Source organism: Rhodococcus sp. 05-2254-2 (assembly GCF_002259095.1).
GTDB lineage: Bacteria > Actinomycetota > Actinomycetes > Mycobacteriales > Mycobacteriaceae > Rhodococcoides.
This window is the reverse complement of record NZ_NOZJ01000019.1, coordinates 402,054-517,396: the sequence shown is the minus strand read 5'-3', so window position 1 is coordinate 517,396 and position 115,343 is coordinate 402,054. Positions and strand designations below refer to the sequence as shown.

Genomic DNA, 115,343 nt, shown 5'->3' with positions numbered 1-115,343 from the left:
CATGGATCCGCGGGTACTGGCGCACTACCAGGGAGATATCACCCGAGCGAACATCCTGCCCCGCAAACGGGCTCGAATCCTGGCGCGAGCCGGACGAAACGGATAGCGCGGGTTCTCGACAATCGGTCGCCGGCGACAGGCTCCACCTCTGCACTTCCGGGCAGTCGGAGCCCGAAGCGTGCGGACCCGATAGCCTGGACGGCAGACACTCAGTCAACAGGAGAGGCAAGATGACGACCTCAGTTACGTCAGGATCGGCACTCACCGTGGAACACCGCGGTGGAATCGACTTCAAGGTCGCGGACCTGTCCCTCGCGGAATTCGGCCGCAAGGAAATTCGGCTCGCCGAGCACGAGATGCCCGGTCTGATCGCGCTGCGTCGCGAATACGCCGACGTACAGCCGCTCAAGGGAGCGCGAGTTTCGGGATCGCTGCACATGACCGTGCAGACCGCGGTGCTGATCGAGACGTTGGTTGCGCTCGGAGCCGAGGTGCGGTGGGCGTCGTGCAACATCTTCTCCACCCAGGATCACGCAGCAGCGGCCGTCGTCGTCGGACCGTACGGCACCGTCGAGGAGCCCAAGGGCGTCCCGGTGTTCGCGTGGAAGGGCGAGAGCCTCGAAGAGTACTGGTGGGCGGCGGAGCAGATGCTCACCTGGCCCGATCAGCCCGCCAACATGATTCTCGACGACGGTGGCGACGCCACGATGCTGGTACTGCGCGGCGCGCAGTTCGAGAAGGCAGGCGTGGTTCCGCCGACCGACGACGATCACGATTCGGACGAGTACAAGGTGTTCCTCGGCCTGCTGCGTCGTTCGCTCGAGGCATCGAAGTCCAAGTGGACCGAGGTTGCCGAGTCCGTGCAGGGCGTCACCGAGGAGACCACCACCGGCGTGCTGCGGCTGTACCAGTTCGCAGCTGCGGGTGAGCTCACGTTCCCCGCCATCAACGTCAACGACTCGGTGACCAAGAGCAAGTTCGACAACAAGTACGGCACCCGCCACTCGCTGATCGACGGCATCAACCGCGGCACCGACGTCCTCATCGGTGGCAAGGCCGTTCTGGTCTGTGGCTACGGCGACGTGGGCAAGGGCTGCGCCGAGGCGCTCAAGGGCCAGGGTGCACGTGTGACCGTCACCGAGGCCGACCCGATCAACGCCCTGCAGGCGCTCATGGACGGCTTCGACGTGCGCACGGTCGAGGAGTTCATCGAGCAGGCCGACATCGTGATCACCTCGACGGGCAACCTGTCGATCATCACGTTCGAGCACATGCGCAAGATGAAGCACCAGGCCATCCTGGGCAACATCGGCCACTTCGACAACGAGATCGACATGGCCGGTCTGGAGAAGGCCCCCGATGTCACGCGGATCAACATCAAGCCGCAGGTCGACGAGTACCAGTTCAAGGACGGGCACTCGATCATCGTGCTGTCCGAGGGGCGTCTGCTCAATCTCGGCAACGCCACGGGCCACCCGTCGTTCGTCATGAGCAACAGCTTCTCCAACCAGGTCATCGCTCAGATCGAGCTGTGGACCAAGCCGGACGAGTACGACAACGAGGTCTACCGCCTGCCCAAGCACCTGGACGAGAAGGTCGCGCGAATCCACGTCGAAGCGCTCGGCGGCTCGATCACCAAGCTCACCAAGGAGCAGGCCGAGTACATCGGCGTCGACGTCGAGGGCCCGTACAAGCCCGAGCACTACCGCTACTGACCGCACCGTCAGTGGGAAAACTGTTCGTCATCGAAGGAGTCGACGGAGCGGGCAAGAACACGCTCGCCCGTCGGCTCGTTTCGGCGTGGGAACGCCAGGGCCTGTCGGTCGAGCGCATCGGGTTTCCCCGGTACGACCGGTCGGTGCACGCCGATCTGGCGGCCGAGGCGTTGCACGGCGAGCACGGTGACACCGCGGGCAGCGTGCACGCGATGGCCCTGTTGTTCGCGCTCGATCGCCGGGACGCGGGCGACGAGATCCGAAAGTTGCTCCTGGACAACGACATCGTTCTCCTCGATCGGTACGTGGCATCCAATGCCGCCTACACCGCGGCTCGGCTGGAGCAGTCCGCGGACGGCGAGGCCGTCGAATGGATCAGGTCGCTCGAATTCGACCGATTCGCCGTGCCCGTTCCCGATGTCCAGATTCTGCTCGACGTCCCGGTGGCGCTCGCCGCCGAGCGTGCGGCGGCCCGTGAGATTGCGGATGTCGCTCGAACCCGGGACGCCTACGAGAGGGACGGCTCATTGCAGAGCCGAACCTCGGCTGCGTACGGCAGGCTCGCGGCCTCGCACTGGGTGTCACCGTGGCGAGTCGTCACCGCCGACGTCGATCCCGATCGACTCGCCGCCGACATGTTCAATCAGCCATCAGGCGTTCGGAAAGTGACACCATAGGACCATGAAGCCTCGGATTCTGGTTGTGGACGACGATTCGGCTCTGGCGGAGATGCTCACCATCGTGTTGCGCGGTGAGGGGTTCGAGCCTTTCGTGGTCGGCGACGGTACCCAAGCACTGGCGGCCGTGCGCGAGAACCGGCCGGATCTGGTGCTGCTGGATCTGATGCTTCCCGGCATGAACGGCATCGACGTCTGCCGCGTCCTGCGTGCCGACTCGGGCGTGCCGATCGTCATGCTGACGGCCAAGACCGACACCGTCGATGTCGTACTGGGTCTGGAGTCCGGTGCGGACGACTACATCATGAAGCCCTTCAAGCCGAAGGAACTGGTCGCTCGTGTTCGTGCGCGCTTGCGCAGGACCGAAGACGAACCCGCCGAACTGCTGTCCATCGCGGACATCGTCATCGACGTGCCCGCCCACAAGGTCAGTCGCGGTGACGAACTCGTCTCCCTCACCCCGCTCGAATTCGATCTGCTGGTGGCACTGGCGCGCAAGCCACGTCAGGTGTTCACCCGAGAGGTGTTGCTCGAACAGGTCTGGGGCTACCGCCACGCGGCCGACACCCGGTTGGTCAACGTGCACGTGCAGCGTCTGCGCGCCAAGGTCGAGAAGGATCCGGAGAACCCCGAGGTGGTGTTGACCGTGAGGGGGGTCGGCTACAAGGCCGGACCGCCGTGATCCGTTTCTCCCATTCTCGGCGGCGAATCAACGGCAAGTTCTCTCCCGTACTGCGTTGGTTTCGTTCGCTGAGTACGTCGCTGGGCCATGCCTGGCGTCGATCACTGCAGCTGCGCGTCGTCGTGTCGACGCTGACCCTGTCCCTGGTGGTCATCCTCATCCTCGGGGTCGTGCTGACCTCTCAGATCACCGATCGGCTGCTCGAAGCGAAGCTGTCCGCAGCCACCGAGGAACTCGACCGCTCACGGACCACCGTCGAGGGCAACCTCGCCGGAGCCGACGACTCGAGCGGGCTCGCGACGCGCCTCGAACGAGCCAGGGCGGCGCTGACCAACCAGGACCTGGACGCCGCGTCGACCACCGGGTCTGCGGGATCGTTCGATCCGGTCCTGATCGTGGAAGGCGACGCCACCCGCGCGGAGGCCTCGGTGGGCCCGGTCGATCAGATCCCGAACAGCCTGCGCGACTTCGTCAAGAAGGGCCTGATCAGCTCGCAGTACGCGACGGTGACCGACAGTGACGGCGGGTACTCCGGCTCGGCGCTGATCATGGGATCGCCCACCGGATCCGACATCTCGGCCCTGCAGCTCTATCTCATCTTCCCGTTGGCCAGCGAGGATCGCACGCTCTCGCTCGTGCGCGGCACGTTGTTCATCGGCGCGGTGGTGCTGCTGGTGCTGCTCGCGGCGATCGCGATGCTCGTCGCACGTCAGGTGGTTCTGCCCATTCGTTCGGCGTCGAGGATCGCGGTGCGGTTCGCCGACGGCAGGCTCAAGGAGCGCATGCCGGTCCGCGGCGAGGACGACATGGCCAGACTCGCTATGTCCTTCAACGAGATGGCCGAGAGTCTGTCCAAACAGATCACCCAGCTCGAGGAATTCGGTAACCTCCAGCGCCGATTCACCTCCGACGTCAGCCACGAACTGCGCACCCCGCTGACCACCGTCCGGATGGCCGCAGACCTCATCCACGACGCCAGCGACGACCTCGAGCCTGCACTCAAGCGATCCTCGGAGCTGCTGGTCAACGAGCTCGACCGGTTCGAGACCCTGCTCGGCGACCTGCTCGAGATCAGCCGCCACGACGCGGGCGTGGCCGAGCTGGCCGCCGAACAGCTCGACCTGCGAATGTGCGCCCGAGCGGCAGTGTCGACCGTGCGGCACCTGGCGCGCGAGACCGGCACCGAAGTGATCGTCGACATGCCCGAAACGGCAGTCATCGCCGAGGTCGACCCCCGACGAGTGGAACGGATTCTGCGCAATCTGCTGGCCAACGCACTCGACCACGGCGAAGGCAAGCCGGTCCTGCTGCGGCTGCGCTCGGACGCCGACGCAGCCGCATTCGTCGTGCGCGATCAAGGAGTCGGTCTGCGGCCAGGCGAAGAGAAGCTGGTGTTCAACCGGTTCTGGCGCTCGGATCCCTCCCGCGTTCGACGGTCCGGGGGCACCGGCCTGGGGCTGGCGATCAGCGTCGAGGACGCCCGCTTGCACGACGGTAAGCTCGAGGCGTGGGGAGCACTGGGCGAAGGCGCATGCTTCCGACTCACTCTGCCGCTCGTGCGCGGGCACAAGGTGATCGGATCCCCACTGCCCCTCAAACCCAGTACCAAGAAGTTCGCACAAGGACAGCCGATTCCCGCGATCACCGCAGCCAAGACAGCCACGTCGGAGCCCGCGACGTGATCTTCTCGTGCCGTCGCACCCGAGTGCTGGCGATGTGCGCGCTCGTCGTCGCCCTCGTGGGCGGCTGCGCCAGCCTGCCCGAGTCGTCCAGCCCCCAGGCCATCGGCACCCTGACCGCCGGTGCCGTTCCCACCAGCGCCCCGGCCCCCGAGCCGGGACGTGAGCCCGATCGACTACTGGACGACTTCTTCGAGGCCAGCGCCGTCTCGGCCAACAGACACCAGGCCGCCCGGCAGTTTCTCACCGAGGAGGCGTCGGGAACCTGGGACGACGGCGCGCGGACGGTCGTGGCGGATCGAATCGACACCCTGTCCGGTCCACGAACCGCAGATACCGCGCAGTTCACGATCCGCTCGGCGACGGCCGGGATGCTGGCCTCGGGCGGCGAGTACCAGGCCGGATCGGACACCTTCGACGCTGCGATCGAGATGGCACGGGTGGACGGTCAGTGGCGGATCTCGAAACTGCCGCCCGGTGTCGTCATCGATCGATCCGCTTTTCTGAACACTTATCAGCAGCGATCGCTCTACTTCGTCGATCCGCTCGGTGGCGTACTCGTGCCCGATGTGCGGTGGACCAGCGGATCTCAGGACCAGCTCGCCAACCAGCTCGTACAGCTGCTCATCGACGGCCCCAAGTCCGCACTGTCGGCCGCGGTGAGCAACGAACTGTCCGACGACGTGAGTATTCGCGGGCCCATCACCAAGGCCGATGGTCAGACCTCACAGGTGGGGGTGGGACTCGGTGGTATCAGAATCGATTTCGGCGGCCTGCAGAACAAAGGTGATCGCGATCGCGAACTGCTTGCCGCGCAAGTGATCTGGACCCTGGCCTCGGCCGAGGTGGCCGGGCCCTACGTGCTGCTCGCCGACGGTCAACCGATCGACACGACCAAGCCCGACGGGTGGACGACCGCAGGCGTGGACTCGTTCGATCCGCTGGGCAGTACCGGCGACGGTGTCGGACTGCACGCACTCGCGTCCGGCACATTGCTTCGCGTCGACGAGGCGGAGACCACGCCCGCTCCCGGGTACTTCGGGCAGGCCCGCAATCTGCGCTCGGTGGCCCTGTCCAACGACGGCACGCTCGTGGCAGGAGTTGCGGACACCGGACGGCCCGCCCCTGCGCCGTCGAGCACGCTCATGGTCGGCAGCTACGACGGCGGCGCGTTTCCCGTGGCCGAGGGACAATCGATCACTCGACCCACCTGGGGAGCCGACGACAACGCAGCCTGGGCGGTGATCGACGGCACCAACGTCATCCGGGCCGCCCGCGATCCCTCCACCGGCCAGGTGTCGGTGGTACCCGTCGAGGCCACCGCCGTCACGACACTCGGCAACCGGATCACCGAACTGCGACTGGCCCGCGACGGCGTGCGAGCTGCGCTCATCGTCGACGGCGTCGTGTACGTGGCAACGGTGGTGCGCGAGCCCTCGGGTGTGTACTCCCTCACCGAGCCGAGGGCCGTGGCCATCGGACTCGGTAGCGACGCCACGAGTTTGGACTGGAGCACCGGCGACACCATCGTGATCGCGCGGGTCGCGACCGACTCCCCGGTGGTCCAGGTGAGCGTCGACGGATCCCGGATGGATCCGTTGCCGTCACGCAACCTGACCACCCCGGTGTTGGCGGTCGATGCCTCGCCGGAAACGGAGTACGTGGCCGATGCACGGGCCGTGTTCGCCCTCAACAACTCCGATCCGGTCGGCGACCGGTACTGGCGTGAGGTCACCGGTCTGGCCGGCGTGAAAGCTGTGCCCATTCTGCCCGGCTGACGTCGGTCGCAGATCTCTGTCGGTGGGCCGGGGCAGACTCCGCATCCATGCGGACGCTCTTCGATCTGGTTCTGCCCCTCGAGTGCGCCGGGTGCGGTGTGCCGGGGGAGCACTGGTGCGGAGGGTGTTCTCTGGCCCTGTTCGTCCCGCCCGTTGCCGTTCGGCCACGAGTCGATCCCGGTGTGCCCTGCTGGTCCCTGGGTACGTACAGCGGGCCGCGCCGCAGTGGTGTGATCGCGCTGAAGGAGCGAGGTCGGCGGTCGGTGGCCCGGCCTTTCGGGCGAGCGCTCGCCGAGGCCGTCGGACATCTACGCGACGCGGGTGAGATCGATCCACCGGAGCTGAGTTCGCTGATTCTGATCTGCGCGCCCTCTCGGGCTCGTGCGGCGCGGGCTCGTGGAGGCGATCCCGTTCTGCGATGCGCTCGAATCGCCGCCGAGCAGTTGGCACCCGAGCGTGTGCTCGTTCCCGAGTTGCTCCGCATGACCGGTGGAGTACGTGATTCGGTCGGACTGTCGGCGGGACAACGACAGCACAACGTGGCAGGGCGGATCGAGGCCGTCGGGCTGGCTCGTTCGCACGCCGACGCACGCGTGACGCCATCGGCGGAATTCACCGTTCTGCTGATCGACGACGTCGTCACCACCGGTGCCACGTTGGCCGAATGTGCAAGAGTGCTAACCGATTTCGGAGTCCCGGTAGCCGGAGCGCTGGTGGTGGCGAGTGCGTGACGGCGGAGGGGAAGGACACGCCGACAACCAATTCGGGGTGAACGGTGGCACACGAGTCGATGACCGACTAACGTCGCGGACACGCACCGACTGGACCAGATGTGAGGTGATGCCCCGGACTTTGATGCCGGAAGGTTCCCCATTCGGCATGCACACTTGCCGCGTCCAACAGTGGGCGTGGCCGATATCGGGAGGTACGCGTGACGACCCCTTCACAAGCCTCGGTTTTCTTCGACGAGAAGCCCTCGGAAGAACCCGCCAAGAGCAATGCGGACGTCGTGGTCAAGGGCCGCAACGTCGAGATACCGGATCACTTCCGGATATACGTCTCCGAGAAACTGGCTCGCCTCGAGCGCTTCGATCCCTCCATCTACCTGTTCGACGTCGAACTGCAGCACGAACGAAATCGCCGCCAGGCCAAGGCATGTCAACGCGTGGAGATCACCGCGAAGGGCAAGGGCCCGGTCGTTCGAGCCGAAGCGTGCGCCGACAGTTTCTATGCCGCACTCGAAGCGGTGACGTCGAAACTCGAGAGCAGACTCCGGCGCACCAAGGACCGTCGCAAGGTTCACTACGGCGAGAAGCGGCCCGTGTCCGTTGCCGAGGCCACTGCCGAACTCGCCGAGGACGACACGCTGGCACTCGACCCCGACACGAAACTCGACACCTTCGAGGACGACCAGAGCGGCCCGGGGCACATCGTGCGGACGAAGACCCACTCGGCCGCACCGATGAGCGTCGACGACGCACTGTACGAAATGGAACTCGTGGGCCACGATTTCTTCCTGTTCCACGACAGCGCAACCGATCGCCCCTCGGTCGTGTACCGACGGCACGCCTTCGATTACGGCTTGATCAGACTCACCTGACCGGACCGATCGGGACGGTTCGACACGTTCGCCGTCCGTGAAATCTTTTCACCGCTGCAGGCTCGACGCCGGAGACTCGATCCCCACGTCGGGCCTGCAGTGCTGTGTCGGTGTTGTCCGAATGGCCGACCGGCGATCTCCGACGACCGATAGTCGGGCTGCCGGGTTCACAGCGACACCGCCTACCATGGACGCGTTCGGGTTACCCGCCGCGCAGATGTCGTGGTGAAGAACCCGTGAGCTCGTGCAGTATGCAGTGTTGTTCGTACCAGTACCAGTACCCGTGAACCGAGGATCGAGGACGAGAAAGCCCGTGCCGTCGCTGTCGTTTTCCAAGCTGCTCCGTGTCGGTGAAGGTCGCATGGTCAAGCGGCTCAAGAGCATCGCCGACCACGTCTCGACCCTGTCTTCGGACGTCGAGAGCCTCTCCGACGACGAACTGCGCGGCAAGACCGCGGAGTTCAAGGAGCGGTACTCCGCAGGCGAGACCCTGGATCAGCTCCTGCCCGAGGCCTTCGCCGTGGCCCGTGAGGCGTCCTGGAGAGTGCTGTCGCAGCGGCACTTCGACGTACAGGTCATGGGCGGTGCCGCTCTGCACTTCGGCAACATCGCCGAGATGAAGACCGGTGAGGGCAAGACACTGACGTGTGTTCTCCCGGCTTACCTCAATGCCATCTCCGGCGAGGGTGTGCACGTGGTGACGGTCAACGACTACCTCGCCAAGCGCGACTCGGAGTGGATGGGCCGCGTGCACCGCTTCCTCGGTCTCTCGGTCGACGTGATCCTCTCCGGCATGACCCCGGTGGAACGCCGCGCCGCGTACGCCGCGGACATCACTTACGGCACCAACAACGAGTTCGGTTTCGACTACCTGCGCGACAACATGACGCACTCGCTCGACGACCTGGTGCAGCGCGGCCACAACTTCGCCGTCGTCGACGAGGTCGACTCGATCCTCATCGACGAGGCCCGTACACCGCTGATCATCTCGGGACCGGCCGACGCGTCGAGCAAGTGGTACGGAGAGTTCGCCCGTATCGCGCCGATGCTCAAGGTCGACACCCACTACGAGGTCGACATCCGCAAGCGGACCATCGGTGTGCACGAGGCAGGCGTCGAACTGGTCGAGGATCAGCTCGGCATCGACAATCTGTACGAGGCCGCCAACTCACCGCTGGTGAACTACCTCAACAACGCGATCAAGGCCAAAGAGCTCTACACCAAGGACAAGGACTACATCGTTCGCGACGGCGAGGTCATCATCGTCGACGAGTTCACCGGCCGCATCCTGGTGGGACGCCGCTACAACGAGGGCATGCACCAGGCGATCGAGGCCAAGGAGAAGGTGGAGATCAAGGCCGAGAACCAGACTCTGGCCACGATCACGCTGCAGAACTACTTCCGCCTCTACGACAAGCTCTCCGGCATGACCGGTACCGCCGAGACCGAGGCCGCCGAGCTCCACCAGATCTACGGTCTGGGCGTCATTCCGATTCCGACGAACCGTCCGATGGTTCGAGTGGACAACGGCGACCTGATCTACAAGACCGAAGAGGCCAAGTTCGACGCGGTCGTCGACGACGTCGTCGAGCGGCACGGCAAGGGCCAGCCGGTCCTCATCGGCACGACGAGCGTCGAGCGCTCGGAGTACCTGTCGAAGCAGTTCACCAAGCGCGGCGTCGCACACAACGTGTTGAACGCGAAGTTCCACGAGCAGGAAGCGACGATCATCGCCGAGGCGGGCCGGCAGGGCGCGGTGACCGTCGCGACCAACATGGCCGGACGTGGTACCGACGTCGTGCTCGGCGGCAACCCGGACATCCTCGCCGACCTGAAGCTCCGGAAGCAGGGCTTGGACCCGGTCGAGACCCCCGAGGAATACGAGGCCGCCTGGGAGCCTGCGCTGGAAGAGGTCAAGGCGCAGGTCAAGGCCGATGCCGATACCGTGCGCGAGGCCGGTGGGCTGTACGTCCTCGGTACCGAACGGCACGATTCGCGCCGCATCGACAACCAGCTGCGAGGCCGCTCCGGTCGTCAGGGTGACCCGGGCGAATCGCGTTTCTACCTCTCTCTCGGCGACGAGTTGATGCGTCGATTCAACGGCGGCGCACTCGAATCGATCATGACTCGGCTCAACCTGCCCGACGACGTCCCGATCGAAGCCAAGATGGTGTCCAAGGCCATCAAGAGTGCTCAGACGCAGGTGGAGCAGCAGAACTTCGAGATCCGCAAGAACGTTCTCAAGTACGACGAGGTGATGAACCAGCAGCGCACCGTCATCTACGAGGAGCGCCGCCGCATCCTCGAAGGTGCGGACATGGAGGGCCAGGTCGAGGGCATGATCACCGACGTGATCACCGCCTACGTCGACGGTGCCACCGTCGAGGGCTACGTCGAGGACTGGGATCTGGAACAGCTCTGGACCGCGCTGAAGACTCTCTACCCGGTGGGAATCGACCACAAGGTCCTCTCCGGCGAGAACGAGGACGGCGAGAAGGGCGACCTGACCCGCGACGAATTGCGTGAGGCGCTGCTCGAGGACGCGCGATCGGCGTACGCCAAGCGCGAGGCCGAGATCGACGGTATCGCCGGCGAGAACGGAATGCGCGAACTCGAGCGTCGAGTTCTGCTGTCGGTTCTCGACCGCAAGTGGCGCGAGCACCTCTACGAGATGGACTACCTCAAGGAAGGCATCGGCCTGCGCGCGATGGCGCAGCGCGACCCGCTGGTCGAATACCAGCGTGAGGGCTACGACATGTTCCAGGGCATGCTCGACGGCCTGAAGGAGGAGTCGGTCGGCTTCCTGTTCAACCTGCAGGTCGAGGCCACACCGGCTCCGGCAGGTCCGGCAGCCTCTGCAGGTCTCGCAGTGGCTCCTGGACTGTCCTCTCCGGTGGGCTCCGGCCGCCCGGCAGCGACACCCGCCGCAGCACCTGCACCGACGGCACCTGCACCGACGGCACCTGCACCGACGGCTCCCGCACCCACCGCTCCGGCACCTACTGCTCCTGCGGTGCCCTCGGCGCTGCGGGCGAAGGGTCTCGACGAGCAGGAAGACCAGAGACTGACCTTCTCCGGTCCGGCCGAGGGCGGCGGCACTGCCGTTCGTCGATCCGGGCCGACCCCGACCGGCAGCGAGTCCGCGGCCGAGGGCACCCGCCGCGAGCGTCGCGAGGCGGCGAGAACTCAGAGCAAGGCCCCCAAGAAGGCAGCTCGCTCCAAGCGCAAGAGGTAGTACACGACGGTCGCGTCGCCGCGGGGCGACGCGACCCTCACCCCACTCGCAACGACGTGACCGTCCACCCGGGGCGGCGCGGGTCGATGGCGAGCTCGATTCGGCCCGCGAAGGCGAACATACGTGGGCCGCGAGTGTACGAGCCGAAGATCTCCGCCGAGACATCCGACTGATACGCCACATGCACTCGACGCACTGCGGCGAAACCGAGTCGCCTTCCTGGCGGTGGGTTTCGCACTATGGTCCGCACCAGGTCGATCATCGAGGCGGTGAACAACGGCGACAGCTGGTCTGCGCTGCGTCGACGATCGATCACCTCGATCATCATGCGCATCGCCCGGTCGGCACTCGAGCGCGCATCGGCGGGCACCGTCGGCCGGCCGGGAGGCTCGATGCGCCGTCGAGAACGGTTGCTGCGCACGGAGGGTCGGTGTCGGGCGGGCGGCGAATCGGTGATCGCCGCTGGATCCCACGTGTGCACGGCACCGGAGCTGAGCGGCGGCTCGAACGGAGCGGCACGCGAGAGAAAGCAATGATGTTCGGCGCGGAGTTGCGAGCCCGGGGCCGAGGTGTCCGCGATGTGCGGCGGGTCGTTCGATTCGATGACGCTCACACCGACATTGACGGTCCGAGCGCGCGTTCGGTTCCCGTCGAAACCCGGGAACAACACGCGACACGGTCCTCGAACGACCCCGAGAGCGACATTCGTCCGCCACGTACTCTAGGTTCGAGCACACTGCGCGCTCGGCCACAGGAATCGGCGCGTACTTCACGCGAGGACGGGGACTGGAACACGCGATGGCGACCAGGCTGACAGCGCAGGATGCGTCGTTCTATTTTCTCGAGGCCAGTAGCAGCCCGATGCACCTCGGGTCGCTCGCCATCTTCCGGACTCCGCGCAGTGGATTCAGCTACGACCGTCTGCTGTCGTTGGTCGAGCAACGCCTGGCATTGGTTCCCCGGTACCGGCAGAAGGTGCGTGAGGTCGCCTTCGGGCTGGCCAGGCCGGTGTGGGTCGACGACGCGGATTTCGACATCACCTACCACATCCGCCGTTCGGCACTACCCAAGCCGGGTTCGGACGATCAGCTGCACGATCTGATCGCGCGGCTGACCTCGCGCCCACTCGATCGCACCCGTCCGCTGTGGGAGATGTACCTGGTCGAGGGGTTGTCGAAGAATCGTTTCGCCGTCTTCACCAAGTCTCACTCGGCGCTGGTCGACGGTGAACACGCGCTCGACATCGGTCAGGTCATACTCGATGCCAGCAAGAATCCGCCGCCGATGGCCGAGGAACTCTGGATGCCCGCGCGCGAGCCCAAGGATTCGGCGTTGGTCATCGATGCTCTCACCGACTTGGTGGTACGTCCGGGGGAGAGCGTCGAGGCACTGCGCGGCGCGGTCCACGGCGCTGCCGGTGTCGCGGGTGGGGCCCTGCGGGCCGCAGCGAAGGTCGCGGCCGTGCTGCGCACCGCGACCCAGAGCGCGCCGTCGAGTCCGCTGAACGCCCCGATCTCGCGAAACCGCAGATTCGCGGTGGCCAAGACCGAGCTCGCCGACTATCGCAGAGTGCACAACAGGTTCGGCTGCTCGATCAACGACGTGGTGCTCGCTGTCGTCACCGGGGCACTGCGCAATTGGTTGCTCTCCCGAGGCGAGCCCGTCACGGCGTCCTCCACGGTGCGGGCCATGGTGCCCATGTCGGTGTACGTCTCGGTCGATCGGGTCGGTTTCGGAGATGCGGCCGATCGGCCGATCGATGCGACGGAGGAAGATCGCAGCGAGGTCTCGTCGTTTCTAGTCGACCTGCCCGTCGGTGAATCCAATGCCGTGGTGCGGCTCTCGCACATTGCGCACGCCACCGAGGCCCACTCCAAGCAGAGTCGCGGCGTCACCGCTCAGACCTTGATGCGCATCTCCGGATTCGCGCCTGCGAGCCTGCACGCGATGGGCGCGCGAGCGGGTAGTCGGCTGTCCCAGCGGGTGTTCAATCTGATCGTCACCAATGCCCCCGGACCACAGTTCCCGCTGTATGTGGGCGGTGCGCGCATGCTCGAGATGTATCCGGTGTCGCCGCTGTTCGAGAACCAGGCGATGAGCATCGGGCTGACGTCCTACGACGGCTACGTGTTCTTCGGGCTCAATGCAGATCGAGGTGCCATGCCCGATGTGGACGTCGTCACGGCGCTTCTGCACGAGGCGCTGGAAGAGTTGGTCGACGCGAGTAACGAATCGAGAGTGTGAGGTCTTCTGTCATGCGTGTCTACGTTCCGGCGACGCTGGAGTTCTTGAAAGTGCTGTCGGCGGAGGGCGAGTTCAGCCCGGTCTCGCGCACGGCCTTCGCGGTGACACCGAGACTGCGTGAGGCCTATTCGTCCGGCGACGACGAGGAGCTCTCCGAGGTGGCGATGGGGGAGGCCGCCCGGGCCTCTCTGCGCTTGATCGCCGCAGCAGTCGACGACGAGACCGACACCGGGACAGTCGCCGAAGGGGTGGTGTATCGGAGGGCGGTGATCGCGGCCGATGTCGACGATCCCACTCTGCGTCCCGATCTGGACGACGCCGTCGTCCGCCTCAAAGAGCCGTTGCGGATGGATCAGGTCGCGTCGGTCCACGTCGATCTCGAAGGTGCCGAATCGGCGGTCGCCAAGGCCGTCGCCGCGGTCGATGCCGCGGACATGGGAGACGAGGATGCGGAGTTCGTGCTGGGAGATGCCGAGGATCACACGCTCGCGTGGTACGCCCCGCAAGAGTTGTCGTTTCTGCTCGAACTGCTGTGATTCCGTCGTGTTCGTTCGCGCACGATTCACACCGACACAGGTGTTCCCGAACCCGAACCTACGGTAGCGTAACCTCGATGACCGCAAGCGGTTCAGTATCTCGATCGAGGGGATGGAACACCCGATGGATCTGAAGAAGTGGCTGGAGGCTCCGGCGGCCGGAGTATCGGCCCCCAAGCGTCCGAGACTGAACATGGTGCGTGGTGCCTTCACCCGCATCACCACCCCCTTGTTGCCCGACGACTACCTTCATCTCGCGAATCCTCTGTGGTCGGCACGCGAACTCCGCGGCCGCATCGTGCGAGTGGAGAAGGAGACCGCCACGGCGGTGACCCTGGTGATTCAGCCGGGTTGGGGCTTCAATTTCGACTACCGGCCCGGTCAGTACATCGGGATCGGGTTGCACCTCGGCGGGCGATGGCACTGGCGGTCGTACTCGTTGACCTCCCCGCCGAACTGGGAAGACAAGCTGATCTCCATCACCGTCAAGGCGATGCCGGAAGGCTTCCTCTCCTCGCATCTGGTCGGCGGTGTGCCGCAGGGGACCATCGTTCGGCTGGCCGCCCCGAAGGGCAATTTCGCGCTGCCCGTGCCGCCGCCGAACAAGATCCTGTTCGTCACGGCCGGTAGCGGCATCACCCCGATCATCTCGATGCTGCGGGCCCTGGATCGCCACGGCGACATGCCCGACACCGTGCACATCCACTCGGCACCGACCGAGGACGAAGTCATGTTCGCGGCCGAGATCGCTGCGCTCGAGAAATCGCATCCGAACTTCACCTCGCATGTGCAGCTGACACGATCGGACGGCAAGTTCGCACTCGCCTCGCTCGACGAGCTCTACCCCGACTGGCGCACGCGCGACACCTGGGCGTGTGGACCGGCAGCACTGCTCGAGGAGATCGAGAAGACCTGGAAGCGAGAGGGAATCGAGGACCGGCTTCATCTGGAGCGGTTCGAGATCTCGCGCGCCGATACCTCCGGTGCCGGCGGCACCGTCACGTTCTCCAAGTCGGACAAGAAGACCACTGTCGACGGCGCGACCAGTCTGCTCGAAGCAGGCGAGAACGTCGGAGTTCAGATGCCGTTCGGCTGCCGGATGGGTATCTGCCAGACATGTGTGGTGCCGTTGACTTCGGGGCATGTGATCGACCTGCGTTCCGGTAAGGAACACAGCGAGGGCGACCGCGTCCAGACGTGCATTTCCGCAGCTGCGGGCGACTGCACACTGGAACTGTAGGTCTGTTTCTCGCACACTGCCTTCTCAGACTGTTCGGTTACGCTTACGTAGGTTGCCCACGTCGAAACCCGATATTTCGGGCACTGCACTCAACTGTTGGAGGACCCGGTGGCCATCACCGACATCAAAGAGTTCGCTCATCTCAGCGAAGCGGACATGGAAGCGTTCGGTCGCGAACTGGATTCGATTCGTCGAGACGTCGAAGACAGCCGTGGCGAGCGCGATGCCGCATACATCCGTCGGACCATCAGACTGCAGAGGTTGCTGGAGCTCGGCGGCCGCGCGGTGCTGCTCGGCAGCAAGTATCGGCCGGCGTGGATCGCCGGCACAGCGATGCTCAGTGTCGCCAAGATCATCGAGAACATGGAGCTCGGTCACAATGTGATGCACGGGCAATGGGACTGGATGAACGATCCGGAGATCCATTCCACCTCGTGGGAGTGGGACCAGACCGGGCCGTCCGAGCAGTGGAAGCGAGCCCACAACTACTCGCACCACACCTACACCAACATCGTCGGCATGGACGACGACATCGGCTTCGGCATTCTGCGCATGACCCGCGACGAGCCGTGGAAGCCGATCAATCTCGTTCAGCCGCTTGCCAACATCGTGCTGGCCACCACCTTCGAGTGGGGCATCGCGCTGCACGATTACGACGCGCAGAAGCAGCTGGACGGCGAGGACCAGAAGGGTCTGCTGAAGTCTCCGGCGAGCCGAGCCTTCGCGCGCAAGATCGCCAAGCAGGTCGGCAAGGATTTCGTCCTGTTCCCGGCACTGTCCGGCCCGGCGTGGAAGTCCACGTTGACCGCCAACGCGACGGCCAACCTGGTCCGTAATCTGTGGGCCTACGCGGTGATCTTCTGCGGTCACTTCCCCGACGGCGCCGAGAAGTTCACGATCGGGCAGTTCGAGACCGAGACACGCCCCGAGTGGTACCTGCGTCAGATGCTGGGTAGTGCCAATTTCGAGGCCGGTCCGGTCATGGCCTTCATGAGCGGCAACCTCTGCTACCAGATCGAGCACCACATGTTCCCGGATCTGCCGAGCAACAGGTACTCGGAGATCGCCGAGAAGGTGCACGCTCTGTGCGAGAAGTACGATCTGCCGTACACCACAGGATCACTCGGCAAGCAGTACTTGCTGGCGCTGCGGACCATCCACAAGCTGTCGCTGCCCGACTCGTGGCTGCGCGCCACGTCCGACAACGCTCCCGAGACGTCGTCCGAGCGACGATGGCGGGAGGGCGATTCGCCTACCGTCCACGCGCTTCGAATCGATCCGCTCACCGGGCAGCGCCGAGGTCTGCGTTCGGCAATGCAAGAGGCACGCGTGAGCTTGCGCAACGCCAAGAAGGAAGCCAAGCGTCAGGCCAAGAGCCTGCGTCGCTCGGGTGACCGCGTTTCGTTGTGAATCGTCACACAGATTTCGGCCACTAACCTACGGAACCGTAACTTACGATACGGTAGGTGATGGAATTGCACATGGCCTGATAACGCGAGCTGTGTGTTCACGACTGCCAGGAGGTTGTATCCCATGGCGATTACGGACGTCAAAGAATACGCGCATCTGACCGATGCCGACATCGAGGCGTTGGGCCACGAGCTCGACTCCATCCGACGTGACATCGAAGCGTCCCGCGGCGAACGCGATGCCCGGTACGTCAAGAACACGATCCGCCTGCAGCGATCCCTCGACATCGGTGGCCGGGCCGTGCTTTTCGCCAGCCGCAAGCGTCCCGCTTGGCTGGTCGGCACCGCCATGCTCGGGGTCGCGAAGATCATCGAGAACATGGAGCTCGGCCACAACGTCATGCACGGCCAGTGGGACTGGATGAACGACCCGGAGATCCACTCCACGTCGTGGGAGTGGGACAACACGGGCCCGTCGGCTCACTGGAAGCAGACGCACAACTACATCCACCACAAGTACACCAACGTGCTCGGCATGGACGACGACGTCGGCTACGGTCTGCTCCGCGTCACCCGCGATCAGCGGTGGAAGCCCTTCAACATCGGCAACCCCGTCTACAACCTGCTGCTGCAGTTGTTCTTCGAGTACGGAGTGGCGCTTCAGCACCTCGAACTGGGCAAGGTCGCCAAGGGTCGAGTGCCCCGCGAGGAATTCGAGCAGAAGCGGCGCGAGGTGCTCGAGAAGGTCGGCAAGCAGATCGGCAAGGACTACATCCTGCACCCGTTGCTGACCGGACCTGCCTGGAAGAGCACGTTGACGGCGAACATCGTCGCCAACATGATCCGCAACGTGTGGACCAACACCGTCATCTTCTGTGGCCACTTCCCGGACGGTGCGGAGAAGTTCACCAAGTCCGACATGGAGGGTGAGACGCAGGGGCAGTGGTACCTGCGTCAGATGCTCGGCAGCGCGAACTTCAATGCCGGTCCCGTCATGGAGTTCATGAGCGGCAACCTCTGCTACCAGATCGAGCACCACCTGTTCCCGGACCTCCCCAGCAACCGCCTGCGGGAGATCAAGGTTCGGGTGCTCGAACTGGCGGAGAAGTACGACCTGCCGTACACGACCGGTTCGATCGTTCACCAGTACTTCCTGTCCTGGAGAACCATCGCGAAGCTGTCGCTGCCGAACAAGTACCTGAGGGCGACCAGCGACGACGCCCCCGAGACTGCGTCCGAGCGTAGGTGGGCCGACGCGCCGGCGGGCCTGTTCACCGTCGATCCCGAAACCGGCAAGCGTCGTGGTTTGCGCACCGCCATCGCAGAAACGAAGAAGCGCAAGGGAATTCGCAGGCTGGTCGGTAAGGCCGCGTAAGTCCTGCACCGAATTGGAGCCTGGTGGCAACCGACCCCGAGCGGGTGGTTGCTACCAGGCTTCGTTCGTTCGAACGGCTTCGAGCAGGAGGCGCACCGCAGCAACACGTCGAGCTGCGTCTCCGGTGAGGGAGTCGAGGGCGCACTCGGGATCGGCGGGCGGGCCGAGGTGCGTGCATCCTCGGGGGCAGTTCTCGATCGTGTCGGCCAGGTCGGAGAACGCTGCGACGACGTTTTCGGGGGAGATGTGCGCCAGTCCGAACGACCGGATCCCGGGAGTATCCACCACCCAGCCGCCGCCGGGAAGCGGTAGCGCCACCGACTGTGTCGAGGTGTGGCGGCCCTTGCCGACGCCCGAAACCACCCCCGTGGCGCGATAGGCGTCGGGCACCAGCCGGTTGACGAGCGTGGACTTTCCGACGCCCGAGTGTCCGATGAGCGCGGTCACCGAGTTCGTCAGCATCGAGGTCAGCTCCGTGAGGTCCTCGGACTGGCCCGCCAGCACCACCGGTACGTCGAGATCGGAAAAGGCGGCGGTGAATTCTTCGGGGTCGGCCAGATCGCTCTTGGTCAGGCACAGAACGGGTTCGAGTCCGCCGACGTACGCCGCCACGAGTGCTCGTTCGACGAAGCCGGTGCGAGGAGGTGGATCGGCGAGCGCGGCGACGATGAGCAGCCGGTCGGCATTGGCCACCACGACGCGCTCGAACGGGTCGGTGTCGTCCGCGGTGCGACGCAACACCGTCCGCCGCTCGGCCACGCGCACGATGCGAGCCAGAGTGTCGACCTTGCCCGACAGATCTCCGACGATACCGACCTCGTCTCCCACCACGATCGGAGTTCGGCCCAGCTCGCGGGCGCGCATCGTCACGACCGGCCGTGCCGGGTCACCGTCGAGCACGCATCCCCAGCGGCCGCGGTCGACGGACACGACCATGCCTGCTTCTGCGTCGTTGTGCTCGGGTCGAGTCTTGGTCCGTGGTCGCGAACTCTTGCCCGGTCGGATCCGAACGTCGGACTCGTCGTACCGGCGCGCGGTCAGGAGCCGACCCCGCTCGGTGTCGGTGCGGACAGCATTGCGTCCCACAGCGTTTCGAAACCGGGGAGCGTCTTGGCGGTGGTGCCGATGTCGTCCACCTCGACCCCGGGTACCCGCAAGCCGACGATCGCGCCTGCGGTCGCCATGCGGTGGTCGGCGTAGGAGTGCCAGACGCCTGCGTGCAGCGGTGCCGGATCGATTCGGATGCCGTCGTCGGTCTCGACGGCGCGTCCGCCGAGTCGGACGATCTCGGTTGTCAGTGCAGCGAGTCGGTCGGTCTCGTGGCCACGTAGATGGGCGATTCCACGCAGAATCGACGGCCCCTCGGCCAGTGCGGCGAGCGCCGCGACCGTAGGGGTCAGTTCGCCGATATCGTGGAGATCGAAATCGATGCCGCGCAACGTATCCGGGCCCTCGACGGTCAGGATGCCTGCGGTCAGGTCGACTCGAGCGCCCATCAGGGTGAGTATCTCGCGGAATGCATCGCCGGGCTGAGTGGTCGATTCGGGCCAATTCGGCACGCGCACTCTGCCTTTCGTCACCACCGCTGCAGCAAGGAAGGGGGTGGCGTTGGACAGGTCCGGCTCGATGGTCCAGTCGATCGGCGCGACCGGGCCTGGGTGCACCCGCCAGGTGTTCGCGTCACCACCGGACTCGGGGGTATCGACTCGCACGCCCGCACGCCGCAACATCTCCACGGTCATGTCGATGTGCGGCATCGACGGAACGGGCTTGCCGATGTGGTGGATTTCGATTCCCTCGTCGAAGGCCGCAGCGGAGAGCATCAGACCGGAGACGAACTGCGAAGAGCCCGAGGCGTCGATCTCGACCGATCCGCCGCGCAGCGAACCGGTGCCACGCATCGTGAACGGCAGCGCGCTGCCGTCGATCTCGGCCCCCACCGCGCGCAGAGCGTCGAGGATCGTGTCGAGCGGTCGGATACGTGCCTGCTCGTCGCCGTCGAACGACACTTCGCCTGCGGCGAGCGCAGCCAGGGGTGGCACGAAGCGCATGACGGTACCTGCCAGCCCGCAGTCGACGGCTCCGCCGTGCAGCGGTGCCGGAGTCACCCGCAACGACGTCCTGTCGTCCTCCGCGGCCTCGATATCGATGCCCAAGGTTGTCAGGGCGTCGATCATGAGATCGGTGTCACGGCTGCGCAGGGCACCGGTGATCGTCGACGAGCCGGTGGCGAGCGAGGCGATGATCAGTGCGCGATTGGTGATCGACTTCGATCCGGGCAGAGTGACTATCGCGTCGACGGGTGTGACGGCGGCGGGGGCTGTCCAATTGCTCACCCGTCCATCTTCTCTCATTCGGGATCAGCGCGCGGCGATGGGCGCGGATGTAGCGGCTGTGAGCCGGACGAGATCGGCCGGTGCGAGTTCGATCTCGAGTCCGCGCCGACCTCCACTGCACAGAATCGTCTCGAAACCGAGGGCCGAGACGTCGATCACGGTGGGCAGGGATTTGCGTTGGCCGAGAGGTGAGATACCGCCGAAGACGTACCCGGAGGAGCGCTCGGCGGCAGTCCTGTCGGCCATCGTGATCTTTCTGGTGGACAGCGCGGCGGCCGCGGCCTTGAGCGAGAGCGTCGTCGTCACCGGGACGATCGCCACCGCCAGCGAGCGATCCGCTCGTTCGACGACGAGAGTCTTGAAGACCTGTTCGGGCCGAACGCCGAGTCGTTCGACGAGTATCTGTGCCGCCTCCTCGCCGTAGGACTGCGCCCGTGCGTCGTGGTCGTACGAATGCACGGTGTGCGCCACTTTTCGTGCGGTGAGCAGCGCGAGAGCAGGTGTGGACGCAGCCATTCACGGGACTCTAGCGATCGGGCGGGAACACGGCGGCACGACGCCGTGTTGCAACAACAGATACGAATGCAGGTGGAAGGAATGACGAATGGCAGTGCTGACCGCGGGACGTCCCCTCGCGCTGAAGGGGGTGATCTCTTCGCAGAAGTCGACTTCGGGCGCGGTAGCCTGGGCGGTGGAAGCTATCGAAGGGATCAGCGTGACAGAAGCCAGCAATCCCGTCGCTGACGTGGACGACGAGAAGGCGATCGCGGAGCGCAGAGCTGCCGAGACCGAGGCGCAGTTGACCGAGCGCTTCGAGCGCGACGCGCTGCCGATGCTCGATCAGCTCTACGGCGCAGCTCTGCGTATGACGCGCAACCCCGCCGACGCCGAGGATCTGGTTCAGGAGACGTTCGTGAAGGCCTACTCGGCTTTCCGGTCGTTCCGTGAGGGCACGAACCTCAAGGCGTGGCTGTACCGAATTCTCACCAACACCTACATCAACTCCTACCGCAAGAAGCAGCGTCAGCCCGCTCAGTACCCGACCGACGAGATCAGTGACTGGCAGCTCGCCGCCACCGCCGAACACACGTCGACGGGGCTGCGTTCCGCCGAGGTCGAGGCTCTGGACGCGTTGCCGGACGACGACATCAAGGCGGCGCTGCAGTCTCTTCCCGAAGAATTTCGGATGGCTGTCTACTACGCCGACGTCGAGGGGTTCCCGTACAAGGAGATCGCCGAGATCATGGGCACTCCCATCGGCACGGTGATGTCGCGTCTGCACCGCGGACGCAAGCAGCTGCGGGGCCTGCTGGCAGGGGTTGCACGCGAGCGTGGTTTCAACCGGGACGGCGCAGTCGACCGGCACGAGCAGGAGGTAGTCCAGTGACGGGCACCGGAAAGATCGACGGCGGGAACGACGGCGACGCACAGTTCGAGCGCCTCGACTGCTCGGCGGTGATCGCGGACGTGTGGGTGATGCTCGACAACGAATGCGACGAAGCGAGCCGATCCCGTCTGCAGAAGCACATCGACGAATGCGGATCGTGCTTCGAGGCCTACGGAATCGAAGAGAAGGTCAAGCGGCTGATCTCACGCAAGTGCGGGGGAGACCAGGCACCGGCCGGGTTGCGCGAACGACTCAGCGTCGAAATTCGACGAACCGTGCTGATCCGCCAGACGGACTCCGAGTAGTCGCAGTTCCTACTCACAAACGACGAGGGGCCGAGAAGCAGTCGCTTCTCGGCCCCTCGCGGCTTGTGGCAAACCGTCAGCTGTTGGGACGTTTGCCGTGGTTGGCCTTGTTGCCCTTACGAGCACGCTTCTTACGTCCACGCTTTCCCATGATGGGCTCCTCTCGTTTGTTCACTACAGTCTCCCACGTGTGATTGGCTTACTGTGACGGGCCTGGTCTCATATGGGTGTCCAGCGCAGTTCGTGGTGACGTGAGAGAGGGGTTCGCCGATGTCCGAGGACGTTCGCGCGGAAATGGTGTCCACTGTGTTTCAGGTGGTCGTGGCGCGAGGCGATGCCGTCGAGGTCGGTGACACCCTCGTGATCCTGGAATCGATGAAGATGGAAATTCCGGTGCTGGCCGAGACCGCAGGGACGGTCACGTCGGTGGACGTCGCGGTGGGCGACGTCATTCAGCAGGGCGACCTCATCGCCGTCGTGTCCTGAGCAACGATCACGTGAGATCTCGTGTCGACCCTCAGTGACCTTCTGGCCGAGCACACCGACCTCCCCGGTGTTGCGGTGGACCATCTCCAACGCGTCGTAGGCGAGTGGCAGCTGCTGGCCGACCTCTCGTTCGCCGATGTGCTGCTGTGGGTCGGCACGGACGACGTCTCCAGTGGGACTGCCGACGTGCTGTGTGTGGCCCAGTGCCGGCCGACGACCGCGCCCACGGTCTTCACTCACGACATCGTGGGAACGACGATCTCCGAATCCGAGCACCCCGATGTGATGGTCGCGCTGCAGCAGCGGAAGATCGTGCACGGAGGCGTGGTGACGCGAACCGAGAGCATCCCGGTGCGTTGCGGAGAGCACGTCATCGCGGTGCTGACCCGCGATACCAATCCCGCGCAGCTTCGACCGCCGAGCGCCCTCGAGGTGGCGTATCGAGAATGCGCCGACGACCTGTGTCTGATGATCAGCGAAGGCACGTTTCCCACCCCCGAAGAGCGCACCGATGTGAACTCGTCCCCCCGTGCAGGCGACGGATTCATTCGCGTCGACACCGAGGGGCTGGTGGACTACGCCAGTCCCAACGCCCTCTCGGCGTACCACCGGATGGGATTGACGACCGAGCTGTCCGGCCGGGATCTGGCGTCGGTCACGCGGTCGCTGGTCACCGACCCTTTCGACTCGCAGGAAGTGGCCGATCACATCAGGTCGTCGCTCAACGGCAACGTGGGACATCGGATGGAGGTCGATGCCCGCGGTGCCACAGTTCTCGTGCGCACGCTGGCCCTGCAGCCGCGCGGAAGGTCTGCCGGGGCGGCCGTGTTGATCCGCGACGTCACCGAGGTCAAGCGCCGCGATCGTGCTCTGCTCAGCAAGGACGCGACCATCCGGGAGATCCACCATCGGGTGAAGAACAACTTGCAGACGGTGGCGGCGCTGCTCCGACTTCAGTCACGCCGACTCGAGAACGAGGAAGCGCGCACGGCGTTGTCCGAGTCGGTCCGTCGAGTCACGTCCATTGCACTCGTGCACGAAATGCTGTCGATGTCGGTGGACGAGGAAGTGGACCTCGACGAGATCGTCGATCGATTGGTGCCGATCATGCTGGATATAGCCACGGTCAATCCGAGGGTGCGAGTGGTGCGCGAGGGCAAACTCGGAGTCTTCTCGGCCGAACGCGCGACGCCCTTGGTGATGGTGCTCACAGAGCTGGTGCAGAACGCGATGGAGCATGGATTCGACGCCGGGTCGGCCGGTGTCGTCCGAATCGGAGCCGACCGGTCCGCGAAATGGCTGGATGTGGTCATCCACGACGACGGGCGCGGTCTGCCCACCGGGTTCTCTCTGGAACGTTCGGACGGCCTCGGACTGCAGATCGTGCGCACTCTGGTCTCGGTGGAGCTGAACGGATCGCTGGGTCTGCATCCCGCGGCGGGTGGGGGAACCGACGCGATGCTGAGGGTTCCTCTGGGACGGCGTGTGCCCAGGCCCTGATGCACGTTCGGTGAACAGTGCGTAACGGGCTCTTCGACCGCCAGAGGGACGCTGGAGGCCCGTGGAACGCAGAAAGCCCGGTATCCGCTACAGCGGATACCGGGCCTCGAGCGTGTGCTGGTTTCGCGTCCTAGACGGAGCTGCGTGCGCGCGTACGTGCGTTGCGTCGCTTGAGTGCACGGCGCTCGTCTTCACTCATTGCGCCCCATACTCCTGCGTCCTGGCCGGATTCGAGTGCCCAGGACAGGCATTCAGCGGTGACGGGGCACCGAGTACAGACGACTTTGGCATCGGCGATCTGCGCGAGCGCCGGACCACTGTTTCCCACCGGGAAAAATAGTTCCGGATCTTCATCGCGACAAATAGCCTTGTGGCGCCAGTCCATCCTCTGCTCCTTACCGGGCGCCGTAGCGCCGTTTCGTTTCTCTTCTGTTCACGAGTGGGTAACCAATGTTTCCGCACTGTTGCTTGTGAATGCTTTCACGAACTCAGGTGAAGTCAAGGGGTACGCGCGTGACCGTGGTCAAGCTCACTCTGTTAGGCTCGCTTTAGCCTTCTGCGCTCCTTTGTACCCCGAGTGAACAGATTTCGCTCGTGATTTCACAGAAAGTGCGCTCTGCGCCTCAGTGTGGCTCGGCACACGCCGCCCTCACATGCTCGGCGCAACCACCTGCAGCGCGTCGGGAGTGGAGAAGAACTCGGCCTCGGTGCGTTCGCCCAGGTAGTCGCCGTCCATCTGCAAACCGACCGGTTCTGCCGAGGAAATTCGGACGCTCGGTACATCGTCAATGCGAATCAGCTTGCGAGACTTCGGTTCTGCGCCTTTGGCAAGCAGCTGGCGAGAGACCCGCAACGTCGGGAACAACGCAGTCGAGCGCATACCGAACACTCCGAGACCCGAATCGAAACCGGTACCCGGATTGGTGTGCACCGGCCTCTGGTTCAAATAAGTCCACGGACTCGAATTCGACACGAACGCATAGTGGACTCCCTCGAACGGATCCCGACCCGGAACCTCCACCGTCAACCGAGCCGGCTGCCGCTTGTGCTTGAAGAACTCCTGCACAGCCGACCCCAGATACCGCGTCGCAGACACCGGCTTGCCGTCCTTACGGCCGGCATCGATCGCCCGACACACATCGGCATCCAGACCCATACCCGCGTTGAAGGTGAACCAGCGATTGTCGCAATGCCCCAACCCGATCGTCCGCCGCGCCCGTGCATCGAGCAGCCCGATCAACTGATTCGTCGCCGCCACCGGATCGGCCTCGATACCCAACGAACGAGCGAACACATTCGCACTACCGCCAGGAACGACCGCGATCGGCGGAATCGCACCGATCGTCACCGCCTGCATCGACGTCGGCAACGGCACCCCGAGCAAACCGTTGATCACCTCGTTGACCGTCCCGTCACCACCGTGAACGATCACCAACCCCATCCCGTCCTCACGGGCACCCCGAGCCAGCTCCGACGCATGATCACGATGAGTCGTCTGCGCAACCGTCACCCGCACCCGACTCGACAACGCATGAGCCAACAGATCCCGAGCCGCAGCAGTCGTAGAAGTCGCATTGGGATTGACGATCAGCAGCGCACGCACGAGCAATGACACTAACCGGGTCGTTCCGCACGCTCCACTCCGGTCACCTGGGTCGTTCCGCAAGCTCCACTCCGGTCACCTGGGTCGTTCCGCAGGCTCCACTCCGGTCACCTGGGTCGTTCCGCAAGCTCCACTCCCGCCCCTGGGTCGTTCCGCAGGCTCCACTCCCGGTTGCCTAGGCTGGTCGCGTGTCCACCTCACCCGAGAACCTCACCCCGCCGGCCACGTTTCGATCCGCCGGGGCGCTCGTCGCGGCGCAGGGCGTGGCGTCGTTGGTGGCCGCGATCGTCCTACTCGTCCGAGCGTTCTCCGGAGAGGGAGAGAACGCAGTGGCCAACGGGTACGGCACCGCCGGGTGGTTCGGTGTCCTGGGCATCGGAGTCGGAGCCGCAGGCGTCGCCCTGATCCTCGGAAAACGCTGGGGACGATCCATCGCCACCGTCGTACAGCTCCTGCTGCTGCCCGTCGTGTGGTCGCTGTTGACCGGATCGCACCAGACCGTCTACGGCGTCGCCCTAGGAGTCGTGGTCGTCGGCGTGCTCGTCTTGCTGTTCAGCCCGCCGTCCTCTCGGTGGATGGCCGCCGAATACAGTGACGTCGACGACGACCTCCGCTGACGTAGTCGTTCAACGCCCCTGGATGGCCAACTCGGACAATGCATCCTCGGTCAGGCGGAACGTTCGTCCATTCGTCCTGTGGCTCTGCCCCGAGCGACCGGTAGAAGCCGATCGACGGGGTGTTCCAGTCCAGAACCGACCAGGCCAACCGCGTGTACTGCCGGTCGACGCATTCGGCGGCCAATGCGGCGAGCAGTGCAGTTCCGAAGCCTTCTCCCCGCGCGGCGGGTTGCACGTAGAGATCCTCCAGATAGATTCCGTTGACTCCGTCCCACGTGGAGAAGTTCAGGAACCACAACGCGCATCCCACCACCGTCCCCTCGTGCTCGGCGCCGTGTGCGAACACCGACGGCTGCGCTCCGAACAGAGCGGCGCGAAGCTGCTCGTCTCGAACGGTGCACAGCGAGGACGACTTCTCGTAGGCGGCGAGTTCGTGCACGAGAGCGGTGACGGCGGGAACATCGGCCTCGGTGGCGCGGCGAATCATCCTGGGTTTCCTTTCGGTGCCGTGGCGGCGGTGAGGATCGACGGGTGCACGTTGTGCGCGACGAGCTGGCGGAACGAATGCTCGAAGCCGAGCAACGAGTACGCGGCGGGCGAGAGGGCGAAGCGTTTGCCCTCGGTGATGGGGGCCTCGGTCCAGCCGGCGATCAGTGCGCGCGAGAAGTGGCCGTGACCGACCAACACGACGTCGCGGCCGCTCAACAGCGGCAGGACGACCGAGAGCACCATGTCGACGCGTACGGCGATGTCACCGATGGACTCACCACCCGGACATGGATGCGTCCAGACGGTCCAGTGCGGCACAGTTTCGTGGATCTGCGTCGACGTGATGCCTTCGTATTCTCCGTAGTCCCACTCCGACAACGCATCCCACTCCCGATCGACCTCCAGGCCTGCGAGCTCGGCGGTTCGACGTGCGCGCTCTCGCGGGCTCGTGATCACCAGAGGATCGCGCAGGTTCAGTAATCGGAGCAGCGATCCGGCCTCGACGGCCTGTTGCTCGCCGACGCTGGTGAGGGGGACGTCGGTGTTACCGGTGTGCTTGCCGGCCAGAGCCCATTCGGTCTCGCCGTGCCGGAGTAGAACGACTCTGCCTGCCTCGACGCCGCCGTGTGTGGTCATGGAACGATCATGCCTGCCCGCGTGATGTGGCCCTTGTCATAGTCGACCTGCGGATGTGTCCGATTTGTCGATTGAGTACAGACCTACCGGCCGGTTACTCTCGTTCCGGATCGTCACTGCCATGGGCGACGCAGCTCTGTCCGTCGTGCCGCACAGCTCCTTCTCATCGACTTGGAGAACCATGACCGACCTGCAGAAGCCCGCGTCGCCCGATTCTCCGGAGAAGCTCGACGGCGCGTTGCTGAAGATCGCCGGGGTCGTCGTGCTCGGGGCCATCATGTCGATACTCGACGTCACCGTCGTCAGCGTCGCGCTCCGGACCTTCACCGACGTCTTCGAGACCACCTACGCCAATGCCGCGTGGACGATGACGGGCTACACGCTCGCCCTGGCCACCGTCATACCGCTGACGGGGTGGGCTGCCGATCGGTTCGGAACCAAGCGCCTCTACATCACGGCGCTGGTGCTGTTCGTCCTCGGTTCGGTGCTGTGCAGCTTCGCGTGGGACATCACCTCGCTCATCGTCTTCCGAGTGCTGCAGGGCCTCGGCGGAGGCATGCTGATGCCACTGGGCATGACGATCATGACGCGCGCCGCAGGCCCGGAGCGGATCGGGCGCGTGATGGCCGTGCTCGGTGTCCCGATGCTCATCGGGCCCATCGCGGGGCCGATCCTCGGAGGCTGGCTGATCGAGGCGGCGAGTTGGCACTGGATCTTCCTCATCAATCTGCCGATCGGCATCCTCGCTCTGATCGCGGCCGTGCTGATCTTCCCCAAGGACAACCCGACTCCGTCCGAGTCCTTCGATTTCCGCGGCATGCTGATGCTCTCGCCCGGCCTCGCACTGTTCCTCTACGGCGCGTCCTCGGTCGTCGAAACCGAAACCGTTCTCGCGGTGAAGGTGCTGGTCCCGGTCATCATCGGACTCGTGTTGATCGTTCTGTTCGTGTTCCATGCACTGCGCGTGCAGCATCCCCTGATCGATCTACGGCTGTTCCGGAACAGGTCGCTCACCGTGGCCGTGATCACCACGACGCTCTTCATGGTCGCCTTCATGGGCGCGGGTCTGCTGTTCCCGAGCTATTTCCTGCTTCGTGGAGAAACGACGTTGACTGCCGGGCTGCTGCTCGCACCACAGGGCATCGGCGCGATGATCGCGATGCCGATCGCCGGAGTGATCGCCGACAAGTTCGGTCCCGGCAGGATCGTGCTGGTGGGGATGGTGCTCATCACCGCAGGGATGGCGGTGTTCACTCGGGTCGGCACCGACACCTCGTACACCTTGCTGATCGGTGCACTGTTCGTCATGGGACTCGGACTCGGTTCGACGATGATGCCGATCATGACGGCTGCGCTGCAGACGTTGACCGACGAGACGGTTGCGCGCGGCTCGACGTTGATGAACATCGTCCAGCAAGCGGCCGGGTCGATAGGTACCGCACTGATGTCGGTGGTGCTGACCGCTCAGCAGAAGCCCGCACTGACCGCAACCAGCCAGATCGAGGCCTTCGACATCTCGGCCAGGGCCTTCGGGACCACCTTCATGGTCGCGTTGGTACTGATCGTCGTCACGTTCGTTCCCGCCTTCTTCCTGCCCCGGACGAAGCACGTGACCGAGCGGTCCGCGGCACCGATCTCGCTGCACTGACGCGCCCGAGAGATGCCGAACCCTCGCTCATCGGCTCGATGTAAGCAAGGATCAGGGCCGTGACGACAATTCTCGCGGTTGCGAATCAGAAGGGCGGCGTCGCCAAGACCACCACGGTGGCTTCGCTCGCGGCGGCGCTGCATGCTCTCGATCGACGAGTCCTGGTGGTCGACCTCGACCCGCAGGGCTGTCTGACGTTCTCTCTCGGACACAATCCCGACAAGCTCGATTCCTCGGTGCACGAGGTGCTGACCGGGGATGCGAAGGTCGAGGACGTGCTGATCGAGACTGCGGAAGGAATCGTTCTGCTTCCGGCGACGATCGATCTCGCAGGTGCGGAAGCCCTGCTGCTGATGCGCGCGGGTCGTGAGTTCGCGCTCAAGCGTGCACTCGCGCCGATCCTCGAGGACTTCGATGTCGTCGTCATCGATTGTCCGCCGTCGTTGGGGGTGCTGACCCTCAACGGCCTCACCGCCGCACAGTCGGTGCTCGTGCCCCTGCAGTGCGAGACTCTCGCTCATCGCGGGGTCGGGCAGTTGTTGCGAACGGTGTCCGAGGTGCAACAGATCACCAACCCCGATCTGACGCTGCTCGGTGCCCTTCCCACACTGTTCGACGCCCGCACCACGCACAGCAGGGATGTGCTCGGCGACGTCTCGGACCGCTACTCGTTGCCGGTTCTAGCACCGCCGATTCCGCGGACCGTACGCTTCGCCGAGGCCAGTGCCTCGGGCGCGACGGTACTCTCGGGACGAAAGAACAAGGGCGCACAGGCCTATCGAGAACTTGCCGAGAATCTGCTGGCGTACTGGGACGGTCAAGCCGATCTGAAGACCTATGATCCGGCGGAGTAGAACGAAGCCCGTGCCGGCGGGTCAGCCGAGAGCGACCACGTCGGAACCGCGTTGCTCGACGACCACATCGCCGATCACCGACATCTGTATCGGGCCGGCGTAATCGCCTCGGTCGACCGGAATGTCGGCCACCCTGACACCGGTGGAGAGATCGACCACCGAGATGCCGTCGGGCACCGGTAACAGGAGTCGGCCTGCCATGACCGCTCCACTCCCGAGGGCTCCGGGGACGGTCCAGAGAGGGCTCAGGTTGTTGGAATCGAACGCCTGGACCCCCGTGCCGGTGAACCAGGTGAGAGCCGAACCTGCCTTCGTCGCAGGAAGATTCGGGGTAGGGGAGGAGCCGGCCGGAAGAGTGAATTCGGACAGTTTCACGGCCGCGTCGTCGTAGAGTCCTACCCGGTCGGGCGCGCCGTTCTCCGCTGGAATGTACAGCGCGACAACGCTGCCCGTGATCGCAATGATCTGCCCGGCAGTGGGTGCGTCGGATCGGGGAACGAGTTCCGGTACCACCGTCGACCCGTACTCCTCAGGTTTACCGGCGTCCTTGGGTGCAGGATTCATCAGCGACAATCGGGCAGCGGTCTCTCCCGGGCACTGTTCGAGCACAGCCGTCCGCGAGTTCGTCGACGCCGAGGACAGCAGCGTGCACCCGGTTCGCGGCTGACTACCCGGATTGACCGGGGCATCCACTCGACCGTATTCGAGGGTGCGCACCATGTCCGACCGCCACAGCTCCATGCGCGTGTCGCCCCTCGACGTCACGTAGGTGCCATCGGAGGACAGGCGGACCGCATCGTCGGCGTCGGACGTGCGCTGCGCCTTGCGCTCTCCGGTCGGCCCGTCGAGTTCGGTGACCTGAGAGCAACCGCGATCGTCGCGGTAGACCGCGACCGCGGTGTTCCACGACGAGACCACCGAGCAGAGCGGGAGATCTCTCGAGTACGACCAGGATTGCTCTCCTGACCGTGGATCGCGGCCGAGGACGGAGCCCCCGTCCGCCGTCACCACCGTGGACCCGGTGACGACAGGGAGCGGGGTTCGCGTCGAATCCGTCGCTGCACTCGGCGCACGCCACAATTCGGTGAGCGCAGTGGGCACCGTGAGCGCGGGCTCGGCCTGAGCCAGCGGCTCCTCGGCCGGGATCGATGTGGTTCCGCGAGCATCACCGGTGAACCAGGCGATGCTCGCGGCAACCACTACCACCACCGCGATGACGGCGGCGACGACGAGGTCGGTTCTCGTCCTTCGTTCTGGAGCCAGCACGGCGGGAGATTACTCCGTTGCGCTCGCAGTCGAGGGTCCGGCGTCGGCGGACGATCCACTGGGGCGACGTCGCCTGCGGCGGCGCGGCGCAGTCTTGGTGACCGTGTCCGCGGACGCCGCATCGGACGTATCCGACTGTTCGGCAACCGATTTCGTTGCCGGTGCGGAATCGTTCTGCGCAACGCTGGTTGCGGCGGTGTTGTCGCCGTCCTGCCCTGCGCGGGTGCGACGCCGACTGCGCGAGCGGCGCGGCTTGGTAGCCGAAGACGCGTCGGCCGCAGGTGCTGCCGTCGCCTCGCCGTCGTCCGCCTTCTCCGGGGCGCGCGAGGGTGCCTTGCGTACCGTGCCGGTGGCGTCGGTGGCGATACCGAGGTCGGTGAACAGGTGCGGCGAGCTCGAGTAGGTCTCGACCGGATCCGGCATGCCGAGATCGAGCGCCTTGTCGATCAGCTGCCAACGGGGGATGTCGTCCCAGTCGACCAGGGTGACCGCGATGCCGGTGCGCCCTGCACGGCCGGTGCGGCCGATGCGGTGCACGTAGGTCTTCTCGTCCTCGGGGCACTGGTAGTTGATGACGTGGGTGACGTCGTCGATGTCGATACCGCGGGCTGCGACGTCGGTGGCCACCAGAACGTCGATCTTGCCCGTCCGGAACGACTTGAGGGCCTTCTCGCGCTGGACCTGGCCGAGGTCACCGTGCACGGCACCGACCGAGTATCCGCGCTCGGCCAGCTCGTCGGCGACCTTCTGGGCGGTGCGCTTGGTGCGGGTGAACACCATGGTCGCGCCGCGACCCTCGGCCTTGAGAACCTTGGCGACCATCTCGACCTTGTCGAGGGCGTGGGCCCGGTAGACGTGCTGGGCGGTGCGGTCGTGGACGGCCGAGGACTCCGCCTCTTCGGCGCGGATGTGCGTCGGCTGAGTCAGGAACGTCCGGGCCAGAGTGATGATGGGGCCGGGCATCGTCGCCGAGAACAGCATCGTCTGACGCTTGTCGGGAACCATGCCGAGGATGCGCTCGATGTCGGGGAGGAACCCGAGGTCGAGCATCTCGTCGGCCTCGTCGAGGACCAGGACTCCGACCTTGCCGAGGATCAGGTGGTTCTGCTTGGCGAGGTCGAGCAGTCGGCCCGGGGTGCCGACGACGACGTCGACGCCGTTCTGCAACGCGCTGATCTGCGCCTCGTACGGACGGCCACCGTAGATGGAGAGCACCTTGACGGGGCCGTTCGCGCCGCTGAGGTACTTGGATGCGTTCTCGAGGTCGGAGCTGACCTGAACGCACAGTTCACGGGTCGGCACGATCACCAGGGCGCGGGGAGTGCCGTCGAGCGGGGAGGTACCGGAGTTGTCCGTGGCGAGTCGGTGCAGCAGGGGCACCCCGAAGCCGAACGTCTTGCCCATTCCGGTGCGTGCCTGACCGATGAGGTCGTCGCCCGCGATGGCGAGCGGCAGCGTCAACTCCTGGATGGCGAACGTGCGCTCGATTCCCATCTCGGAGAGCGCGCGAACGATGGTGGGGTCAACGTTCAGTTCGGCGAAAGTGGGGGGTACGTGCGTGTCGTCCAGCTGCGCCGACAGCGTGGTGTCGCCGGTGTCGGATTCTTGGTCGATGACTATCTTGCTCAGGGGACTGGCCTTCCTCGTGGTCGAACGTGCGCACGAGGAAGGGCATAGGCCTATTGCCGGCCGAAGTCGATGCCCTCGATCCGATGTGATGTCGCCGTCAGCCTCAGCGCGGCCGCGAACTGCGATGTTCGCTGCGGCGAAGCTGTCGAGGCGACCCGGATCAGGTGCGCACACATTATCGATGACCGTCGTGTGCTTCTTCGGTCCGTTTCATCGGTCCGCGAGTGACGATCGAGCACCATGGTAGCTTGCCGAACGGAATTCTCCATTGTCGGCAGGTCACGATAGGTCCAGCGCGCGCCGCGACGAGGCGTCGGGCACCGGACTACGATTGCCAGCCATGGGAGCCCATTCGTCGGAGCCGTCGTCCGCAGTTTCACCCACCACTGTCGTCGAGTCGCCCGAGTCGGATCGAGTCGAGCCGTCGATCGCGCACGATCACCCCGGTATTCCGGATCTGTTCGCGGTGCTCGCGTACGGCGAGATTTCCGCGTTCTATCGCCTGGCGGACGACGCTCGAATGGCTCCGTCGATGGAGGGTCGCGTCGCGCTCGCGAGCATGGCGGCTGCGGAGATGAGCCACTTCGAGACGTTGCAGAGAGCCTTGTCCGATCGTGGTCTCGACGTCTACGCCTCGATGGACCCGTTCGTTCGCGCCCTGGACGAGTACCACGAGTCGACGACGCCGTCGACGTGGTTGGAGTCGTTGGTCAAGGCGTACGTGGGCGACGGCATCGCGGCCGATTTCTACCGGCAGATCGCGCACAGTCTCACCCCCGACGTGGCCGAGATCGTCCGCGACGTGCTGGCCGAGACCGGGCACTCGGAATTCGTGGTGCACGAGGTGTCCGATCGGGTTCGTGCGAGCTCGCAGGAGAAGGCGCGATTGATGCTGTGGGGTCGTCGTCTGCTCGGTGAGGCCATCACCCAGGCGCAGTTCGTGCTCGCTCGCCGTGAGTCGCTGACCGATCTCGTCATCACCGCGTCGGGAGACCTCAACGGTGTCGTCGCACTGTTCGATCGCATGCAGGAACAACACGCGGAGCGGATGTCCTCACTCGGCCTCGATTGACCGCACAGCACTGTGTTCGCTGACAGCACAGGGCGTCGGGCGTCTGGCTCGGTGCGGCTGCACTAGCCTGGCGTGAGCAGAGTTGTCGAGAGTTCGGAGGTTGACCGTGGAGGTCAAGATCGGTGTTTCGGAGAGTTCCCGTGAGCTCGTCGTGAACAGCACGCAGTCCCCGGCCGAGGTCGAAGCGCTCGTATCGACCGCCTTCGCCGGTAAGGACGGAGTGCTGGCGTTGGAGGACGAGAAGGGACGCAAGTTCTTGATTCAGGCTTCCAAGGTGTCGTACGTCGAGATCGGTCCGTCCGATGCTCGGAAGGTCGGATTCGCGACCGCCTGAGACTGCTCGGAACGCAGAACACGCCCCTCACTCGCATCGAGTGAGGGGCGTGTTGCGTTCGTCGGTTGCGAGGCTACGGTGCCTGCAGGGGAACGTGCGACAGACCGCCCCAGGCCAGCGACACCGTGGTGTCGACGGCGTCTTCCTTCGAGATCGGCCGGTCGGCTTCGAGCCAGTACCGAGCGGTGAACTGACTGGCACCGACCAGGCCTACGGCCAGCACGCGAGCTCGATAGGGATCGAGTCCGGAATCGTGGGCAACGAGGTCGAAGACGGCGTCGACACACGCTTCGGTTGCCTGCTCGACGCGTGCATTGACCTGCGGGTCGCCCATCAGATCGGATTCGAAGACCAGGCGGAATCCCTGTGTGTCGGTGTCGACGAAGTCGTAGAACGCCAGCACCGCGGCACGAACTCGTTGCTTGTTGTCCGTGGTCGAGCGCAGAGCCTGGCGTACTCCTGCGATCAGGGTGTCGACGTAACTCTGCAGCACCGCCAGATACAGCTCGAGTTTTCCGGGGAAGTGCTGATACAGGACCGGCTTGCTGACGCCCGCGCATTCGGCGATCTCGTCCATTCCGGATGCGTGGTACCCACGGGTCACGAATATCTCGCTCGCCGCAGCGAGCAGTTGCGCCCGACGGGCATCGCGAGGCAGCCGTGCGCCGCGCCGATTGCCGGTGGTGGCCGGCCGGTCCGAGGACCTCCGGTCGTCGAGATCTGTCATCAATTATGTTCCCATCCGCGTCGACAGCTGCGCTCGTCTTGGTTCGACAACGAACGGTCCGGCATGAACTTCCGGCGGGTGGCCGTCGGTTCGGACCGCTCGTAGCGCAGATCACGGGCAACGATACTCGTGGCGGCCGGCACCCACGGGATCCTGGGGGACCGTCGCGGAAAGTGGGCGATAACGGAACATGTCGAGCGGTTTGTTCGTACGATGTTTTCGTACCGAAAACCCGATAGTTCCATTCCCGGTATCGGCGTGCCGAGCAGCGGGCGGTGAGGATTGTGAGATCGTGTTCGAGTGACTGACCGAGGCGGGCCGCGTATCCGCGGTGGTGTGCAGTCGGACGGCGTCGACGACGGTTACGACGATCGCGCGGACGATTTCCCACGCAGCGTGGGCAGTCGCGGATCGCATCAACCGCTCCGCGCGCAGTGGGATCCGACGCAACGCGAGGTGAAGCTGCGCAGTCGTCGACCGGATCGCGATATCAGGAAGCAGAGCAAGCTCGGAAAGTTCGCGTCCACGTACGGCTGGCGGGCGTACGCGGTGCCGATTCTGATCGTGGTGACCGCGCTCGTCGTATTCGATGCCGTGCGGACCGGTGACCCCGTCACCGGCACCGCAGCGCAGTCGACCAACGCCGATCCTGGATTCGGCACCTTGAGCTCGGATACGACGTCGGGTACCGGAATCATCGGCGTTCCGCCGCAGGCCGACGGTAACTTCGCAGCGTCGATATCGTCGGGTGAACTGCCCGACGGTGGTCCGTTCGCGGTGGAGGGGGCCGGAACGTGGCACACCGTGCCGGGGACAACGGAGCAGGTGGGGCAGGGGACCGAGCGGGTGTTCACCTACACGGTCGAGGTCGAGGACGGCGTGGACACGGTCGGGTTCGGCGGCGACGAGTCGTTCGGCCGATTGGTGGATCAGACCCTTGCCAACCCCAAGAGTTGGACCAACGATCCACGGTTCGGATTCCGTCGCATCGATCAGGGCGATCCCGACTTCAGGATCTCGCTGACGTCGCAGATGTCGATCCGGCAGGCCTGCGGTTACGACATTCAGCTCGAGGTCTCCTGCTACAACCCCGGTATCGAGCGAGTGGTGCTCAACGAGCCGAGGTGGGTGCGTGGGGCGATCTCGTTCCAGGGCGACATCGGCTCGTACCGCCAGTACCAGATCAATCACGAGGTCGGCCACGCGATCGGCTACCAGCAGCACCAACCGTGCGAGACCGACGGCGGGCTCGCTCCGGTGATGATGCAGCAGACGTTCGGGACGAACAACGACGACATCGCGCGACTGGACCCAGCGGGCGTCGTTCCGATGGACGGCAAGACATGCCGATTCAATCCGTGGCCCTACCCGCGAGGCTGATCGGCTGGAACTCGGACGTGCTGAGTTAGATTCGAACGTATCGCGCCGGGTCACCGGCCGCCGTGTCGAGTCGAGGAGCGTCGCTGCGTCGTGGTCCACCTACCCCCGCTGGTCGAACCCGCAGGCGAACTGTCGCCCGAGGACGTCGCCCGGTACAGCCGGCACCTGATCATTCCCAGTGTGGGAACCGACGGTCAGAAGCGACTGCGCAACGCCCGCGTGCTCGTCGTCGGTGCCGGGGGACTGGGCTCACCGGCACTGCTGTACCTCGCGGCCGCCGGTGTCGGGACTCTGGGCGTCGTGGAATTCGACGACGTCGAACTGTCGAACCTGCAACGGCAGATCATCCACGGCCGGTCCGACGTGGGTCGCTCGAAGGCCGACAGCGCGCGAGACTCGATTCTCGAACTCAACGACGGCGTCGAGGTGACGCTGCACCGTGTTCGACTCGACTCGTCGAACGCGCTCGAGCTCTTTCGGCAGTACGACCTCGTGCTCGACGGGACCGACAACTTCGCCACCCGATACCTCGTCAACGACGCGGCCGCGCTGGTCGGGATCCCCTATGTATGGGGTTCGATCTACCGGTTCGAGGGGCAGGTGTCGGTGTTCTGGGATCGAGCCCCCGGCGACGCAGGTATCAACTATCGCGACCTGTACCCCGAGGCTCCACCGCCCGGCATGGTGCCCTCGTGTGCCGAAGGTGGGGTGCTGGGGGTGCTGTGCGCGTCGATCGGGTCGATCATGGTCACCGAGGCGATCAAGCTGATCACCGGACTCGGCGAGACGTTGCTGGGTCGGTTGATGATCTACGACGCACTGGCGATGAGCTATCGAACCGTCGGTCTGACTCGGGACCCGCATCGAACGCCGATCACCGAGCTGATCGATTACGAGGCATTCTGCGGAGTGGTGCCGGCCGCCGAGTCCACCGGCGAATCGGTCACTCCGGCGGAGCTGCACGCAATGATGCAGTCCGGTCGCGAGATCGCCCTCATCGACGTGCGTGAGCCGGTGGAGTGGGACATCGTCCGCATCGACGGTGCGCGCTCGATTCCCAAGGGTCGAATCCTGTCGGGGGCGGCGATGTCGGATCTACCGCAGCACATCCCCATCGTGCTCTACTGCAAAACCGGCATCAGGTCCGCCGAGGTGCTCTCCGCCCTCGTGGCAGCCGGTTTCTCGGACGCCGCCCATCTGCACGGCGGAATAGTGGAGTGGGCCCAGCAGATCGATCCTGGTTTGCCCATGTACTGATGTGTCGCGTGTGCGCGTCGTCCGCAGCGGCACCGCGATCGGCGGTAGCGTGGCGCTCGTGAGCTCTGTCGAACCTCCTCAGCACGTGATCTCTACGTTCGGGCTGCGCGATGTCGAGCCTGCACCACTCGGTGCGGATTGGGACGGTGGATGGCGTCTGGGCGACGTCGTCCTGTCCCCGGTGGCAGACCATGCCCGCGCCGCATGGTCGGCCAAGGTGCGCGAGACATTGACCGTGGACGGGGTCCGTCTCGCCCGACCGGTCCGGTCGACCGACGGCCGATACGTCGTGTCGGGCTGGCGCGCAGACACGTTCGTCGCCGGCGAACCGGAGCCTCGTCACGACGAGGTGGTCTCGTTGTCGATGCGGTTGCACGCGGCGACCGCGCAACTCGAGCGACCGCGATTTCTGGTTCAGCCTCCCGTGGCCCCGTGGGCCGACGTGGATGTTTTCGTTGCTGCCGACAGAGCTGCTTGGGAAGCGGTCCCGCTGCGCTCTGCTCGCGGCGCCGGCGCACCCGAGCCGTCGTCCAGTGATGGCAAGAGCAGCCTGGAATTGGTCAAACAGCTTGCGACACTACGCAAGCCCGTCGAGTCACCGGACCAGTTGGTACACGGTGATCTGTTCGGAACGGTCTTGTTCTCGGGTAGCGAGGCACCAGGGATCAGCGACATCACCCCGTACTGGCGTCCTGCGCCCTGGGCTGCCGGGGTGGCCGTGGTGGACGCCCTTTCCTGGGGTGACGCGGACGACGGTCTGGTCAACCGCTGGGACGATCTACCGGAATGGCCGCAGATGTTGCTGCGCGCGTTGATGTTTCGTCTCGCGGTGCACGCGCTTCATCCGCGTTCGACGTCCGAGGCGTTCCCCGGCTTGGCGCGAACGGCGGATCTGGTACGCCTTATTCTCTGACTTCCGCTGCGCGAGCCGGTGATTCGGAGAGTTCGTGGAACAGTGATCGAGCGGCCTGCATCGCGCGGGCCGCGTCACCGGCGATCACCGCCTCCACGAGCGCCGTGTGTTCGTCGATGTAATCGTCGTCGTGCTCGATGGCGTGGTGGCGCATGGCGTCGTGGATCACCGGTAGCAGCGAATCGTAGAACTCCAGATAGATGGCGTTGTGGCTGGCCGCGACGATGGCGCGGTGCAGGCGTGCGTCGATCCGAACTGCATCGGCCAACGGAGTTTCGTCGGACCACGCCGCGTTGCGATCGGCCAGCGCGCCGAGCATGGCACGGATGTCGTCGTCGTCGCGTCGGTCGGCCGCAAGAGCCGCCGCAGTGACTTCCAAGGTTTCGCGTAGTTCGGTGACATCGCGGTGCCTGGCGTCCGAGAAGTACTTTCCCAGGGTTCCGCCGAGGTCGGAGCACGTCATGACGAAGGTGCCCGAACCCTGCCTGCGTTCGACCATGCCGGCGTGCACGAGCGCCTGCACGGCCTCGCGCACAGTGTTGCGCCCGGTGCCGGTGATCTCGCACAGTTCGGGTTCGGTGGGGATGCGGGTACCCACCGGCCATCGCTGCGACGTGATCTCTTCGCGCAGCTGAGCGGTGACCTGGGAGATCAGGCTCGATCGCTGGACCTGCCGCACGTGGACTCCTCATGCCGGGGACGTTGCAGCGTCGATAGTACTGCTTTGCACCCGATGATCCGGTCATCCTATGATTACGCGGTGAGTGCGCCCACCGCCCCCGATACCCGCCTCGTCGGTACCTCGCTCGTGCGTGGTCGAGTACTCGTCTTCTCCGCGATCGTGGTGTCCGCGCTGACTCTGCGCGCCGCCGTCACCTCGATCAGCCCGCTGTTCGGCAGAATCGGCACCGACCTCCAGTTCGGCACCACCGTCATCGGCATCGTCGGCATGTTGCCTCCGGCGATGTTCGCCGTCTTCGGCCTGGCCACGCCGCTTCTCGCCAAGCGCACCGGCCTGGAGCGGGCAGCTCTGCTGGCGATGGCGCTGACCACGATCGGTATGGCCACTCGTGCGTTCGCGCCGAACACCGAGTCTCTGCTCGCGCTGTCCGCGATCGCTCTCGCGGGCATGGGCATCGGAAACGTCGTCATCCCGCCGTTGGTCAAGCGGTATTTCTCCGAGCGGCTCGCCGTCGTCAGCACCATCTACATCTGCGCCATGCAGGTCAGCACCATGGTTCCGCCGCTGCTGGCCGTCCCCATCGCCGACGCGCACGGTTGGCGCATCTCCATCGGGATCTGGGCCGTCGTCGGCCTGGCCGCCGCGCTGCCGTGGCTCGGTGTCGTCATCGCCCGACGCGGCCGCGACGAGAAGGACGTCTCCGGTGAGGCCGGGTCGGCGTCGGTCCACGCATCGCCGAGCGGCCGAATCCACCGGTCCTCTCTGGCGTGGGGGATGGTGATGATGTTCGCAATGACCTCCCTGATCACCTACTCCATGCTCACCTGGTTGCCGACGCTCCTCATCGATGCGGGGATCGGAGAAGGCTTGGCCGGTGCGTCGGTGGCGGCGTTCGGAGCGATGGGACTGATCACGTCGCTGGCCGCGCCGACGCTCTGTGCGCGCGTGCGCAATCCGTACGGCATCGTGATGGTTGCCGCGGCGTGCTACCTCGGCGGGTTCGCGGGCCTGCACTGGTCTCCGACTGCCGGTACGGTCGCGTGGGTGTGCTTGGTCGGGCTGGGCACGATGACGTTCCCGATGTCGCTGACGCTGATCAACCTCAGGACGCGCACGGCCGTTGGCTCGTCCTCGCTCTCGGGATTCACCCAGGGGCTGGGTTACGTGGTGTCCTCGACCGGTCCGATTCTGTTCGGTCTGCTGCACACCGAGTCCGGGGGCTGGGGACTGCCGTTGGTTCTGTTGACCGGATGTGTAGCGGTTCTGCTGGTCGGAGGATTTCTGTGCTGCCGACCGAGGATGCTCGAAGACACCTGGTGACGTTCGGTGCGCGTTGACGCTTCAGCTCACGTCGGTGCTCGATGGCACGTGAGACCAAGTTAATCAACGAGTCATCGCGCGCAGCGCCGCTGCAACATGGCTTTCCTATGTTCGGTTCACACACCGATCAGGAGGCCACACGTGACCAGCCTTTCTCGCAGCGCTTCGGCAGATGCCGGCTCAGCCACCACGGCGACTGTTCCACCCGGAACAGTTCCCGTCTCCGTCAACCATCACATCGCGCACTGGAATTCCGAGGACGTCGAGGCCTGGGAGGCCGGCGGCAAGCAGATCGCCAAGCGCAATCTGATCTGGTCGGTCATCGCCGAGCACGTCGGATTCTCGATCTGGTCGATCTGGTCGGTGATGGTGCTGTTCATGCCGTTGTCGGTCTACGGCATCGACGCGGCGGGCAAGTTCTTCCTGGTGGCCGTCCCCACCCTCGTCGGCGCGATCCTGCGCATTCCGTACACCTTCGCCACGGCCAAGTTCGGTGGCCGTAACTGGACCATCTTCAGTGCTCTGGTGCTCCTGATCCCCACCGTGCTGACCATGTACTTCATGCTCAACCCGGCGTCGTACACCACCTACATCATCGTTGCGGCGTTCGCCGGACTCGGCGGCGGTAACTTCGCATCCTCGATGACGAACATCAACGCGTTCTATCCGCAACGCGAGAAGGGGTGGGCGCTCGGCTTGAATGCGGGCGGCGGCAACATCGGTGTGCCCGTCATCCAGCTCATCGGCCTGTTGGTCATCGCCACCATCGGCAACACCGCCCCCGAGATCGTGTGCGCCGTCTATCTCGTCTTCATCGCGCTTGCCGCCGTCGGTGCCGCGCTGTACATGGACAACCTGGACAACCAGAAGACCAACGGACGCTCCATGATCGACGTGCTGAAGTTCTCGGACTCGTGGTGGATCGCCTTCCTGTACATCGGCACGTTCGGGTCGTTCATCGGCTTCAGCTTCGCGTTCGGGCAGGTCCTGCAGATCAACTTCCTCGCCGGACTCACCGACGGAGCACCGGCGACTCCCGCTCAACAGGCGCAGGCATCGCTGCAGGCCGCTCAGATCGCGTTCATCGGACCATTGCTGGGATCGCTGTCGCGTCCGTTCGGCGGCAAGCTCGCCGACAAGATCGGTGGCGGCAAGATCACCCTGTACACGTTCGTGGCCATGACGTTTGCCACCGGGATTCTGGTTGCGGCCAGTACCTGGGACGATTCGACTCCCGGCGCGGCCAGCGGCACCGTGATGGTGCTCTTCGTCGTCGGATTCATCGCACTCTTCCTGCTCTCGGGCCTCGGAAACGGATCGGTGTACAAGATGATCCCCGCCATATTCGCTGCGAAATCCGCTCAGCTTCAAGGCATGACGGTCGACGAGCAACAGCACTGGTCGCGCAAGATGTCCGGTGCCCTCATCGGAATCGCCGGCGCGATCGGCGCTCTCGGCGGCGTCGGAATCAACCTGGTGCTGCGGGCGTCGTACTCGGGCACCGCGAAGTCCGCGACCACCGCGTTCTGGGTGTTCCTCGCCTTCTACATCGTCTGCGCGATCGTCACCTGGGCGATCTACCTGCGCAAGACCAACTCCGCCGACGCCGACGCACCGGTAGCAGTCTGAGGGTCCATCACCGGCGAGAACGAAACACACTGCACGGCAACGTAGATCGGAAGGACCCGCAATGAAGAACGCGGTAGTGGTAGGTCACGGGATGGTCGGACACCGATTCGTCGAAGCGTTGCGTGCGCGCGACGAGGCGGCCGAATGGAAGGTCACGGTGCTGTGCGAGGAGGCACTGGCGGCGTACGACAGGGTGGGACTGTCGTCCTACGTCGGTGCCTGGGACCACAAGGAACTCGCTCTGGCGGGCAACGACTATCCCGGTGACACCCTCGTCGAGATGCGCACCGGAGTACGGGCCGATCGCATCGACCGCGACCACCGCACCGTCGTGACCTCGGCGGGGGACACCGTCGAGTACGACGCTCTCGTCCTCGCCACCGGCTCCTACCCGTTCGTGCCGCCGATCACCGGACACGACCTGCCCGCGTGCTTCGTCTACCGAACCCTCGACGACCTGGACAAGATCCGTGCCCGCGCCGACGCCGCAGGACCGGGCGCGGTCGGTGTGGTGGTCGGCGGTGGCCTCCTCGGTCTCGAAGCGGCGAATGCACTGAAGAAGATGGGCATGACCCCGCACGTCATCGAGTTCGCTCCACGATTGATGCCGCTGCAGGTGGACGAGGGCGGCGGCGCGCTGTTGGCGCGTCTGGTCACCGAACTCGGGTTGAACGTCCATGTGGGAGTGGGCACGTCGTCGATCTCCGAGAATGACAGCGCCGGTCTGACGGTCGAACTGAGCGACGGCAGCACCATCGACGCCGCGCTGCTGGTGTTCTCCGCCGGTGTGCGTCCCCAGGATCGGCTGGCACGCGAGAGTGGTCTCGAGGTGGGTGAGCGCGGCGGCATCATGGTCGACATCGGCTGCAGTACCTCCGACCCTGCCGTCTACGCGATCGGCGAATGCGCTGCGGTCGAGGGTCGGTGCTACGGACTGGTCGCTCCCGGGTATTCGACGGCGGAGGTCGTGGCCGACCGATTGCTCGGCGGCGCAGCGCAATTCCCGGGTGCCGACATGTCCACCAAGCTCAAGCTGATGGGCGTCGACGTCGCGAGCTTCGGCGACGCGATGGCGGCCACGCCGGGCGCTCTCGAAGTGGTGTTCAGCGATGCCCCCAAAGGCACGTACGCCAAGCTCGTCGTCACCGACGACGCGAAGACTCTGCTCGGCGGCATCCTCGTCGGCGACGCCTCCGCGTACTCGCTGTTGCGGCCACTGGTCGGTCGCGAGTTGCCCGGCGATCCGGGCGCTCTGATCTCACCAGCCGCCGAGCAGGTCGGCATCGGTGCACTGCCCGACGACGCCGAGATCTGCTCGTGCAACGGTGTGAGCAAGGGTGCCATCTGCTCGGCGATAGCCGACGGAGCCTGCGACCTGGCGGCCGTGAAGAGCTGCACCACCGCGGGCACCACCTGTGGCGGATGCCTGCCCTCGATCAAGTCGTTGCTCGCCGCGTCCGGTGTGGTCCTCTCGAAGTCGTTGTGCGAGCACTTCGCTCAGTCCAGGGCCGAGCTGTACGAGATCGTTCGGGCCACGAACACCCGCACCTTCTCGTCGCTGATCGCCAAGTACGGCTCGGGAACCGGCTGCGACATCTGCAAGCCTGTCGTCGCGTCGATTCTCGCGTCGACGTCCTCCGACCACATTCTCGACGGCGAGCAGGCGTCGTTGCAGGACACCAACGATCACTTCCTGGCCAACATCCAGAAGAACGGCACCTACTCGGTGGTGCCGCGTATGCCCGGCGGCGAGTGCACTCCGGAACAGCTCATCGTCATCGGCGAGGTCGCTCGCGATTTCGGGCTCTACACGAAGGTGACCGGAGGGCAGCGCATCGACATGTTCGGTGCCCGCGTCGAGCAGTTGCCGGCGATCTGGAAGCGCCTCGTCGACGCCGGGATGGAGTCGGGCCAGGCGTACGGGAAGTCGCTGCGGACGGTCAAGAGCTGCGTCGGATCGAGTTGGTGCCGTTACGGCGTCCAGGATTCGGTGGGGATGGCCGTCGATCTGGAGAACCGCTATCGAGGTCTGCGGTCGCCGCACAAGATCAAGTTCGGCGTCTCGGGCTGCGCTCGCGAATGCGCCGAGGCCCGCGGCAAGGACGTCGGGATCATCGCGACCGAGGGTGGTTGGAACCTCTACGTAGGCGGTAACGGAGGTCAGTCGCCCAAGCACGCGCAGTTGCTCGCGTCCAACCTCGACGATGCCACCCTGGTCAGCTACATCGACCGTTACCTCATGTTCTACGTGCGTACAGCCGACCGGCTGCAGCGCACGGCACCGTGGCTCGAATCGCTCGACGGGGGACTGGACCACCTCAGAGCCGTCGTGTGCGAGGACAGTCTCGGCATCGGTGCCGAACTCGAAGCCGACATGGAACGCCACGTCGCCGGCTACAAGGACGAGTGGGCCGGCGTGCTCGAAGACGACGAGAAGCTCGGTCGGTTCGTCTCCTTCGTCAATGCTCCGGACGAGTCCGACCCCACCATCGCGTTCGACGAGTCCGGCGCGCGCAAGGTGCCCGTGCTGATGGGAATGCCACGAGTGGGCGCGTGAGCCGATACGGGAGCTGACAACCGGCAGGTCACGAGACTGAGTGCATGTGCACAGACGAGTAATCGCGACTTAACGGCCAAGAAACACAAGCAACGTGGAATAGCTGATCAGGAGGTACGCCATGACTGTCATCGATTCGTCAGCAGTGAAGTCACCATCAGCGGTACCGAACGACATCGCTCGTGATTGGACCCCGGCCTGCACGCTCGACGCGCTGATTCCGGGGCGCGGAGTGGCGGTGCTCCTGCGAGGAGGCACCCAGGCGGCGCTGTTTCTGCTCGACGACGGACGACTGTTCGCGGTGGGCAACATCGATCCGTACGGGCGTGCAGCAGTGATGTCACGCGGACTGGTGGGAGACCGAGGGGGCGAACCCACCGTCGCATCGCCGTTGCTCAAGCAGGTTTTCTCGCTGGCCGACGGCCGCTGCCTCGATGACCCGCAGGTCACCCTCGGATCGTTCGAGGTCTCCTGCGTCGAGGGCGTCGTGTTGGTCCGCGGCGGATCTACGTGAGCGAAATCGCAGGGGCTGCAATGCCTCTGGTCGGGTTCACCGTCGGGATCACCGCATCGCGTCGAGCCGAGGAGTTCGCGACTCTGCTCGAGCGGCGCGGGGCCACCGTGATGCATGCCCCCGCTATTCGCATCATCCCACTGGCCGACGACGCCGAGCTCGAACGCGTCACCGCCGCCGTCATCGCTGATCCACCGGAAATCACCGTGGCCACAACAGGAATCGGATTTCGTGGCTGGGTCGAGGCAGCGGACGGGTGGGGGCAGGCAGAAGAACTGGGGCGCGCACTCGGTGCGTCCCGTCTGCTCGCTCGCGGTCCGAAGGCGAAAGGGGCCATCCGAGCAGCCGATCTACGCGAGGAGTGGTCGCCCGCCTCGGAATCCTCGGCGGAGGTACTCGAACATCTGTTGGCCGAAGGGGTGGAGGGCAAACGCATCGCCGTGCAGCTGCACGGCGCGACCACCGAATGGGAGCCGGTCCCCGATTTCTGCGAGGTGTTGCGCTGCGCGGGAGCCGAGGTGGTTCCGGTGCCGGTCTACCGCTGGACAGCGCCCGACGACCAGAGCCCGATGGACCGCATGATCGAAGCCGTCATCGTCGGTGATCTCGATGCCCTCAGCTTCACCTCGGCACCGGCGGTGGCGTCGATGCTGATGCGCGCCGACGAGAACGGTGTGCTCGAACCTTTGCTGCAGTCGATGCGATCGAGGGTGCTGCCGGTGTGCGTCGGGCCGGTGACGGCCGCGCCCCTCGAACAGCTGAACGTGGCCACCACACAGCCGACACGGGCGCGTCTGGGGGCACTCGCGCGGCACATCGCCGAAGAACTGCCGAGGCGCACCGGTCGTCTGCATGCGGGCGGACACGTGGTCAGTGTCCGCGGTAAGTGCGTGGTGGTCGACGGTGAAGTTCGACCGGTGTCCCCAGCAGGCATGGCGTTGATGAAGACACTGGCTCGCAATCCAGGACGCGTCGTCTCCCGCGAGGACCTGTTGGCGTCGCTGCCCGGCGGAGGGGGCGACACCCACGCTGTGGAGACGGCGATGACCAGACTCAGGTCCTCGCTGGGCGCGCCGAAAGCTATCCAGACCGTGGTCAAGCGTGGCTATCGCATCGCACTCGATCACATCGAGACCGAGACGGACTGCGATTCCGAAGAACCGGCTGATCGAGTGGCCGTCGTAGAAGGGGGAAAGTACTGATGACACCGACTCTTGTTCTGGTTGCACACGGCACCCGAAACCCTCGTGGTGTCGAGATGGTCGCCGCACTCGCCGATGCTGTGTCGGCGCAGATCGGTACCACGCGCGTGGCATTCGTCGACGTACTCGGGCCGTCACCGGCCGAGGTGCTGCGCGACACCGCCGGCTCGGCTGTCGTGGTTCCCGCCTTCCTCGCGTCGGGCTACCACGTGCACACCGATGTGCCGCGAGAGATCGCCGACAGCGCTCACACGTCCGTCGCCGTCACCCGCGCTCTCGGACCCGATCCGGTACTGGCGGAAGTCATGGTCGATCGACTCCGTGACGCCGGGTGGCGCTCGTGCGATCCGATCGTGCTCGCGGCCGCAGGATCGTCCGATGCTCGTGCGTTGGAAGAACACCGGCGCGCGGCGGCGATGTTGGCCGATGTCGCGCGAGTTCCGGTCAGTATCGGCTACGTCGCCACCAGTACCCCCACCGTGTCCGACGCGGTGTCGACTCTGCGAGAAGGCGGGCACACACATGTGTTCGTGGCGTCGTATCTGTTGGCGCGCGGCCTCTTTCACAACCGGCTCACCGACGCCGGAGCCGACGGCGTCGGTGAGCCGCTCGGAGTGCATGCCGCGATCGTCGATCTCGTGGTCGCGCGCTACCGCGAGGGTGTTCGATCTCTCGGTGAAACTAGTGATGCGGCAACGGAAGAATTGCCACCGGCTCGTCGGCGCTGACCTCGGCCGGGATCACAGCCAGTGCGTCGCGGCCGACGAGGTGAGCGAGGTGCGCCGTGCGGACTCGGGTATCTGCCAGCCACCGTGTGCCGTCCGCGGTGACCGGGACGATACGAGGCGTCGAGGATCGAACCTCGGCAGCATTGGACAACAGGCCGATCCGTGATGGGCGCACCGTTCTCCCGGTCAGGGCATCGACGATGGCGGGCGCGGCGAGCATCGCGGTACCGACAGCCGCCAGCGGATTGCCCGGTAGGCCGAGTACCACTGTGCCGTCGGGCAACGCCGCGGTGATCTGAGAACCGCCCGGACGCATGCGCATTCGCCCGACGACGGTCTCGGCATCGATGCCGGCGAGGGTCCCGCGGAGCTGATCGGCAGCCCCGCCTCCGGTCGCCCCGACGACGATGATCACGTCCACGTCCCGAGTGCGGGTCAGCACGTCTCGAAACCCCGTCGCAGAATCCTCGAGCAGCGTCACGTCGACTACGGTGATGCCGCAGTGCGCCAGGTACTCCGGCAACACCGACCCGAGCACGTCCCTGGTCTCGCCGGGAGCGAGTGGTCCGGTGGATCGAATCTCGGTGCCGCTGATGACTACTCGTCCGCGGACCGGACCGCGCACTGCCACCTCGAACACCTCTGCACTGGCAGCGAGCGAACGTACGGCCGCATCGATCGGGGTGCCGGCAGCGACGAGTTCGGTACCGGGCAGCCAGTCCTCACCGCGTCGACGCGTGTCGTCGGACTGCGATGCCGTCGGGATGCGTCGAGCCGATCCGTCGGACTCGCGGGTCATGTGCTCGTCGCGAACCACCGATGTCGCTCCGGGCGGAAGCGCTGCGCCCGTCGCGATGCGCACGGCCGTTCCTTCGGTGAGTGGGGCGATGTCGGAGGTGCCGGCGTACGCGATGTCGGACCGGAGCGTCCACGGATCGGTGCCGCACACGGCATAGCCGTCCATCGCGGAGATGTCGACTGCCGGCAGCGCGGTTCGGGAGACGAGGGGTTCCGCGAGCACGGTTCCGGCACTGTCCTGCAGGGGAATTCGACGGATCGGCAACGCGGGGAGTCGGCTCCGAACGCGTTCGAGTGCGTCGCTCACCTCGAGCGTCTCCGGCTGTTGTGCGGCCAGACGGGCGGCGAGAAGATCGGCGGGGGTGTCGCAGTCCTCGACACCGGACACCGCGATCACCAGATGATCGGCAGGAAGGATCGTGCGCATGGGCGCGCCCTCCACCGAATCCGGCTGTGCCAGCGCGGAACGCAACGCGGCGTGCCGCCAGACTCCCAGCAGGAATTGGGTACGACCGGCACTGTCGCGGGCGAAGACGGCGTCGGTCTGCGAGCGCGATACGGCATTGATCAGCGACTCGACCGTCGCGGCGTCGAGAAACGGCAGATCCGACGCGATGACCACCACCAGATCTGCGGTGCCTTCTTCACAATCGTCGAGTGATCGCAGGCCCGCGGCGAGTGCAGCGACCGGGCCGCCGCCCGCGGGGGACTCGCGAGTCTGCACCACGTGATCGGGCACTCCGGTACGGGTCGGACCCACCAGAACCGTTCTGCGACAACTCGTCACCGCGTCCACGGCGATGTCGACCATGCGGCGCCCGCCGACGGTCATGGCGGGTTTGTCGACCTCGTGCGGCGCAGCGGGGTCCTCGGGATCTGTCATCCTCGATCCTCGACCGCCGGCGAGGACGATCGCGTCGCAGACCGGTTGCGTCACGTTGCGAGCTCTGTCATGTCGGCAGCGGCACGTTCTGCAGGCGAACCTGCCCGCGTGCTATGACTTTTCCGCTGTCGGAGGCGGTGATCGTGACCAGCCACAGTTGTTGAACACGGCCCTGCTGCAACGGTTCTGCGACAACATCGACGCGGCCGCCCTTGCTGGCGCGGAGAAAGTCGGTGCCGTTGTGTACGCCGACTGCGAATTCACCGCGATCCTTGACCGCCTCACTGGCACCGATGCTCGCTGCGCTCTCGACGGCAGTGGTGTAGACGCCGCCGTGGACGACCCCCCAGGGCGTGAAGTGCTCATCCGTCAACTCGATGTGCCCGGCCACCCTGGTGCCCGAGACCTCGTCGACGACGAGACCGGCAGAGGCGACGAAGCTGCTCGCCTTCGACAGCGCGAACTTCGCCGTGGGGCGTGGATCGAACTGCTCGAGTGCGTCCCTGATGCTCATTCTCCGAGATTAGTGGTCGGCGGCGGAGGCGGTGGGAGCGCCCCGAAGTCGAATCGAATCGAGCTCAGTGGGACGCGCCCGTCGTGGTTCGGGACGCCTTCGCTGCGCAGAGTTTCCAGCTGTCTCGAGGCCAGGTGCGGGGCGGGCCTTCCACTCGCGCCGAGGACTCGATGCCAGGGCAGGTCGGCGGAATCGGTGCGCATGATCCATCCGACGATGCGAGGACTCGACAGGTCGGCGGCGGCCGCGATGTCTCCGTAGGTGGCCACGAATCCAGGGGGGATCGACGCGACCAACGCGCGAACTCTCTCGACCTGGGCTTCGGTGATCGGGGCCATCTACAGCAGGGATCGCACCAGCTCGGCGACCTCGACCGGCTTGGCCTGGCCGACCATGTGATCGCAGTCCAGTTCGACCGTTCGTAGGTTGTCACCGAGCTTGTCTCGCAGCGCCGAGAGGAATTCCTCTGTGACATAGGGGGGTTCGACGCGCATGGCCCGCACCACGATGGTCGGGACACTCTCGGCGGGGACCACGATCGGACGTGCGAGCTCGCCCCACGTCGCGACGATGGCCGGAATCGACATTCGCCAAGCGACCTTTCCGTCGTCGGCGGGGATCAGGTGATCGGCGACCTCACGGTCGAGCAATTCGGTGGGCACGTCCGCCCACGCCCCGTGGATCTTCTCCGAGCGCGCCTCGTCGACGTCGGTGTAGTCGGGGGATTTCGCGGTCGCCTCGGCCACCTCGAGTAGCTCCTCCGGCGGCAGAGCGATTGCGGGATCGAGCAGAATCAGCGCCCGCACAGCTTCGGGGAACCTCTGCGCGAGATGTACGGCCAACGCGCCACCGTACGAGTGGCCGAGGACCACGACCGGTCCACGCGCATGGGCGTCGAGCACGGCTTTGAGCGCAGTGACCTGTGCGTCGATGTCCCAGGGCGGTGTGGATGGGGAATGCCCGTGACCGATGAGGTCGGGTGCCAGAATCCTGGCCTCGGGAAGGTGGTTCTCGGCGAGGTCCCACCATCGGGCACCGTGTCCGGTGACACCGTGGACGGCGAGGATTTCGGGACCGTCTGCGGGTCCGAACGTGTGCAGATTCAACTCGGTCACGTCGACCACTATGCCGTATCGCGCTAGGACCAGCGAAACAACCGGATCGCGCAGGCGGTTCCGGCGATCACCGCGACCACGAGTCCGATGGGTCCGCCGATGTCGACAGGCGTTCCGGCCCAGGCAGATCCCAGCGCGGTGACGGTGGCACCGAAGGGCAGTACCTCACCGACGGCCGCAACAGGACCCGGTAGATCCGCGACCGGTCCGAACAGTCCGCCGGTGGCACCGAGAACCAGGAACAGGGTCAGGCCGATCGCGACGGCCGAGTTCGCTGTCGGCGCGACGGCGGCCACCACGATCCCCAGCGAGTACATCGCCGCGGCACCGAGTACCAGAACGGCCGCGACCAGGATCGGATTGTGCGGCGCAGTGATTCCGAAGAGCAGGGCAGCAGTGGACAGAGCGATACCGATTCCGAGTGTGGCTTGGACGGCGCTGGTGATCACTTGCGCAGCCAGCACCTGCGTCGGTCCGATCGGTGTCGTCGACAGTCGCTTCAACACGCCGGACTTGCGATAGAGCGCAAGAAAGCTCGGCATGTTCACGATTCCGATGACGGCGATGATCATGGTCAGGGCCAGCGGCAGTACGAACCGATCGAATGCCGTGATCGCGCCAGGCCCGACGATCTCCGCCGAGGTACCGGAGCCGTTCATCACCAGTACGAGAACCGGGAGGGCGATGGGAACGATCAGGCCTGCCGTGTCCCGGGTGACCATGCGCATTTCGGCCCCGACGAGTGCGCCGGTGGCGCGCAGGCCCGGACGAGGTGCAGCGTGGATCTCGTGTGCGGTCATGCCGAACTCCGTTCCGTCAGCGTCAGGAAAGCGTCTTCGAGGGTGGCCCGGTGGTCGCCTCGCAGGCCGGCGTCGGTGATCAGAGAATCCGGTGTGCCGGTGGCCACGACGGAGCCTCGATCGAGGACGGTGACGCGATCGCACAGGCGGTGTACCTCGTCCATGTGATGGCTGATCAGCAAGATGGTGACACCGTCTGCGCGGAGGCCCTCGATCAGTCGCCACACGGTGCGTCGTGCATCCGGGTCGAGTCCGGTGGTGAGCTCGTCGAGCAGGACCACCCGAGGGGAACCGATCAGCGCGAGGACGACCGACAACCGTTGCTGCTGGCCTCCGGACAGCCGCTCGTAGCGCACCCGGCGGTGCTCGTGCAGGCCCACCGCACGAACGAGCGCGTCTCGATCGGCAGGTCGACGGTGGAAGGAGGCGAACAGATCGACCAGTTCGGCAACGGTGAGCGCGGTGTGAAGGTCGTTGGACTGCAGCTGTACTCCCAGAACCGCGCGTACTCGATTGCGGTCGGTGAAGGGGTCGAGTCCCAGAACTCGCACGGCACCGGAGCTCGGCTTACGAAGGCCCGCAATGGTTTCGACCAGGGTCGTCTTACCGGCACCGTTGCGCCCGAGCAGGCCGTGCGTCTCGCCTTCGGCGACCGTGAGGCGCACGCCTGCCACGGCGGTGCGCTCTCGATAACGCTGGGTGATGTCTCGAACGTCGATCGCTGCCATCCGATGTTCCCTTCTCGATCGTATCGATCTCGACGCTAGATCTGCCGTGGACTGCGCACAGGTGCCGATCGTCACCGAAGGTGATCGTGACTTTCGGCAGGGGTGCGCGGGCGGACCGGGCGATAGGGTCGACAGAATGAGACGCCTCGGACCCGACGTTCTGGCCGGTGCGTTCGTGTCCGCACTCGCGGTCGTGATGGGCGCTCTCGTCGTCTTCGATCGGTCGATCGCCGACGGTCTCTCGGTTCCGCGCTGGGTCTGGGCCGCGCTGTTCGCGGCCTTCCTGCTCGCGCAGACCGCGGGCATGTGGTGGGAAGACCGGCTGCCGGATCGTCTCGTTCGTGCGAGCTTCGTCGCCCAGGTGATGCTGGCACCGGTTCTCGTGCTGACCGCCCCGACAGCAGGTTGGTTGCCCATTCTGTTGGTCTTCACCTCGACGTTCGCCGTGTATCGGGTGACCGGTTCGTCGGTGGCGGTCATCGTTGCGGTCTACACCTGCTGTGTGGGGGTGTCGGTTGCGATCCGGGGTGGACGGATCTCGGAGATTGCACTGATCACGTCGATCTACGGAGCGCTGCAGGTGGCCAGTGCGTTGTCGGTGACCGCGCAGCTGCGACAGGCTCGGTTGCGCCGGGAACTTGCGGTCGCACACGCCGAACTACGCACCGCCAGTGCGTTGTTGGACGATTCCTCCCGTGCCGACGAGCGATTGCGCATCGCGCGAGAGTTGCACGACGTGCTCGGTCACCAGCTCACCGCACTGAGTCTCGAGCTCGAGGTGGCGTCCCACCGGGTACCCGAGCCTGCGCGCGAGCATGTCGTCAGGGCGCAATCCATCGCACGTGACCTGCTCGGGGACGTGCGATCGACCGTCGGCGAGGTCCGCGCCAGAACTCCGGTGCTGGGGGAGTCGCTCGATCGACTGGTTGCCCGGCTACCCGAACCGGTCGTGCATCTGACGGTCGACCCCGAGCTCAGGGTCGACGAGGCTCGCGCGGTGGCGGTGGTCCGCTGCGTACAGGAGATGATCACCAACACCATTCGTCACGCGAATGCCGATGAGATGTGGATCGAGGTACGCGCGGATCCGCCCGGTGCGCTGTCGGTCTCGGTGCGCGACGACGGCCGGGCGTCGGCCGAGTTCGAGCCGGGGCACGGGCTGCAAGGAATCCGAGAGCGCATCGAAGGACTGGGCGGCACGGTCACGTTTTCGGTCGATCGCGGGTTCGTGGTCCAGGCGACGGTGCCCGCACCGTGATCACGGTCTTGATCGTCGACGACCACACTCTGGTTCGGCAGGGTATCCGCAGCCTGCTCGAACTGGACCCCGACATCGAGGTGATCGGGGAAGCCGACGACGGCGCCGCTGCGGTCGCGTCGATCGAACTCGATCCTCCCGATGTGGTGTTGCTCGATCTGCGTATGCCGCGGTTCGACGGCCTGTGGACCCTTCGTACCCTGCAGGACAGAGGAATTCGGGTTCCGGTCTTGGTTCTGACGACGTTCGACGACGACGAGTTGGTGCTCGGGGCGCTGCGCGCGGGCGCGAAGGGTTACCTGCTCAAGGATGTGACCTTCGAGCGGCTCGGCGGTGCCGTACGTGAACTCGCGGCCGGGCGCACCTTGGCACAACCTGCCATCACCGAGAGACTGCTGGACGCTCTTCGGGCCGGGAAACACGGCCCGAGCGACGTCGGAGTCACCGACACACTCACCGCCCGCGAGATCGACGTCCTCCGGCTCGTCGCAAGCGGATACACCAACAGATCGATAGCCGACGCACTGCATCTGGCCGAGGGAACCGTCAAGAACCACATGTCGTCGGCCATTCTAAAACTCGGTGCGAACGACAGAACGAGCGCAGTTCTGCGTGCGCTGCGGGACGGCCTGCTCGACTGACCGGGCCGGCGATCGGTCCGGGCGGCGGCCGATGTGTCGGTGGCTCGTGATTGCATCTGTGTCATGAGCTCGGACGGCAGACACGGCGCGACGGTCACACTCGTCCGTGCGCCCAAGGTGGCTCGCCCGGCACGTGAGTGGACCGGCTCGGCAGCGCGGCTGCTGTCCTCGACACCCGACTCGGCGGCAGAGGCCGCGACAGGTGCACCGCGATGGAATCCGTGGCAGATCCTGGGCGGTCCCGGCACGGGTAAGACATCGCTCGTGGCCGATTACGCCGTCTCGCGCATCGTCACCGGTGATCCGGAGTCGGTGCTGGTGCTCACCCAGTCCAAACGGGCGGCAACTGCGGTCCGCGAGGTCATCACCTCGGGTCTCTTCAGCGGCGATCACGCACTGCGGGCGACCCGTGAACCGCTGGTGCGCACGGTGCACTCCTACGCCTTCGCGGTGCTGCGGCTGCAGGCCTCGCTGTACGGCAATCCGCCACCGCGACTGCTGACCGGTGCCGAGCAGGACGCCGTGGTGCGTGAGATGCTGCGCGGCGATCTCGAGGACGGAGCAGGAAACTGGCCGGAGCGGCTGCGTCCGGCACTGGGCACCGCGGGATTCGTCACTGCGGTGCGAGACATGATGCTCAGGTCCGCCGAACGCGGGGTCGGACCGGAAGACCTCGTCAAACTGGGTCGCAAACACGGCAGACCCGAGTGGGTTGCCGTCGGGAGGTTCGCTGCCGGATACGAGCAGGCCATGTTGTTGCGCGGTGCCGTCGGAGTGGAAGCGGCCGGAGCCACGGCACCGGGTCTGGACGCCGCCGAGCTGATCGGTGCCGCGCTCATGGCGTTCGCCACCGATCCGGAATTGCTGCGCAGCGAACGCGCCCGTATCCGGCACCTCGTCGTCGACGACGCGCAGCACCTCGATCCGCAAGCGGCACAGCTGGTTCGGCTGATCGGAACCGACACCGAATCCACCGTCGTCGCCGGGGATCCCGATCAAGCCGTGTTCACCTTCCGCGGTGCCGACCCCTCTTTCGTGGCCGACCTGGTCGAGGTGGATTCGCCGCGTCGCGTGATGCTCACTCGCAATCACCGGTCCGTTCCCGAGGTCGCAGAGCTGACCGACATCATCGCCGGACGGTTGCCCGGGCTCGGTCGGCACCGCTGTCCCGAACCGGTGGGCACCGCACGCTTCGGTGAACCGGCAGCGCGCGTGCACGTCGTGTCCTCGCCTGCCAAGGAGGCGGCGATCATCGCCGACGCCATGCGTCGTGCCCACCTGATCGACGGCATGCCGTGGTCCGAGATGGCGATCGTGGTGCGGTCCGTGCCGCGCACCCTCGCACCGTTGCGTCGGGCGCTGCACGGCGCAGGGGTGCCGATGATCACCCCGACCTCGGAGCTACCGCTGCATCGCCAGCACGGGGCCGTGGGTCTCCTGCTGGTACTGCGTGCCATCTCCGACCCGAGCTTCGACGGTGAAGATGCCCTCGCGCTGCTCTCCGGGCCGATCGGCGGGGCCGATCCGGTGGGTCTGCGGCGATTGCGCCGGGGCGTGCGCAGGCTCGAACTCGCATCGGGCGGCGAGCGCGACTCCGCCGAGCTGCTCAGAGTCGTACTCACCGACGACACTCGGGGGAGCGCCGGGTGGATCGGCGGACTCTCCGACGTGGAGTCCGCCCCGTTGCGTCGAGCCCTCGGTGTCGTTCGGAAGGCACGGGCGCTCGCCCGCACCGGCCGCGGGGTCGAGGACGTGTTGTGGGCGGCGTGGCAGGCATCGGGGCTCGAGCGGCGTTGGTCCACCGCGTCCGCCTGGGGTGGCTCGGCCGGTGCCCAGGCCGACCGCGACCTGGATGCGGTGGTGGCGCTGTTCGACGCGGCGGCAGCATACGTCGACAGGTTGCCGCGGGCTCAGATCGGTGGATTCCTCGATTACATTGCGCAGCAAGAGATTGCTACCCTGAACTCACACCGACCCACGGTTCGGGCCGACGCGGTGACGCTGCTGAGCGCGCATTCCGCCGCGGGTCGGGAATGGGAGCTCGTCGCGGTCGCCGGGGTACAGGAAGGCCTGTGGCCGGGGCTGCGGTCACGCGGCAGCCTGCTGGGCACCGACACCCTGGTCGACCTCGTATCCGGGAAGGTCGATGCAGCAGCGGCGCTCGACGGGCGACTGTCGAAGTCGGCACCGTTGCTGGCCGAGGAGCGCACGCTGTTTCTGGTGGCGTGCAGTCGCGCTCGATCGACCTTGCTCGTGACAGCCGTCGATTCCAGTACCGGAGATGCGGATCTGGTCCGATCGCGATTCTTGGACGAACTACGCGGCGTCGACGGCGGAGGCGAGTCGGATCTCGCACCCGGGACCCCCGTGCCGGAGACTGCGCACCGGGTGTTGGCGCTGCCCATGCTGGTCGCCGAGCTACGGAGTGTGGTGTGCGATCCGGTTGTCGCCGAACAGGATCCGGACAAGCGCGCCCGAGCGGCCCGGCATCTGGCGACTCTCGCCGACGCCGGTGTTCGAGGCGCGCATCCCGACGAGTGGTTCGGAGTGGCAGGGCCCAGCACCGACGCGCCGCTGTGGCAGCTCGGCGACGGTCCGGTGCCGCTGTCGCCGTCGACGGTGGAACAACTCTCCACCTGTCCGCTGCGATGGATGCTCGAACGTCACGGCGGCAACGACGGCACCAACACCCATGCGGTCACCGGCACGCTCGTACACACTCTCGTCCAGGCGGTGGCCGGCCGGATACCGCCGGAGCAACTCCGGCGTGCGCTCGAAACAGCATGGGATGCAGTGGATCTCGGATCGCAATGGTTCTCACGGCACGAACTCGACCGAACCGGTGCGATGCTCGAGACGTTCGAGACCTGGTTGCAGGGCAGTCGAGGCGAGCTCACCGAGGCCGGAGTCGAAGTGCGCGTCGACGGCATCCTCGACGCTCGGTCGGAGGACGAGCCGGCGGTGGCGTTGCGCGGCCGCATCGACCGACTCGAGCACGATCCGGACGGTCGGCCGGTGATCATCGACGTCAAGACGGCCAAGACCGTGATGTCCAAGGAGGACGCCCAGGGCCATCATCAGCTGGCCACCTACCAGGTCGCCGCGGCAGCCGGTGCCATCGAGGGCGAGCCTGCGGGCGAGCCCGGCGGAGCGCGGCTGGTCTTCGTGGCCAAGCCCCACAACAAGGACGGGGCGACGCAGCGTGTCCAGCAAGTGCCGACACCGGAGAAACTCGAGGAGTGGCGAGACACCGTGCATCAGGCCGCATCGGCGACGCAGGGACCCACGTTCGAGGCGCGGATCAACGACGGCTGCAGGCACTGCCCGGTCAAGTCCAGCTGCCCGGCACACGAGACGGGAAGGCAGGTGACCGAGCAGTGACGACTTCGACGAAGACACGGACCGGCTCGGTACGGGTGTCGCCGGTCGAGCTCGCCCGGGCGCTCGGGCAGAAACATCCACCGACCGACGAACAAGCCGCGGTGATCGCAGCGCCGCCCGGCCCGACGCTCGTCGTCGCAGGGGCAGGCGCGGGCAAGACCGAGACCATGGCGGCCCGCGTGGTGTGGATGGTGGCCAACGGTTTCGTCGACCCCGACCAGGTTCTGGGTCTGACCTTCACCCGAAAAGCCGCACAGCAGTTGACCTCTCGGATCAGAGCTCGGCTGGCTCGGCTGGCCGGATCCGATCTGGTGCGCGCACTCGACCCCAGCCTGGCACTGCGCGAGCGAATCCTCGGTGCCGAGCCGGAAGTGAGCACCTACCACTCCTACGCGGGCCGGCTGCTCACCGAGCACGGCTTGCTGCTCCCGATCGAACCGTCCGCGACTCTGTTGTCGGAAACCGAACTGTGGCAGCTGGCCCACCGTGTCGTCAGCACCTGGGACGGCGACCTGGACACCGACCGCAATCCCACGTCGGTGACCGAGGCCGTACTCGCACTCTCCGGTCAGTTGGCCGAGCATCTGGTCGATCCCGAGGATCTGCGCCATGCACACGTCGAGTTGGAGACGCTGGTGCACACTCTCGGGCCGGGACCGCGACAACGTGGTGGCCCCACCAAGGAGTTGCTGAACATCCTCGACGCGCAACATCAACGAATCGGGTTGCTGCCGTTGGTGGAACGGCTGGCGCAGACGCTGCGGCGCGAGGGCGCACTGGATTTCGGCTCGCAGATGTCGATGGCGGCTCGGGTCGCCGCCGAGCATGCCGAGGTGGGAATCGCCGAACGGCAGAGATTCCGGCTCGTGTTGCTCGACGAGTACCAGGACACCGGGCATGCCCAACGCGTCCTGCTGTCGTCGCTGTTCGGTTCCGGCAGCGATCCGCAGTTGGCTCTGACCGCCGTCGGTGACCCGATGCAGTCGATCTACGGGTGGCGCGGCGCATCGGCAGCAAATCTGCCTCGGTTCGCCACCGATTTCCCCGAGGCCGACGGAAGCCCGGCACCCCGGCTCGAGCTGCTCACCAGCTGGCGAAATCCGCCCGAGGCCTTGACGCTGGCCAACCTGATCACCGACCCACTGCGCCGCGTCGGGGTGCCGGTGCCGACCCTGCGGGCCCGCCCGGGTGCGGTTCCCGGTGATGTCCGACTGGCCGTCACCGATACCGTTGTGGGCGAACGAGAGTGGATCGCCGACCGGATCGCGGGGGAGTACCGCGCTGCCCTCGAGCAGGATCGCACGCCGCCCACCGCCGCGGTTTTGGTGCGCCGCAACGCCGACGCCGAGCCGATCGCGGATGTGCTGCGCAGCCGCGGGTTGCCGGTGGAGGTCGTGGGCCTCGGTGGATTGCTGCACGTTCCCGAGGTGGCCGACATCATCGCGATGCTGCGTTTGGTAGCCGACCCCACTGCCGGAAGCTCGGCGATGCGCATCCTCACCGGCTCTCGGTGGCAGATCGGACCGACGGATCTGCGGGCACTCTCGCAGCGCGCCCGAGAACTCGAGATCCGCGGCGGCTACGGCACCGCAGGTCGCGTCGACGACCCGGAGGCACTCGATGCTGCGCTCGGTAGCGCCCTACCCGGCGAGCAGTCGGAGCAGGCCGGTCTGGCCGACGCGATTGCCGATCCAGGTCCGGCCGAGCGGTACTCGGAGGTGGGGCATCGCCGGATCGTCGCCCTGGCAGGTGAACTGCACCTGCTGCGCGACCGCATCGGTCAGCCGCTGACGGAATTGGTCGGCGACATAGAACGGATCATAGGGATCGGTGTCGAAGCTCAGGCCCGCACACCGAGCAGCACCGACGGCGCGGTCGGTCGTGAACATCTCGACGAATTCGCCCATGTGGTAGCCGATTACGCCGACAACCCGACTGCCACGGTCACCGGATTCCTGTCGTTCCTGGCCGCGGCGGAGACGGTCGAGGACGGCCTCGCCCCCGGTGAGGTCGACGTCGCGCCGCATCGTGTGCAGGTGCTCACCGTCCATTCCGCGAAAGGCCTCGAATGGGAGGTGGTGGCTGTCCCGCACGTGGCGAAGGGTGTGTTCCCGTCCGCGAACGCATCCTCGACCTGGCTCGGGGCGATGGCCGAGTTGCCGCCGTCGCTGCGCGGTGACCGTGCACTCGACGGCGAGGGCTCGGAAGGCGTTCCGGTCCTCGAACTCGACCGACTCCACAATCGCAAGGACCTCGAGGACGCCGTCAAGAGTCACAAGGATGCGCTGGCGAGGCGTCGACTTGCCGAGGATCGCCGACTGTTCTACGTGGCACTCACCCGAACCGAGCGGGTGCTGCTGGTATCCGCGCATCACTGGGACGAGACCGCCACGAAGCCGCGTGGGCCGTCGGAGTTTCTCGCCGAGTTGCACACGCACATCGAGCAATTCGCCGACACCGCGGTGATCGAGCAGTGGGCACCCACCCCGGAGGATGGGGCGTCGAACCCGCTCGGAGCCGTGCCGCACACCGCGTCCTGGCCACGCGATCCACTCGGCTCCAGGCGCGGAGCGATCGAGAGCGGTGCGCAGGAAGTGCTGCGCGCGCTGGCAGACATCTCGGCCACACCGAGAGAAGAGCGTGACGGCATCCAGGATCGAACCCGGGAGGACCCCGAGAACTGGGCCGCGGACGTCGACACTCTGCTGGCCGAGCGGGCCGCACGATCGGTGGCGGGAGTGGACGTGGCTCTTCCCGGCAACCTGTCGGTGACGCAGCTGGTCGACCTCGCGGCGGACCCCGATGCGTTGGCCTCACGCCTGCGCAGGCCGCTGCCGTTTCCACCGAACCCGTTGGCGCGCAGAGGAACCGCGTTTCACGCCTGGATCGAGCGCCGTTTCGGCGCGACCCGATTGCTCGATCTCGACGAACTGCCGGGCTCGGCCGACACCGGAGCCTCGGCCGACGTCGACCTCGAAACCCTCCAGCAGGCGTTTCTCGAATCGGACTGGTCGCTCCGCAGCCCCGTCGAAGTGGAGGTGCCGTTCGAGACCTCCGTGGCGGGAACGGTACTGCGAGGACGCATCGACGCCGTGTTCGCGGACGCGGACGGCGGCTGGACCGTCGTCGACTGGAAGACGGGCGCAGAGCCGACGGCGTCGGAACAGCGGGCGGTAGCGATGCAGCTCGCGGCCTACCGGTTGGCGTGGGCCGAGCTGATGTCCATCGGGCGCGCCGAACCGGTTCCGCTCGACCGAGTGCGCGCAGCGTTCCACTACGTGCGCAGCGGTCACACCATTTCGCCCGAGAACCTGCCGGACGCAACGGTATTGGCTCAGCTTCTGGAAGGTCGGGTCGGGCCCGAGCAGCCGGAGCCTACGGTGCGTTCCGACGAGCCTTCAGAGCCTCGGTGACCAGCGGAATCTGCAGCGGCAGCCGGGCGATCATCGCTGCTTTGAGAGCCGGTGAGGTCTTCGGGCTCTGTACGTACTTCCACGCGAGGTTGATGTTGGCGGGGAAGACCACGACGAACAGCGCGGCCGCGAGTGCACCGCCCAGTCGACGAGTCCGTGGTGCGGCCAGCGTTGCGGCCACGGCGAGTTCGGCCACACCCGAGACCTGCGTGTAGGTCCGCGCCGAGCCGGGCAATGCCGTCGGTACTTGGACATCGAAGAACTTCGGCGTGGCGAAGTGCAGAACTCCGGCTCCGGCGAGCAGTCCCGCGAGGCGCAGTGCGGCTGCCTGACTCGATCTCTGTGTCATGCCCATACCGTGCCACACCCAGCGTCGTCGGCACGGAAGCCTGGCATGGGGTTACGCTGCGTGCCGTGAATGATCTCGACATCGGCGAGTACCTCGGCGGGCGACGTGGCAGGTAGGTTTCGAGCGCGCTTGGGTGACAGCGGCGCGCTGACCGACAAGCCCGACTTCGCCCTCGTGGGAGTGCTCCGGGTACCCGAACTGGAATCGAGCCCGTGGCGCGCCATCTACAAGCGGGTTCTGATGGCGCTGGGGATCCTGTTCCTGGCGGCGTTCGTCGTCTATCTCGATCGCGACGGTTACAGCGACAACCAGAACGGCGAATTGTCCTTCCTGGACGCCTTCTACTACGCAACAGTGTCGCTGTCGACGACGGGATACGGCGATATCGCACCGATGAGCCCGTCGGCGCGACTGGTCAACATCCTGGTCATCACACCCCTTCGGGTCCTATTCCTCATTCTGTTGGTCGGTACCACGCTGTCGGTTCTCACCGAGCGGTCCCGGCAGGCATTCAAAATTCAGCGATGGAGACGCAGCGTGCGCAATCACACCGTGGTCATCGGTTTCGGCACCAAGGGCCGTACCGCAGTCGACGCGATGCTCGGAGACGGCGTGTCGGCGTCCGACATCGTCGTGGTCGACACCGATCAGATGGTGCTCGACACCGCATCGGCCATGGGCTTGGTCACCGTCCACGGTTCGGCGACCAAATCCGACGTGCTCAGACTCACCGGCGCCCAGCACGCGTCGGCCATCATCGTGGCGACCAATCGAGACGACACCGCAGTGCTGGTGACTCTGACCGCCCGAGAGATCGCTCCCAAAGCCAAGATCGTCGCAGCAATCAGGGAAGCGGAGAACACGCACCTGCTGCGTCAGTCCGGTGCCGATTCGGTGGTCGTTTCCTCGGAGACCGCGGGACGTCTGCTCGGTATCGCCACGTCGACTCCGTCCGTCGTGGAGATGATCGAAGATCTGTTGACGCCGGAGGCGGGCTTCGCGATCGCGGAGCGCGAAGTCGAGCGTGACGAGGTGGGCGGTTCTCCGCGGCACCTGACCGACATCGTTCTCGGGGTGGTGCGGGGCGGCAAACTGTTCCGAGTCGGTACTCCGGAAGTCGATGCGGTCGAGGCCTCCGACCGACTGCTCTACATCCGTCGCGTCGGCGACTAGTCACGGCCAAGTAGGGTCGTGCGCGTGCCGAAATTCCAACTCGCTCACCCCCCTCGACTGTCCCGATCGCCACTGAACAGGGCAGAAGAACTTCGCCGAGACACCGCAGCGTTGGCAGCGGGTTGGCCGACTGCTCGCATCCTGAACGTGGACGGCAGAGGCCGATTCCCGGTTGACGAGAACGGCCTGGTGTTCGGCTCTGCCGCGGATCTCGCTACCGAGCCGACGGCCGATGCGGTGTTCCTCGGAATTCACGGCGATCGGCATCTGTGGGCCCGCCGGGTGGAGGTCGTGGCGGGCACGGTCGGCGACCTGCGCACCGACGGCGATCGACTCGACAGCGCCGCGTTGTCGACGGTGACCGGAGCCCTGGCGATCCTCAATTGGCATGCGAGCGCGCAATTCAGCTCACTCGACGGCGCGCCGTCCGTTCCGTCGAGCGCAGGCTGGTCGCGAACGAGCACGTCCACCGGTCACGAGGAATTCCCGCGTACCGATCCGGCGGTGATCTGTCTCGTTCACGACGGCGGCGACCGAGTGCTGCTGGCGCGAGCACCCGCGTGGCCCGAGCGTCGCTTCTCGGTGCTCGCGGGCTTCGTCGAGGCCGGTGAGTCGCTGGAAACCTGTGTCACACGGGAGATCAGAGAAGAAGTGGGCCTCGACGTCTCCGGTATCGAGTATCTGGGCAGCCAGCCGTGGCCGTTTCCGCGATCGGTGATGATCGGGTTCTCCGCCGTCGCCGACCCGGAGCAACCGCTGCACTTTCAGGACGGCGAGATCGCCGAGGCCCACTGGTTCGATCGGGCCGAAGTTCTCGCCGCGCTCGAGGTGGGCGACTGGGGATCGGATTCGACGTCCCGGTTGCTTCTGCCGGGCTCGATCTCCATCGCACGGGGAATGCTCGAGGCGTGGGCGGCGACGGCCTGACGTCCGGTCAGAGCGAGAGTGCGCGCTTGACCTCGGCCAGAGTGGGGTTCGTGGCCGTCGAGCCGTCGGCGAAGAGCACGGTCGGCACCACATGGTTGCCGTTGTTGACGCTGCCGACGAAGTCGGCCGACTCCGGGTTCTGCTCGATGTCGATCTCGGCGTACTCGATTCCGGCCTGGTCGAGCTGGGTCTTGAGCCTGCGGCAGTAACCGCACCACGTGGTGGAGTAGACGGTCAGCGCGGCCGGGGTCTGCGGGGTGTTCTCGGTAGTGGTCACGTGACCAGTCAACAGGAGCACCGGCGCGATTGTTCCGGCCGACACCTGCATCGGCCGTCGGCCACCCGGTTCGGCCCCGGGTGGAACTGTCGGTACGCACTGACACAATGGTCCTCATGGCTGACGACGCGATGACCGCCGGACTCGATCCGGAGCAATCCGCGGCGGTACTGGCTCCCCGTGGCCCGGTCTGCGTTCTGGCCGGTGCGGGCACGGGAAAGACACGTACGATCACCCGACGCATCGCCCACCTCGTCTCTGCCGGGCACGTGTCCTCGGGGCAGGTGCTGGCGGTCACGTTCACCGCGCGCGCGGCCGGCGAGATGCGTGGCCGTCTGCGCGAGCTCGGCGTCGGGGGAGACGGTCCTCCGGTGCAGGCACGTACGTTTCACGCCGCGGCCATGCGCCAGCTCAAGTACTTCTGGCCTCAGGTGGTCGGCGACACCGGCTGGCAGCTGCTCGACCGCAAGTTCACCGTCGTCTCGCAGGCGGCGAACCGTGCCGGGGTGTCGACGTCGACGGACGCCATCCGCGATCTCGCGGGCGAGATCGAATGGGCCAAGGGATCGCTGATCGCACCCGAGGACTATCCGCGCATCGCGGCGAGCAATCGTCGTGACGTTCCGATGGACGCGACCAAGGTCGCCGCCGTCTACGCCGGTTACGAGGAGCTCAAGTCCCGCGGTGGTGATGGGATGTTGCTCGACTTCGACGACCTCCTGCTGCACACGGCCGCTGCGCTGGAAGAACATTCGTCGGTGGCCGACGAGTTCCGTGAGCGCTACCGCTGCTTCGTCGTCGACGAGTACCAGGACGTCACTCCGTTGCAGCAACGGGTGCTCGACGCCTGGGTGGGCGAGCGTGACGATCTCACCGTCGTCGGCGACGCGAACCAGACCATCTATTCCTTCACCGGCGCATCTCCGCGGTATCTTCTCGACTTCTCACGGAAGTACCCCGAGGCCACCGTGGTTCGGCTCGAGCGCGACTACCGTTCCACACCCGAGGTGGTGTCGCTGGCCAATCGCGTGATCGGTGCCGCTCGCGGTCGCATCGCCGGCACCCGACTGCAGTTGATCGGTCAGCGTCAGCCGGGACCCGAGCCGGAGTTCTTCGAGTACGACGACGAGCCGGCGGAAGCCGATGGGGTAGCGCGCGCGGTCAAGCGATTGATCTCGAAGGGCGTCGAACCGGCCGAGATCGCGATTCTGTACCGCATCAACGCGCAGTCGGAGGCACACGAGCAGGCGTTGACCGAGCTGAAGATCCCTTACCAGGTGCGCGGCGGCGAGGGGTTCTTCACCAGGCCCGAGGTGCGGCAGGGAGTCAACGCGTTGCGGCAGGCAGGCGGTCGTGACGATCTGCCCGACGGCGCGCAGGCCGGCGAGGGACTGCCGGCTCTGGTGCGAGCGGTGTTGGCCCCGCTCGGCCTGACGGCAACCGAGCCGACCGGTGCACAGGCCCGCGAGAAGTGGGCATCTCTCGGCGGTCTGGTGCAGCTCACCGAAGAACTTCTGGTGCACGATCCGGAACTGACTCTCGAGAAGTTGTTGGGGGAGCTCGCCGCGCGCGCCGAGGCGCGGCACCCACCGACCGTCCAGGGCGTGACCCTTGCGTCGCTGCATGCGGCGAAGGGGCTCGAGTGGGATGCGGTGTTCATCGTCGGTCTCGCCGACGGCACTCTGCCGATCTCGCACGCGATCGGAAACGATCCCAGTGCCAACAACGAGGCGGCCGTCGAGGAGGAACGCAGGCTGCTCTACGTCGGTGTCACCCGCGCCCGTGTCCACCTGCATCTGTCCTGGGCGCTCGCCCGCAACGAGGGTGGACGCAAATCGAGGCGGCGGTCGAGGTTTCTCAACGGTCTGATCCCCGAGGACTCACCCGCCTCGCGTATCGCCGCGCCTGCTGCCAAGAAGTCCGGGCCCAAGTGTCGGTTGTGCGGGAAGCCGTTGATCGGTACGTCCGCGACCATGCTGGGTCGGTGCGACAGTTGTCCGTCGAACGTCGACATCGCCCTGCTCGACGCGCTGAAGTCGTGGCGATTGGACAAGTCCCGCGAACTGAAGGTGCCCGCGTACGTGGTGTTCAGCGACAACACGCTGACGGCCATCGCGGAGCAGCAACCGCAGGACGAGCGTGGGTTGGTCGCGATTCCGGGAATCGGGGCCAAGAAGCTGGAGCGGTTCGGCGAAGAAGTTCTCACCGTGGTGCGAGCCTCGGACACGTGACGCGGAGGTCCGAAAATCTCCGCAAAACCGCAGGTAGAAAATAACTTGTGCAGATATCGGCAGGGGGCTTAGTCTGTTTCACGTGCCGCGGGAGATCGCGCACTGTCCAATCCGCCGACGAGACCAGAACAGGAGCTGAAGAAAATGATCAACACATTGCACGCCGCCGTTGCCCACGCAACCGTCGCGTTCAGCCCTGTCCTCGGCACGGCACCTTTCGGAGTTGCCCCCCTCGGCACTCATGCCGCCGCCGCAGGCTCTGTTGCGCAGACGTGGATTCGTTCCTCTGCTTTCGGCCCCATCCAGGAGTCCGCATATGCGGACTCGGTGTCGAATTCCGCCCAGGTCGCCCTGGCACCAGGAGCGAAAGCCGTTGCTCAGGCAGCCCGACGTCACCGCGCACCACGTGCGTCCGTGCTCGACAGCAGACACCGACTTCACTGTCGGTAGACGCTTCGACAAGCCCCACCAGGCCACGGACCCGCACTCGCGGACCGTGGCCTTTCTCGTTCAGGTAGTTCCTCTATCCGAGCGTGAGGCCGACTGGTTCGCATCACCCCTCGAACCGATAACGACGCCGCACGAAAAGTAGAGGAGACCGACGTGTCAACCGCCACGATCCGGACGACATGCCGACCAGAGTCCGAAAGTGCTTACGCTGCACAGTATTCGACCGAATCGGTCGAACTGGCCTTGTCGGTGCCCTGCCGAGCGGCGAACCCCGACATGTGGTTCGCCGACACCCCTGCCGAACTCGAGCAGGCCAAGGCGCTGTGCGCCCAATGCCCCATCCGGCGTACCTGCCTGAGCGCGGCCCTCGACCGCGCCGAGCCGTGGGGCGTCTGGGGCGGCGAGATCCTCGAGCAGGGTGTCGTCATCGCCCGCAAGCGTCCCCGGGGTCGGCCACGCAAGAACGCAGCATGACGCCCGAGACCGGTGCCCGGTTTCGCCGAACGAATCAGTCGGTGAAGCCGGGCATCCACTCGGTGAGGATCGCCATGTACGGCGCGTAGGCGTCGAGTTGGGCGCAGATTCCGACCAGCCCGCCCAGCACGCGAAAGATCATCACGTATTCCGCAGGCATGTTCAGTGCCCGAACGGTGCGGAACTGCGCACTGTTGAAATCTGCAGCGGTGCCCGCGGCCTTCTGCAGCCAGGCCCGGGTGAAGTGGAACGATTCGGTGTGAATCGGATCGGTGAAGGGACGCAGATAGTCTTCGATCTCCTTCTCTGTCACCGTTCGGCCCGGCACCACGAAGCCGCTCTCCGTGAACAACACCACGAGCTCGGCGAACTTCTCGTCGCGGGCGAGCGAGACCATACGACCCAGGACGGGCGGGAGACCGTCGGGCATCGGAGCGCACGCACCGAAGTCGATGACACCCATGCGTCCGTCGTCGAGCATCATGAAGTTGCCCGGATGAGGGTCGGCGTGCAGCAACTTCGCGCGCGCCGGGGACACGAATGCGAACAACGCGAGCAGTTCGCCCGCCCGGTTACGTTCCTCGGCCGTCCCGTTCGCGATCACATCGGCCAACGGCCTGCCGGTCATCCATTCGCTGACAACGACTTTGGGAGCACTGGCGACGATCTTGGGAATCGCGAACTGCGAGTCGCCTGCGAATTCCTTGCTGAAGGCACGTTGGTTCGCGGCCTCGATACGGTAATCCAGCTCGTCCTCGGTACGGGCCGTCAATTCTTCGAGCACCGGCTTGACGTCCGTGCCCGCGAGCACCGTGCTGAACAGGTTCGCGAACCGCGACAGCGTCTTGAGGTCGGAGCGCAATGCGTCGTCCGCGCCGGGGTACTGGATCTTGACCGCGACATCGCGTCCGTCGGCCCAGGTTGCGCGGTGCACCTGTCCGATGCTCGCCGACGCGATCGCAGTGTCGTCGAAATCGAGGAAACGTGACCGCCACGCAGTTCCGAGTTGCTGGTCCAACACCCGATGCACGGTCTTCGCGGGCATGGGCGGGCCCTGCGCCTGCAGTTTGGTCAACGCCTCGCGGTACGGCTCCGAATACTCCTCCGGAACGGCCGCTTCCATCACCGAGAGCATCTGCCCGAGCTTCATGGCACCGCCCTTGAGTTCCCCGAGAACGGAGAAGAGCTGTTCGGCTGCCTTCGCGGCCATGTCCGCATCGATTTCGTCACGATTGCCGCCGGCGAGCTTCTTGCCGAACCCCATGGCGGCACGACCGGCCATCCCGAGGGGAATGCTGGCCAGTTTTGCAGTACGAGTCGATCCACGGCGCGGTATGTCAGACACAGCTCCATCATGGCTGAACCTTCCGACAATTGCTCGGACCGCCCCGCGCCGACCCCATCGGTCGTGGTGAGCTCGCTATAAGCGCGTGTGGTCAGTGCCAGCAATCGCAGTGAGGATGCTTGGACCACAGGCGTTTGTGCACGGTGGTTCCGGTTGCTGCGAAGTCCAGTTCCATGGTGCAGTCGGCGGTCTCGGGAAGCGCGGCGTCGGAACGGCCGATGAGGTTCTCCAACTGAGCGAACGCGAACGCTGCCGTGGCCAACACCGTCGCGCTGCTGGCCTGGCCGACCGTGCCGAGCAGTTGAGCGGAAAGATGCGGCCACTCGGGCTCGAAGTCGCATCGCGTCAGATCTGCGCACCGCAGGCAACTCGTCCGACCGGGCAACACGAAAGGACCGACGATGCCCTTTCCGTCTCGCAGTCGCACCTGCAGATGTGGGATGCGCAGCCGCACCAGGTCGGTCACCAGTCGAGGTTCGGCAACCAGATCGTCGGCGAGCACCACGACGTCGTAGTTCCACGATCTCACGACCGAATGCGGATAGCGCGTCGGAGTCAGACTCGTTCGACTCACCGTGACACCGGTTCGACTCAGACCGGAGGCCAACGCGTCCGAGATCGGACCCCGCCCCACGAGGTGGACGGTCTTCACCGTCCCCGATCCGGCCTGCGACGCATGCGGCGAGGCGTCGGGCACCACGGGTTCTCTCGTGCCGTGCATCAGCAACCCGGAGTCCTCCAGTTCGCCGAGCATCGCCGAGGTCCGATTGGCCGAGAGTCCCAATGTCATTGCGTGACAGACGATATGAGGTCTGGAATGACCCGCGGCCAGCAGCCGGAGTATTTCGAGTATCGAGCCCGGTTCGGCACCGGGAGGTGGCGTGACGACGACGCTGGTCTCGGGATTCCAGCCCAACTGAACGGTGCCGTCTCGACGCGGCAGAATTGCCACTGCAGGATCGAGTCGAACGGTCGGTGTGATCATGAGACACACTCTGACAGCGCCGACAACGAAGAACGCCCGCTCAGGGCACGTTATCCACAGGGTGCAAGTGCCTCCGAGCAGGCGTTCGACGGTCTCGATCGAAGTGGCGCGAACCCGACGGGTCAGGGTGTGGATGAACCCTTCTCGGGGTCTCCGTCGGTGCCCTCGTCGTCGCCTTCCGCGGCGCGTTCGGCCGCTTCGGCGCGCTCCTTGGCCTCCATCGCCTCGAGCTGCGCGATCGGGTCGTCGAAGCTCGACGTTCCACCGCCGACCACGCGGTCGATGAACGCCGCGGGGTTGTCCAGGTCCGAGGAATCCGGCAGAAGATCGGGGTGTGCCCACACACCGTCGCGTCCCTCGACGTCGGCTGCGGCGAGGAGCTGACGCCACAGCTCGGCGGCCTCGCGAACCTTGCGGGGTCGCAGTTCCAGGCCGACCAGCGTCGCGAAGGTCTGTTCGGCGGGGCCTCCCGACGCCCGTCGGCGTCGGATCGTTTCGCCGAGTGCGACGGCACCGGGCAGGCGGTCGCCCAGAGCTGCTGCAACCACTGTCTCGACCCATCCTTCGACCAGGGCGAGCAGTGTCTCGAGACGCTCGAGAGCGTGCTTCTGCTCCGGCGTCGTCTGTGGCTCGAAAGCACCCTGCTGCAGGATCGCCTCGATCTTCGACGGGTCGGTCAACGCGGACGGGTCGAGTCCTGCGGCGGCCTCCTCGATGGCCGAGAAGTCCATCCTGATCCCCCGCGCGTACTCCTCGACGGTGGCCAGAACCCGTTGCCGCAACCACGGAACGTGGCTGTACAGCCGCTGGTGGGCGGCTTCGCGTGCGGCGAGGAACACCAACACCTCACGGTCGGGCTGCTCGAGTCCCTCACTGAACGACGAGATGGCAGACGGCAGCAACGCCGCTGTTCCCGACGGTCCGAGGGGCAGGCCGATGTCGGTGGAGGTCAGCACCTCCTTGGACAGCTGGCCGAGTGCTTGGCCGAGCTGCGAGCCGAACGCCATCCCGCCCATCTGCGTCAGCATGCCCATCATCGGACCTGCCATCTGCTGCGCTTCGGCGGGCAGGCCGGAGGTCCACATGCCCGAGATCTGCTCAGCGACCGGGTCGCACAAGCGCTTCCAGGTGTCGATCGTGTTGTCGAGCCAGTCGACCGGTGTCCATGCAACGGTCTTCGTAGCACCGGCCGGCAATGTCGTCGCCCCGTCCAGCCACAGTTCGGCCAGGTGTGCGGCGTCGGTGATGGCCTCACGTTCGCCTGCCGACACCGGGCTGAAATCGCCCATCTGCTGACGTGCGAGCTGTTTGGCGAGGTCGTAGTTCACCGGCCCCGACCCGGTTCCGCCCGCAGCTCCCATGCCGCTGAGCATCTGGCCGAACTGGGTGAGCATCTGGCCCAGCTGTGCGGGGTCGAATCCCTCGCCGCCGAAGCCGAAACCGGCAGGGTTGCCCGAGCCGTCCGGATCCTTCTTCTTGTCCGGGTCGTCGTCGGAGGCACCGAAACCAAAATTGCTCATGACTCAACGGTACAAGCCCGACGAACGTAGAGAGTGGTGGATCGTCACGCTGACGGCGAACAGTCCGAGCCGTGAGAAGTCGGCGCGGACGTACTCGGTAGGGGCGGTCTGCACCGTCGACCGTATTCGGATCTAGTGTCTACGGAGTGAACCGAAGGATCGCCACTCTTGTCGCTGCGCTGGTACCTGTGGTGGTGCTGGGCGTCACGGGCTCGGTCGTCACCGTTCCGTTCGCCGCTCTCGGCCCCGGCCCGACGTACAACACTCTCGGTGACGTCGACGGGGTACCCGTGGTGCAGATCGACGGAACCGAGGTCGACCCCACCGCGGGCCACTTGAACATGACGACCGTGGCCGTGCGCGATCAGCTCAATCTGTTCGAGGCACTCGGCTTCTGGGCCAGCGGCAGGCAGGGACTCGTTCCGCGCGAGGAGGTCTATCCGCCGGACATGTCGAAGGAAGAAGTGCAGGAGGGTAATCAGGCGGACTTCGAGGAGTCGGAGTCCAGCGCCGAACTCGCCGCGCTGCATCATCTGGATCTGCCGGTGACGCTCGCGGTGGCGAGTGTGGCCGATGACGGGCCCGCTGCCGGCGTGCTGAACGTGGGGGACACGCTCGTCTCGGTCGACGGAGCCCCGGTGTCCACGGCGTCCGCGGTCCGCGAGGCGGTCAGCTCCAGGGCCCCGGGTAGTTCCATCGATATCGAGTACGTCCGGGACGGCACGACGCGGACGGATTCGGTGGTGCTCGAAGCCCGGCCCGACGACGACGCGTTGGGATACCTCGGCGTCACGCCCGAGGAGCAGCCGGACGTGCCGTTCGACGTGACGTTCAACCTTGCCGACGTCGGTGGACCGTCGGCCGGACTGATGTTCAGCCTGGCCGTGGTCGACAAGCTCAGTCCCGGTGAGCTGAGCAACGGAGAGTTCGTCGCGGGGACGGGGACCATCGACGCCGAAGGCACGGTCGGACCCATCGGCGGCATTCCGTACAAACTGATCGCCGCCCGTGAAGCCGGAGCCACCACGTTCCTGGTACCGGATGCGAACTGCGGTGAGGCGCAACAGAACGTCCCCGACGGCCTCAGGCTGGTGCGTGTCGAATCGTTGGACGGTGCAATCGACTCGCTGCAGGCGATCGGCTCCGGCGGCGACGTGCCGTCCTGCAGCTGACCCAGCCCTGTCGCTAGTCGTCGTCGACGGCGTCGAACGTGGCGTAGAGACCGTGCACGACGTTGGGGGCCAGGTCCTCCGCGATGCGAAGGTCGATGGGTGCGAATGGATCGGCGTCCTCGTCCGGGTGCAACTGCAGAAGAGTCAGGGACGGACCGTCCTTGAGGACCGCGACGATCAATCGCGCATCTCGTTTCTCGGGATGGTTCTCGGCAGCCGAGCGAGCGGCCTGGTCGGCCGCATCGGGATCGGCGAGCAGCGGGATCAAGGCATCGTCGAGGGTCGATTCGGCTGCCGGGGGAAGAACTACGATCTCTTGGACCAAGGCGCATCCGACGACACCCTCGGGCCACGTGGAGGTGGCCAGGAACTCGTCCAGGGCGGGGGAGCCGCCGGTGATGTCCTCGGGTAGCGAATGTTGTTGGATCGGAGTCAGGGCAGCGCCGTCGGCCAAATCGTCGAGCAGTCCCGGCTCGGCTGCGGCGAGTGCGGCTGTGGGCACCAAGGCGAACATCTGGGGTGCCTGGTGCCATCCGCCGGCGTCGACGAAGTCCGCCACCTCCCGCGCGCACCGCGCCAAGGCGTCGGCCACATCCTGTCCACCCGTCTCGGGGTCGAACTCGACACCGAAATCGTCTCGGCCGGGCAGTCCGTCGCTGTCGTTGCTCACCGCACTATCCTCGCATTCGGATGGTTCCTCGGATGCGAGGCTCCTGACCTGCGGTCCGCTGTGTCCGCGGTACGGGCGTCGCAGCCGTAGGATCAACGTACGTACAGTAGGGCGAAACGGACATGCGGCGCACGGCGAGTGCGCCGCCGAAGTCATCTGCGGCGCCGGTCGGCGTCGCCCGAAGTTGGAGTGTGGCTCGTGGGCATGAGGCCCCCCACCGGTATGCCGTCCTTGTCGCGGCGCAGCCGGATCTTGCTCGTATTGGCCTTGGTAGCAGCAGGTTTGCTACTCATCGGTCCCCGTCTGATCGACGTGTACACGAACTGGTTGTGGTTCGGCGAAGTCGACTTCCGCGGCGTGTACACCACCACTCTGCTGACGCGGTTGGTGATCTTCTTCGTCGTCGCCCTGGTTGTGGGACTCATCGTGTTCGCAGCTCTGGCGGTGGCGTACCGCAACCGTCCGGTGTTCGTGCCCGTCGCCGGGCCCAACGATCCGATCGCGCGATACCGCACCACGGTGATGAGCCGACTGCGCCTGTTCGGCATCGGAATTCCTGTGGTGTTCGGGTTCCTGTCCGGCATGATCGCCCAGACCAATTGGGCGACCGTGCAATTGTTCATCCACGGCGGCGACTTCGGCATAACCGACCCGCAGTTCAATCTGGATGTCGGTTTCTACTCGTTCGACCTCCCGTTCTACCGGTTCATCCTCAACTGGCTGTTCGTCGCCGTCCTGGTTGCCTTCTTCGCGAACCTGGTGACGCAGTACGTGTTCGGTGGAATTCGTCTCGCCGGGCGCGAGGGTGCACTCACTCGCGCAGCGCGGATTCAACTCGCGGTTCTGGCCGGTACTTTCGTCCTGCTGAAGGCCATCGCGTACTGGTTCGATCGGTACACGCTGCTGTCGAGCAGTCGCAAGGAGCCGACGTTCACCGGTGCCAGCTTCACCGACATCAACGCGGTGTTGCCGGCCAAACTGATCCTGCTGGCAATCGCCGTCATCTGTGCGATCGCCTTCTTTGCAGCGATATTCCTGCGTGATCTCCGTATCCCGGCGTTGGCCACGGCTTTGTTGGTGCTGTCGTCGATCCTCATCGGTGCCGTCTGGCCGTTGGTGATGGAACAGTTCTCGGTGCGCCCGAACGCGGCGGACAAGGAGAGCACGTACATCGAGCGGAACATCGCGGCAACCCGAGACGCGTACGGCTTGAACGACGACGTGGTCACCTATCGGGACTATTCCGGTGAAGCGGCATTGAGCCCCGGCGAGGTGGCGTCCGAGTCGGCCACGATGTCCAACATTCGTTTGCTCGACCCCAACATCCTCGCGCCCACCTTCACCCAGCAGCGTCAGATCCGTAACTTCTACGGGTTCCCCGACACGCTGGCCGTCGACCGATACCCGGATGCGGACGGCAACCTGCGCGACTACGTTGTTGCAGCCCGCGAGATCTCACCGCAGACGCTCGACGCGAACCAGCGGGACTGGATCAACCGCCACACCGTGTTCACACACGGAAACGGCTTCGTCGCAGCGCCGGCCAACTCCGTCGACGAGGCCGTCGCAGACGAGTCCAGCGGCGGACGCGGTGGTTACCCGAACTACCAGGTCAACTGGATCGAGAACGATTCCGAGGGCACCATCCGCAAGGACGGACCCGGCGACCTGGATCAGCCGCGCATCTACTTCGGCCCGGTCATCGCCAACTCCGATGCCGACTACTCGATCGTCGGCTCCACCGGCGAGCCCCGCGAGTACGACACCGACAGCAAGAGTTACACCTACACCGGTGCCGCAGGCGTCGACGTCGGTAACTTCTTCAATCGACTCGTGTTCGCCAGCAAGTACGCCGAGCGCAACATCTTGTTCTCGAGCGTGATCGGGGACGAGTCGAAGATCCTGTTCAACCGTGACCCCCGCGACCGCGTACAGAAGGTCGCACCGTGGTTGACCACGGATGGATCGACCTACCCGGCGATCGTCGAGGGCAAGCTCGTCTGGATCATCGACGGGTACACCACGTTGGACAACTTCCCGTACGCCCAGCGCATGTCGCTCGAGGACGCCACTGCCGACAGCATCGAGTCGACGACGACACGTGCGCTGCCGAGCCGAGAGGTGTCTTACATCCGAAACTCGGTGAAGGCCACCGTCGATGCCTACGACGGCACCGTCAAGCTCTACGAGCAGGACGAGAACGATCCGGTGCTCAAGGCATGGGAAGGCGTGTTCCCGGGAACCGTCATTCCGAAGGACCAGGTGTCCGACGAACTGCGCGATCACTTCCGCTACCCGGAAGACCTGTTCAAGGTCCAGCGTGAACTGCTGACCAAGTACCACGTCAACGATCCGCGAGAGTTCTTCACCAACAACGCGTTCTGGGAGGTTCCCACCGACCCGACCGCAGAGAACACCGCGGCCAAGCAGCCGCCGTACTACGTCGTCGCATCCGATATCTCGAACCAGGAGAATCAGGCGTCGTTCCAGCTGACCAGTGCGTTGGTCGGTTACCGCCGAGAGGTGTTGGGCGCGTACGTCAGTGCGGATTCCGATCCGGAGAACTACGGCAAGATCACCGTGTTGAGATTGCCGACGGATACATCCACGCAGGGTCCGAATCAGGTACAGAACCAGATGACGACCACGACCGACGTGTCCGAGAGTCTCGGTATCGTGCGCCGAGAGAACACCGTGGAGTTCGGAAACCTGCTGACCCTCCCGGTCGGCGACGGCGGATTGATCTACGTGGAACCGGTGTACGCCTCTCGTACCAACGAGGCGTCGGCGTATCCGCAGTTGATTCGAGTGTTGGTTTCCTACGAGGGTCGCGTCGGATACGCCGCGACGCTGCCCGAAGCGATCGAGCAGGTCTTCGGAGCGGGTGCCGGACGCACTGTCACCGCACCCGGTGAGACCGACGGAACCGCGCAGCCCGGTGCCGTGCCGGAGACCGCACCGTCCGACGGTGGCACGCCTGCGGCAACTCCGGCGCCGGCCACCGGCGGTTCGACGACCAGGGATGCGGCCGTGTCCGAATTGAATTCGGCACTCGCGGCTGTGCGCACTGCGCAGCAGAGCGGAAATCTCGCGGAGCTCGGTACTGCGTTGGAGGATCTGCAGACCGCCGTCGATACCTACAACCAGGCAGGTAACTGATCGGTAGGGCCACGGCCCGCTGACCGAGCGAAAGAGCCGCCTCACCGAATGGTGAGGCGGCTCTTTCGTCGTTCGTCACCTGGCTCGTTCACGCGGTACAGCGGTACAGCGGTACAACGCCTAGGTGAGTGGCAGTTCGACGAACTGCCGGGTGATCAGTGTCCGATGGGCGCGAGCACCGGGGCGTTGGCAGCAACGAAGTGCTGGAACTGCGTGCTCAAGCCGTACTGGTCGGCCAGCTTGGACGCCGCGTCGAACGCGCCCTGTGCAGCCTGCGTGGCCGCTGCGGCCTCGGGAGCCACGGCCGGTGCCGGTGCCGGTGCGGGAGCCGGCTGCGGTGCCGGTGCGGGAGCTGCCTCGGGCGCGGGAGCGGAGGCACCCTTGCTCAGCTGCTGACCGCACACGGGCCATGCGCCCGGTCCCTGGGTCTGAAGGGTGTTCTCCGCAACGCGGATCTGCTCGGCCTTTGATGCGTTGGCCGGTGATCCGGATCCGCCGTTGGCCGTCCAGGTGCTCTGCGAGAACTGCAGGCCACCGTAGTAGCCGTTTCCGGTGTTGATGCTCCAGTTGCCACCGCTCTCGCACTGTGCGACCGCGTCCCAGTTGTTCGGGGCTGCGCTGGCGGTTCCGGCGGAGACGCCGAGGGGAATTGCTACAGCGGCACCTGCGATGACGGCCAATCCGAGTGCGCGCTTGCCAACATTGTTCAGTGTGGTCATTCGGGGTGAATCCTCTCCGCGCTCGACTGGCGCGACTGGCCTGCAATCACCTCGCCGGTGTGGATGGCGATGGGTGACCAGGCGCTTCGTATCGTCGCGGCTCTGCCCCCGTACGTCTTGGGGACCACACCCGCGGGGCAGAGCGAAAGGAGCGGCGGGGTGGTGCAGGCCCAGCGGTTTAGGGCCGTCCGTGAAGGTAGTCGAGGATCTGTTCACCGTCACTGAGCCGGAATGGGATAGTCGATGTCCACATAGTGGGACTCGAGGGGGTGTTTCCGCAGCTCAGACCAGCTCGTGGCGCTAATGTTTCTACTTCGTAACCCGAACGTTATGTGACTCGAAACACGCCCCAAAAGAGACGCGGAGCACTAATTTCTGCGGCGTTCGGCGTGATAAACGCGTGCCGTGATGCGTCGCGGTGTACTCGTTCGGGGTGCGCGAGAGCGCGGAGAAGTCACGTGATTTGCATTGGTTGTACGCACGGGAGTAACTTCATAGACGCAACGCGGGGTGGAGCAGCTCGGTAGCTCGCTGGGCTCATAACCCAGAGGTCGCAGGTTCAAATCCTGTCCCCGCTACCACTGAAGAAGACCCAGGACATATGTCCTGGGTCTTTTTTCGTGCTCGGATGGGTCCGGAACGGACTCTCGGCCGCAGTCTGCACGTTCGATACCGGAAGGTTCGCCTCGCATGATTCTCCCCGCCGTCCGAGATCCGCGCCTCATCACCGTGCATCGCGGCGGCCTTCTGTCCGACGACGACCATCGGAGCCTCGCGCTCTGGGCGGCCGAGTGTGCCGAACATGTTCTCCACCTGTTCGAGGAGCTCGAACCTTCCGACCCGCGGCCGCGTGAGGCAATCGAGGGCATTCGTGGGTGGACGCGCGGCGAGCTCGCGATGATGGCCACCCGCGCCCTCGGCGGGCACGCCATGGGTGCGGCACGGCCGCTGCACGGTTGCGCTCGCTTCGCCGCATACGCCGCGGGGCAGGCAGCCTGTGTGGCACACGTACCCGAACACGACCTCGGAGCGGCCGCCTATGCCATCAAGGCAGCTCGGGCGGCCGCGCGTGACGGCCTGGCGCCGAGTGCAGGTCTGAAGGAACTCGAATGGCAGCGCGACCGGCTCCCGAACAATGTGCGAAAACTGGTGCTGGAAGACCAGGAGAGAAGAAGCAGTATCTGTTGGTCGTTGTTCGACGGTTGAGCCGTCCAGTACGGTCGCGGTCGACCGGTCCGTATCGGGAGTTCAGTCCGTGATCTGCTCGCGGGCATCGTCACTGGTGACCGATTCGGAAGGGGCGGGGCCGCCCTCGTCGTCCGCATCATCGGCAGTGAGGTCGACGGTGTCCACGCCTTCGAGTGCGGTCAGTTCCTGCTCTGCCTCGGCGATGAGGCCTTTCGCGTTCTCTTCCATCTTCTTGATCCACTCGGCCATGACGGTGACACCCTTCGCTCGACCGTGTACCACCGGTCTACCAGACTTCTTCACCCCTAGGATCCATGGTGTGCCAACACGAACCTCGCGTCTCGATCTCGACGAGCCGGTCGGCACGGATCTCGATGAGCTGTACGCGATCTGCAGCGACCCGCAGTCGTGGACGCACTTCCCGAGCCTGCGACACACCGATCCCGGTGCAACCGAACGAATGTTGCAGAGCTGGGCGGAGCAGTGGCGGCGGGATGGACTGTCCACGTGGATCATTCGTGAGCGCGGCAGCCGCACGATCAGTGGCTACGGCGGATGCTCGAAGCGGCGGAACACCTTCTGGAATCTCGGGTATCGCCTCCATCCCGACGCACAGGGCAACGGGTACGCAACGGAGATGTGTGAGATCGGAGTCGAGTGTGCGCACCGAACCGAGCCCGAATTGCCGATCGTGGCGTACCTCCTCGAACACAACGTCGCGTCGGCCCGAGTGGCCGAGCGCGCGGGCTTGCAGTTGATCGCCCGTGGACCCGACGTCGGCAACCCCGATGTCGACGCAGTACGCCTGGTGTACTCAGACCGCTCGTTGACTGCAGATCAGGTGGACGTGGTGCTGTCGGCCTGACCGGGGTACGCGCGCACCTCCGCGAGCCGAGCGCGAAGCAGGCTTTTCTCCGGTGCGGTTCGGGCGAAATCCAACGCTCGTCGATAGTCGATTGCCGCCTCTTCGAACCTGCCGAGTCGTTGCAGCAGATCTGCTCTCGCCATGGGATACGGGTGATAGCGGCGTAGGGACGGCTCGTCGACAAGCAGGTCCAATTCATGCAGACCGGCTGCGGGACCGTCGCGCATCGCCAGCGCAACCGCCCGGTTCAGCGCGACGATCGGGCTCGGTGCCCGCGTCATGAATACGTCGTACAGGGCAACGATCTGAGGCCAGTCCGTGCTGTCGGCGTCGAGTGATTCGTCGTGCAGTGCAGCAATGGCAGCCTGTAGAGCGTAAGGACCGCTCCGGCCGCCGCCGAGAGCCTCGACCACGAGTTCCCTACCCTCGGCGATGAACTCGGCATTCCAGAGTCGACGGTCTTGGTCGGCCAACAAGACGATCTCACCGTCCGGTCCGGTTCGCGCGTCGCGTCTGGCATCGACGAGCAACATCAGCGCCAGTAGACCCAACACCTCGGACTCCGTCGGCAATGCGGCGTACAGGAGACGGCCCATCCCGATGGCCTCGTCGGTGAGATCGATTCGTCCGACGTGATCACCCGACGTCGCCGAATAGCCCTCGGTGAAGATCGAATAGATCACCTCGAGCACCATCGGGACCCTGCCTGCCAACTCGTCCGGGCCCGGGAGACGGAACGGTATCCGTGCGGCCCGAATCTTGTTCTTGGCTCGCACTATTCGCTGCGCTGCTGTCGCCGGGGGGATGAGCAGAGCCCGGGCGACCTCACCGGTGGTGAGACCGGCCAGGCATCGAAGAGTCAGTGCGAGCCGGTCACCGGCGGCAAGGGCAGGATGCGCGCAGGTGAAGAACAACTGCAGTCGGTCGTCGGGCAGGGTCTCGTCGAGCGAATTCAAGCGACTCGGTTCGCTACGATCCGTATCCGCCTGCAGCACCCCGACTTTCGCGGCCAGGGTCTGGTCGCGCCGCAAGCGATCGACTGCCTTCCGCCGGGCAGTGGTGAGCAACCAGGCACCGGGCTTGGCCGGGACACCATCGACCGGCCAGTGTTTCAGGGCCGATTCGATGGCGTCCGAGGTCACTTCTTCGGCGAGGTCGAGGTCGCGATACCGCTGCACCAGCGAGGCGAGCAGAATCGAGCGCTCGGCGCGGAAGACCGAGTCGAGAGCTCGATGAACATCGGACTCGCTCATCGAACGGTCCCGCAGGTCAGAATTCTGCAAGGGGACGTACGATCACCGAGCCGCCGTCCTTGGAGCCCGGGCATCGGGCCGCCCATTCGAGTGCAGCGTCCAGATCGGGAACATCGATGACGTCGTAGCCACCGAGAACCTCATGAGATTCGGCATACGGTCCGTCGGTGACACTGCGTTCTCCGGTGGCGGCGTCGACGCGCACAGCCGTGGCCGTGGTGAGATCGGCCATCGCGTGACCGGAGACGTGAACGCCCGCCTCCTTCATCTCCTTCTCGTAGGTCATCCAGTCCTCGACACTGCTGCAGCCCGGTGCTGCTCCGGGTGCGGTGTCTGCGTTGATCAAGAGGATGTACTTCATGGTGCGCTCCTGGGTTCGGTACCTCGGTGTCGCGGCGCGAGTCGCCGTACACAATGACGACGTTCGACAGACCACGATATCGACACCGGCTCCCGATTTTTCTTTCTCACACACGAAAAACGGCACCGGACGCAAGGTCCGGTGCCGTTCAGCGGTTACTCTTCGGCTCGACGACGAGCCAGGTGTCACTTCAGTTCTGCCGACGACTTTCCGAGTACGCGGCGAGCAACGATCAGCTGCTGAATCTGCTGCGTTCCCTCGAAGATGTCGAGAATCTTGGAGTCGCGGCTCCACTTCTCGAGAAGCGGGCGCTCCGAGTAGCCGTACGTGCCGGCCAATTCGACTGCCTTGAGGGTGATGTCGACTGCCGAGCGACCGGCCTTGGCCTTGGACATCGAGGCCTGGAGAGAGTTGGGCTCCTTGTTGTCGGCCATCCACGCCGCACGCAGTGCGAGCAGATGTGCTGCCTCCCAGTCCGCTTCGAGGCGCAGGAACTCCGCGGCCGCCGCGTGCTGGTTGTAGGCGGGCGTTTCGTAGGAGATGTCGACTCCGGCGTCAACCAGGATGGAACGCAGTTCTTCGAGAGCCGCACGTGCGACGCCGATCGCCATGCCTGCCACCAGGGGACGGGTGTTGTCGAACGTCTGCATGACGCCGGCGAAGCCCTTTTCGACGTTCACTTCGGCGGTACCGAGCAGGTTGTCCTTCGGGATGCGGCAGTCCTCGAGCAGCAGGGCTGCGGTGTCGGACGCCTTGATGCCCAGCTTGTGCTCGAGGCGGGCGACCGAGAGGCCCGGAGCGTCACGCGGGACGACGAACGACTTGATGGCCGCGCGGCCGAGCGACTTGTCGACCGTGGCCCACACCACGATGTGGGTGGAACGCTCGCCGGCGGTGACGTAGATCTTCTCGCCGTTGAGCACCCACTCGTCGCCGTCGAGTACGGCGGTGGTGGTGACAGCTGCGGAGTCCGAACCGAAGCCGGGCTCGGTGATGGCCATCGAAGCCCACACCTTGCCGAAGCGCTCGAGCTGCTCGTCGGTGGACACCGCGGCGATGGCCGAGTTGCCGAGTCCCTGGTAGGGGATCGACAGGGTGAGGCCGACGTCGCCCCAGCAGGTCTCGATCACGTTCACCAGAGCGGACATGTTGCCACCGTTGGCGTTCGCGGTCTTGCTGGGCTTGGCCGACTCGCTGTCCTTCTCGCGGCCACCGGCGGCTCCGCCGATTTCGCCACCGGCGTCGGACATGCCTTCGACCATCGACGCCATGGTGTCGAGTTCCACCGGGTACTCGTGCTCGGCGAGGTCGTACTTGCGGGAGATCGGGCGGAAGATCTCGGCAGCGACCTGATGAGCCTGATTCGCCTGCGCCCGAAGCTTCTTGGGAAGTTCAAGATTGATCATCGTGTATGTCCTTGGGTGAGTGCCATGGAAATTCGGGGCGGCGAGCTAGATGAGAACGATGCCCTCGGCGACGCCGACGGACCGCAGATCGCGGTACCAACGCTCGACCGGGTGCTCCTTGGTGAAGCCGTGACCGCCGAGCAGCTGCACGCCGTCGGAACCGATCTGCATGCCCTTCTCGGAGGCGAGTCGACGGGCGAGCGCCGATTCACGAGTGAACGACAGTCCCTGCTCGGCCCGCGAAGCGCCGCGCAACGTGACCAACCGCATGCCGTCGAGCTCGATGGCGATGTTGGCGACCATGAATGCCACGGCCTGGCGATTGCTGATCGGCTCACCGAAGGCGACACGATCGTTGACGTACGGAATGACGTAGTCGAGTACGGCCTGGCTCGTACCGACGGCCAGCGATGCCCAGCCGAGTCGCGCGAGGCCGATCGCAGCGCTGTACTCGGCGGCACGCTGGTCTGCGTCACCGTCGCCGAGCAGGGCCGACTCGGGAACCGCGACGTCGGTCAGGATCAGGCGGCCCAGGCCGGCTGCGCGCAGACCCATGCTCGGGTCGGCTTCGACGACGAGGCCCTTGGAATCGGACTCGACGATGAAGAATGCCGGACGGCCTTCGAGTTCTGCGGCGATGACGAACAGCTCGGAACTCCCGGCAGCAGGCACGAGGCTCTTGACTCCGTTGAGCTTGTAGCCGCTGGGCGAGCGAACGGCCTTGGTCTGCAACGCGTACGGATCGAACAGTGCGCGGGGCTCGTTGACGACCACTGCTGCATTCGGCACCTTCTCACCGACGAAGGCCGGGAGGTAGGTCTTCTGCTGCGCGTCGGTGCCCCACTGGGTGAGAGCGACGGCGACGCCGCTGGGCGCGAGGATTGGCAGTGCCAACCCCATGTCGCCATGGGCGAGTGCCTCGGCGACGAGAGAGTTGGTGACAGCGCCACGCTCGGTGGCGGCACCGTCGAGTTCCTCGGGAACGTTGATGAGCGTGATGCCGAGCTCGGCGGAGCGCCGAACCAGATCCTCGGGCGACGAGGCGCTGTGGTCTGCGTCGAACGCAGCCGGGCGAAGGATCTCCTCGGCGAACTCCTTGACCGTTTCGACGATCATGCGCTGTTCGTCGTCGGGCGTCAGGTCGAAGTAGCTCAGGTTCTTGGCAGCGCCGTCGTCGAGACGCTTGGGCTTGCCGCCACCGGTGACCTTGGCGAACGTGCGATTGGCAGCGCCGAGGGTCTTGAACCCGGTCTTGGTGCTCTCGTACGTCACCCGGTCGATGGTTTGGCGGAGGTTGTACTTCTCCGCCAGTTCCGATCCGGTGATGGCGGTCAGAACGCGCATGGCGGTTCCGATCGCATCCCGCTTGAACGGGTTGAGGCCAACTGCAGAAGTATCGCGGGGCACCTTCGGGGCCTTCGCGTCGACCACACTGTCTTGCTTGCTCATGATCACCAGTTCCTCGGCGTCGGGCACGGACTCCACAGATCTTACTCCCGAGTAAGATAGCTGTCTACTGTCGAGTAAGTTGACCTTTCCAGGAGGCCGGCGAACCGAACGTTGCCTCCGGTGACGAGGGGTATGGCACGCTACGTCCGTGCACCCGATCGCCCAGGTCTTCGCCGCCATCGCCGCGGCCCTCCACGTCGTCATCTTCGTCATGGAAAGTGTCTTGTGGTCGAAGCCGGTCATCTGGGCCAAGTTCGGCGTCGCAAGCCAGCACGACGCCGATGTCGTGAAGCCGATGGCGTTCAATCAGGGCTTCTACAACCTGTTTCTGGCTGTCGGGATCGCAGTCGGACTCGTCGTGGGCGGGTCCGCAGGCGACGCCGTCGTCTACTTCGCGTGCGCGAGCATCGTCGGCGCAGCGATCGTTCTGGCGACCGGCGGTGCGAAGTATTTCCGGCCCGCATTCGTCCAGGGCATCACACCGCTGATCGCGCTGATCCTGGCTGCAGTTCTCCAGGCGTGATTCAGGCGCTGGGGGACAGGTGCGCGAGGACCTGGTGTTGCAGTAGACCGTTGGTGGCCACGGCGCTGCCACCGTGCGGGCCTGCCGTGGCGTCGAGCGCGGTGAAACTGCCTCCGGCTTCGCGCACGAGGACATCGAGTGCGGCCAGGTCCCACAGTGAGACCTCGGGTTCTGCGGCTATGTCGACCGCCCCCTCGGCGACGAGGCAGTAGGAGAAGAAGTCGCCGTAGCCGCGAACCCGCCACACGGCGTCGGTCAGATCGATGAAACGATCCCTGATGCCAAGGTCCGCCCACCCACTCAGGCTCGAGAAACTCAGACTCGACGACGCCAGCGAATCGACCTTCGAGACCTCGATCCGGCGCGGGGTGCCCCCGTCCGATGCCGTCCAGGCTCCCAGATCGAGTGCTGCCCACCACCGTCGGCCCAGGGCGGGCGCGCTCACCACGCCGACACGGGGTATTCCGTCGTCGAGCAGCGCGATCAACGTCGCCCACACCGGAACGCCACGGACGAAGTTCTTGGTGCCGTCGATGGGATCGACGACCCACTGGCGTCCGCTGAACGTTGCAGTGCCGCCGAATTCCTCGCCCAGCAACGCGTCGGCAGGGCGTTGCGCTCCGAGCACGCCGCGGATCGTCGTCTCGACGGCCAGATCCGCGTCCGACACCGGTGTCAGATCCGGCTTGGAATCCACCGAGAGGTCCATGGCGAGAAATCGCCGCCGCGTGATGGCGTCGGCCTCGTCGGCGAGTCGGAGGGCGAGAGAAAGATCCTCGGAGTAGTCGGTCACCGCGTAAGACTAACGACGGACACATCCGACTGTGCCCGGTGTTGCTCGGGGGCGGTCGGGTTCGGGTTCGCGTGCCGGTAACCTTGACTCTCGTGCATCCCGACGTTTCTGCAGACCTCGCCGAGCTCGACACCACTCTCTCCACCGTCGAGTCTGTTCTCGACGTCGAGGAACTGCGGCGACGCATCGACGAACTCGAACATCAGGCGGCCTCACCGGACCTGTGGAACGACCAGGAACACGCTCAGCAGGTCACCAGCCAGCTGTCCCACGCGCAGGCCGAGCTGCGCCGCGTCGAAGAGCTCCGTCAGCGCCTCGAGGACATGCCGGTGTTGTACGAGCTCGCCGAGGGTGAGGAAGGTGACGACGCCGCATCCGCCACCGCCGATGCCGACGCCGAACGCGCGTCGCTCCGTGAGGACATCGCAGCCATGGAAGTACGGACCCTGCTGTCCGGTGAGTACGACGCGCGCGACGCGTTGGTGAACATCCGTTCCGGTGCAGGCGGAATCGACGCTGCCGATTGGGCCGAGATGCTGATGCGCATGTACATCCGCTGGGCCGAGAAGCACGGCTACGGCGTCGAGGTCTACGACACGTCCTACGCCGAAGAAGCCGGCATCAAGAGCGCGACGTTCGCGGTCAAGGCCCCGTACACGTACGGCACGCTGTCGGTGGAGCAGGGCACACACCGGCTCGTGCGGATCAGTCCGTTCGACAACCAGGGTCGACGCCAGACGTCCTTCGCCGAGGTCGAGGTTCTTCCGGTCGTCGAGACCACCGACCACATCGAGATCCCCGAGAACGACATTCGCGTGGACGTGTACCGCTCGTCCGGGCCGGGTGGGCAGTCGGTCAACACCACCGACTCCGCCGTTCGGTTGACGCACATCCCGACGGGGATCGTGGTGACCTGCCAGAACGAGAAGTCGCAGCTGCAGAACAAGGTATCGGCCATGCGAGTGCTGCAGGCCAAGCTGCTCGAGGTCAAGCGCAAGGAAGAACGCGCCGAGATGGACGCGCTCAAGGGAGACGGCGGCAGCTCCTGGGGAAATCAGATGCGCTCGTACGTACTGCACCCGTACCAGATGGTCAAAGATTTGCGTACCGAGTACGAGGTGAACAATCCGTCTACTGTTCTCGACGGAGACATCGACGGATTCCTGGAATCGGGAATTCGATGGCGAATGCGGGGGGAGCAGTAGATGACCGGTCTTTGCGCAGGCTCCGCTCCGACGATCCGATGACGAGCTGGTTGAACCCGACGCTCGACCTGAAGCAGAATGCCCTCGGCATACTGCTGTACATCCTCGGCGGGCTTCTGGCCGCGCGCTTCGTCACCTGGACCGGGTCGCGGATCACTGCCCGCATCGACCAGAACTACCAGCACAGCGATGCGCTCGTGCGGTCCGAGGCCGCCAAGCATCGGCACGCCCTTGCCCAGGTCATCACCTGGGTCGTGGTCACCCTCATCTACATCCTGGTCACCATCGAGGTGTTGAGGCGTTTCGGATTCGGCGTCGGCGGGCTGGTGGCACCCGCGACGGTCATCGGCGCGGCACTCGGTTTCGGAGCTCAGCGCGTGGTCCAGGACATTCTGGCCGGGTTCTTCATCATCACCGAACGTCAGTACGGATTCGGTGACGTCGTGCAGATCGCCGTCAACGGCTCGGCCGAGGACGCCGAGGGCACCGTCGAGGACGTCACGCTACGAGTAACTCGGGTGCGCAGCGTCGACGGCGAGGTGATCACCGTGCCGAACGGGCAGATCGTCAAGGCGATCAACCTGTCGAAGGACTGGGCGCGCGCCGTCGTCGACGTTCCCGTGCCGAGCACAGCGGATCTCACCCAGGTCAACGCACTGCTCCGCACAGTCGGCCGCGACGCGTTCGCGGACACCCGGCTGCGGCCCCTGTTGCTCGACGAACCGACAGTGATGGGCGTGGAGAGCATCGAGGTGGGCCAGGTCAACGTTCGTCTCGTGGCGCGAACATTGCCCGGCAAGCAGTTCCAGGTGGGACGAGAACTTCGTGTCCGGGTGGCTGCCGCACTGCGCCCCGAGGGCATCAGTGTTGCTCCCGACGTCAGTACGGCCGGGGTCGCACCGGATGCGTCGGGACGAGACCGGAGGGAGGAACAGTGAGCACGACGGAGACCGGAACCGAACACCCGCAGCGGAACTGGCGACAGTGGCGCATCCCGGCAAAGATCTACGGCCGCGTCCGGACGTCCACCGTCGCGTTCGGCATCTGCTTCGTGCTCACCGGTCTCTGGTACGGCCAGGTCAGCGCCGAGATCGCCGAGAGGGACAGCGAACAGGTTCAGGGCCCGGTTGCTGTGGACCCAGGCGAGCTCACCCCGTACACCCAGCCGCAAACCACGGAGCCGAGTTTCACGAGCACGACGGTCACACCCACGCCGACGGCCACCACCGACCCGGATGGATCGGACAGCGTCGACGGATCCGGTCAGCCGGCAACCACGACGACTGTGCCACCGACGACGACCGCGCCGTTCGGCGTGCCGATTCCGCCGGCCATCCAGTCGCTGATACCCAGCCAACCTGCGCCGACATCCGCGCGCTGAGTCGGCCTTTACCGTCTCTCGGGACTCGCCGCGACGCCCGAGCGGTTCCGGCAGCTACCGGTGAGTAAGGACTACACTGGCGACCCGTGATCAGCACCTCGAATGTCTCCAAGTCCTACAAGACCTCCACCAGGCCCGCCCTGGACAAGGTGACGGTCTCCATCGACAAAGGCGAGTTCGTGTTTCTGATCGGCCCATCGGGTTCGGGGAAGTCGACGTTCATGCGGCTGCTCCTCAAGGAGGAGACGCCCACCTCCGGCGACATCCATGTCGCCGACTTCCATGTCAACAGGTTGGCGGCCCGTCGTGTCCCGCGGTTGCGGCAGAGCATGGGCTGCGTGTTCCAGGACTTCCGTCTGCTGCAGCAGAAAACCGTCGTGGAGAACGTCGCGTTCGCCCTCGAGGTGATCGGCAAGCCGCGCTCGATGATCAAGCGCACCGTCCCCGAAGTGCTCGACCTCGTGGGACTCGGCGGCAAGTCGGATCGTCTGCCCAACGAGCTGTCCGGTGGTGAACAGCAGCGAGTCGCCATCGCTCGGGCGTTCGTCAATCGTCCGCTCGTGCTGCTCGCGGACGAGCCGACCGGAAACCTCGATCCGGATACCAGTCAGGACATCATGCTGTTGCTCGAGCGCATCAACCGCACCGGCACCACGGTGCTGATGGCCACCCACGACAATCACATCGTCGATTCGATGCGCCGACGCGTCGTCGAACTCGACAACGGACGAGTCGTTCGTGACGAGGCCCGCGGGGTCTACGGCGTCGGTCGCTGACGACACCCGACCAGGACCTATCGGACTTCACGACCGAACGAATCGAAGGGCTCGGATTCCGCGATGCGCGCAAGTTTCATCTTCAGCGAGGTCTTCACCGGACTTCGCCGCAACATCACCATGACGATCGCCATGATCTTGACGACCGCTATTTCTCTCGGCCTGTTCGGCGGGGGACTGCTCGTGGTGCAGATGGCGGGCAAGACACAGCAGATTTTTCTCGACCGGGTCGAAGTGCAGATCTTCCTCACCGACGACATCTCGGCAACCGATCCCGATTGCGCCGAGGACACCTGCGCCACCCTGCGCTCGGATCTGGAGAGCACGCCGTCGGTGGTTTCGGTGCAGTACCTCAATCGTGAGGATGCGGTGAAGGACGCCACCGAGCGAGTGTTCAAGGATCAGCCCGAGCTGGCCGAACTGGTCAGTGCCGACAGCTTTCCCGCATCGTTCAAGGTTCGTCTGAGTGACCCGGAGCGGTTCGGGGTGATCAACGACAACTTCGAGAATCGACCCGGCGTGCAGAGCGTGCTGAACCAACGCGACCTGGTGGAGCGCTTGTTCAGCGTGCTCAACGGCGTGCGCAACGCTGCATTCGCCATCGCCACGGTGCAGGCGATCGCCGCAATCCTGTTGATCGCCAACATGGTTCAGATCGCCGCGTTCACCAGACGGACCGAGGTGGGCATCATGCGCTTGGTCGGTGCCACTCGCTGGTACACCCAGCTGCCGTTCCTGCTCGAGGCGGTGGTGGCGGCCTTGATCGGCTCCGCACTTGCCATTGCCGGCTTGTTCACGGCCAAGAACATGTTCATCGACGACGTTCTGTCGGATGTGTATCAGGCCAACATCCTGGCCCGGATATCGAACAGTGACGTGCTGCTCGTCTCGCCGTTCCTGGCGTTGGTGGGAGTCGGAATGGCCGCGGTGACGGCCTACATCACGCTGCGCCTGTACGTGCGCGAATAAATTCGCTTGCCGTTCGGTTCTATGCTGGAGCGGTTGCCCGTGGAACCGGTCTGCGCGACGAACGCTCGAGAAAGGGCCCTGCAGTGAGAGAGAAGGGCCGCAAGGCCATCGCGACCAATCGCAAGGCGCGGCACAACTACTCCATACTCGACGTCGTCGAGGCCGGAGTTGCCCTCGTCGGAACCGAGGTCAAGAGTCTGCGTGACGGCAAGGCCTCGCTGGTCGACGCCTTCGCGACCGTCGACGACGGAGAGATCTGGCTACGCGGACTGCACATCGCGGAATACACGCTCGGTAGCTGGACCAACCACGCGCCGCGGCGCAACCGCAAACTTCTGTTGCACCGCCGCGAGATCGACCGCCTCGCAGGCAAGGTCAAAGAGGGCAACCTGACGTTGGTGCCGCTGTCGATGTACTTCTCCGACGGCAAGGTCAAGGTCGAGCTGGCACTGGCCAAGGGCAAGCAGGACTACGACAAACGACAGTCGCTGGCCAAGCGCACCGCCGAACGCGAGGTCACTCGCGAGTTGGGCCGTCGCGTGAAGGGAATGCGCTGACCGCTGTTCTGCTCGCTCTGGTAGCTGCCGTCGGCTACGGGGTGAGCGATTTCGTCGGCGGTGTCGCATCCCGCCGGGTCGCCGCCCTCCGGGTGGTCATCGTGTCCTACCCGCTCTCGCTGGTGATCGTCCTGCTCGTCGCTCCGTTCGTCGGCGGCACCATCGAACTCCCGGCGATGCTCTGGGGCCTGGCCTCGGGTGTCGCAGGCGGAGTTGCCGTGTGGTGGTTCTACCTGGCCCTCGCCGCCGGCCCGATGGCCGTGGTCTCGCCGGTCACCGCTGTGCTGGTCGCCGGTATCCCGGTGCTGGTCGGGTTGTCGATGGGCGAGCGGCCCGGCGTGATCGCGTTCGTCGGTATCGCCGTCGCACTGGTGGCCGTGGTGCTGGTCAGCAGAGAATCACCGGACGAGGTGACCGGTGAGGTTGCCGGTGGTCGAGAGATGAAGTTCACCCGAACGGTCGCCTGGTTGACGGTCGGTTCGGGGGTGACGTTCGCGTTCGCCTTCATCTTTCTGCACCGGATCGGGGACGGCAGTGGGCTGTGGCCGCTCGCGGCGTCGCGCGCATCGGCGACCGCGGTCGTCTGGATCGTGGCACTTGCCTCTGGTCACTTCTCACCTCCGCACGGCAGCGTCCTCAAACTCGCCGCCTTCGTCAGCGTGCTCGACGTCGTCGCCAACGCTGCGATGATCTACGCGTATCAGGGCGGTTTGCTGTCGCTGGTGAGCGTCATTGCCTCGCTGTATCCCGCAGCCACGGTGTTGCTGGCGATGGTGATGCTCGGCGAACGGGTCGGAACGCTGCAGAAAGTGGGAATGGCGATGGCGCTCGGTGCCATCGCCATGATCGCGCTCGCGGGTTGAACATGCTCGCAGACGGGTAATGACCCCGGTTATGACAGCTTCCGATTCGTCGTCCGACATCCCCGCGGCCCAGGTCGACGGACAGCCTCCCCGCGTACTCGTCACCGGTGCCACGGGATACCTGGGTGGACGACTGGCACCGCGCCTGCTCGACGACGGATATCGGGTGCGGGTGCTCGCTCGTACCCCCAGCAAGCTCGACAACGTGCCGTGGGCGGCGAACGTCGAGATCGTCCAGGGGGATCTCAGCGATCGCGAGTCGCTGAAAGAAGCCTTGACCGGTGTCGACATCATGTATTACCTGGTGCACTCCATGGGCACCGCAGGCCACTCCGACTTCGCCGATACCGAGCGCGACAGCGCCGAGAACGTCGCGGCTGTCGCTGCCGAGTGCGGCGTCGGCCGCATCGTCTACCTCGGCGGGCTGCATCCACCGACCGGTGAGCTCTCACCACACCTGAAGTCGAGAGCCGAAGTAGGACGCATACTGATCGACTCGGGTGTGCCGACGATCGTGCTGCAGGCAGGCGTCGTGATCGGATCCGGTTCGGCGTCGTTCGAGATGATCCGGCACCTCACCAATCGGCTACCGGTGATGACCACACCGCGGTGGGTACACAACCGCATCCAGCCCATCGCCGTTCGCGACGTGTTGCACTACTTGATCGGGGCCGCGAGTGCGCCGATCACCGAATCCAGGACATTCGACATCGGCGGACCCGACGTCATGCAGTACGGCGAGATGATGAACATCTACGCCGACGTCGCGGGTCTGCGGCAGCGTCGGATCATCGTTCTCCCGGTGTTGACTCCTCGACTGGCCGGCCACTGGATCGGTTTGGTGACTCCCATTCCGCGCGGCCTGGCGATGCCGCTCATCGAATCTCTGCAGTACGACGCCGTGGGCCACGAGATGGACATCGACGCCGTCGTACCGCGTCCGGACGGCGGCCTGACCGGCTACCGCGACTCCGTGAGATTGGCACTGCGCAAGATCGACGACGGCGAGGTCGAGACGCGGTGGACCGACGCCACCGGTACCGCGGCACCGTCGGATCCGTTGCCCTCGGATCCGACGTGGGCAGGAGAGGTCGTCTACACCGACACCCGGGTCGCCCGAAGCTCGGCACCGTCGACCGCGATCAGGCCCGCTCTCGAACGATTGGCCGACGCCGACGTTCTCACCGGTTGGCGTCGCGACGTCACCGGACCCGACGCATCCGCGTCGGGCACCGAACACACCACTCGGCTCAAGTCCTCGACTCGACTTCCCGGGGAGGCCTGGCTCGACCTGACGGTGGGAGGAACTGCAAAGCAGCCGACCATCGAGCAGCGGCTGGTGTTCTTTCCTCGCGGTCTTGCCGGTCGGGCTGTCTGGTACGCCTCGCTGCCGGCACGCCTGCTCATGACACGTCGAATGTTGCGCACGGTCGTGCAACGAGTGGACGAAGATGCCGCGTCGAACACGACGGATCGCCGGGTCGGCCGTTAATGGAATGAATGTGCTCGGGAGAGGCGTTACACTGAACAGCCCGGACACGGTGTTCGGGAACATACGGGGCTGAACGGTTTCGACTTTGTATGTTGAGTCAGGGGAAGCGTGTCGGTGCAGGCGAGAGACCACCGTAAGCGTCATCGCAACCTTATAAGCGCCGATTCCAATCAGCGCGACTACGCACTCGCTGCCTAAGTAGCGACTGCGTGTCTGTCAGTCCGGGCTTGCCCTCGGTCCGGGTACTGGCATCAGCTAGAGGGCTTACCGATTCATCCGGCCGCGGGATGATGAGGAACATCAAACAGTGGCTGGGATCGTCATCCTGACTTGTTCGCGAGATCGGGAGATCCAAGTAGAGGCATAGCGGACTGCACACGGAGAAGCCCTGGCAATGCAGCAGAGGACCCGGGTTCGATTCCCGGCAGCTCCACCGCAGAAGACCGGGCCGAGAGACACACTCTCGGCCCGGTCTTCTTTCTCTGTCGGCCAGGTCACAATCGACTCGACTCGACCCATCCCACCCGAAGCGGCCGCAGTGCCGAATAGTGGTCATGAGCAACGAGCCGACTCCAGTTCTGCGGACCGGGAAAAGAGTCTCCGAGCCTGCACTGGTCGTGTTGGTCCTCGGCGGCGGCAAGGACGTGAGCCGGGCGCGCAGTAGGCCGTGGCACCTGGCCGGTCTGCGCATGTGGCCGTTCACCTGGATGCTTCGTCGCGCGGGCCGGGCACGCGGCATTTCGGTCCAACAGCTGCAGTATCGGTTTCGTGGTTGGAACGCCCCCCAGCGGTCTCCGGTCGAGGATGCGCGGTGGGCGCTCGATCGCATACACGCCGAGTACCCCGACGTTCATGTGGTGGTAGTCGGCCATTCGATGGGTGGCCGCACTGCTGCTGCTCTGATCGACGACCCTTTTGTCGTGGGTGTCGTCGCGCTGGCTCCGTGGTGGCCGGAGGGTACGGAGGCCGACGGATTCGGCTTGCAGCATGCGTTGCTCGTCGTACACGGGACGGCCGACAAGTGGACCGATCCTCGAACCTCGCGCCGGGCGACCGAGCGAGCAGCATCCCGAGGGGCGGACGCCCGCTATCTCTCCGTTCCGGGTGGGCACTTCATGCTGCGCAATCCGCGGGTCTGGTCGCGGGCGACGCGTGACTTCGTTCTCGGTATCGCCGACGATGCGCGGGCCGACTGCATGGGCACACCGTCGTGACGCGCCGTCGCATCGCGGTGGTCGGGAGCGGTATCGCCGGACTGACGGCCGCATATGCGCTGTCGAAGAACTCGTCGGTGACGTTGTACGAGGCGGACTCTCGGCTCGGTGGGCACGCGGACACCCATTACGTGGACGGCCCCGACGGTCCTGTCGGCGTCGACACCGGGTTCATCGTGCACAACGACCGGACCTATCCGACTCTGCTGCGCCTGTTCGACGAACTGAACGTGCCGACGCAGGACTCGGACATGAGCATGTCCGTGCGCTGCGACGGGTGCGGACTCGAGTACTCGGGCGGCCAGGGCATGCGCGGGATCCTCGCGCAGCGCACCGCGATGTTCAAGCCACGATTCGTCTCGATGTTGCTCGATGTCAAGCGTTTTCATCGCCTGGCCAACGAACTGCTGGACAGTGCCGAAACGCTGGAGTCCGAGACGACCCTCGCGCAGTTCCTCGCAGATCATTCGTTCTCCGCGTACTTCGAATCCCACTTCATGACGCCGTTGGTGTCTGCGGTGTGGTCGTGCGATCCGGACACTGCTCTCGCCTACCCGGCTCGCTACCTGTTCACTTTTCTCCGCCACCACGGAATGCTCACCGTCACAGGATCTCCCACCTGGCGCACCGTCACCGGCGGGTCCATCGAATACGTTCGCCGGGTTGCGAAGCACATCGACGAGGTGATGCTCGATACCCCGGTGCGCGCGGTGTACAGGTCCGAGGACTCCGTGGAGATCCGTGACGGCCACGACCGCCTGCGCACGTTCGACGCGGCCGTGATCGCCGTGCATCCCGGTGCCGCGCTGAAGATGCTCGCAGAACCGACGGCTCTCGAGCACAGCATCCTGGGCGCGATGCCGTACTCGACCAATCACACGCAACTGCACACCGACTCGTCGGTGTTGCCGAAGAACGCGAGGGCTCGGGCGTCGTGGAACTACCACCTGCCGTCCTGCGCCGCCAAACCCGACCGGGTGCTCGTCAGCTACGACCTGACCAGGTTGCAGCGTCTGGGCGACACCGATCGCAGGATGCTGGTCACCCTCGGCGGAGCGGATCGCATCGACCCGAATGCGGTACTCGACGAGATGACCTACGAACACCCGCAATACACCCCCGAATCGGTTGCAGCGCAGCGTCGACTTCCTGAATTGGATACCGACACAGTCGCCTTCGCCGGTGCGTACCACGGCTGGGGATTCCACGAGGACGGTGCGTTGTCGGGAGCGCGCGCCGCACAACGGGTGGGGGCCACGTGGCTCTGACATCCGTTCTGCCGAGCACCCGCGCACACGGGGCGGCGTTGTATCGCACTCGAATCGACCACGTTCGACGCGCGCCGATCCGAAACACGTTCTCGTACAAGAGCTACAGCTGGCTCGTCGACCTCGACGCACTCCCCGAATTGCCCCGGATGCTGCGGCCGCTGGCCTCGTTCGACGCCCGTGACCATCTCGGTGACCCCGACGCCACCATTCGAGAGAACGTCGACGGGTTCCTGGCGGAGAACGGTATCGACCTGGGCGGCGGACGGATCACGATGTTGGCCAGCGCGCGGGTGTTCGGGCACACGTTCAACCCACTGAGTGTGTACTGGTGTCACGATCGCGACGGAGACCTCCGCTGCGTGGTGGCGGAGGTCCATAACACCTACGGCGAGCGATACCGGTATCTGCTGCACACCGACCATCGCGGCGCGGCCCGCACCTCCAAGGAGTTCTACGTCTCGCCGTTCAACGACGTCGACGGCGAATACTCCATGCGGCTACCCGAGCCGGACGCGGCACTCCGGCTGTCGATCGTCCTCGAGCGGCCCGGTCAGCCGCCGTTCGTGGCGACCGTGGACGGCCGTCGACGAGAGGTGACGACGCGGTCGATTCTTCGCACCGCACTCGAGATCCCCTGTGCGCCGCTGCGTGTGGTGATACAGATCCGCTGGCAGGGCATTCGGCTCTGGGCTCGGGGTCTGAAGATCGTGCAGAAACCTGCCCCTCCCGGGGCGCGAGAATTCCAGAAGGAAGGGGCCCGCAGATGACTTCTGTGTCGAAGGCCGATTCTGTGTCGAACCCGTACGGTGCTTCCGCCGTCGGTCCGCGTCCATCGGTGGATCCACGGGTGTGGCCTCAGATCGCCCATGTCCCCGGTGGCGCCAAGGTTGCGGCTGCCGCACCCGTCGCCGATTTCCTCTTTCGCCGCGCGGTCGCGCGATTGCAGGTTCGGGTCGCGATGCCCGACGGTGAGGTGATCGGGGCAGGCTCGGCCGATGCACCGTTGATGACCGTCCGTCGACCACACGACTTCGCAGTACGGGTCGGCGACAGCGGACTCATCGGATTCGGTGAGGCATACATGGCCGGAGACTGGGAGGCCGAGGACCTCACTGCTGTGCTCGAGGTCTTCGCCCGGCGCATGGCGTCCCTGATTCCGAAGTCCCTGCAGCGCCTCCGAGGGATCTATGTCCCCAAACCTCCACGGAGCGAGCGGAATACGACCACGAACACGCGATCGAACATCTCGCGCCACTACGACCTGTCGAACGACCTCTTCGAGCTCTTCCTCGACGAGACGATGACCTACTCGAGTGCGTTGTTCGCCGCATCGGGAAGCGACGACAGCGAAGAACTCGCCGATGCTCAGCGCCGGAAGATCGACCGGCTACTCGACCGGGCGGGCGTCGGCGAGGGAACCAGGGTGCTCGAGATCGGCACCGGGTGGGGCGAACTGGCCATCCGCGCGGCTGCGCGAGGAGCAATCGTTCGCTCGGTGACCTTGTCGGTCGAGCAACAGGAATTGGCACAGAAACGATGTGCCGCAGCAGGATACGGTGAACGGGTCCAGATCGACCTACTGGACTACCGGCTCGTCGACGGCGAGTACGACGCGATCGTGTCGGTCGAGATGATCGAGGCCGTCGGGCATCAGTACTGGGCGACGTACTTCGAGACGATCGACGCGCTGCTCGCGCCGGGTGGGCGGGTTGCTCTTCAGGCCATCACGATGCCGCACGACCGAATGCTGGCCACCCGAAACACGTACACCTGGGTACACAAGTACATATTTCCCGGCGGGTTCCTGCCGTCCGTGCGGGCCATCGAGGAGGTGACCGAGCAGAGCACCTCGCTCAGGGTTCGCGAGCGTCTGTCGATGGGCGATCACTACGCGCGCACCCTCGCTCAGTGGGACAGGCGTTTCCGTGAATACCGCAGCGAGGCCGAGGAGCTCGGTTTCGACGAGGTGTTCGCGCGAATGTGGCACTTCTACCTGTGCTACTCGGAGGCCGGATTTCGATCCGGGTACCTCGATGTTCAGCAGATCGTGCTCGACCGAAGGGACAACCGATGACCGCCTCGACACTTTCCGTGGACCGGACCGATCGCAGTGTCGGTGTTGCACATCGGATTGCCGAATTGATCGAACCCCTGGTGGGTGGTCCGCTTCCCGTTCGGCTGCAGGCGTGGGACGGATCCGTTGCAGGAGATGCGTCGGCACCGCGAGTGCTGTTGCGGAGCCCGAGCGCCCTTCGTCGATTGCTGTGGAGCCCGGGCGAACTCGGCGCTGCGCAGGCATTTGTCACCGGGGAGCTGGACGTCGACGGTGATCTCGCCGCGGCCCTGGATCACGTCTGGGGAGTGGTGCGTGCGCGCCGACTGTCGGCGATCCGACCGGGGCCGGCGTCGCTGGTGCGGTTGGCGAAACTGGCCAAGGACCTCGGAGTGTTCGGTCGCCCACTACCTCCGCCCGTGTCGCAGGCCTCGGTGAAGGGTCGGTTGCATTCGATGCTCCGTGACCGCGCTGCGATCAGCCACCATTACGACCTGTCGAACGACTTCTACGAATTGGTGCTCGATTCGCATATGGCGTACTCGTCGGCCTACTGGACCTCGGATTCGCCGGAGTACACCCTCGACGATGCCCAGCGCGACAAACTCGACCTCGTCTGTCGAAAGATCGGCCTCGACAAGCGTGCAGGGCAACGCTTTCTCGACGTCGGCTGCGGCTGGGGGTCCCTGAGCCTGCACGCCGCTCAGGAGTACGGAGCGCAGGTCGTCGGAGTGACCATCTCGCGCGAACAGAAAGCCTTCATCGACACGCGAATCGCCGACCGAGGACTGCAGGACAACGTCGAGATTCGAATTCAGGACTATCGAGAGATTCCGGACGGGCCCTTCGACGCGGTGGCGTCGATCGAGATGGGTGAGCATGTGGGGGAGGCCAATTACCCCACCTACACCGCCGCACTGCACTCGAACGTCAAGCCGGGTGGACGCGTGCTGATTCAGCAGATGTCGCGAAGAGAAGGGGACAACCCCGGCGGCGGAGCATTCATCGAATCGTTCATAGCGCCGGACATGTACATGCGCCCGGTTGGGCGGACCGTCGCGATGATCGAGGAGGCAGGACTGGAGGTTCGCGACGTCCACGCCCTTCGGGAGCACTACGTGCGGACCGTCGACGTCTGGACGGAACGCTTCGAGGCGCGCTTCGAAGATGTGGTGGCGATGGTCGGGGAAGAGGTCGCTCGCGTGTGGCGGCTGTACCTGATCGGCGGCGGAATGGCGTTCCGGGACAACCGGATGGGCGTCGACCAGATTCTGGCGGTTCGGTCCGAGAACGGACCGTCCGACATGGAACCGGTGCGGCCGGTGTGGGTGTGCCCACGGTGAACTGGTCAGATTTCCTCACCGTATCGCTGGCGAGCCTCGGCGGCACCGCCCTTCTGATGATCGTCACCGCCCTCATCGGCGCGCGCATCGGACGCCACAACGTCGTGGACGTGACGTGGGGCGGCGGGTTCGTTCTGATCGCGCTGATCTCGGCTGCGACCGGAACAGGCGAACTGTGGCGTCGAATACTTCTGCTCGTCCTCGTCGCTGTGTGGGGACTTCGACTTGCAGTGCACGTCTTTCGGCGCTCGCGCGGGCACGGTGAGGATCCGCGCTACACCGAACTGCTCGCCAAGGCCACCGGTAACGAAACCCTGTACGCGCTGCGGAAGATCTACCTGACGCAGGCGATTGCATTGTGGTTCGTGTCCCTGCCGCTGCAGGTATCAGCGGTCGCCCACGGATCCGTTCTGCCGGTGGTCGTACTCGGTGTACTGGTGTGGATTCTCGGATGGACGTTCGAGGCAGTGGGCGATGCGCAGTTGACGGCCTTCAAGGCCGACGCGTCGAACAAGGGCAAGATCATGGATCGTGGTCTGTGGTCGTGGACGCGGCACCCCAACTACTTCGGCGATTCGGCGGTCTGGTGGGGACTGTTTCTCGTCTCGGCGTCGGCGTGGCCCGGAGTGTTCACGTTTCTGTCGCCCATCGCGATGACGTACTTCCTGGTGTTCGCCACCGGTGCGCGGTTGCTCGAGCGCAGCATGGAAAAGCGTCCGGGGTATCGCGAATACCAGCAGCGGACCAGCTATTTCCTCCCACGGCCGCCGAAACGAGCCGGCAAGTAGCTCGCGGGTGGGGCAGCGGCGCTAGGGTTGGTTGAGGATTTCGGTTCGTCGATCAACGAGGAGGCGCATCGTGGCGCACGAGAGAGCTGGAACCACTGCACTGCCGGAGGATCTGGTCGATCTTTCGCAGCTCGTGACGGCGTACTACTCGCGGGTTCCCGACGTGTCGGAACCCAGTCAGCAGGTGGTGTTCGGCACATCGGGACATCGAGGGTCCAGCTTGGATTCGGCGTTCAACGAGGCACACATCGTGGCGACGACGCAGGCGATCGTGGAGTACCGCGCGGCACAAGGCATCACCGGGCCGTTGTTCATCGGCCGGGACACCCACGCGTTGTCCGAACCCGCCTGGACGACGGCTCTGGAAGTGTTGGCAGCCAACGACGTCGACGTCCTGGTCGATTCGGGGGACCGATACACGCCGACTCCCGCCGTCAGTCACGCCATCCTTCGGTACAACGAATCCGGCCCGTCGGCGAAGGCCGACGGCATCGTGGTGACGCCGTCGCACAACCCGCCCCGGGACGGCGGCTTCAAGTACAACCCTCCGCACGGCGGTCCGGCCGACAGTGATGCCACGTCGGTCATTGCCGCTCGTGCGAACGAGCTTCTGCGCGATGGCATTTCGGGTATCAAGCGGGTGACTCTCGCGCAGGCGTTCGCGGGCAGCGTCTCGCGCTACGACTTCCTCGGCACCTACGTCGACGACCTGCCGAACGTGCTGGATCTCGACGCTGTTCGTGCGGTCGGGGTGCGCATCGGAGCAGATCCGTTGGGCGGTGCGAGTGTCGATTACTGGGATGCCATCGCCGAGCGGCACAATCTGGACCTGACCGTGGTGAACCCGTTGGTGGACGGCACATTCCGCTTCATGACTCTCGACACCGACGGCAAGATCAGGATGGATTGCTCGTCGCCGAACGCGATGGCGTCGCTCATCGCTGCCCGCGATCGCTTCGACATCTCGACGGGAAACGACGCCGACTCCGATCGGCACGGCATCGTCACTCCCGACGGTGGCCTGATGAATCCCAACCACTTCCTCGCCGTCGCCATCGACTACCTGTTCACGCACCGACCCGATTGGTCACCCACGGCGGCAGTGGGCAAGACGTTGGTGAGCTCGTCGATGATCGACCGGGTCGTCGGAGGTCTCGGTCGTCGACTCCTCGAGGTGCCGGTCGGGTTCAAGTGGTTCGTTCCAGGTCTGCTTGCCGGTGAGCTCGGTTTCGGCGGCGAGGAAAGCGCAGGCGCGTCGTTCCTCCGACGCAACGGCCGAGTCTGGACCACCGACAAGGACGGCATCATCCTCGCGCTGCTGGCGTCCGAGATCACCGCCGTCACCGGGTCCACGCCGTCTCAGCGCTACGGCGAGTTCACCGCGAAGTTCGGCAATCCGACGTATGCCCGCGTCGACGCTCCGGCCACCCGCGAGCAGAAGGCCGTTCTCACCAAGCTCTCACCGAGCCAGATCACCGCCACCGAGCTTGCCGGGGAACCGATCACAGCCACGCTGACCGAGGCGCCGGGTAACGGAGCTGCCCTCGGTGGACTGAAGGTGACGACGGAGAGCGCCTGGTTCGCTGCGCGCCCGTCCGGAACCGAGGACGTGTACAAGATCTACGCGGAGTCGTTCCAGGGCGAGGAGCATCTGGCCCGGGTTCAAGCCGCAGCACGTGAACTGGTGTCGTCCGCACTCGAGAGCTCGTGACCGACTCACCTCCACCCGATCACGACAGTTCGACGCCCGAGCCGGCGTTCCAACCCGGAGGCAAGCTCCCGCCGGAGATCTGGGTTCTGGTATCGGCGGCGTTCGTCATCGCGCTGGGATTCGGCATCGTCGCGCCCGCTCTGCCACAGTTCGCCCGGGAATTCGGCGTCGGCTACACCGCGGCGTCGGCGGTCATCAGTGCATTCGCCCTCATGCGGTTGCTGTTCGCACCTGCCAGTGGCGCTCTGGTGCAGCGGCTCGGCGAGCGGCCCGTGTACCTGATCGGACTGCTGATCGTTGCGGTGTCCACCGGTGCGTGCGCTCTGGCCCAGACGTACTGGCAGCTGCTGCTCTTTCGCGGACTCGGCGGCATCGGCTCGACGATGTTCTCGGTGTCGGCATTGGGACTGCTGATCAGGATCAGTCCTCCGACCAGTCGTGGCCGCATCTCCGGCCTGTATGCGACCGCCTTCCTGTTGGGAACCATCGGCGGTCCACTCGTCGGCGGCGCGCTCGTCGGATTCGGTCTGCGGGTGCCGTTCGTCATCTACGCCGTGGCTCTCGTGATCGCCGCGGCCGTCGTGTATTTCACCCTGGGCAATTCCGACCTCGTCAAGCCCGAGAAGGGCTCGGCACCGCCCACGATGTCGTTGCTCGCCGCCCTGCGGATTCCGTCGTATCAAGCCGCGCTGGCGTCGAATTTCGCCAACGGGTGGGCAGTGTTCGGTGTCCGGGTGGCCTTGGTGCCGTTGTTCGTGGTCGAGGCGATGCAGCGATCCGAGGTGTTCGTCGGTATCGCGCTGACCGTGTTCGCAGTGGGAAATGCGCTGGTGCTCACCACTGCCGGTCGCCTGTCCGATGTGCGCGGTCGCAAGCCGTTCATGGTGGGTGGGTTGGCGGTGTGCGGCCTGGGAACCGTCGTGATGGGGTACGTGCACGATCCCGTGCTGTTTCTCGTGGTGTCGTTGATCGCCGGAATCGGATCGGGACTGATGAGCCCCGCCCAGCAGGCCTCGGTTGCCGACGTGATCGGATCGAAGGCGCGCGGAGGGCCCGTGCTGGCTGCATTCCAGATGGCCTCCGATGTCGGTGCGGTCATCGGCCCGATCGTGGCCGGGATGATCGTCGAGCAGGTCTCGTTCGGTCCGGCTTTCGCGGTGACAGGAGCGCTGCTTCTCCTGGCCGGACTCTGGTGGTCGCGAGTTCCGGACACGCTCGGGCGCGAGCGCACCTGACACACGCAACCGTAGTATTCGCTGTGTGAGCCAGAAGAAGATATCGAGTACGAAACACACACCCGAGGCAACCTCCAACACGATGACGTACGTATTGGGCGGCATCGCATTCGTCGTAGTGGTGATCGTCATCGTGGTGGCGATCATGTGGCAGAGCGGAAGCGACGCTCCCCGCAACGACGGCTACGGACCGGTCAAGAATCCGGCGGTCGAATTGTCGTTGCCGGGTGACGGTGTGGTGCAGCTGTCGCGTCCTGGAGCGCAGCGGGTCATCGATGTCTTCGAGGATCCGATGTGCCCGTTCTGCGGCGACCTCGAAGTGAAACACGGCCAGGAGTTGGCTCAGAAAATCGACGACGGTGTCGTCTCGGTGAATTACCACCTGGTCAATTTCCTGGATCCACAGTCGGCGTCCGGTGACTATTCGACGCGTGCCGTCGCGGCGTCGCACTGCGTGGCAGCGACCGAGAACGCGCGGGTCTACTCGGCATTTCACGCCGGGTTGTTCGACCCGGAATTCCGCCCCGAAGAAGGCGGTGACTCCGACCGAACCGATGCCGAACTCGCCGGACTCGCCGGATCAGCGGGAGCGAGCGAGCTGGCAACGGAGTGCATCACCAGCGGTGCGCAGCGCGATGCAGCAGTAGCGGATGCGAACACCGGACGGGACGCACTGGCGGCGTCGGGTGCCCGGGGAACGCCGGGGGTCCTCGTGGACGGTCAGGTTGTCGATGCGCTCGGTGACTCGGAATGGCTTGCGTCGATCAACTGATCTCGGGCGTCGGTGCGATCGGTCGTGGAGGTTTCGGTACCGGTCGCACCAGGTGATTTGTTGCTGCTGCGACCGATGGTGTAACTTCGTTCGAGCAACCGCATGAGCGGGAGCACGCAGTAACTCGGGGCTATGGCGCAGCTGGTAGCGCACCACACTGGCAGTGTGGGGGTCAGGGGTTCGAGTCCCCTTAGCTCCACCGAGAAGCAAGCTCCACCGAGAAGCAAGCTCCACCGAGAAGCAAGCTCCACCGAGAAGCAAGCTTCACCGAGTAACAAGCTTCACCAAGATGGTCAATGAAAAAAGCGTCGCCCTCGGGCGACGCTTTTTTCGTGTTTCGGTGTCGAGACCGCCGGATCGGCTTTCGAGTGTCGGACCGGAGCCCGATTCGGCTGTGGTGGTTCAGTGAGCGGCGTCGAATGCCTGCTCGACCTCGGCGGGGATTCTGCCTCGCGCCGAGATGTTGTGGCCGTTCGCCTTTGCCCACTCTCTGATGGCTTTGGTCTGATTGGCGTCGCGCTTGGCACCGGTTGCCGGGGTGCTCGACTTCTTCGTTCGCTTTCCACCGACCTTGGTCGAGTGCTCGATGTAATAGTCGAGCTTGCGGTGAAATTCCTTCGCGTTCTTGTCGCTCAGGTCGATTTCGTAGCTGACTCCGTTGACCGAATAGGTTATGTGTTCGCCACCGGATTCGATCGGTTTTTCGTCGATGTCGTCGACTAGTTGCACATAGACTTTTCTGGCCATGCTGAAGCTCTCCAATGATGCAGGGGATGATGCGGGGATGTCCAGATCGAACTGAAGCGACTATACGGCTGAACAATGTCTTTATCCATGCGGGTCGGGGGATTGTTACTCGATTCGCAGAATTCTCACAATCACCTCGACACCTCGTGAAACCGACGAGGTGATTGTGAGAAGCATTGTCTCGGCGATCCTGTTCATCGTTATCCGTGAGAAAGACGAACTGTCCGGTTTGAATACGTAGTGCCATCCTCGGGTCGGTTCGGGTTCGATCGAATGCGATCGGTTGGTGCCGCTCGGCTTCGATGTATCCGGCAACGAATCGGTCACGAAACGCAATCGTTTCACTAACGAAAGACCACCCGAGACGCGTCGACGGCAATATCTGCTTCACTTGAGGCGCAAGTGTCTGTTGTGACGTGTGGTGCCCCGCGGTGCGGTGACCCGCTCGGATCAGCGGTGTCCGAGGGGTCGAGAGGGGAGTTGCGCAGCGAGTTCCACCGTTGTGCCAGACGCTATGAAATCTGCACCGATGACCAGATCGGTAGTGACGGCGCTGATGTGCGTCGGGATTCTCGGTGCCGGGGTGCTCGTGTCCGCGCCTGCCATGGCAGCACCGGCCGGCACGGCACCCGCCGCAGGCACGGAGTTGTCGGGGAAGACAGTGTTCCTCGATCCGGGTCACCAGGGCACCGCACACTCGGAGAATCTGCAGCGGCAGGTGAACGACGGACGAGGCGGCACCAAGGATTGCCAGACCACCGGCATGACCACAGTGGACGGCGTGCCCGAGCACACGATCAACTGGAAAGTCAGCGAGCTCGTCCGATCGAGCCTGGAGAGTCTGGGTGCGACGGTGAAGACGAGTCGAGCAGACGACACCGGCTGGGGCGGATGCGTCGACGACAGGGCGAAGGCAGCCAGTGAGTCCGGGGCCGACGTGGCCGTGAGTATCCATGCGGACTCCACGAGTACGACGACCGACACCGACAGGCACGGGTTCCATCTGATCGTGCCCACTCTGCCGATTCCGAGCGCCGCTGCCGACGCTGCCCAGTCCCAGGGGGGACGTTCGGCGTCGACGCTGATGCGAGACTCCTACGTGCGCGCAGGCTTCGAGCCCGCGAACTACGCGGGGGTCGAGAACGGAATACAGGAGCGATCCGATGTCGCCGGTCCTGCGCTGACCACGGTGCCTCTGGTGTTCGTGGAGATGGGCAACGGATCCAACCCCGACGACGCAGCGCTGCTGGAGAGCTCGGACGGTCAGCTCGAGCATGCGATCGCCATCTCGACGGGGATCATCGACTACCTCCTCGGGGCCGAAACCCCCTCGACCCCAACGGACGCCGCGACCACCCCTGCGGCTGCCCCCGCCGCGACTGCCACCACCGACACCGCCGCGTCTACGGCAGCACCCAGCGGCGCAGGCCCCGCGGACGAGGGGCGCAGCGCGTTGTCCAGGTTGCTCGAGAGCGTGTCCCCGTACGTGAATGCCTTGGGCGTCGACGGCCTGGAAGCACTCGCGACCCCGGACAACGTGAGCAGTGTGTCGACGTTCGCTCGAGGCCTGCTGAAGCAGATTCTCGCCGACCGGTAGTCTCGGACGCCGTGGCGCGTCGACGAATTCCGGTGGTGATAGTTGCGGGCTTTCTCGGCGCAGGCAAGACCACCCTGCTGAACCACCTGTTACGCAATGATTCCGGTATCCGAATAGGTGTTGTGGTCAACGACTTCGGGGCGATCAACATCGACTCGATGCTCGTGGCCGGCCAGGTCGATTCGATGGTCTCGCTCGGCAACGGATGCATCTGTTGCGCCGTCGACATCAGCGACATGGACGCGATGTTCGACGCCCTCGCACACCGTCGGTCCGCCATCGACGTGATCGTGGTGGAGGCCAGCGGCTTGGCCGAACCCCGCAATCTCATCAGAATGGTCCGGGGCAGCGAGAACGAATTCATCGTCTACGGCGGGCTCGTCGGGGTCGTCGACGCCGTGGAATTCCCGCAGACCCGCGTGCGGCATCCCGAGATCGACCAGCACCTGCGATTGGCCGACCTGGTGGTGTTGAACAAGTCCGACGGGGTGACCGAGTCCGAACGCTCCGCGGTGGTGTCGACGGTGCAGTCGGTCGTAGGAGACGTGCCCGTCGTACCCGTGGCCTTCGGTCGCGTCGACCCGCTGCTGCTGTTCGACAGACGCGAGGATCACTCGGTGAATTCGGCAATGGCGGTGCAGCTGTCGTTCGACGAACTACTCCGAGAGAATCATGACCATGACCATGACCACGAGCACGACCGACACCTGCACGCGCAGTACTCACACACCGAATTCGTCACGGCGGAGCCCGTCGAACCGCGTCGGTTGATCGAGTTCCTGGAGAATCCTTCCGGGAACCTCTATCGCATCAAGGGATTCGTGCATTTCGGCATCGCCGGCTACCCGCAGAAGTTCGTCGTGCACACGGTGGGCCGACACATTCGATTCGAGGCTGCGTCGTGGGCCCGAGGCGAGCCCGAGCAGACCTCACTGGTGCTGATCGGTACCGAACTCGATGCGTCGTTCGTCGAGCAGCGGTTGCGTGCCTGTGTGCGAGGACCGGACGACGCCGCCGACGCCTCCGCGATGCTTCCGGTCCATCGCTACCTCGAGAGCGGCTAGTTCCCTAGAGCCCGACCCACTCGGTACGTCCGCCCTCGAATCCCTGACGCTTCCAGATCGGAACCTCGGCCTTGATCCGCTCGACGAGTCGGGCGCAGGCCTCGAACGCTTCGGCGCGGTGAGCCGAGCCGACGGCCGCGACGAGTGCGAGGTCGCCGACGCGCAGATCGCCGACGCGATGCACTGCGGCCACCGCCAATCCGGTCTCTGCCGATACCTCCGAGCAGCAGCGGCTCAGGAACCGTTCTGCATCGGGGTGGGCGCGGTATTCCAGACTCTCCACCGCATGTCCGCCGTCGTGATCGCGCACGATTCCGCTGAACAGCACGACGGCACCGTGACGCGAATCCTGCACTGCTGCCTCTACTTCGGCAGTGCTCAACGGTTCGTTCGAGATACGGGCGACGAGCTCACTCATCGTGGGGGCCTCCTCCGGCGATCTGGGCCAGTACATGGTCGAGGAGCGGGTCGAGAACGGAGAGTCCGTCCTTCACGCCACCCGGTGAGCCCGGCAGGTTGACTATCAGTGTGCGTCCGATCAGACCCGAGACGCCGCGGCTGAGCACCGCGTGAGGCGTCGCAGACGTTCCGCGGGTTCGGATGGCATCGGCGATGCCCGGCATGTCGATGTCGAGGAGGGCCGCCGTCGCCTCGGGGGTCGCATCGGTGGGGGATACGCCGGTGCCGCCGGTGCTGACGATCAGCGACGGTTCGCCGAGCAGAGCGTCCTGCAGCCCCGCAGCGATGTCGGCATCGGCGTACACGAGTGGGCCCCGCACGGCGAAGCCTCGATCGGTCAACCAGGACGCGATGGTGGGGCCGGTGGTGTCCGGTCGAGTTCCGTTCGCGCCGCCGGTGGAGGCCACCAGTACCGCCGCGGACCGTGAGGACTCGAACACCGGCGCAGCCGCAGCCTCGGGGGAGACCTCTGCTTCGTCCCGCTGCCAATGTCCGTGCTTGCCGCCGTCTTTGGTGAGCAACCGGACGCCGTTCATGGTGGCACCGGGATCGACGGCCTTGACCATGTCGTGCAGGGTCAGGCCGGCGACGGCGACCGCGGTCAGTGCTTCCATCTCGACCCCGGTACGTCCGGTGGTGCGGGCGGTTGCCTCGACCGTGATGGACGACTCGGTGAATCCGAACGAGATCTTCACCGAGGAGAGGGCGAGCTGATGGCACAGCGGAATCAGTTCCGACGTCCGCTTCGCTGCCGAGATGCCGGCGATGCGGGCGGTGGCGAGAACGTCCGCCTTGGGCATGTCGTCCGCGCGCACGAGCGCGATGACCTCGGCCGTGGTGACGAATTCACCGGCGGCGACGGCCGTGCGCGAGGTTTCCTTCTTGTGCGCCACATCGACCATGCGGGCGCGGCCCTGATCGTCGAGATGAGACAGCTGGGGTTGCGGGGCGTCGGTGGTCACAGCGGCCACACCTCCACGTCGGTTCCTGCGGCGAGTTCGGTTGTCTCGGAGTCGATATCGATCAGCACATCGGCCCATGCCAGTGCGGCCACCAGGTGCGAGCCGGGGCCGGCGACGAGCTCGACCCGACCGTCGTCGCGTAATCGGCCACGAAGTAGTTGTCTGCGACCGGGCGGTGACACGATCGATTCGTGCAGGGCCGCGGTGGTCGAGAGCACCGGCGGCAGACCGGCCGCCCGCCGAACGATGTTGCGCGCGAACATGATGTACGAGACGACCGTACTGACGGGATTGCCGGGAAAGCTGAGCACGGGGACGCCGTCGAACATCGTGATGCCCTGCGGTCCGCCCGGCTGCATACGAACCGATCCGAAGTTGCCGCCGAGGGGGCGGAGCACGTCCTTGACCACCTCGAAGTCTCCCATCGACACTCCGCCGGACGTGATGATCAGCTCGGCCGATTCGGCTGCGGCGTCGAGGATCTCGCGAAAGCGGCTCGGCTCGTCGGAGCTGCGCGAAACGGAGACCACCTCTGCGCCGCTGGCGCGAAGGTGTGCGGCAAGGGTGATGCCGTTCGAGTCGTAGATCTGACCGGGCGTCAGCGTCGAACCGGCGTCGACCAGTTCGGCTCCGGTGGTCACCACGGCCACCCGGGGGCGCGAGCGAACGTCCACTTCGCCGAATCCGACGGCGGCGAGAACGGAGATGTGGCGGGGTTCGAGCACTCGACCCGACTCGACCAGGATTGTCCCGACGCGCACGTCGCTTCCTTGTTCGCGTACGAATTCGCCTGCTGCGCGGCCTCTTTCGATCGTCACGGAGCCGGCCGTCGGTACCGAGGTGTCCTCGACGGGGACGATGGTGTCCGCTCCGTCCGGAATGGGGGCACCGGTCATGATCTTGGCGGCGCTGCCCGGCGCGAGAACTGCCGACTGCGTCGGGCCTGCGGCGATGATCGTCGAGACCGGAAGCGTCACCGGGGTCGTCGCCACGGATCGAGAATCCACGGCGTAGCCGTCCATCTGCGAGTTGCAAAACAGTGGCAGATCGACCGGAGATCGAACGTCCTCGAAGGAGACGCGGCCCAACGCGTCGTCGAGAAGGATTCGCTGAGCGGTTCTCGCTGTCAGCGCCGCGAGCAGAGTCTCGACCGCGGCGGCATGTTCCTCGACCGATACCGCGGTCACCGTGCGGATCCAGTGATCGCGTGCGTCTGCTCAACCGTCATGGGTGCCAATCCTAGGCACGCCGATCCGTCCGCTCGGTGTGGGCTGCGGCATAATGGGTAGACACATCTACGACAGGCGTGATTCCCGACAGAGACGAGGTACGAGGTGACGGTGGACAGTGTCACCTCGCTCGGCATTCCAACGTTCGGCACCACCACGGGTTCTGCGGCAGGCGGGGTGAACTCCGTGTCCGATCGACCGGACGTGCCACACCTGATCGATCGATTCGGCCGGGTGGCCCGCGACCTGCGTATCTCGATCACCGAGAAATGCTCGCTGCGCTGCACGTACTGCATGCCCGAGGAGGGCCTTCCGGCTATCCCGGCGGCAGCGTTGCTGACACCGGCCGAGATCGCTCGCGTGGTCTCGGTGTCCGTGCGGCTGCTGGGTATCAGGGATGTGCGTTTCACCGGAGGTGAACCGCTGATGCGCCGCGACCTCGACGACATTCTGCGGTTGTGCCGCGATGCCGCGGAGGGTGTGCCGCTGTCGATGACCACCAACGCCGTCGGTCTCGAACACCGGGCTCGGTCCTTGGCCGACGCCGGGTTGACCCGAGTGAACGTCTCGTTGGATTCCGTCGACCGCGAAGATTTCGCTCGCCTGACCCGACGAGACCGGTTGCCCTCCGTGCTCGCCGGAATCAGGGCAGCGCAGCGAGCCGGGATCGGACCGGTCAAGGTCAATGCCGTTCTGATGCGCGACACACTGTCCGGTGCCGTCGATCTGCTGCGCTGGTGTCTCGACGAGGGGGTGGCACTTCGATTCATCGAGCAGATGCCGCTCGACGCCGATCACGAGTGGGCCCGCGCGAACATGATCGACGCCCAGACCTTGCTCGACGAGCTGTCCACCGAATTCGACCTGCGTGAGGTGGGGCGTGCCGACCCCTCGGCCCCTGCCGAGGAGTGGAGCGTCGACGGCACCGACGCCACCGTCGGCATCATCGCGTCGGTGACGCGCTCGTTCTGCGGTGATTGCGACCGCACCAGGATCACTGCAGAAGGAACGATTCGGTCCTGTCTGTTCAGCGACGACGAAACCGACCTGCGGGCCGCTCTGCGCGGCGGTGCCACCGACGAAGAACTGGCAGCGGTATGGCGTGGGGCCATGTGGAACAAGTGGGCGGGACACGGCATCGACGCCGACGGCTTCGTACCTCCCACCCGCAGCATGGGAGCCATCGGTGGGTGACACCCAGGTGGAGGTGCGGTATTTCGCTGCAGCGGTCGACGCGTCGCACTGCGAGTCCGAATACCTCACCGTGCCGGTCGGTGCCACCCTCGCAGATCTGAGAGAGCTGATTCTGTCCCGGCACGGCGCGCCGATGGAGCCGATTCTCAGGGTGTCGGCGTACCTGGTGGGCGAAGATCTCACCCGCGATCTGGGGCGCACGATCGGCGGCAGGGTCGACGTGCTGCCGCCCTTCGCCGGCGGCTGAGCACACCCCGCCGCCGACCCGTGGCTGCCCGATTCAGCTGCTTCTCTTCCACCAATCGTCGAATGGCGTCACAGGCACCGTGCGCTTGTGACGAGTTGCCAGGAACATCTTCTCCAGCTTGTCGGCGACTTCCTCGGTGACGTCCTTGCCCTCCAGGTAGTCGTCGATCTGCTCGTACGTGACGCCGAGGGCTTCCTCGTCGGGTAGCGCAGGTCGATCGTCTTCGAGATCTGCGGTGGGAACCTTGCGCCAGGTGCTCTCGGGTGCCCCCAGCTCGCGCAGCAGTGCCGCGCCCTGGCGCTTGCTCAAGCCGGTCAGCGGAGTCAGATCGACGCCGCCGTCACCGAATTTGGTGAAGAAGCCGGTGATCGCCTCGGCGGCATGATCGGTGCCCACGACGACGTAGCCGAGTTCGCCTGCGAGGGCGTACTGCGCGACCATGCGCTGGCGAGCCTTGATGTTGCCGCGGACGAAGTCTCGGATTCCGGCACTGCCGAGTGCTTCCGCCGTCGCGGCCGCTGCGGCGTCGGCGGCGTCCTTGATGTTCACCGTCACCGTGCGGTCGGGATCGATGAACTTCAGCGCGATCGAGGCGTCGTCCTCGTCGGCCTGCACGCCGTAGGGGAGGCGAACGGCGACGAACTCGGCCTCGTGTCCGTCCGCTCGGAGCTCCGTCGCAGCCTGTTGGGCGAGCTTGCCGGTGAGCGTGCTGTCCTGTCCGCCACTGATGCCGAGCACGAACCCCGAGGCCGGCGTCGACGCCAGGTAGTCCTTGAGGAAGTCGACTCGCCTGCGGACCTCCGTGATCGGGTCGATGCTCGACTGCACGGCCAGCTCGCGCATGATCCCCGTGCGCAATTCCGAGTTGATGTGTCCCATCACGTCATCCTAATGACGAATGCCGGGGCCGATCTCGCGCCGTGCGTAGTGTCGGTGGTCGTGAGTGGAACCTCCGATACCTTCGTCAAGCGAAACCCCCAGGCACACCCCGACTTCTACGCCGCCGAGGCCACCGGGCTCGGGTGGCTCGGCGAGGCCGGGGCCCCGGTCGTCGGGGTCGTCGGGCACGGCCGGGCGTACATCGAACTCGAGCGGCTGGTGGCGGCCCGTCCCACGCCTGCCGGAGCCGAACGATTCGGGCGCGCGCTCGCCGCGACACACTCGGCCGAAGCCGCCGGGTTCGGTGCGCCACCCGTGGATGCCGACGGCGTCGCCTTCTCGGGTCAGCTGTTCATCGGATCCCGGCCCATGAGCAGTACGGTGCACCGATCCTGGGGAGCCTTCTACGCGGCCGAACGAGTGTTGCCGTTTCTCCGAATCGCGGTCGACGCCGGAACCGTGACGCCGGGGGAGGCGTCGGTCGTCGAATCGGCGTGTGGACGCATCGCGGACGGCGACTTCGACGATGCAGAGTCGCCGAGTCGTATTCACGGCGATCTCTGGAACGGCAACGTGTTCTGGACCGACGCGGGAGTGGTGCTGATCGATCCGGCGGCGCACGGTGGGCACCGCGAAACCGATCTGGCGATGCTGGCGCTGTTCGGTTGCCCCCACCTCGACGTCGTCGTCGGCGGGTACGAGACGGTGCAGCCGTTGCGAGCAGGGTGGCGCGAACGCACAGCACTGCATCAGCTGCATCCACTCGCCGTTCACGCAGCCGGTCACGGCCGCTCGTACGGCACCGCGCTGCACGCGGCGGCCGCCGCCGTCGTCCGTCTTTGAACGCAGGACCTACCGAGTGCGAGTTGCCCTGATGGCTATCGGACTCGAGTTGCCCGGCGTACCAAGTCTTCCCAACCGTCGGCAAGGCGATCCATCGGCATTCCCAGATCGCGGTACTGATGGAGGACCAGGGTGGCTTCGAGTGGTGTGAGCAGCCAGTACGCGAGCAATTCGAGATCCCCGTCCACCTCGGCGGCGCGGAGCAGCGACAGCACATGGGTGAAGTTGACCATGTGCGCCGGGGCGGAATACCGCGCGTCGTCGGCGCTCTCCGCGGCGCGGAGCACTTCCCCTTGAACGTTGACGAATTCCAGTCGCGCTCGGCCGAAGGCGACGAGACGATCGATCGGGTCGGCTCCCGGGCCCAGCGGCGGATCGCCGAACATGAACGAGTGCTGCAGTTTCTTCTCGGTGTGGTCGAGCAACGCACGCATCAGCCCGGCCCGGTTCCCGAAGCGACGGAACACGGTGCCCTTGCCCACTCCGGCCTTGGTGGCCACCGCGTCCATGGTGATGGCGTCGGCTCCGACGGCCGCCACCAGATCCGTTGCGGCATCGAGGAGCAGGCGACGGTTGCGGGCTGCGTCGCACCGCTCGGAGTCCTCGCCCGCTATGGGCAGCATGGGGCCGGTCACAGACGAAGCCTACCTCGCCGGGAACATAAATGGACCACGGTCCGTTTGGATGGTAGGAATTGACACGACGATCACGTCATCCGAACTCGCGAAGGAATAACCTCATGTCAGACGCTCATGTACTCGTTCTCGTCGGAAGCTTGCGCGCCGAGTCGGTGAACAAGCGGATCGCCGAGACTGCTGTCACCGTGGCACCCGCCGGTGCCGAGGTAGTGGTTTACGACGGACTCGGAGATGTCCCCTTCTACAACGAGGACATCGACGTCGAGGGATCGGTGCCCGAGGGCGCACTCGCTCTGCGGGCCGCTGCCGAGAAGGCCACGGCGTTGTTGCTGGTCACGCCCGAATACAACGGCACCATTCCGGCCGTGCTGAAGAACGCCATCGACTGGCTTTCGCGCCCCTACGGTGCGGGTGCCATGGTGGGCAAGCCGGTCGTCGTCATCAGCGCTTCCCCCAGTGGCAACGGAGCGAAGTGGGCGCACGAGGACACCAGCAAGGCCGTCCGCATCGCCGGCGGAACGGTTCTCGAGGATGTTCGGCTCTCCATCGGTGGCACCATCGACAAGTTCGGCTCGGCCCACCCGCGTGAGAACGCCGAGGTCTCCGGTGAGATCGGCCACGTCGTTGCCGAACTGGTGAAGGCCGCCGACGAACTCGTGAGTGCGTGACCCGTTCGGTTATGGGAATCGTTTTCATGTAGGGTTTGCGGCATGAAGGTGAGAAACTCGTTGAAATCGCTCAAGAACAAGCCCGGCGCACAGGTGGTACGACGCCGTGGCACGGTGTTCGTGATCAACAAGAAGGAACCGCGGTTCAAGGCGCGCCAGCGCTGACCACTGCGTGATCGCCGAAGGGCCCTCGGAGAAGTTCGAGGGCCCTTCGGCGTGTCGTGGGGAGGGTCGGCGGTTCTCGGTACACGTCATGGACCCGGCCCGGTCTCCCTGTGACGAACAACATGCGCGCGATGTGACGTGCGACACGCCGATGTCCTCCGATTCTTGCGGCTTCACAACGCCGTGACCAGCGAATACCAAGCATGTTGTTCGCAACATCTCGTGTTCTAGGCAGATGTCGGACACTAGGTGTAGTGTTTGACCAACCGAGAGACCACAACTCGAAGAGCCTGCACACATGGGTTCGAGCAGGTCGAAGTCGCCCTGAGCGGGAGATGTTCTCGGTGCCACACGCAGAGCACATCGGTCGCGTCGGTTCACCCGATGGCGACAACGGAAAGAGGGACACCATGAGCATCACCGTTTACACCAAGCCCGCCTGCGTTCAGTGCAATGCCACCTACCGCGCCCTCGACAAGGCCGGTATCGAGTACTCCGTCATCGACATCTCGCAGGACCCCGAAGCGCGCGACTACGTCATGGCTCTCGGCTACCTGCAGGCTCCGGTCGTCGTTGCCGGTGACGATCACTGGTCCGGCTTCCGTCCGGACCGCATCAAGAGCCTTGCAGCGAACGCTGCTTGAACAGAACGAGGAAGTGAGTGAGCGGTGAGTTTCCAACCGCAGTCCACCCACTCACTGGTCTATTTCTCCAGCGCGTCCGAGAACACTCATCGCTTCGTCTCGAAGCTGGACGTTCCTGCGACGCGCATTCCATTACGTGATCCGGACGGCACTTTTCGTGTCGACACTCCCTACGTCCTCATCGTGCCGACGTACGGGGGAGGGGTCACGTACTCCGGGCGCGACACCAACTACGTCCCCAAGCGTGTGATCAAGTTTCTCAACGACAAGCACAATCGGTCGTTGATCCGAGCTGTCATCGCTGCCGGAAACACGAACTTCGGTGACTCGTTCTGCTTCGCGGGAGATGTCATTTCGCAGAAGTGCGCAGTTCCGTATCTCTACCGATTCGAATTGATGGGCACCCCCGAGGACGTAGTGCGGGTCCGCGAGGGGCTGGAGGACTTCTGGGAACGTGAAGTCCGACGCGCCGCCCACACGCACTAGAGCACCACACACCACATACCCAGTAGGAGCATCGCCGTGGCACCGACCATCACCGACGCAGGACCCGTACCCAGCACCGTCCGCGGCGACGGCGACATGGACTACCACGCGCTCAACGCGATGCTCAATCTGTACGGGCCCAACGGTGAGATCCAGTTCGAGAAGGATCGCGAGGCCGCCAATCAGTACTTCCTGCAGCACGTCAATCAGAACACCGTGTTCTTCCACGATCTGGACGAGAAGCTGGACTACCTCGTCGAGGAGAACTACTACGAGCCCGAGGTTCTGGACCAGTACTCCCGCGAGTTCGTGAAGTTCCTGATCAACCACGCGTACTCGAAGAAGTTCCGGTTCCCCACGTTCCTCGGGGCGTTCAAGTACTACACCTCGTACACGCTCAAGACGTTCGACGGCAAGCGTTACCTCGAGCGGTTCGAGGACCGGGTGTGCATGGTGGCGCTGACGCTGGCCGCAGGCGACGAGGCCCTGGCCACCGATCTGGTCGACGAGATCATCGCAGGCCGCTTCCAGCCCGCGACGCCCACCTTCCTCAACTCCGGCAAGAAGCAGCGCGGCGAGCCCGTCTCGTGCTTCCTGCTGCGTATCGAGGACAACATGGAGTCCATCGGTCGCTCCATCAACTCGGCCCTGCAGCTGTCCAAGCGTGGTGGCGGAGTTGCGTTGCTGCTGAGCAACATTCGCGAGGCCGGCGCGCCCATCAAGCGCATCGAGAATCAGTCCTCGGGTGTCATCCCGATCATGAAGCTGCTCGAGGATTCGTTCTCCTATGCCAACCAGCTGGGTGCGCGTCAGGGCGCGGGCGCGGTCTACCTGCATGCTCACCACCCCGACGTCTACAAGTTTCTCGACACCAAGCGTGAGAACGCGGACGAGAAGATCAGGATCAAGACGCTCTCGCTCGGAATCGTCATCCCGGACATCACGTTCGAGCTGGCCAAGAAGAACGAGGACATGTACCTGTTCTCGCCGTACGACGTCGAGCGCATCTACGGAGTCCCGTTCGCAGACATCGACGTCTCCGAGAAGTACTACGAGATGGTCGACGACAAGCGGATCCGCAAGACCAAGATCAAGTCGCGCGAGTTCTTTCAGACTCTCGCCGAGTTGCAGTTCGAGTCCGGCTACCCGTACATCATGTACGAGGACACCGTCAATCGCGCGAACCCGGTGAAGGGCAAGATCACTCACTCCAACCTGTGCTCGGAGATCCTTCAGGTCTCGACGCCGTCCACGTTCAACGACGACCTTTCGTACAGTCATGTCGGCAAGGACATCTCGTGCAACCTCGGTTCGCTGAACATCGCCAAGACGATGGACTCGCCCGATTTCGGTAAGACCATCGCCGTGGCCATTCGCGGACTCACCGCAGTGTCCGATCAGACGCACATCTTCTCCGTGCCGTCGATCGAGCAGGGCAACAACGATTCTCACGCAATCGGCCTCGGGCAGATGAATCTGCACGGCTACCTCGCACGGGAGCGCATTCACTACGGCTCGACCGAGGGCATCGACTTCACCAACATCTACTTCTACACGGTGCTGTTCCACGCTCTCCAGGCATCGAATCAGCTGGCCAAGGCTCGTGGGCAGTACTTCAAGGGGTTCCCGGACTCCAAGTACGCGTCGGGTGAATTCTTCGACAAGTACACCGATCAGGTCTGGGAGCCGGCCACACCCAAGGTTGCGAAGTTGTTCGCCGATGCGGGCGTATCCGTTCCCACTCAGGCGGATTGGACGACGTTGAAGGCGTCGGTGCAGGAATACGGGATCTACAACCAGAACCTGCAGGCCGTCCCGCCGACCGGTTCC

At 65.3% G+C, this 115,343-nt stretch carries 109 protein-coding genes, 2 tRNA genes, 1 other RNA gene and 1 pseudogene (2 of these 113 cut by a window edge); 75 read left to right on the top strand and 38 right to left on the bottom strand.

The genetic code is table 11. The annotated features are described in order from the left end of the window. The 9 genes from CH283_RS22135 to secA all read left to right on the top strand — a co-directional run. Positions 1-106, top strand: the end of a protein-coding gene (locus CH283_RS22135) for an alkane 1-monooxygenase (protein WP_094642489.1). Its footprint begins 998 nt before the window's first position; the window shows 106 of its 1,104 coding nt (coding positions 999-1,104); the start codon falls outside the window, past its left edge; the stop codon is at positions 104-106. A 124-nt stretch (positions 107-230) separates the two neighbouring features. Beyond that, positions 231-1,715 carry an adenosylhomocysteinase gene (gene ahcY / locus CH283_RS22130; RefSeq protein WP_068045695.1) on the top strand — a complete coding sequence of 495 codons (1,485 nt, stop codon included), beginning with the start codon at positions 231-233 and terminating at the stop codon, positions 1,713-1,715. 11 nt (positions 1,716-1,726) lie between these two features. After that, complete coding sequence (locus CH283_RS22125; protein WP_094642318.1) at positions 1,727-2,392, top strand: dTMP kinase; 666 nt, start codon at positions 1,727-1,729, stop codon at positions 2,390-2,392. A 4-nt stretch (positions 2,393-2,396) separates the two neighbouring features. Next, complete coding sequence (gene mtrA / locus CH283_RS22120; protein WP_027496508.1) at positions 2,397-3,074, top strand: MtrAB system response regulator MtrA; 678 nt, start codon at positions 2,397-2,399, stop codon at positions 3,072-3,074. Then, positions 3,071-4,756 (top strand): MtrAB system histidine kinase MtrB, encoded by a 1,686-nt coding sequence (gene mtrB / locus CH283_RS22115; protein WP_068045690.1) that lies wholly within the window; start codon positions 3,071-3,073, stop codon positions 4,754-4,756. The genes mtrA and mtrB overlap by 4 nt, the downstream gene beginning before the upstream one ends. Then, positions 4,753-6,531: an MtrAB system accessory lipoprotein LpqB gene (gene lpqB, locus CH283_RS22110; RefSeq protein WP_373454865.1), complete on the top strand. Its 1,779-nt coding sequence runs from the start codon at positions 4,753-4,755 to the stop codon at positions 6,529-6,531. The genes mtrB and lpqB overlap by 4 nt, the downstream gene beginning before the upstream one ends. A 47-nt stretch (positions 6,532-6,578) precedes the next feature. Next, the gene (locus CH283_RS22105) at positions 6,579-7,262 is read left to right on the top strand and encodes a ComF family protein (protein WP_094642317.1); all 684 of its coding nucleotides are present in this window, start codon (positions 6,579-6,581) and stop codon (positions 7,260-7,262) included. A 200-nt stretch (positions 7,263-7,462) separates the two neighbouring features. Further along, entirely contained in the window at positions 7,463-8,131 is a 669-nt protein-coding gene (gene hpf, locus CH283_RS22100; RefSeq protein ID WP_068045673.1) for a ribosome hibernation-promoting factor, HPF/YfiA family, read from the top strand. Positions 8,132-8,444: 313 nt separating this feature from the next. Next, positions 8,445-11,366 (top strand): preprotein translocase subunit SecA, encoded by a 2,922-nt coding sequence (gene secA / locus CH283_RS22095; protein ID WP_094642316.1) that lies wholly within the window; start codon positions 8,445-8,447, stop codon positions 11,364-11,366. A 37-nt stretch (positions 11,367-11,403) separates the two neighbouring features. On the opposite strand, the gene CH283_RS22090 is transcribed toward secA, so the two are convergent. Further along, on the bottom strand, positions 11,404-11,979 hold the full coding sequence (locus CH283_RS22090) for an Rv3235 family protein (RefSeq protein WP_141215337.1): 576 nt from the start codon (positions 11,977-11,979) through the stop codon (positions 11,404-11,406). Between the two features lie 185 nt (positions 11,980-12,164). Here CH283_RS22090 and CH283_RS22085 point away from each other — a divergent pair, with 185 nt between their 5' ends. The 5 genes from CH283_RS22085 (at position 12,165) to CH283_RS22065 (ending at position 18,170) form a co-directional block, all read left to right on the top strand. Continuing rightward, complete coding sequence (locus CH283_RS22085) at positions 12,165-13,610, top strand: WS/DGAT/MGAT family O-acyltransferase (protein WP_094642314.1); 1,446 nt, start codon at positions 12,165-12,167, stop codon at positions 13,608-13,610. 11 nt (positions 13,611-13,621) lie between these two features. Continuing rightward, on the top strand, positions 13,622-14,146 hold the full coding sequence (locus tag CH283_RS22080) for a DUF6912 family protein (RefSeq protein ID WP_094642313.1): 525 nt from the start codon (positions 13,622-13,624) through the stop codon (positions 14,144-14,146). Positions 14,147-14,270: 124 nt separating this feature from the next. After that, the gene (locus tag CH283_RS22075; RefSeq protein WP_094642485.1) at positions 14,271-15,386 is read left to right on the top strand and encodes a ferredoxin reductase; all 1,116 of its coding nucleotides are present in this window, start codon (positions 14,271-14,273) and stop codon (positions 15,384-15,386) included. Positions 15,387-15,494: 108 nt separating this feature from the next. Beyond that, on the top strand, positions 15,495-16,796 hold the full coding sequence (locus tag CH283_RS22070) for a fatty acid desaturase family protein (RefSeq protein WP_068045660.1): 1,302 nt from the start codon (positions 15,495-15,497) through the stop codon (positions 16,794-16,796). 123 nt (positions 16,797-16,919) lie between these two features. Then, entirely contained in the window at positions 16,920-18,170 is a 1,251-nt protein-coding gene (locus tag CH283_RS22065) for a fatty acid desaturase family protein (RefSeq protein ID WP_094642312.1), read from the top strand. 51 nt (positions 18,171-18,221) lie between these two features. Here CH283_RS22065 and rsgA read toward each other — a convergent pair whose 3' ends face one another. From rsgA to ybaK, 3 genes are read right to left on the bottom strand one after another with little or no spacing between them, the layout of a single operon-like run. Then, a complete protein-coding gene (gene rsgA, locus CH283_RS22060; RefSeq protein ID WP_068045653.1) occupies positions 18,222-19,256 on the bottom strand; it encodes a ribosome small subunit-dependent GTPase A in 1,035 nt (344 codons plus the stop codon). Next, a complete protein-coding gene (aroA, locus tag CH283_RS22055; protein ID WP_094642311.1) occupies positions 19,208-20,524 on the bottom strand; it encodes a 3-phosphoshikimate 1-carboxyvinyltransferase in 1,317 nt (438 codons plus the stop codon). Before aroA ends, rsgA begins: the two co-directional genes overlap by 49 nt. A 6-nt stretch (positions 20,525-20,530) precedes the next feature. Further along, a complete protein-coding gene (ybaK, locus tag CH283_RS22050) occupies positions 20,531-21,022 on the bottom strand; it encodes a Cys-tRNA(Pro) deacylase (protein ID WP_094642310.1) in 492 nt (163 codons plus the stop codon). Between the two features lie 88 nt (positions 21,023-21,110). Here ybaK and CH283_RS22045 point away from each other — a divergent pair, with 88 nt between their 5' ends. Beyond that, positions 21,111-21,893, top strand: coding sequence for a sigma-70 family RNA polymerase sigma factor (locus CH283_RS22045; RefSeq protein WP_094642309.1), 783 nt, complete (start codon positions 21,111-21,113; stop codon positions 21,891-21,893). Then, positions 21,890-22,198: a mycothiol system anti-sigma-R factor gene (rsrA, locus tag CH283_RS22040; protein WP_255183292.1), complete on the top strand. Its 309-nt coding sequence runs from the start codon at positions 21,890-21,892 to the stop codon at positions 22,196-22,198. Before CH283_RS22045 ends, rsrA begins: the two co-directional genes overlap by 4 nt. A 76-nt stretch (positions 22,199-22,274) precedes the next feature. Here rsrA and CH283_RS29145 read toward each other — a convergent pair whose 3' ends face one another. After that, entirely contained in the window at positions 22,275-22,349 is a 75-nt protein-coding gene (locus tag CH283_RS29145; protein WP_370878772.1) for a 50S ribosomal protein bL37, read from the bottom strand. A 119-nt stretch (positions 22,350-22,468) separates the two neighbouring features. Between CH283_RS29145 and CH283_RS22035 the strand changes: the two genes are divergently transcribed. Together CH283_RS22035 and CH283_RS22030 are read left to right on the top strand one after the other, a co-directional pair. Then, positions 22,469-22,684: a biotin/lipoyl-binding carrier protein gene (locus CH283_RS22035; protein ID WP_008717734.1), complete on the top strand. Its 216-nt coding sequence runs from the start codon at positions 22,469-22,471 to the stop codon at positions 22,682-22,684. A gap of 21 nt (positions 22,685-22,705) precedes the next feature. After that, a complete protein-coding gene (locus CH283_RS22030; protein WP_068045643.1) occupies positions 22,706-24,184 on the top strand; it encodes a sensor histidine kinase in 1,479 nt (492 codons plus the stop codon). Positions 24,185-24,314: 130 nt separating this feature from the next. Here CH283_RS22030 and CH283_RS22025 read toward each other — a convergent pair whose 3' ends face one another. Together CH283_RS22025 and CH283_RS22020 are read right to left on the bottom strand one after the other, a co-directional pair. Further along, positions 24,315-24,569 carry a WhiB family transcriptional regulator gene (locus CH283_RS22025; protein WP_032366305.1) on the bottom strand — a complete coding sequence of 85 codons (255 nt, stop codon included), beginning with the start codon at positions 24,567-24,569 and terminating at the stop codon, positions 24,315-24,317. A 264-nt stretch (positions 24,570-24,833) separates the two neighbouring features. Beyond that, on the bottom strand, positions 24,834-25,787 hold the full coding sequence (locus CH283_RS22020; RefSeq protein WP_094642308.1) for a diacylglycerol/lipid kinase family protein: 954 nt from the start codon (positions 25,785-25,787) through the stop codon (positions 24,834-24,836). A 188-nt stretch (positions 25,788-25,975) separates the two neighbouring features. On the opposite strand from CH283_RS22020, the gene CH283_RS22015 reads away from it, so the two are divergent. Next, positions 25,976-26,404, top strand: a complete 429-nt coding sequence (locus tag CH283_RS22015) for a hypothetical protein (RefSeq protein ID WP_094642307.1) — start codon at positions 25,976-25,978, stop codon at positions 26,402-26,404. Positions 26,405-26,413: 9 nt separating this feature from the next. Here CH283_RS22015 and CH283_RS22010 read toward each other — a convergent pair. Together CH283_RS22010 and CH283_RS22005 are read right to left on the bottom strand one after the other, a co-directional pair. Beyond that, positions 26,414-26,891, bottom strand: a pseudogene (locus tag CH283_RS22010) (GNAT family N-acetyltransferase). Further along, a complete protein-coding gene (locus tag CH283_RS22005; protein ID WP_068045632.1) occupies positions 26,888-27,529 on the bottom strand; it encodes an acid phosphatase in 642 nt (213 codons plus the stop codon). The pseudogene CH283_RS22010 and the gene CH283_RS22005 overlap by 4 nt, the downstream one beginning before the upstream one ends. Before the next feature lie 181 nt (positions 27,530-27,710). On the opposite strand from CH283_RS22005, the gene CH283_RS22000 reads away from it, so the two are divergent. Together CH283_RS22000 and CH283_RS21995 are read left to right on the top strand one after the other, a co-directional pair. Continuing rightward, positions 27,711-29,177, top strand: coding sequence for a DHA2 family efflux MFS transporter permease subunit (locus CH283_RS22000; protein ID WP_094642306.1), 1,467 nt, complete (start codon positions 27,711-27,713; stop codon positions 29,175-29,177). Positions 29,178-29,236: 59 nt separating this feature from the next. Continuing rightward, entirely contained in the window at positions 29,237-30,031 is a 795-nt protein-coding gene (locus CH283_RS21995) for a ParA family protein (protein ID WP_068045629.1), read from the top strand. Between the two features lie 21 nt (positions 30,032-30,052). Here CH283_RS21995 and CH283_RS21990 read toward each other — a convergent pair whose 3' ends face one another. Both CH283_RS21990 and CH283_RS21985 read right to left on the bottom strand, forming a co-directional pair. Next, on the bottom strand, positions 30,053-31,297 hold the full coding sequence (locus CH283_RS21990; protein ID WP_094642305.1) for an Rv3212 family protein: 1,245 nt from the start codon (positions 31,295-31,297) through the stop codon (positions 30,053-30,055). A 9-nt stretch (positions 31,298-31,306) separates the two neighbouring features. Then, entirely contained in the window at positions 31,307-32,791 is a 1,485-nt protein-coding gene (locus CH283_RS21985) for a DEAD/DEAH box helicase (RefSeq protein ID WP_255183291.1), read from the bottom strand. Between the two features lie 475 nt (positions 32,792-33,266). Between CH283_RS21985 and CH283_RS21980 the strand changes: the two genes are divergently transcribed. Then, positions 33,267-33,998, top strand: a complete 732-nt coding sequence (locus CH283_RS21980) for a ferritin-like fold-containing protein (RefSeq protein WP_179272204.1) — start codon at positions 33,267-33,269, stop codon at positions 33,996-33,998. Positions 33,999-34,104: 106 nt separating this feature from the next. Then, positions 34,105-34,332 carry a DUF3107 domain-containing protein gene (locus CH283_RS21975; protein ID WP_094642304.1) on the top strand — a complete coding sequence of 76 codons (228 nt, stop codon included), beginning with the start codon at positions 34,105-34,107 and terminating at the stop codon, positions 34,330-34,332. Positions 34,333-34,405: 73 nt separating this feature from the next. Here the strand turns inward: CH283_RS21975 and CH283_RS21970 are convergent, their stop codons facing one another. Further along, positions 34,406-35,059: a TetR/AcrR family transcriptional regulator gene (locus tag CH283_RS21970; RefSeq protein ID WP_068046045.1), complete on the bottom strand. Its 654-nt coding sequence runs from the start codon at positions 35,057-35,059 to the stop codon at positions 34,406-34,408. Between the two features lie 396 nt (positions 35,060-35,455). Here CH283_RS21970 and CH283_RS21965 point away from each other — a divergent pair, with 396 nt between their 5' ends. The 3 genes from CH283_RS21965 to CH283_RS21955 all read left to right on the top strand — a co-directional run bounded on the left by CH283_RS21965 (position 35,456) and on the right by CH283_RS21955 (position 38,609). Continuing rightward, positions 35,456-36,439: a DUF3152 domain-containing protein gene (locus CH283_RS21965; RefSeq protein ID WP_094642481.1), complete on the top strand. Its 984-nt coding sequence runs from the start codon at positions 35,456-35,458 to the stop codon at positions 36,437-36,439. A gap of 90 nt (positions 36,440-36,529) precedes the next feature. Next, positions 36,530-37,696 (top strand): adenylyltransferase/sulfurtransferase MoeZ, encoded by a 1,167-nt coding sequence (gene moeZ, locus CH283_RS21960; protein ID WP_094642303.1) that lies wholly within the window; start codon positions 36,530-36,532, stop codon positions 37,694-37,696. 58 nt (positions 37,697-37,754) lie between these two features. Continuing rightward, the gene (locus CH283_RS21955) at positions 37,755-38,609 is read left to right on the top strand and encodes a TIGR02569 family protein (protein WP_068046053.1); all 855 of its coding nucleotides are present in this window, start codon (positions 37,755-37,757) and stop codon (positions 38,607-38,609) included. Here the strand turns inward: CH283_RS21955 and CH283_RS21950 are convergent. Then, complete coding sequence (locus CH283_RS21950; RefSeq protein ID WP_068046035.1) at positions 38,599-39,288, bottom strand: FadR/GntR family transcriptional regulator; 690 nt, start codon at positions 39,286-39,288, stop codon at positions 38,599-38,601. The two genes, CH283_RS21955 and CH283_RS21950, sit on opposite strands and share 11 nt — an antisense overlap. A gap of 81 nt (positions 39,289-39,369) precedes the next feature. On the opposite strand from CH283_RS21950, the gene CH283_RS21945 reads away from it, so the two are divergent. The 6 genes from CH283_RS21945 to CH283_RS21920 all read left to right on the top strand — a co-directional run bounded on the left by CH283_RS21945 (position 39,370) and on the right by CH283_RS21920 (position 47,241). Beyond that, positions 39,370-40,611, top strand: a complete 1,242-nt coding sequence (locus CH283_RS21945) for an MFS transporter (protein ID WP_094642480.1) — start codon at positions 39,370-39,372, stop codon at positions 40,609-40,611. A gap of 237 nt (positions 40,612-40,848) precedes the next feature. Next, positions 40,849-42,240, top strand: a complete 1,392-nt coding sequence (locus CH283_RS21940; RefSeq protein ID WP_094642478.1) for a nitrate/nitrite transporter — start codon at positions 40,849-40,851, stop codon at positions 42,238-42,240. Between the two features lie 61 nt (positions 42,241-42,301). After that, positions 42,302-44,797, top strand: a complete 2,496-nt coding sequence (gene nirB, locus CH283_RS21935; RefSeq protein WP_094642302.1) for a nitrite reductase large subunit NirB — start codon at positions 42,302-42,304, stop codon at positions 44,795-44,797. Between the two features lie 121 nt (positions 44,798-44,918). Continuing rightward, on the top strand, positions 44,919-45,311 hold the full coding sequence (gene nirD / locus CH283_RS21930) for a nitrite reductase small subunit NirD (RefSeq protein ID WP_094642301.1): 393 nt from the start codon (positions 44,919-44,921) through the stop codon (positions 45,309-45,311). A gap of 20 nt (positions 45,312-45,331) precedes the next feature. Beyond that, a complete protein-coding gene (locus CH283_RS21925; RefSeq protein ID WP_255183303.1) occupies positions 45,332-46,513 on the top strand; it encodes a uroporphyrinogen-III synthase in 1,182 nt (393 codons plus the stop codon). Beyond that, entirely contained in the window at positions 46,513-47,241 is a 729-nt protein-coding gene (locus CH283_RS21920) for a sirohydrochlorin chelatase (protein ID WP_094642299.1), read from the top strand. Before CH283_RS21925 ends, CH283_RS21920 begins: the two co-directional genes overlap by 1 nt. Here the strand turns inward: CH283_RS21920 and CH283_RS21915 are convergent. From CH283_RS21915 to CH283_RS21890, 6 genes are read right to left on the bottom strand one after another with little or no spacing between them, the layout of a single operon-like run. Then, entirely contained in the window at positions 47,195-48,976 is a 1,782-nt protein-coding gene (locus tag CH283_RS21915; RefSeq protein WP_306437470.1) for an NTP transferase domain-containing protein, read from the bottom strand. The two genes, CH283_RS21920 and CH283_RS21915, sit on opposite strands and share 47 nt — an antisense overlap. 13 nt (positions 48,977-48,989) lie before the next feature. Next, positions 48,990-49,436, bottom strand: a complete 447-nt coding sequence (locus tag CH283_RS21910) for a PaaI family thioesterase (RefSeq protein WP_255183290.1) — start codon at positions 49,434-49,436, stop codon at positions 48,990-48,992. Further along, positions 49,433-49,774 carry an MGMT family protein gene (locus CH283_RS21905; protein WP_068046009.1) on the bottom strand — a complete coding sequence of 114 codons (342 nt, stop codon included), beginning with the start codon at positions 49,772-49,774 and terminating at the stop codon, positions 49,433-49,435. Before CH283_RS21905 ends, CH283_RS21910 begins: the two co-directional genes overlap by 4 nt. Continuing rightward, positions 49,775-50,560 (bottom strand): alpha/beta hydrolase, encoded by a 786-nt coding sequence (locus CH283_RS21900; protein ID WP_176460496.1) that lies wholly within the window; start codon positions 50,558-50,560, stop codon positions 49,775-49,777. A gap of 14 nt (positions 50,561-50,574) precedes the next feature. Beyond that, positions 50,575-51,351: an ABC transporter permease gene (locus CH283_RS21895; RefSeq protein ID WP_068046007.1), complete on the bottom strand. Its 777-nt coding sequence runs from the start codon at positions 51,349-51,351 to the stop codon at positions 50,575-50,577. After that, on the bottom strand, positions 51,348-52,079 hold the full coding sequence (locus CH283_RS21890; RefSeq protein WP_094642472.1) for an ABC transporter ATP-binding protein: 732 nt from the start codon (positions 52,077-52,079) through the stop codon (positions 51,348-51,350). The genes CH283_RS21895 and CH283_RS21890 overlap by 4 nt, the downstream gene beginning before the upstream one ends. A gap of 136 nt (positions 52,080-52,215) precedes the next feature. Here CH283_RS21890 and CH283_RS21885 point away from each other — a divergent pair, with 136 nt between their 5' ends. From CH283_RS21885 to CH283_RS21870, 4 genes are all read left to right on the top strand, one after another. Further along, on the top strand, positions 52,216-53,337 hold the full coding sequence (locus tag CH283_RS21885) for a sensor histidine kinase (RefSeq protein WP_176460495.1): 1,122 nt from the start codon (positions 52,216-52,218) through the stop codon (positions 53,335-53,337). Further along, positions 53,334-53,978: a response regulator gene (locus CH283_RS21880; protein ID WP_094642297.1), complete on the top strand. Its 645-nt coding sequence runs from the start codon at positions 53,334-53,336 to the stop codon at positions 53,976-53,978. Before CH283_RS21885 ends, CH283_RS21880 begins: the two co-directional genes overlap by 4 nt. Positions 53,979-54,041: 63 nt before the next feature. Next, the gene (locus CH283_RS21875) at positions 54,042-57,359 is read left to right on the top strand and encodes an ATP-dependent helicase (RefSeq protein WP_094642296.1); all 3,318 of its coding nucleotides are present in this window, start codon (positions 54,042-54,044) and stop codon (positions 57,357-57,359) included. After that, positions 57,356-60,772: an ATP-dependent helicase gene (locus tag CH283_RS21870; protein ID WP_094642295.1), complete on the top strand. Its 3,417-nt coding sequence runs from the start codon at positions 57,356-57,358 to the stop codon at positions 60,770-60,772. The genes CH283_RS21875 and CH283_RS21870 overlap by 4 nt, the downstream gene beginning before the upstream one ends. Here CH283_RS21870 and CH283_RS21865 read toward each other — a convergent pair. Next, positions 60,735-61,121 (bottom strand): DoxX family protein, encoded by a 387-nt coding sequence (locus tag CH283_RS21865; protein ID WP_068046016.1) that lies wholly within the window; start codon positions 61,119-61,121, stop codon positions 60,735-60,737. The two genes, CH283_RS21870 and CH283_RS21865, sit on opposite strands and share 38 nt — an antisense overlap. 105 nt (positions 61,122-61,226) lie before the next feature. Between CH283_RS21865 and CH283_RS21860 the strand changes: the two genes are divergently transcribed. Both CH283_RS21860 and nudC read left to right on the top strand, forming a co-directional pair. Next, a complete protein-coding gene (locus CH283_RS21860) occupies positions 61,227-62,294 on the top strand; it encodes a potassium channel family protein (protein ID WP_094642470.1) in 1,068 nt (355 codons plus the stop codon). A gap of 24 nt (positions 62,295-62,318) precedes the next feature. Next, complete coding sequence (gene nudC / locus CH283_RS21855) at positions 62,319-63,221, top strand: NAD(+) diphosphatase (protein ID WP_068045985.1); 903 nt, start codon at positions 62,319-62,321, stop codon at positions 63,219-63,221. Between the two features lie 7 nt (positions 63,222-63,228). Here the strand turns inward: nudC and CH283_RS21850 are convergent, their stop codons facing one another. Then, positions 63,229-63,498, bottom strand: coding sequence for a mycoredoxin (locus CH283_RS21850; RefSeq protein ID WP_032398313.1), 270 nt, complete (start codon positions 63,496-63,498; stop codon positions 63,229-63,231). Between the two features lie 116 nt (positions 63,499-63,614). Here CH283_RS21850 and CH283_RS21845 point away from each other — a divergent pair, with 116 nt between their 5' ends. Then, positions 63,615-65,729: an ATP-dependent DNA helicase UvrD2 gene (locus CH283_RS21845; protein WP_373455157.1), complete on the top strand. Its 2,115-nt coding sequence runs from the start codon at positions 63,615-63,617 to the stop codon at positions 65,727-65,729. A gap of 603 nt (positions 65,730-66,332) precedes the next feature. Further along, entirely contained in the window at positions 66,333-66,653 is a 321-nt protein-coding gene (locus tag CH283_RS21840) for a WhiB family transcriptional regulator (RefSeq protein ID WP_068045970.1), read from the top strand. A gap of 34 nt (positions 66,654-66,687) precedes the next feature. On the opposite strand, the gene CH283_RS21835 is transcribed toward CH283_RS21840, so the two are convergent. The 3 genes from CH283_RS21835 to CH283_RS21825 form a co-directional block, all read right to left on the bottom strand. Beyond that, complete coding sequence (locus CH283_RS21835) at positions 66,688-67,998, bottom strand: ABC1 kinase family protein (RefSeq protein ID WP_094642294.1); 1,311 nt, start codon at positions 67,996-67,998, stop codon at positions 66,688-66,690. Between the two features lie 91 nt (positions 67,999-68,089). Beyond that, the gene (locus CH283_RS21830) at positions 68,090-68,983 is read right to left on the bottom strand and encodes a hypothetical protein (protein WP_068045965.1); all 894 of its coding nucleotides are present in this window, start codon (positions 68,981-68,983) and stop codon (positions 68,090-68,092) included. A 122-nt stretch (positions 68,984-69,105) separates the two neighbouring features. Beyond that, positions 69,106-70,503 (bottom strand): zinc-dependent metalloprotease, encoded by a 1,398-nt coding sequence (locus tag CH283_RS21825; RefSeq protein ID WP_094642293.1) that lies wholly within the window; start codon positions 70,501-70,503, stop codon positions 69,106-69,108. 146 nt (positions 70,504-70,649) lie between these two features. Between CH283_RS21825 and CH283_RS21820 the strand changes: the two genes are divergently transcribed. Then, positions 70,650-71,675 (top strand): YlbL family protein, encoded by a 1,026-nt coding sequence (locus CH283_RS21820; protein ID WP_094642292.1) that lies wholly within the window; start codon positions 70,650-70,652, stop codon positions 71,673-71,675. 13 nt (positions 71,676-71,688) lie between these two features. Here CH283_RS21820 and CH283_RS21815 read toward each other — a convergent pair whose 3' ends face one another. Continuing rightward, positions 71,689-72,267: a PPA1309 family protein gene (locus tag CH283_RS21815; RefSeq protein WP_176460511.1), complete on the bottom strand. Its 579-nt coding sequence runs from the start codon at positions 72,265-72,267 to the stop codon at positions 71,689-71,691. 276 nt (positions 72,268-72,543) lie between these two features. Here CH283_RS21815 and CH283_RS21810 point away from each other — a divergent pair, with 276 nt between their 5' ends. After that, on the top strand, positions 72,544-75,504 hold the full coding sequence (locus tag CH283_RS21810; RefSeq protein ID WP_176460494.1) for a UPF0182 family protein: 2,961 nt from the start codon (positions 72,544-72,546) through the stop codon (positions 75,502-75,504). A gap of 155 nt (positions 75,505-75,659) precedes the next feature. Here CH283_RS21810 and CH283_RS21805 read toward each other — a convergent pair whose 3' ends face one another. Beyond that, a complete protein-coding gene (locus CH283_RS21805) occupies positions 75,660-76,223 on the bottom strand; it encodes a transglycosylase family protein (protein ID WP_094642291.1) in 564 nt (187 codons plus the stop codon). A gap of 504 nt (positions 76,224-76,727) precedes the next feature. Here CH283_RS21805 and CH283_RS21800 point away from each other — a divergent pair. Further along, positions 76,728-76,804 (top strand) — tRNA-Met (locus CH283_RS21800). Positions 76,805-76,913: 109 nt separating this feature from the next. Next, on the top strand, positions 76,914-77,429 hold the full coding sequence (locus tag CH283_RS21795; protein ID WP_094642290.1) for a putative immunity protein: 516 nt from the start codon (positions 76,914-76,916) through the stop codon (positions 77,427-77,429). A 42-nt stretch (positions 77,430-77,471) separates the two neighbouring features. On the opposite strand, the gene CH283_RS21790 is transcribed toward CH283_RS21795, so the two are convergent. Beyond that, the gene (locus tag CH283_RS21790; RefSeq protein WP_255183289.1) at positions 77,472-77,714 is read right to left on the bottom strand and encodes a hypothetical protein; all 243 of its coding nucleotides are present in this window, start codon (positions 77,712-77,714) and stop codon (positions 77,472-77,474) included. A 16-nt stretch (positions 77,715-77,730) separates the two neighbouring features. Here CH283_RS21790 and CH283_RS21785 point away from each other — a divergent pair, with 16 nt between their 5' ends. After that, entirely contained in the window at positions 77,731-78,276 is a 546-nt protein-coding gene (locus CH283_RS21785) for a GNAT family N-acetyltransferase (RefSeq protein WP_068045951.1), read from the top strand. Here CH283_RS21785 and CH283_RS21780 read toward each other — a convergent pair. The 4 genes from CH283_RS21780 to CH283_RS21765 all read right to left on the bottom strand — a co-directional run bounded on the left by CH283_RS21780 (position 78,249) and on the right by CH283_RS21765 (position 82,751). Then, positions 78,249-79,529 carry an RNA polymerase sigma factor gene (locus CH283_RS21780; protein ID WP_094642288.1) on the bottom strand — a complete coding sequence of 427 codons (1,281 nt, stop codon included), beginning with the start codon at positions 79,527-79,529 and terminating at the stop codon, positions 78,249-78,251. The genes CH283_RS21785 and CH283_RS21780 overlap by 28 nt on opposite strands. 16 nt (positions 79,530-79,545) lie before the next feature. Then, positions 79,546-79,890 (bottom strand): YciI family protein, encoded by a 345-nt coding sequence (locus CH283_RS21775; protein WP_094642287.1) that lies wholly within the window; start codon positions 79,888-79,890, stop codon positions 79,546-79,548. 185 nt (positions 79,891-80,075) lie between these two features. Then, a complete protein-coding gene (locus CH283_RS21770) occupies positions 80,076-81,296 on the bottom strand; it encodes an acyl-CoA dehydrogenase family protein (RefSeq protein WP_068045941.1) in 1,221 nt (406 codons plus the stop codon). A 45-nt stretch (positions 81,297-81,341) separates the two neighbouring features. After that, entirely contained in the window at positions 81,342-82,751 is a 1,410-nt protein-coding gene (locus tag CH283_RS21765) for an acyl-CoA dehydrogenase family protein (protein WP_094642469.1), read from the bottom strand. A 142-nt stretch (positions 82,752-82,893) separates the two neighbouring features. Here CH283_RS21765 and CH283_RS21760 point away from each other — a divergent pair, with 142 nt between their 5' ends. Beyond that, positions 82,894-83,268, top strand: coding sequence for a DUF1304 domain-containing protein (locus CH283_RS21760; protein ID WP_094642286.1), 375 nt, complete (start codon positions 82,894-82,896; stop codon positions 83,266-83,268). Between the two features lies 1 nt (position 83,269). Here CH283_RS21760 and CH283_RS21755 read toward each other — a convergent pair whose 3' ends face one another. Further along, a complete protein-coding gene (locus tag CH283_RS21755; protein WP_094642285.1) occupies positions 83,270-84,061 on the bottom strand; it encodes an inositol monophosphatase family protein in 792 nt (263 codons plus the stop codon). 92 nt (positions 84,062-84,153) lie between these two features. Here CH283_RS21755 and prfB point away from each other — a divergent pair, with 92 nt between their 5' ends. The 19 genes from prfB (at position 84,154) to CH283_RS21660 (ending at position 101,890) form a co-directional block, all read left to right on the top strand. Beyond that, entirely contained in the window at positions 84,154-85,266 is a 1,113-nt protein-coding gene (prfB, locus tag CH283_RS21750; RefSeq protein ID WP_068045939.1) for a peptide chain release factor 2, read from the top strand. Positions 85,267-85,304: 38 nt separating this feature from the next. After that, positions 85,305-86,204 carry a mechanosensitive ion channel family protein gene (locus tag CH283_RS21745; protein WP_068045937.1) on the top strand — a complete coding sequence of 300 codons (900 nt, stop codon included), beginning with the start codon at positions 85,305-85,307 and terminating at the stop codon, positions 86,202-86,204. Continuing rightward, positions 86,201-86,647, top strand: coding sequence for a hypothetical protein (locus CH283_RS21740; protein WP_068045896.1), 447 nt, complete (start codon positions 86,201-86,203; stop codon positions 86,645-86,647). The genes CH283_RS21745 and CH283_RS21740 overlap by 4 nt, the downstream gene beginning before the upstream one ends. 86 nt (positions 86,648-86,733) lie before the next feature. Next, positions 86,734-87,423, top strand: coding sequence for a cell division ATP-binding protein FtsE (gene ftsE, locus CH283_RS21735; protein WP_027496574.1), 690 nt, complete (start codon positions 86,734-86,736; stop codon positions 87,421-87,423). Positions 87,424-87,486: 63 nt separating this feature from the next. After that, on the top strand, positions 87,487-88,392 hold the full coding sequence (ftsX, locus tag CH283_RS21730; protein ID WP_068045894.1) for a permease-like cell division protein FtsX: 906 nt from the start codon (positions 87,487-87,489) through the stop codon (positions 88,390-88,392). An 83-nt stretch (positions 88,393-88,475) separates the two neighbouring features. Continuing rightward, the gene (smpB, locus tag CH283_RS21725; protein ID WP_027496576.1) at positions 88,476-88,949 is read left to right on the top strand and encodes an SsrA-binding protein SmpB; all 474 of its coding nucleotides are present in this window, start codon (positions 88,476-88,478) and stop codon (positions 88,947-88,949) included. 8 nt (positions 88,950-88,957) lie between these two features. Next, positions 88,958-89,812 (top strand): DMT family transporter, encoded by an 855-nt coding sequence (locus CH283_RS21720; RefSeq protein WP_094642284.1) that lies wholly within the window; start codon positions 88,958-88,960, stop codon positions 89,810-89,812. A 31-nt stretch (positions 89,813-89,843) separates the two neighbouring features. Beyond that, positions 89,844-91,304 (top strand): SDR family NAD(P)-dependent oxidoreductase, encoded by a 1,461-nt coding sequence (locus CH283_RS21715; protein ID WP_068045888.1) that lies wholly within the window; start codon positions 89,844-89,846, stop codon positions 91,302-91,304. A gap of 65 nt (positions 91,305-91,369) precedes the next feature. Then, positions 91,370-91,740: a transfer-messenger RNA gene (gene ssrA / locus CH283_RS21710) on the top strand. Between the two features lie 118 nt (positions 91,741-91,858). After that, entirely contained in the window at positions 91,859-92,518 is a 660-nt protein-coding gene (locus CH283_RS21705; RefSeq protein ID WP_094642467.1) for an alpha/beta hydrolase family protein, read from the top strand. Further along, positions 92,515-93,786 (top strand): NAD(P)/FAD-dependent oxidoreductase, encoded by a 1,272-nt coding sequence (locus CH283_RS21700; protein WP_176460493.1) that lies wholly within the window; start codon positions 92,515-92,517, stop codon positions 93,784-93,786. The genes CH283_RS21705 and CH283_RS21700 overlap by 4 nt, the downstream gene beginning before the upstream one ends. Continuing rightward, entirely contained in the window at positions 93,777-94,556 is a 780-nt protein-coding gene (locus tag CH283_RS21695) for a DUF1365 domain-containing protein (RefSeq protein ID WP_068045885.1), read from the top strand. Before CH283_RS21700 ends, CH283_RS21695 begins: the two co-directional genes overlap by 10 nt. Further along, complete coding sequence (locus tag CH283_RS21690; protein WP_094642283.1) at positions 94,553-95,863, top strand: SAM-dependent methyltransferase; 1,311 nt, start codon at positions 94,553-94,555, stop codon at positions 95,861-95,863. The genes CH283_RS21695 and CH283_RS21690 overlap by 4 nt, the downstream gene beginning before the upstream one ends. Beyond that, entirely contained in the window at positions 95,860-97,185 is a 1,326-nt protein-coding gene (locus CH283_RS21685) for a class I SAM-dependent methyltransferase (RefSeq protein ID WP_094642282.1), read from the top strand. The genes CH283_RS21690 and CH283_RS21685 overlap by 4 nt, the downstream gene beginning before the upstream one ends. Positions 97,186-97,241: 56 nt before the next feature. Then, on the top strand, positions 97,242-97,973 hold the full coding sequence (locus CH283_RS21680) for a DUF1295 domain-containing protein (protein ID WP_373454784.1): 732 nt from the start codon (positions 97,242-97,244) through the stop codon (positions 97,971-97,973). Between the two features lie 70 nt (positions 97,974-98,043). Further along, positions 98,044-99,684, top strand: coding sequence for a phosphoglucomutase (alpha-D-glucose-1,6-bisphosphate-dependent) (gene pgm, locus CH283_RS21675; protein WP_068045877.1), 1,641 nt, complete (start codon positions 98,044-98,046; stop codon positions 99,682-99,684). Positions 99,685-99,761: 77 nt separating this feature from the next. Further along, on the top strand, positions 99,762-100,919 hold the full coding sequence (locus CH283_RS21670; RefSeq protein WP_094642463.1) for an MFS transporter: 1,158 nt from the start codon (positions 99,762-99,764) through the stop codon (positions 100,917-100,919). 25 nt (positions 100,920-100,944) lie between these two features. Further along, positions 100,945-101,691, top strand: a complete 747-nt coding sequence (locus tag CH283_RS21665; RefSeq protein ID WP_176460492.1) for a DsbA family protein — start codon at positions 100,945-100,947, stop codon at positions 101,689-101,691. A gap of 126 nt (positions 101,692-101,817) precedes the next feature. Next, positions 101,818-101,890: transfer RNA gene (locus tag CH283_RS21660), tRNA-Ala, on the top strand. A gap of 203 nt (positions 101,891-102,093) precedes the next feature. On the opposite strand, the gene CH283_RS21655 is transcribed toward CH283_RS21660, so the two are convergent. After that, positions 102,094-102,438 (bottom strand): histone-like nucleoid-structuring protein Lsr2, encoded by a 345-nt coding sequence (locus tag CH283_RS21655; protein WP_037190211.1) that lies wholly within the window; start codon positions 102,436-102,438, stop codon positions 102,094-102,096. A gap of 529 nt (positions 102,439-102,967) precedes the next feature. Here CH283_RS21655 and CH283_RS21645 point away from each other — a divergent pair. Beyond that, positions 102,968-104,035, top strand: coding sequence for an N-acetylmuramoyl-L-alanine amidase (locus tag CH283_RS21645; protein WP_255183288.1), 1,068 nt, complete (start codon positions 102,968-102,970; stop codon positions 104,033-104,035). Between the two features lie 11 nt (positions 104,036-104,046). Continuing rightward, on the top strand, positions 104,047-105,099 hold the full coding sequence (locus CH283_RS21640; RefSeq protein ID WP_094642280.1) for a CobW family GTP-binding protein: 1,053 nt from the start codon (positions 104,047-104,049) through the stop codon (positions 105,097-105,099). Positions 105,100-105,103: 4 nt separating this feature from the next. Here the strand turns inward: CH283_RS21640 and CH283_RS21635 are convergent, their stop codons facing one another. Genes CH283_RS21635 through CH283_RS21625 form a run of 3 tightly spaced genes read right to left on the bottom strand, consistent with a single transcriptional unit; the run spans position 105,104 to position 107,707 of the window. Beyond that, positions 105,104-105,517, bottom strand: coding sequence for a molybdenum cofactor biosynthesis protein MoaE (locus CH283_RS21635; protein WP_094642279.1), 414 nt, complete (start codon positions 105,515-105,517; stop codon positions 105,104-105,106). Next, on the bottom strand, positions 105,510-106,520 hold the full coding sequence (gene moaCB, locus CH283_RS21630) for a bifunctional molybdenum cofactor biosynthesis protein MoaC/MoaB (protein ID WP_094642460.1): 1,011 nt from the start codon (positions 106,518-106,520) through the stop codon (positions 105,510-105,512). Before moaCB ends, CH283_RS21635 begins: the two co-directional genes overlap by 8 nt. Further along, positions 106,517-107,707 carry a molybdopterin molybdotransferase MoeA gene (locus CH283_RS21625; protein WP_068045864.1) on the bottom strand — a complete coding sequence of 397 codons (1,191 nt, stop codon included), beginning with the start codon at positions 107,705-107,707 and terminating at the stop codon, positions 106,517-106,519. Before CH283_RS21625 ends, moaCB begins: the two co-directional genes overlap by 4 nt. A gap of 147 nt (positions 107,708-107,854) precedes the next feature. Here CH283_RS21625 and moaA point away from each other — a divergent pair, with 147 nt between their 5' ends. Further along, positions 107,855-108,943, top strand: coding sequence for a GTP 3',8-cyclase MoaA (moaA, locus tag CH283_RS21620; RefSeq protein WP_373455156.1), 1,089 nt, complete (start codon positions 107,855-107,857; stop codon positions 108,941-108,943). Next, the gene (locus CH283_RS21615; RefSeq protein WP_068045861.1) at positions 108,936-109,190 is read left to right on the top strand and encodes a MoaD/ThiS family protein; all 255 of its coding nucleotides are present in this window, start codon (positions 108,936-108,938) and stop codon (positions 109,188-109,190) included. The genes moaA and CH283_RS21615 overlap by 8 nt, the downstream gene beginning before the upstream one ends. A 33-nt stretch (positions 109,191-109,223) precedes the next feature. Here the strand turns inward: CH283_RS21615 and nadE are convergent, their stop codons facing one another. Further along, positions 109,224-110,069 (bottom strand): ammonia-dependent NAD(+) synthetase, encoded by an 846-nt coding sequence (nadE, locus tag CH283_RS21610; RefSeq protein ID WP_068045858.1) that lies wholly within the window; start codon positions 110,067-110,069, stop codon positions 109,224-109,226. Between the two features lie 12 nt (positions 110,070-110,081). Between nadE and CH283_RS21605 the strand changes: the two genes are divergently transcribed. Next, complete coding sequence (locus CH283_RS21605) at positions 110,082-110,912, top strand: fructosamine kinase family protein (RefSeq protein WP_094642278.1); 831 nt, start codon at positions 110,082-110,084, stop codon at positions 110,910-110,912. 35 nt (positions 110,913-110,947) lie between these two features. On the opposite strand, the gene CH283_RS21600 is transcribed toward CH283_RS21605, so the two are convergent. Further along, positions 110,948-111,547, bottom strand: coding sequence for a TetR/AcrR family transcriptional regulator (locus CH283_RS21600; protein ID WP_094642277.1), 600 nt, complete (start codon positions 111,545-111,547; stop codon positions 110,948-110,950). Between the two features lie 104 nt (positions 111,548-111,651). Here CH283_RS21600 and CH283_RS21595 point away from each other — a divergent pair, with 104 nt between their 5' ends. From CH283_RS21595 to nrdE, 5 genes are all read left to right on the top strand, one after another. Then, positions 111,652-112,218 carry an NAD(P)H-dependent oxidoreductase gene (locus tag CH283_RS21595; RefSeq protein ID WP_068045853.1) on the top strand — a complete coding sequence of 189 codons (567 nt, stop codon included), beginning with the start codon at positions 111,652-111,654 and terminating at the stop codon, positions 112,216-112,218. Positions 112,219-112,260: 42 nt separating this feature from the next. After that, the gene (gene ykgO / locus CH283_RS21590) at positions 112,261-112,383 is read left to right on the top strand and encodes a type B 50S ribosomal protein L36 (RefSeq protein ID WP_037189801.1); all 123 of its coding nucleotides are present in this window, start codon (positions 112,261-112,263) and stop codon (positions 112,381-112,383) included. Between the two features lie 410 nt (positions 112,384-112,793). After that, positions 112,794-113,027: a redoxin NrdH gene (locus CH283_RS21585; RefSeq protein ID WP_068045912.1), complete on the top strand. Its 234-nt coding sequence runs from the start codon at positions 112,794-112,796 to the stop codon at positions 113,025-113,027. A gap of 24 nt (positions 113,028-113,051) precedes the next feature. Next, positions 113,052-113,513, top strand: a complete 462-nt coding sequence (gene nrdI, locus CH283_RS21580) for a class Ib ribonucleoside-diphosphate reductase assembly flavoprotein NrdI (RefSeq protein ID WP_094642276.1) — start codon at positions 113,052-113,054, stop codon at positions 113,511-113,513. Positions 113,514-113,549: 36 nt separating this feature from the next. Further along, positions 113,550-115,343 carry the 5' portion of a class 1b ribonucleoside-diphosphate reductase subunit alpha gene (gene nrdE / locus CH283_RS21575; protein WP_068045844.1) on the top strand. Its footprint extends 372 nt past the window's final position, so only the first 1,794 of its 2,166 coding nucleotides appear in the window; it begins with the start codon at positions 113,550-113,552; the stop codon falls past the right edge of the window.

Coding starts and splice junctions, on each gene's coding strand:
- ahcY (WP_068045695.1), top strand. CDS start 231: ATGACGACCTCAGTTACGTCAGGATCGGCACTCACCGTGGAACACCGC.
- mtrA (WP_027496508.1), top strand. CDS start 2,397: ATGAAGCCTCGGATTCTGGTTGTGGACGACGATTCGGCTCTGGCGGAG.
- CH283_RS22105 (WP_094642317.1), top strand. CDS start 6,579: ATGCGGACGCTCTTCGATCTGGTTCTGCCCCTCGAGTGCGCCGGGTGC.
- CH283_RS22085 (WP_094642314.1), top strand. CDS start 12,165: ATGGCGACCAGGCTGACAGCGCAGGATGCGTCGTTCTATTTTCTCGAG.
- CH283_RS22080 (WP_094642313.1), top strand. CDS start 13,622: ATGCGTGTCTACGTTCCGGCGACGCTGGAGTTCTTGAAAGTGCTGTCG.
- CH283_RS22075 (WP_094642485.1), top strand. CDS start 14,271: ATGGATCTGAAGAAGTGGCTGGAGGCTCCGGCGGCCGGAGTATCGGCC.
- CH283_RS22065 (WP_094642312.1), top strand. CDS start 16,920: ATGGCGATTACGGACGTCAAAGAATACGCGCATCTGACCGATGCCGAC.
- aroA (WP_094642311.1), bottom strand. CDS start 20,524: ATGAGAGAAGATGGACGGGTGAGCAATTGGACAGCCCCCGCCGCCGTC.
- ybaK (WP_094642310.1), bottom strand. CDS start 21,022: ATGGCTGCGTCCACACCTGCTCTCGCGCTGCTCACCGCACGAAAAGTG.
- CH283_RS22045 (WP_094642309.1), top strand. CDS start 21,111: ATGGCAGTGCTGACCGCGGGACGTCCCCTCGCGCTGAAGGGGGTGATC.
- CH283_RS22035 (WP_008717734.1), top strand. CDS start 22,469: ATGTCCGAGGACGTTCGCGCGGAAATGGTGTCCACTGTGTTTCAGGTG.
- CH283_RS22025 (WP_032366305.1), bottom strand. CDS start 24,569: ATGGACTGGCGCCACAAGGCTATTTGTCGCGATGAAGATCCGGAACTA.
- CH283_RS22005 (WP_068045632.1), bottom strand. CDS start 27,529: ATGACCACACACGGCGGCGTCGAGGCAGGCAGAGTCGTTCTACTCCGG.
- CH283_RS22000 (WP_094642306.1), top strand. CDS start 27,711: ATGACCGACCTGCAGAAGCCCGCGTCGCCCGATTCTCCGGAGAAGCTC.
- CH283_RS21985 (WP_255183291.1), bottom strand. CDS start 32,791: ATGGGAATCGAGCGCACGTTCGCCATCCAGGAGTTGACGCTGCCGCTC.
- CH283_RS21980 (WP_179272204.1), top strand. CDS start 33,267: ATGGGAGCCCATTCGTCGGAGCCGTCGTCCGCAGTTTCACCCACCACT.
- CH283_RS21970 (WP_068046045.1), bottom strand. CDS start 35,059: ATGACAGATCTCGACGACCGGAGGTCCTCGGACCGGCCGGCCACCACC.
- nirB (WP_094642302.1), top strand. CDS start 42,302: ATGAAGAACGCGGTAGTGGTAGGTCACGGGATGGTCGGACACCGATTC.
- nirD (WP_094642301.1), top strand. CDS start 44,919: ATGACTGTCATCGATTCGTCAGCAGTGAAGTCACCATCAGCGGTACCG.
- CH283_RS21925 (WP_255183303.1), top strand. CDS start 45,332: ATGCCTCTGGTCGGGTTCACCGTCGGGATCACCGCATCGCGTCGAGCC.
- CH283_RS21920 (WP_094642299.1), top strand. CDS start 46,513: ATGACACCGACTCTTGTTCTGGTTGCACACGGCACCCGAAACCCTCGT.
- CH283_RS21910 (WP_255183290.1), bottom strand. CDS start 49,436: ATGAGCATCAGGGACGCACTCGAGCAGTTCGATCCACGCCCCACGGCG.
- CH283_RS21905 (WP_068046009.1), bottom strand. CDS start 49,774: ATGGCCCCGATCACCGAAGCCCAGGTCGAGAGAGTTCGCGCGTTGGTC.
- CH283_RS21895 (WP_068046007.1), bottom strand. CDS start 51,351: ATGACCGCACACGAGATCCACGCTGCACCTCGTCCGGGCCTGCGCGCC.
- CH283_RS21890 (WP_094642472.1), bottom strand. CDS start 52,079: ATGGCAGCGATCGACGTTCGAGACATCACCCAGCGTTATCGAGAGCGC.
- CH283_RS21885 (WP_176460495.1), top strand. CDS start 52,216: ATGAGACGCCTCGGACCCGACGTTCTGGCCGGTGCGTTCGTGTCCGCA.
- CH283_RS21875 (WP_094642296.1), top strand. CDS start 54,042: ATGAGCTCGGACGGCAGACACGGCGCGACGGTCACACTCGTCCGTGCG.
- CH283_RS21865 (WP_068046016.1), bottom strand. CDS start 61,121: ATGACACAGAGATCGAGTCAGGCAGCCGCACTGCGCCTCGCGGGACTG.
- CH283_RS21845 (WP_373455157.1), top strand. CDS start 63,615: ATGGCTGACGACGCGATGACCGCCGGACTCGATCCGGAGCAATCCGCG.
- CH283_RS21830 (WP_068045965.1), bottom strand. CDS start 68,983: ATGATCACACCGACCGTTCGACTCGATCCTGCAGTGGCAATTCTGCCG.
- CH283_RS21825 (WP_094642293.1), bottom strand. CDS start 70,503: ATGAGCAATTTTGGTTTCGGTGCCTCCGACGACGACCCGGACAAGAAG.
- CH283_RS21805 (WP_094642291.1), bottom strand. CDS start 76,223: ATGACCACACTGAACAATGTTGGCAAGCGCGCACTCGGATTGGCCGTC.
- CH283_RS21795 (WP_094642290.1), top strand. CDS start 76,914: ATGATTCTCCCCGCCGTCCGAGATCCGCGCCTCATCACCGTGCATCGC.
- CH283_RS21780 (WP_094642288.1), bottom strand. CDS start 79,529: ATGAGCGAGTCCGATGTTCATCGAGCTCTCGACTCGGTCTTCCGCGCC.
- CH283_RS21775 (WP_094642287.1), bottom strand. CDS start 79,890: ATGAAGTACATCCTCTTGATCAACGCAGACACCGCACCCGGAGCAGCA.
- CH283_RS21770 (WP_068045941.1), bottom strand. CDS start 81,296: ATGATCAATCTTGAACTTCCCAAGAAGCTTCGGGCGCAGGCGAATCAG.
- CH283_RS21745 (WP_068045937.1), top strand. CDS start 85,305: ATGACGAGCTGGTTGAACCCGACGCTCGACCTGAAGCAGAATGCCCTC.
- ftsX (WP_068045894.1), top strand. CDS start 87,487: ATGCGCGCAAGTTTCATCTTCAGCGAGGTCTTCACCGGACTTCGCCGC.
- CH283_RS21715 (WP_068045888.1), top strand. CDS start 89,844: ATGACAGCTTCCGATTCGTCGTCCGACATCCCCGCGGCCCAGGTCGAC.
- CH283_RS21705 (WP_094642467.1), top strand. CDS start 91,859: ATGAGCAACGAGCCGACTCCAGTTCTGCGGACCGGGAAAAGAGTCTCC.
- CH283_RS21690 (WP_094642283.1), top strand. CDS start 94,553: ATGACTTCTGTGTCGAAGGCCGATTCTGTGTCGAACCCGTACGGTGCT.
- CH283_RS21685 (WP_094642282.1), top strand. CDS start 95,860: ATGACCGCCTCGACACTTTCCGTGGACCGGACCGATCGCAGTGTCGGT.
- CH283_RS21680 (WP_373454784.1), top strand. CDS start 97,242: ATGATCGTCACCGCCCTCATCGGCGCGCGCATCGGACGCCACAACGTC.
- CH283_RS21655 (WP_037190211.1), bottom strand. CDS start 102,438: ATGGCCAGAAAAGTCTATGTGCAACTAGTCGACGACATCGACGAAAAA.
- CH283_RS21645 (WP_255183288.1), top strand. CDS start 102,968: ATGACCAGATCGGTAGTGACGGCGCTGATGTGCGTCGGGATTCTCGGT.
- CH283_RS21635 (WP_094642279.1), bottom strand. CDS start 105,517: ATGAGTGAGCTCGTCGCCCGTATCTCGAACGAACCGTTGAGCACTGCC.
- nadE (WP_068045858.1), bottom strand. CDS start 110,069: ATGGGACACATCAACTCGGAATTGCGCACGGGGATCATGCGCGAGCTG.
- CH283_RS21605 (WP_094642278.1), top strand. CDS start 110,082: ATGACGAATGCCGGGGCCGATCTCGCGCCGTGCGTAGTGTCGGTGGTC.
- CH283_RS21595 (WP_068045853.1), top strand. CDS start 111,652: ATGTCAGACGCTCATGTACTCGTTCTCGTCGGAAGCTTGCGCGCCGAG.
- ykgO (WP_037189801.1), top strand. CDS start 112,261: ATGAAGGTGAGAAACTCGTTGAAATCGCTCAAGAACAAGCCCGGCGCA.
- CH283_RS21585 (WP_068045912.1), top strand. CDS start 112,794: ATGAGCATCACCGTTTACACCAAGCCCGCCTGCGTTCAGTGCAATGCC.